This is a genomic window from Salmonella sp. 3C (genome assembly GCF_025426275.1).
GTDB classification, from domain to species: domain Bacteria; phylum Pseudomonadota; class Gammaproteobacteria; order Enterobacterales; family Enterobacteriaceae; genus Salmonella; species Salmonella enterica.
Window position 1 is genome coordinate 4,197,242 of sequence record NZ_CP104858.1, and the last position, 115,343, is coordinate 4,312,584.

The 115,343-nt window shown below is 51.3% G+C and carries 102 protein-coding genes and 10 pseudogenes (2 of these 112 running past the window's edge); 62 read left to right on the forward strand and 50 right to left on the reverse strand.

Annotated features, from left to right (window positions below; translation table 11 throughout):
• A protein-coding gene (srfA, locus tag N7E69_RS20275; protein WP_001129966.1) for a virulence-associated effector SrfA crosses the window boundary here: on the reverse strand, positions 1-869 show its 5' portion. Its footprint begins 460 nt before the window's first position; only the first 869 of its 1,329 coding nucleotides appear in the window; the start codon lies at positions 867-869; its stop codon lies beyond the left edge, outside the window.
• A 223-nt stretch (positions 870-1,092) separates the two neighbouring features.
• Between srfA and N7E69_RS20280 the strand changes: the two genes are divergently transcribed.
• Entirely contained in the window at positions 1,093-1,326 is a 234-nt protein-coding gene (locus N7E69_RS20280) for a YdcY family protein (RefSeq protein ID WP_000018720.1), read from the forward strand.
• Between the two features lie 4 nt (positions 1,327-1,330).
• On the opposite strand, the gene N7E69_RS20285 is transcribed toward N7E69_RS20280, so the two are convergent.
• Positions 1,331-1,780, reverse strand: coding sequence for a DMT family transporter (locus tag N7E69_RS20285; protein ID WP_001076565.1), 450 nt, complete (start codon positions 1,778-1,780; stop codon positions 1,331-1,333).
• Positions 1,780-2,295, reverse strand: a complete 516-nt coding sequence (gene mddA, locus N7E69_RS20290) for an L-methionine sulfoximine/L-methionine sulfone acetyltransferase (RefSeq protein ID WP_000155373.1) — start codon at positions 2,293-2,295, stop codon at positions 1,780-1,782. Before mddA ends, N7E69_RS20285 begins: the two co-directional genes overlap by 1 nt.
• 211 nt (positions 2,296-2,506) lie before the next feature.
• On the opposite strand from mddA, the gene N7E69_RS20295 reads away from it, so the two are divergent.
• Both N7E69_RS20295 and mcbR read left to right on the forward strand, forming a co-directional pair.
• Positions 2,507-3,544: an NADP-dependent oxidoreductase gene (locus N7E69_RS20295; RefSeq protein ID WP_001517827.1), complete on the forward strand. Its 1,038-nt coding sequence runs from the start codon at positions 2,507-2,509 to the stop codon at positions 3,542-3,544.
• Between the two features lie 333 nt (positions 3,545-3,877).
• Positions 3,878-4,543 carry a colanic acid/biofilm transcriptional regulator McbR gene (mcbR, locus tag N7E69_RS20300; protein ID WP_001119592.1) on the forward strand — a complete coding sequence of 222 codons (666 nt, stop codon included), beginning with the start codon at positions 3,878-3,880 and terminating at the stop codon, positions 4,541-4,543.
• A gap of 55 nt (positions 4,544-4,598) precedes the next feature.
• On the opposite strand, the gene pqqU is transcribed toward mcbR, so the two are convergent.
• Entirely contained in the window at positions 4,599-6,719 is a 2,121-nt protein-coding gene (gene pqqU, locus N7E69_RS20305) for a TonB-dependent receptor PqqU (RefSeq protein WP_000692059.1), read from the reverse strand.
• Positions 6,720-6,982: 263 nt separating this feature from the next.
• On the opposite strand from pqqU, the gene N7E69_RS20310 reads away from it, so the two are divergent.
• Positions 6,983-8,044: a YncE family protein gene (locus N7E69_RS20310; protein ID WP_000550640.1), complete on the forward strand. Its 1,062-nt coding sequence runs from the start codon at positions 6,983-6,985 to the stop codon at positions 8,042-8,044.
• A 144-nt stretch (positions 8,045-8,188) separates the two neighbouring features.
• Entirely contained in the window at positions 8,189-8,410 is a 222-nt protein-coding gene (locus N7E69_RS20315) for a YgdI/YgdR family lipoprotein (protein WP_000732364.1), read from the forward strand.
• Between the two features lie 76 nt (positions 8,411-8,486).
• Here N7E69_RS20315 and ansP read toward each other — a convergent pair whose 3' ends face one another.
• Positions 8,487-9,980 carry an L-asparagine permease gene (ansP, locus tag N7E69_RS20320; protein ID WP_000857112.1) on the reverse strand — a complete coding sequence of 498 codons (1,494 nt, stop codon included), beginning with the start codon at positions 9,978-9,980 and terminating at the stop codon, positions 8,487-8,489.
• A 512-nt stretch (positions 9,981-10,492) separates the two neighbouring features.
• Here ansP and steA point away from each other — a divergent pair.
• Both steA and nhoA read left to right on the forward strand, forming a co-directional pair.
• Positions 10,493-11,125 (forward strand): type III secretion system effector SteA, encoded by a 633-nt coding sequence (gene steA / locus N7E69_RS20325; RefSeq protein WP_001147136.1) that lies wholly within the window; start codon positions 10,493-10,495, stop codon positions 11,123-11,125.
• A 282-nt stretch (positions 11,126-11,407) separates the two neighbouring features.
• Positions 11,408-12,253, forward strand: coding sequence for an N-hydroxyarylamine O-acetyltransferase (nhoA, locus tag N7E69_RS20330; RefSeq protein WP_000200329.1), 846 nt, complete (start codon positions 11,408-11,410; stop codon positions 12,251-12,253).
• Positions 12,254-12,288: 35 nt separating this feature from the next.
• On the opposite strand, the gene N7E69_RS20335 is transcribed toward nhoA, so the two are convergent.
• The 7 genes from N7E69_RS20335 to N7E69_RS20365 form a co-directional block, all read right to left on the reverse strand.
• Positions 12,289-13,182: a PhzF family isomerase gene (locus N7E69_RS20335; RefSeq protein ID WP_000804300.1), complete on the reverse strand. Its 894-nt coding sequence runs from the start codon at positions 13,180-13,182 to the stop codon at positions 12,289-12,291.
• Between the two features lie 105 nt (positions 13,183-13,287).
• On the reverse strand, positions 13,288-13,968 hold the full coding sequence (gene narI / locus N7E69_RS20340; protein WP_000617106.1) for a respiratory nitrate reductase subunit gamma: 681 nt from the start codon (positions 13,966-13,968) through the stop codon (positions 13,288-13,290).
• The gene (gene narW, locus N7E69_RS20345; protein WP_001166287.1) at positions 13,965-14,660 is read right to left on the reverse strand and encodes a nitrate reductase molybdenum cofactor assembly chaperone; all 696 of its coding nucleotides are present in this window, start codon (positions 14,658-14,660) and stop codon (positions 13,965-13,967) included. Before narW ends, narI begins: the two co-directional genes overlap by 4 nt.
• Complete coding sequence (narH, locus tag N7E69_RS20350) at positions 14,660-16,204, reverse strand: nitrate reductase subunit beta (protein ID WP_000702595.1); 1,545 nt, start codon at positions 16,202-16,204, stop codon at positions 14,660-14,662. The genes narW and narH overlap by 1 nt, the downstream gene beginning before the upstream one ends.
• Positions 16,201-19,941 carry a nitrate reductase subunit alpha gene (locus tag N7E69_RS20355; RefSeq protein WP_001752145.1) on the reverse strand — a complete coding sequence of 1,247 codons (3,741 nt, stop codon included), beginning with the start codon at positions 19,939-19,941 and terminating at the stop codon, positions 16,201-16,203. The genes narH and N7E69_RS20355 overlap by 4 nt, the downstream gene beginning before the upstream one ends.
• 91 nt (positions 19,942-20,032) lie before the next feature.
• Positions 20,033-21,421, reverse strand: a complete 1,389-nt coding sequence (locus N7E69_RS20360; protein WP_000198255.1) for a NarK family nitrate/nitrite MFS transporter — start codon at positions 21,419-21,421, stop codon at positions 20,033-20,035.
• Between the two features lie 214 nt (positions 21,422-21,635).
• Entirely contained in the window at positions 21,636-22,214 is a 579-nt protein-coding gene (locus tag N7E69_RS20365; protein ID WP_000121051.1) for a TetR family transcriptional regulator, read from the reverse strand.
• 117 nt (positions 22,215-22,331) lie between these two features.
• Here N7E69_RS20365 and smvA point away from each other — a divergent pair, with 117 nt between their 5' ends.
• Positions 22,332-23,819, forward strand: a complete 1,488-nt coding sequence (gene smvA, locus N7E69_RS20370; protein ID WP_261743150.1) for a methyl viologen efflux MFS transporter SmvA — start codon at positions 22,332-22,334, stop codon at positions 23,817-23,819.
• Positions 23,820-23,843: 24 nt separating this feature from the next.
• On the opposite strand, the gene N7E69_RS20375 is transcribed toward smvA, so the two are convergent.
• The 3 genes from N7E69_RS20375 to yddG all read right to left on the reverse strand — a co-directional run bounded on the left by N7E69_RS20375 (position 23,844) and on the right by yddG (position 26,860).
• Positions 23,844-24,224: a GFA family protein gene (locus N7E69_RS20375; RefSeq protein ID WP_014343841.1), complete on the reverse strand. Its 381-nt coding sequence runs from the start codon at positions 24,222-24,224 to the stop codon at positions 23,844-23,846.
• Positions 24,225-24,367: 143 nt separating this feature from the next.
• Positions 24,368-25,456, reverse strand: coding sequence for a porin OmpD (gene ompD, locus N7E69_RS20380; RefSeq protein ID WP_000769041.1), 1,089 nt, complete (start codon positions 25,454-25,456; stop codon positions 24,368-24,370).
• 522 nt (positions 25,457-25,978) lie between these two features.
• Positions 25,979-26,860 (reverse strand): aromatic amino acid efflux DMT transporter YddG, encoded by an 882-nt coding sequence (yddG, locus tag N7E69_RS20385; protein ID WP_000203789.1) that lies wholly within the window; start codon positions 26,858-26,860, stop codon positions 25,979-25,981.
• 277 nt (positions 26,861-27,137) lie between these two features.
• Between yddG and fdnG the strand changes: the two genes are divergently transcribed.
• Genes fdnG through fdnI form a run of 3 tightly spaced genes read left to right on the forward strand, consistent with a single transcriptional unit; the run spans position 27,138 to position 31,732 of the window.
• The gene (fdnG, locus tag N7E69_RS20390; protein ID WP_001574320.1) at positions 27,138-30,185 is read left to right on the forward strand and encodes a formate dehydrogenase-N subunit alpha; all 3,048 of its coding nucleotides are present in this window, start codon (positions 27,138-27,140) and stop codon (positions 30,183-30,185) included.
• 13 nt (positions 30,186-30,198) lie between these two features.
• Positions 30,199-31,083, forward strand: coding sequence for a formate dehydrogenase subunit beta (gene fdxH, locus N7E69_RS20395; protein WP_000061599.1), 885 nt, complete (start codon positions 30,199-30,201; stop codon positions 31,081-31,083).
• The gene (fdnI, locus tag N7E69_RS20400) at positions 31,076-31,732 is read left to right on the forward strand and encodes a formate dehydrogenase-N subunit gamma (RefSeq protein ID WP_000045657.1); all 657 of its coding nucleotides are present in this window, start codon (positions 31,076-31,078) and stop codon (positions 31,730-31,732) included. The genes fdxH and fdnI overlap by 8 nt, the downstream gene beginning before the upstream one ends.
• 90 nt (positions 31,733-31,822) lie before the next feature.
• Here fdnI and adhP read toward each other — a convergent pair whose 3' ends face one another.
• The 4 genes from adhP to bdm all read right to left on the reverse strand — a co-directional run bounded on the left by adhP (position 31,823) and on the right by bdm (position 35,442).
• Positions 31,823-32,833, reverse strand: coding sequence for an alcohol dehydrogenase AdhP (gene adhP / locus N7E69_RS20405; RefSeq protein WP_000642447.1), 1,011 nt, complete (start codon positions 32,831-32,833; stop codon positions 31,823-31,825).
• Between the two features lie 281 nt (positions 32,834-33,114).
• Complete coding sequence (locus N7E69_RS20410) at positions 33,115-34,812, reverse strand: NAD-dependent malic enzyme (protein ID WP_000447951.1); 1,698 nt, start codon at positions 34,810-34,812, stop codon at positions 33,115-33,117.
• A gap of 176 nt (positions 34,813-34,988) precedes the next feature.
• The gene (gene sra / locus N7E69_RS20415) at positions 34,989-35,132 is read right to left on the reverse strand and encodes a stationary-phase-induced ribosome-associated protein (protein WP_000841559.1); all 144 of its coding nucleotides are present in this window, start codon (positions 35,130-35,132) and stop codon (positions 34,989-34,991) included.
• A 94-nt stretch (positions 35,133-35,226) separates the two neighbouring features.
• Positions 35,227-35,442, reverse strand: coding sequence for a biofilm-dependent modulation protein (gene bdm, locus N7E69_RS20420; RefSeq protein WP_000495700.1), 216 nt, complete (start codon positions 35,440-35,442; stop codon positions 35,227-35,229).
• A gap of 512 nt (positions 35,443-35,954) precedes the next feature.
• Here bdm and N7E69_RS20425 point away from each other — a divergent pair.
• From N7E69_RS20425 to glgX, 6 genes are all read left to right on the forward strand, one after another.
• Positions 35,955-36,386: an OsmC family protein gene (locus tag N7E69_RS20425; RefSeq protein ID WP_000152297.1), complete on the forward strand. Its 432-nt coding sequence runs from the start codon at positions 35,955-35,957 to the stop codon at positions 36,384-36,386.
• Positions 36,387-36,735: 349 nt separating this feature from the next.
• Entirely contained in the window at positions 36,736-37,065 is a 330-nt protein-coding gene (hdeB, locus tag N7E69_RS20430; RefSeq protein ID WP_001032161.1) for an acid-activated periplasmic chaperone HdeB, read from the forward strand.
• Between the two features lie 142 nt (positions 37,066-37,207).
• A complete protein-coding gene (locus tag N7E69_RS20435) occupies positions 37,208-37,993 on the forward strand; it encodes an OBAP family protein (RefSeq protein WP_000698598.1) in 786 nt (261 codons plus the stop codon).
• 128 nt (positions 37,994-38,121) lie between these two features.
• Complete coding sequence (gene treZ / locus N7E69_RS20440; protein WP_000095548.1) at positions 38,122-39,906, forward strand: malto-oligosyltrehalose trehalohydrolase; 1,785 nt, start codon at positions 38,122-38,124, stop codon at positions 39,904-39,906.
• Positions 39,903-42,431: a malto-oligosyltrehalose synthase gene (gene treY / locus N7E69_RS20445; RefSeq protein ID WP_000613139.1), complete on the forward strand. Its 2,529-nt coding sequence runs from the start codon at positions 39,903-39,905 to the stop codon at positions 42,429-42,431. The genes treZ and treY overlap by 4 nt, the downstream gene beginning before the upstream one ends.
• A gap of 56 nt (positions 42,432-42,487) precedes the next feature.
• Positions 42,488-44,563 carry a glycogen debranching protein GlgX gene (gene glgX, locus N7E69_RS20450; RefSeq protein ID WP_000210596.1) on the forward strand — a complete coding sequence of 692 codons (2,076 nt, stop codon included), beginning with the start codon at positions 42,488-42,490 and terminating at the stop codon, positions 44,561-44,563.
• Between the two features lie 112 nt (positions 44,564-44,675).
• Here the strand turns inward: glgX and N7E69_RS20455 are convergent, their stop codons facing one another.
• The 4 genes and pseudogenes from N7E69_RS20455 to N7E69_RS20470 form a co-directional block, all read right to left on the reverse strand.
• A complete protein-coding gene (locus N7E69_RS20455; RefSeq protein ID WP_052318721.1) occupies positions 44,676-45,821 on the reverse strand; it encodes a MalY/PatB family protein in 1,146 nt (381 codons plus the stop codon).
• 17 nt (positions 45,822-45,838) lie between these two features.
• Positions 45,839-46,024 (reverse strand): annotated as a pseudogene (locus N7E69_RS20460) (LacI family DNA-binding transcriptional regulator); the annotation flags it as partial.
• A gap of 296 nt (positions 46,025-46,320) precedes the next feature.
• Positions 46,321-46,443 carry a hypothetical protein gene (locus N7E69_RS20465; protein WP_254888761.1) on the reverse strand — a complete coding sequence of 41 codons (123 nt, stop codon included), beginning with the start codon at positions 46,441-46,443 and terminating at the stop codon, positions 46,321-46,323.
• Positions 46,444-46,824: 381 nt separating this feature from the next.
• Positions 46,825-47,025 (reverse strand): annotated as a pseudogene (locus tag N7E69_RS20470) (DUF1493 family protein); the annotation flags it as partial.
• Positions 47,026-47,049: 24 nt separating this feature from the next.
• Between N7E69_RS20470 and N7E69_RS20475 the strand changes: the two are divergent.
• The 4 genes and pseudogenes from N7E69_RS20475 to N7E69_RS20490 form a co-directional block, all read left to right on the forward strand.
• Positions 47,050-47,382: pseudogene (locus tag N7E69_RS20475) on the forward strand (MFS transporter); the annotation flags it as partial.
• Positions 47,383-47,451: 69 nt separating this feature from the next.
• A complete protein-coding gene (locus N7E69_RS20480) occupies positions 47,452-49,008 on the forward strand; it encodes a PhoPQ-activated pathogenicity-related family protein (RefSeq protein ID WP_000476916.1) in 1,557 nt (518 codons plus the stop codon).
• Between the two features lie 176 nt (positions 49,009-49,184).
• On the forward strand, positions 49,185-50,471 hold the full coding sequence (locus N7E69_RS20485) for an MFS transporter (RefSeq protein ID WP_000824240.1): 1,287 nt from the start codon (positions 49,185-49,187) through the stop codon (positions 50,469-50,471).
• On the forward strand, positions 50,446-51,471 hold the full coding sequence (locus N7E69_RS20490; protein WP_000864924.1) for a zinc-binding alcohol dehydrogenase family protein: 1,026 nt from the start codon (positions 50,446-50,448) through the stop codon (positions 51,469-51,471). Before N7E69_RS20485 ends, N7E69_RS20490 begins: the two co-directional genes overlap by 26 nt.
• A gap of 58 nt (positions 51,472-51,529) precedes the next feature.
• Here N7E69_RS20490 and N7E69_RS20495 read toward each other — a convergent pair whose 3' ends face one another.
• Both N7E69_RS20495 and N7E69_RS20500 read right to left on the reverse strand, forming a co-directional pair.
• Positions 51,530-52,321, reverse strand: coding sequence for a FadR/GntR family transcriptional regulator (locus N7E69_RS20495; RefSeq protein WP_000388417.1), 792 nt, complete (start codon positions 52,319-52,321; stop codon positions 51,530-51,532).
• A 45-nt stretch (positions 52,322-52,366) separates the two neighbouring features.
• Positions 52,367-53,458: a choloylglycine hydrolase family protein gene (locus N7E69_RS20500; RefSeq protein WP_000976494.1), complete on the reverse strand. Its 1,092-nt coding sequence runs from the start codon at positions 53,456-53,458 to the stop codon at positions 52,367-52,369.
• A 427-nt stretch (positions 53,459-53,885) separates the two neighbouring features.
• Here N7E69_RS20500 and N7E69_RS20505 point away from each other — a divergent pair, with 427 nt between their 5' ends.
• From N7E69_RS20505 to hypA, 8 genes and pseudogenes are all read left to right on the forward strand, one after another.
• Positions 53,886-54,989, forward strand: a complete 1,104-nt coding sequence (locus tag N7E69_RS20505) for a hydrogenase small subunit (protein WP_001194448.1) — start codon at positions 53,886-53,888, stop codon at positions 54,987-54,989.
• 2 nt (positions 54,990-54,991) lie between these two features.
• Positions 54,992-55,717, forward strand: a pseudogene (locus N7E69_RS20510) (nickel-dependent hydrogenase large subunit); the annotation flags it as partial.
• Between the two features lie 67 nt (positions 55,718-55,784).
• Positions 55,785-56,393 carry a HyaD/HybD family hydrogenase maturation endopeptidase gene (gene hybD / locus N7E69_RS20520; RefSeq protein WP_000852664.1) on the forward strand — a complete coding sequence of 203 codons (609 nt, stop codon included), beginning with the start codon at positions 55,785-55,787 and terminating at the stop codon, positions 56,391-56,393.
• A complete protein-coding gene (gene hypC / locus N7E69_RS20525) occupies positions 56,393-56,692 on the forward strand; it encodes a HypC/HybG/HupF family hydrogenase formation chaperone (RefSeq protein ID WP_000334904.1) in 300 nt (99 codons plus the stop codon). Before hybD ends, hypC begins: the two co-directional genes overlap by 1 nt.
• Positions 56,689-57,099, forward strand: a complete 411-nt coding sequence (locus N7E69_RS20530; protein WP_000155985.1) for a hydrogenase — start codon at positions 56,689-56,691, stop codon at positions 57,097-57,099. The genes hypC and N7E69_RS20530 overlap by 4 nt, the downstream gene beginning before the upstream one ends.
• Before the next feature lie 17 nt (positions 57,100-57,116).
• Entirely contained in the window at positions 57,117-58,178 is a 1,062-nt protein-coding gene (locus N7E69_RS20535) for a hydrogenase expression/formation C-terminal domain-containing protein (RefSeq protein WP_001109927.1), read from the forward strand.
• Positions 58,166-59,053, forward strand: a complete 888-nt coding sequence (locus N7E69_RS20540) for an ATP/GTP-binding protein (protein ID WP_001189389.1) — start codon at positions 58,166-58,168, stop codon at positions 59,051-59,053. Before N7E69_RS20535 ends, N7E69_RS20540 begins: the two co-directional genes overlap by 13 nt.
• Before the next feature lie 12 nt (positions 59,054-59,065).
• Positions 59,066-59,407, forward strand: coding sequence for a hydrogenase maturation nickel metallochaperone HypA (gene hypA, locus N7E69_RS20545; RefSeq protein WP_000544772.1), 342 nt, complete (start codon positions 59,066-59,068; stop codon positions 59,405-59,407).
• 140 nt (positions 59,408-59,547) lie between these two features.
• On the opposite strand, the gene ompC is transcribed toward hypA, so the two are convergent.
• Entirely contained in the window at positions 59,548-60,666 is a 1,119-nt protein-coding gene (gene ompC, locus N7E69_RS20550) for a porin OmpC (RefSeq protein ID WP_000758335.1), read from the reverse strand.
• Positions 60,667-61,382: 716 nt separating this feature from the next.
• Here ompC and N7E69_RS20555 point away from each other — a divergent pair.
• Positions 61,383-61,925 carry a YybH family protein gene (locus tag N7E69_RS20555; RefSeq protein ID WP_000513126.1) on the forward strand — a complete coding sequence of 181 codons (543 nt, stop codon included), beginning with the start codon at positions 61,383-61,385 and terminating at the stop codon, positions 61,923-61,925.
• Positions 61,926-61,980: 55 nt separating this feature from the next.
• Here the strand turns inward: N7E69_RS20555 and N7E69_RS20560 are convergent, their stop codons facing one another.
• The 4 genes from N7E69_RS20560 to sad form a co-directional block, all read right to left on the reverse strand.
• Positions 61,981-62,895, reverse strand: a complete 915-nt coding sequence (locus N7E69_RS20560; RefSeq protein WP_001675544.1) for a bestrophin family protein — start codon at positions 62,893-62,895, stop codon at positions 61,981-61,983.
• A 253-nt stretch (positions 62,896-63,148) separates the two neighbouring features.
• Positions 63,149-63,508, reverse strand: a complete 360-nt coding sequence (locus N7E69_RS20565; RefSeq protein ID WP_000992449.1) for a DUF4186 domain-containing protein — start codon at positions 63,506-63,508, stop codon at positions 63,149-63,151.
• Positions 63,508-64,434 carry a glutaminase B gene (gene glsB / locus N7E69_RS20570; RefSeq protein WP_000312239.1) on the reverse strand — a complete coding sequence of 309 codons (927 nt, stop codon included), beginning with the start codon at positions 64,432-64,434 and terminating at the stop codon, positions 63,508-63,510. Before glsB ends, N7E69_RS20565 begins: the two co-directional genes overlap by 1 nt.
• A 72-nt stretch (positions 64,435-64,506) precedes the next feature.
• Positions 64,507-65,895 (reverse strand): succinate-semialdehyde dehydrogenase, encoded by a 1,389-nt coding sequence (sad, locus tag N7E69_RS20575; protein ID WP_000178407.1) that lies wholly within the window; start codon positions 65,893-65,895, stop codon positions 64,507-64,509.
• A gap of 102 nt (positions 65,896-65,997) precedes the next feature.
• Here sad and ptrR point away from each other — a divergent pair, with 102 nt between their 5' ends.
• Both ptrR and N7E69_RS20585 read left to right on the forward strand, forming a co-directional pair.
• Positions 65,998-66,870 (forward strand): putrescine utilization regulator PtrR, encoded by an 873-nt coding sequence (gene ptrR / locus N7E69_RS20580; protein ID WP_000366539.1) that lies wholly within the window; start codon positions 65,998-66,000, stop codon positions 66,868-66,870.
• A 115-nt stretch (positions 66,871-66,985) separates the two neighbouring features.
• Complete coding sequence (locus N7E69_RS20585) at positions 66,986-68,176, forward strand: sugar transporter (RefSeq protein WP_000154617.1); 1,191 nt, start codon at positions 66,986-66,988, stop codon at positions 68,174-68,176.
• A gap of 46 nt (positions 68,177-68,222) precedes the next feature.
• Here the strand turns inward: N7E69_RS20585 and N7E69_RS20590 are convergent, their stop codons facing one another.
• Positions 68,223-68,888 (reverse strand): MarC family NAAT transporter, encoded by a 666-nt coding sequence (locus tag N7E69_RS20590; RefSeq protein ID WP_000968967.1) that lies wholly within the window; start codon positions 68,886-68,888, stop codon positions 68,223-68,225.
• Between the two features lie 258 nt (positions 68,889-69,146).
• Between N7E69_RS20590 and marR the strand changes: the two genes are divergently transcribed.
• Genes marR through marB form a run of 3 tightly spaced genes read left to right on the forward strand, consistent with a single transcriptional unit; the run spans position 69,147 to position 70,228 of the window.
• A complete protein-coding gene (gene marR / locus N7E69_RS20595; RefSeq protein ID WP_000843434.1) occupies positions 69,147-69,581 on the forward strand; it encodes a multiple antibiotic resistance transcriptional regulator MarR in 435 nt (144 codons plus the stop codon).
• A gap of 19 nt (positions 69,582-69,600) precedes the next feature.
• Positions 69,601-69,984, forward strand: a complete 384-nt coding sequence (gene marA, locus N7E69_RS20600) for an MDR efflux pump AcrAB transcriptional activator MarA (protein ID WP_000091194.1) — start codon at positions 69,601-69,603, stop codon at positions 69,982-69,984.
• 28 nt (positions 69,985-70,012) lie between these two features.
• On the forward strand, positions 70,013-70,228 hold the full coding sequence (marB, locus tag N7E69_RS20605; protein ID WP_000783049.1) for a multiple antibiotic resistance protein MarB: 216 nt from the start codon (positions 70,013-70,015) through the stop codon (positions 70,226-70,228).
• 118 nt (positions 70,229-70,346) lie between these two features.
• On the opposite strand, the gene eamA is transcribed toward marB, so the two are convergent.
• A complete protein-coding gene (eamA, locus tag N7E69_RS20610; RefSeq protein WP_000987750.1) occupies positions 70,347-71,249 on the reverse strand; it encodes an O-acetylserine/cysteine exporter in 903 nt (300 codons plus the stop codon).
• 227 nt (positions 71,250-71,476) lie between these two features.
• On the opposite strand from eamA, the pseudogene ydeE reads away from it, so the two are divergent.
• Positions 71,477-72,663 (forward strand): annotated as a pseudogene (gene ydeE, locus N7E69_RS20615) (efflux MFS transporter YdeE).
• Between the two features lie 247 nt (positions 72,664-72,910).
• Positions 72,911-73,006, forward strand: a complete 96-nt coding sequence (gene mgtS, locus N7E69_RS20620) for a protein MgtS (RefSeq protein WP_000901531.1) — start codon at positions 72,911-72,913, stop codon at positions 73,004-73,006.
• Positions 73,007-73,353: 347 nt separating this feature from the next.
• Here the strand turns inward: mgtS and N7E69_RS20625 are convergent, their stop codons facing one another.
• Positions 73,354-73,746: a YdeI family stress tolerance OB fold protein gene (locus N7E69_RS20625; protein WP_000776351.1), complete on the reverse strand. Its 393-nt coding sequence runs from the start codon at positions 73,744-73,746 to the stop codon at positions 73,354-73,356.
• Between the two features lie 427 nt (positions 73,747-74,173).
• On the opposite strand from N7E69_RS20625, the gene N7E69_RS20630 reads away from it, so the two are divergent.
• A complete protein-coding gene (locus N7E69_RS20630; protein WP_001235355.1) occupies positions 74,174-74,701 on the forward strand; it encodes a 2-oxo-tetronate isomerase in 528 nt (175 codons plus the stop codon).
• A gap of 119 nt (positions 74,702-74,820) precedes the next feature.
• On the opposite strand, the gene N7E69_RS20635 is transcribed toward N7E69_RS20630, so the two are convergent.
• Both N7E69_RS20635 and N7E69_RS20640 read right to left on the reverse strand, forming a co-directional pair.
• Complete coding sequence (locus N7E69_RS20635) at positions 74,821-75,003, reverse strand: general stress protein (RefSeq protein ID WP_000807642.1); 183 nt, start codon at positions 75,001-75,003, stop codon at positions 74,821-74,823.
• 268 nt (positions 75,004-75,271) lie between these two features.
• A pseudogene (locus tag N7E69_RS20640) lies at positions 75,272-76,237 on the reverse strand (M3 family metallopeptidase); the annotation flags it as partial.
• Positions 76,238-76,375: 138 nt separating this feature from the next.
• On the opposite strand from N7E69_RS20640, the gene ydfG reads away from it, so the two are divergent.
• From ydfG to ydfZ, 3 genes are all read left to right on the forward strand, one after another.
• Positions 76,376-77,122, forward strand: a complete 747-nt coding sequence (ydfG, locus tag N7E69_RS20645) for a bifunctional NADP-dependent 3-hydroxy acid dehydrogenase/3-hydroxypropionate dehydrogenase YdfG (RefSeq protein WP_000636564.1) — start codon at positions 76,376-76,378, stop codon at positions 77,120-77,122.
• Between the two features lie 129 nt (positions 77,123-77,251).
• Positions 77,252-77,938, forward strand: coding sequence for a GntR family transcriptional regulator (locus tag N7E69_RS20650; RefSeq protein ID WP_000215566.1), 687 nt, complete (start codon positions 77,252-77,254; stop codon positions 77,936-77,938).
• A 180-nt stretch (positions 77,939-78,118) separates the two neighbouring features.
• A complete protein-coding gene (gene ydfZ, locus N7E69_RS20655; RefSeq protein ID WP_000989267.1) occupies positions 78,119-78,322 on the forward strand; it encodes a putative selenium delivery protein YdfZ in 204 nt (67 codons plus the stop codon).
• A 66-nt stretch (positions 78,323-78,388) separates the two neighbouring features.
• Here ydfZ and N7E69_RS20660 read toward each other — a convergent pair whose 3' ends face one another.
• The 5 genes and pseudogenes from N7E69_RS20660 to N7E69_RS20680 form a co-directional block, all read right to left on the reverse strand.
• Complete coding sequence (locus N7E69_RS20660) at positions 78,389-79,855, reverse strand: mannitol dehydrogenase family protein (RefSeq protein WP_001181259.1); 1,467 nt, start codon at positions 79,853-79,855, stop codon at positions 78,389-78,391.
• Between the two features lie 143 nt (positions 79,856-79,998).
• Positions 79,999-81,377, reverse strand: a pseudogene (locus N7E69_RS20665) (MFS transporter).
• Positions 81,378-81,430: 53 nt separating this feature from the next.
• Positions 81,431-82,450, reverse strand: a pseudogene (locus N7E69_RS20670) (Zn-dependent oxidoreductase).
• Positions 82,451-82,460: 10 nt separating this feature from the next.
• Positions 82,461-83,675, reverse strand: a complete 1,215-nt coding sequence (rspA, locus tag N7E69_RS20675; protein ID WP_108610894.1) for a starvation-sensing protein RspA — start codon at positions 83,673-83,675, stop codon at positions 82,461-82,463.
• 121 nt (positions 83,676-83,796) lie between these two features.
• Complete coding sequence (locus N7E69_RS20680; protein ID WP_000921391.1) at positions 83,797-84,123, reverse strand: YnfA family protein; 327 nt, start codon at positions 84,121-84,123, stop codon at positions 83,797-83,799.
• Positions 84,124-84,275: 152 nt separating this feature from the next.
• Here N7E69_RS20680 and N7E69_RS20685 point away from each other — a divergent pair, with 152 nt between their 5' ends.
• Positions 84,276-84,617, forward strand: a complete 342-nt coding sequence (locus N7E69_RS20685) for a DUF1283 family protein (protein WP_001066440.1) — start codon at positions 84,276-84,278, stop codon at positions 84,615-84,617.
• A gap of 35 nt (positions 84,618-84,652) precedes the next feature.
• Positions 84,653-85,213 (forward strand): spermidine N1-acetyltransferase, encoded by a 561-nt coding sequence (gene speG, locus N7E69_RS20690; protein ID WP_000199997.1) that lies wholly within the window; start codon positions 84,653-84,655, stop codon positions 85,211-85,213.
• Positions 85,214-85,253: 40 nt separating this feature from the next.
• Here the strand turns inward: speG and N7E69_RS20695 are convergent, their stop codons facing one another.
• On the reverse strand, positions 85,254-85,964 hold the full coding sequence (locus tag N7E69_RS20695) for a YnfC family lipoprotein (protein WP_000743123.1): 711 nt from the start codon (positions 85,962-85,964) through the stop codon (positions 85,254-85,256).
• A 103-nt stretch (positions 85,965-86,067) separates the two neighbouring features.
• Here N7E69_RS20695 and N7E69_RS20700 point away from each other — a divergent pair, with 103 nt between their 5' ends.
• The 11 genes from N7E69_RS20700 (at position 86,068) to clcB (ending at position 98,825) form a co-directional block, all read left to right on the forward strand.
• Positions 86,068-86,376 (forward strand): DUF1161 domain-containing protein, encoded by a 309-nt coding sequence (locus N7E69_RS20700; RefSeq protein WP_000975514.1) that lies wholly within the window; start codon positions 86,068-86,070, stop codon positions 86,374-86,376.
• A gap of 156 nt (positions 86,377-86,532) precedes the next feature.
• On the forward strand, positions 86,533-88,971 hold the full coding sequence (gene ynfE / locus N7E69_RS20705; RefSeq protein WP_001117609.1) for a selenate/tellurate reductase subunit YnfE: 2,439 nt from the start codon (positions 86,533-86,535) through the stop codon (positions 88,969-88,971).
• A gap of 98 nt (positions 88,972-89,069) precedes the next feature.
• The gene (ynfF, locus tag N7E69_RS20710) at positions 89,070-91,505 is read left to right on the forward strand and encodes a selenate/tellurate reductase subunit YnfF (RefSeq protein WP_039507061.1); all 2,436 of its coding nucleotides are present in this window, start codon (positions 89,070-89,072) and stop codon (positions 91,503-91,505) included.
• A 10-nt stretch (positions 91,506-91,515) separates the two neighbouring features.
• On the forward strand, positions 91,516-92,133 hold the full coding sequence (gene dmsB, locus N7E69_RS20715; RefSeq protein ID WP_000213062.1) for a dimethylsulfoxide reductase iron-sulfur subunit DmsB: 618 nt from the start codon (positions 91,516-91,518) through the stop codon (positions 92,131-92,133).
• Position 92,134: 1 nt separating this feature from the next.
• Positions 92,135-92,992 (forward strand): dimethyl sulfoxide reductase anchor subunit family protein, encoded by an 858-nt coding sequence (locus N7E69_RS20720; RefSeq protein WP_000534697.1) that lies wholly within the window; start codon positions 92,135-92,137, stop codon positions 92,990-92,992.
• A 42-nt stretch (positions 92,993-93,034) separates the two neighbouring features.
• Entirely contained in the window at positions 93,035-93,649 is a 615-nt protein-coding gene (gene dmsD, locus N7E69_RS20725) for a Tat proofreading chaperone DmsD (RefSeq protein ID WP_000206571.1), read from the forward strand.
• A gap of 304 nt (positions 93,650-93,953) precedes the next feature.
• Entirely contained in the window at positions 93,954-94,664 is a 711-nt protein-coding gene (gene osmY, locus N7E69_RS20730) for an osmoprotectant ABC transporter permease OsmY (RefSeq protein WP_000557304.1), read from the forward strand.
• A 28-nt stretch (positions 94,665-94,692) separates the two neighbouring features.
• On the forward strand, positions 94,693-95,595 hold the full coding sequence (gene osmX / locus N7E69_RS20735) for an osmoprotectant ABC transporter substrate-binding protein OsmX (protein ID WP_001211193.1): 903 nt from the start codon (positions 94,693-94,695) through the stop codon (positions 95,593-95,595).
• A 9-nt stretch (positions 95,596-95,604) separates the two neighbouring features.
• Complete coding sequence (gene osmW, locus N7E69_RS20740) at positions 95,605-96,252, forward strand: osmoprotectant ABC transporter permease OsmW (RefSeq protein ID WP_000379673.1); 648 nt, start codon at positions 95,605-95,607, stop codon at positions 96,250-96,252.
• Positions 96,252-97,400, forward strand: a complete 1,149-nt coding sequence (gene osmV, locus N7E69_RS20745) for an osmoprotectant ABC transporter ATP-binding protein OsmV (protein ID WP_000593089.1) — start codon at positions 96,252-96,254, stop codon at positions 97,398-97,400. The genes osmW and osmV overlap by 1 nt, the downstream gene beginning before the upstream one ends.
• A 135-nt stretch (positions 97,401-97,535) precedes the next feature.
• The gene (gene clcB, locus N7E69_RS20750) at positions 97,536-98,825 is read left to right on the forward strand and encodes a voltage-gated ClC-type chloride channel ClcB (RefSeq protein WP_000554906.1); all 1,290 of its coding nucleotides are present in this window, start codon (positions 97,536-97,538) and stop codon (positions 98,823-98,825) included.
• On the opposite strand, the gene bioD is transcribed toward clcB, so the two are convergent.
• The 3 genes from bioD to N7E69_RS20765 form a co-directional block, all read right to left on the reverse strand.
• Positions 98,781-99,476, reverse strand: coding sequence for a dethiobiotin synthase (gene bioD / locus N7E69_RS20755; protein ID WP_000919233.1), 696 nt, complete (start codon positions 99,474-99,476; stop codon positions 98,781-98,783). The two genes, clcB and bioD, sit on opposite strands and share 45 nt — an antisense overlap.
• A 125-nt stretch (positions 99,477-99,601) precedes the next feature.
• Positions 99,602-100,822: a sugar metabolism global transcriptional regulator Mlc gene (gene mlc / locus N7E69_RS20760; RefSeq protein WP_000225087.1), complete on the reverse strand. Its 1,221-nt coding sequence runs from the start codon at positions 100,820-100,822 to the stop codon at positions 99,602-99,604.
• Positions 100,823-100,949: 127 nt separating this feature from the next.
• Entirely contained in the window at positions 100,950-101,849 is a 900-nt protein-coding gene (locus N7E69_RS20765; RefSeq protein ID WP_001019577.1) for a LysR family transcriptional regulator, read from the reverse strand.
• Between the two features lie 119 nt (positions 101,850-101,968).
• On the opposite strand from N7E69_RS20765, the gene N7E69_RS20770 reads away from it, so the two are divergent.
• Positions 101,969-103,222, forward strand: a complete 1,254-nt coding sequence (locus N7E69_RS20770) for an MFS transporter (RefSeq protein ID WP_108629077.1) — start codon at positions 101,969-101,971, stop codon at positions 103,220-103,222.
• Between the two features lie 66 nt (positions 103,223-103,288).
• Here the strand turns inward: N7E69_RS20770 and N7E69_RS20775 are convergent, their stop codons facing one another.
• Positions 103,289-103,381 carry a KPN_01571 family protein gene (locus N7E69_RS20775; RefSeq protein WP_001068154.1) on the reverse strand — a complete coding sequence of 31 codons (93 nt, stop codon included), beginning with the start codon at positions 103,379-103,381 and terminating at the stop codon, positions 103,289-103,291.
• 235 nt (positions 103,382-103,616) lie between these two features.
• Between N7E69_RS20775 and asr the strand changes: the two genes are divergently transcribed.
• A complete protein-coding gene (gene asr / locus N7E69_RS20780; protein ID WP_000756313.1) occupies positions 103,617-103,865 on the forward strand; it encodes an acid resistance repetitive basic protein Asr in 249 nt (82 codons plus the stop codon).
• A 268-nt stretch (positions 103,866-104,133) separates the two neighbouring features.
• Positions 104,134-104,955 carry a trypsin-like serine peptidase gene (locus tag N7E69_RS20785; protein ID WP_000549649.1) on the forward strand — a complete coding sequence of 274 codons (822 nt, stop codon included), beginning with the start codon at positions 104,134-104,136 and terminating at the stop codon, positions 104,953-104,955.
• 39 nt (positions 104,956-104,994) lie between these two features.
• On the opposite strand, the gene mdtI is transcribed toward N7E69_RS20785, so the two are convergent.
• Positions 104,995-105,324 (reverse strand): multidrug/spermidine efflux SMR transporter subunit MdtI, encoded by a 330-nt coding sequence (gene mdtI / locus N7E69_RS20790; RefSeq protein WP_001183821.1) that lies wholly within the window; start codon positions 105,322-105,324, stop codon positions 104,995-104,997.
• Positions 105,311-105,673, reverse strand: a complete 363-nt coding sequence (mdtJ, locus tag N7E69_RS20795) for a multidrug/spermidine efflux SMR transporter subunit MdtJ (RefSeq protein ID WP_000500278.1) — start codon at positions 105,671-105,673, stop codon at positions 105,311-105,313. Before mdtJ ends, mdtI begins: the two co-directional genes overlap by 14 nt.
• Positions 105,674-106,090: 417 nt before the next feature.
• Here mdtJ and N7E69_RS20800 point away from each other — a divergent pair, with 417 nt between their 5' ends.
• Positions 106,091-107,125, forward strand: coding sequence for an AI-2E family transporter (locus N7E69_RS20800; RefSeq protein WP_001118268.1), 1,035 nt, complete (start codon positions 106,091-106,093; stop codon positions 107,123-107,125).
• Between the two features lie 174 nt (positions 107,126-107,299).
• Here N7E69_RS20800 and pntB read toward each other — a convergent pair whose 3' ends face one another.
• Both pntB and pntA read right to left on the reverse strand, forming a co-directional pair.
• The gene (pntB, locus tag N7E69_RS20805; RefSeq protein WP_000014059.1) at positions 107,300-108,688 is read right to left on the reverse strand and encodes a Re/Si-specific NAD(P)(+) transhydrogenase subunit beta; all 1,389 of its coding nucleotides are present in this window, start codon (positions 108,686-108,688) and stop codon (positions 107,300-107,302) included.
• A gap of 10 nt (positions 108,689-108,698) precedes the next feature.
• Entirely contained in the window at positions 108,699-110,228 is a 1,530-nt protein-coding gene (pntA, locus tag N7E69_RS20810) for a Re/Si-specific NAD(P)(+) transhydrogenase subunit alpha (protein WP_001219360.1), read from the reverse strand.
• 526 nt (positions 110,229-110,754) lie between these two features.
• On the opposite strand from pntA, the gene ydgH reads away from it, so the two are divergent.
• Positions 110,755-111,699, forward strand: coding sequence for a DUF1471 family protein YdgH (gene ydgH, locus N7E69_RS20820; RefSeq protein WP_000769294.1), 945 nt, complete (start codon positions 110,755-110,757; stop codon positions 111,697-111,699).
• A 298-nt stretch (positions 111,700-111,997) separates the two neighbouring features.
• Positions 111,998-113,381 (forward strand): annotated as a pseudogene (locus N7E69_RS20825) (amino acid permease).
• Between the two features lie 61 nt (positions 113,382-113,442).
• On the opposite strand, the pseudogene N7E69_RS20830 reads toward N7E69_RS20825, so the two are convergent.
• Positions 113,443-113,779: pseudogene (locus tag N7E69_RS20830) on the reverse strand (GlpM family protein).
• Positions 113,780-113,905: 126 nt separating this feature from the next.
• Between N7E69_RS20830 and rstA the strand changes: the two are divergent.
• Positions 113,906-114,637: a two-component system response regulator RstA gene (gene rstA, locus N7E69_RS20835; protein WP_001080048.1), complete on the forward strand. Its 732-nt coding sequence runs from the start codon at positions 113,906-113,908 to the stop codon at positions 114,635-114,637.
• Between the two features lie 479 nt (positions 114,638-115,116).
• Positions 115,117-115,343, forward strand: the 5' end (the start) of a protein-coding gene (gene ompS2, locus N7E69_RS20840) for a porin OmpS2 (RefSeq protein ID WP_000824320.1). Its footprint extends 925 nt past the window's final position; the window shows 227 of its 1,152 coding nt (coding positions 1-227); its start codon is at positions 115,117-115,119; the stop codon falls past the right edge of the window.

Consider the following 115,343-nt stretch of genomic DNA (forward strand, 5'->3'; position numbering starts at 1 on the left):
AGCGGCAAATGCGCGGTGAGTTCAGGCAATGGGGTAACGTCAGTTTTCGCGGTAGCGACAGGCGCGGCGCGAACAGGAGAGGCCCCCCCGTCAACGGATGAAGATGGCCAGAAAAAAGGCGTGGCGACGGCGGCGATAACCACGGCAGCGACAGGTAAGCTCCACAGCGGTAGACGGCGAGCTCTTTTCGCCTCAGCAACCGGGATGGGTGTGGCCGGCTTCGGCTCGCTAACGATAACGGGCGGCGCAACAGGTTCCTCCGGCATTTTCGGCGGCTCAATGACAGACGTTAACAAAGGTTCATCCGCCTGACTAAATGCCGCCTCTACCAGCGGCTTTTCTTCGGGCTCCGGCTCCGGCTCGACCAGAGGGATGTCGGGGATTGCCTCGGTTACCCGCAGGCAGTCCAGCACATCATCGCGTGTATTTTCGTTGAGATTAACGAATCCCCAGAAGGTGATAACCGGTTTGCCGTTAACCAGGAAAACATGATTTTCGCTGGGAAATTGCGTCGCTTTCTCAAGTAGCGACCCAAATAGCTGGAGCGCTGTTTTACCGGATTGCAGACTTTTGCGACTGAGTGCAGCCGCGCTTTCAAAAGTGCTGGCTAAATAACGTAAAGCCCGAGAACGTGTCTCTTCGTCAGCCGCTTTCCACGCTATCGCCTGACCTTCAATCGGCGAATACCAGTCAACCCGATCGCCATTATCGTTAAGTTGCGGAATCGCCAGACAGTCAACCATCGCCTGCTGTTTACGCAGACGAAGCGTTTCGCGAATTTGCAATGCTGATTCAAATACGGCCTGACCGCCGCCGCCCACGGCCTGATAATCATCCAGATTGCCGCTGCGCAAGAGAGATTTTGCCACGTTGTTATCCCTTAGACTTCTTCACGCGTCTACTTTACGGGGTCTATACGCAAGCAAACGGCGGAAGAAAGGCAAAAAGGCGCGAATTCTCGGTCTATTAAACCCCGTGTTTTCACTTGACGTAAGTTAAATCAGGAGGGCAGCGGCGAATTACCGCATCGGGCGACAATAACGCGTATAATAGGCGAATCATGCTGTTACAGAATAAAGAGTAGGAGAGCTTATGTCGCACCTGGAGGAAGTGAGCGCCCGCGTGGATGCCGCCATCGCGGAGAGCGTAATTGCCCATATGAATGAATTGCTGATTGCCTTGAGCGATGACGCTGAATTACGTCGCGAAGATCGTTATGTGCAGCAGCAGCGTTTACGCACGGCTATCGCGCATCACGGCAGGCAATATCAAGAAGATCGGGACGCGCGCCGCGAGCAGCTCACCAAAGGCGGCACGATCCTGTAACCCATTAAAACTGGCGCTTCGCAATCAGCCATGCGCCAATGACCAGCAACAGCGCGCCAAACGCCGGCCCGACCATTGCGCGTAACGTGACGCCGTGGCTACGCGCGATATCCAGCGCCAGTCCGCCGATTAACTGGCTGGCGACCAGTACCGCGATAGTCGTCGCGGCGCCAACGTTCTGATACCCGCTAATGCTGGCAAATACAAAAAATGACCCCAGCAGACCGGGGATCAATGTCCACCAGCGAACGCTGGCGACCAGCTCGCCGAAACCCGCAGCGCCTTGCTTAAACCACAATATCGTCACAAATAAAACGATCCCTACCAGCGAGTTCAACAGCATAGCGATCAGAATCGTCGATGATGTCTGCGTAATACGCACCATAATACTGTTTTGTACCACCAGCCCGACGCCGGCGGCGATCAAAAAGATAAGCGTCAAAGACTGGTTCATCAGCAGGCGTCCGGCGCGGCGTGTTCATCAAGCTGGAGCTGCATAAACGTAAGATCTAACCAACGGCCAAATTTTACGCCGACCTGCGGCATTTGCGCGGTAACGGTAAATCCCAGCGAATGATGCAGGCGTATCGAGGCGGCATTCTGTGACTCAATACCGGCCACCATCACATGCTTGCCGCAGCGTCGGGCTTCGTCGATCAGTCTGCTGAGCAGCTTTCGCCCCAGTCCTTTCCCCTGGTGCGCCGGATGAACATAAACCGAGTGCTCGACGGTATAGCGAAAACCGTCGAAACTGCGCCAATCGCCAAATGATGCATAGCCAGTCACCACGCCATTTTCTTCGCTTACCAGCACCGGATAGCCCAGTAATTGACGGGCCTCATACCAGGCAAGGCGATTATCCGTATCGACCGTCCGATCGTTCCAGATGGCCGCAGTATGTAATACCGCATGGTTATAGATTTCGGTAATCGCGGCGCAGTCTGCTTTATCGGCAAAGCGAATCGTCATAGGGAACCCCAGGGAATGTTTACGATAGTGTTAGAAATACTATTGAAGGCGGCATAAATCAACGAATTAGCGCAAGAATTCATATTTAGCGAGAGGGGAAAGAAAGTCGTTCATAAAAGCGCACAGCCTGATATCTGAGAGTGTTTAACTCCCTCAGAAAGCTAATGTTCGACTATTATTGATGGATTATGCCAGGCATGAGGAGAATAGAATGAAGCAACAGACCAACCGAAATCGTCGTTGGGTTTTGGCCTCGCGTCCCCACGGCGCGCCGCAGATGGATAACTTCCGCCTCGAAGAAGATGACGTCGCGACGCCCGGTGAAGGGCAGGTGCTATTGCGTACCGTTTTTTTATCACTCGACCCTTATATGCGTGGCCGCATGAGCGATGAACCCTCATATGCGCCGCCTGTTGAACCTGGCTGCGTTATGGTTGGCGGTACGGTCAGTCGCGTTGTCGCGTCAAACCATCCTGATTACCGACCAGACGAATGGGTGTTGAGTTACAATGGCTGGCAGGATTATGACATTTCAGATGGCGAAGGGTTAGTAAAGCTGGGTGATAATCCGCAACATCCTTCCTGGTCATTGGGTATTTTAGGAATGCCGGGGTTTACCGCCTATATGGGGTTACTGGATATCGGCCAGCCGAAAGAGGGCGAAACGCTGGTTGTCGCCGCCGCCACCGGCCCCGTAGGCGCAACGGTTGGGCAAATTGGTAAGCTGAAGGGCTGCCGGGTCGTGGGTATTGCTGGCGGCGCGGAAAAATGCCGTCATGCGACAGACGTTTTGGGATTTGATCTGTGCCTTGATCATCACGCTGATAATTTCCCACAACAGCTTGCGCAGGCCTGCCCGCAGGGTATCGATATCTATTATGAGAATGTCGGTGGTAAAGTCTTTGACGCCGTCTTACCGCTACTGAATACGTCGGCGCGGATTCCGCTCTGCGGTCTGGTCAGCGGCTACAATGCGACAGCGTTGCCGGACGGTCCAGACAGACTGCCTCTGCTGATGGCGACATTACTTAAAAAGCGTATTCGTCTGCAAGGTTTTATCATCAACCAGGACTATGGTCACCGGATACATGAGTTTCAGCAAGAAATGGGGCGTTGGATCAAAGAAGGGAAAATACATTACCGGGAGCAGATTACTGATGGGCTGGAAAATGCGCCAGAAGCGTTTATGGGGCTGCTGGCGGGGAAGAACTTTGGCAAAGTCGTGATACGTTTAGCGGACGATGCGTAAAGAAAAAATGGCGGCATTATGTCGCCATAAAAATGTGCAAATTTTAAAATTCCGGCTTTACTTATATTCATCATTCAGATCGCGGTGGGGCAGCTTATCTCGCTCAGCGGCCTGAACCGGTCAAAAATCTCGATACATGAAGGAATGACGGAGATAAAACGGTTGCCATAAAGAAACCTGTATTGTTGTAAAAGATGAGAATATCACGCAAGTAAATTATCACTTTTATTTATTTGGCCGTTCAGGCCTGGATTATCTTTTTTACAATTAAGTTCCGAAACTTCTTCGGGACTCGATTGCGATGTTGTTCTGCCAAGAGGTGAAGGAAGGAAAATGCCGGGTACGGAAAAAACACAACATATAAGCCTGACCACACAGGTTGAAAATCGGTTAAAGCATCAATTGTCTATTGGCGCATTAAAACCAGGCGCAAGGCTTATCACTAAAAATATCGCTCAAGAGTTAGGCGTCAGTATTACGCCAGTGCGTGAGGCCCTGTTAAGGCTGGTCTCTTCCAGTGCTTTGGCGGTGGCGCCAGCACAGGCGTTTATGGTGCCGGAGATCTCGCTGGAAAGTTTGCTGGAAATTAATACGATTCGTACTGCCCTGGAGGAGATGGCGGTGGTCGCCGCTGCGGGTAAGATTACCCCGGATCGCGAGCAGACGCTGAATGCGCTATTAGATGAATTTCAACAGGCGCTGGAAAGTGGCGTTATGGAGAAAATTCTTTTGGCCAACCGCGCATTCCGCTTTGAGATCTACCACTACGCGGATATGCCAACGCTGTATGCCATGATCGAGCAATTATGGGTACGCCTGGGGCCAAGTCTGCATTTTTTATATGATAATTTTAAACTTGATGATTATCAAAACGGCGTTAATCTGTACAGAAAATTGCTTAATGCGTTAGTGACTGGTGATAAAGAAGCCAGTCGCCACTGCCTACAGAACGTTTTGCAACAAAACGTAGCGACGATTAAAAATCAGTACTTCATGTAACTTTCATGAAACTATGACTAATCAATAGCGGGGATGCCCCGCTATTGCCGGATATTTATTCAAATTGCCATGCCAGATTAATCCCCACGCCATAGTTACGCCCTGGCGCTGGCTCATAATATCGGCCATTAGATTCATTAACGATCACCGAACCGATATATTCTTTATCAAATAGATTATCTACCCGCCCAAAAATATCGACGGTAAGCTGACTGTAATTAAATTTATACCCTGTATTTAGTCCAACAACGGTATACGAAGGCGCTTTGGCGGTATTTTCATCATTGGCCATGATATCGCCCATATACCGAACGTCTGTTCCGGCGTACCACCCCTCATCCGGGATAAAACCTAATGAGGCGAATCCCATATTACGGGCGATGCCGGGCATCCGGTTTCCATCACAGTTTTGCCCCTGACAAACGTTACTGCGATAGGTCGCATCCAGCCAGGTCCATGATGCTTTCACCCGCCAGTCGCCGGCGAAGCGCTGGTCCAACGCGAGCTCTGCGCCCTGGCGGCGCGTTTTGCCCGCGTTTTTGTAGGTAGTGCGTCCTCCCATACTACTGGCGACGACAATTTCATCATCGGTATCGGTTTGAAATAACGCGGCGGTCAACAAGCCATTGCCAATCCGCGTTTTACTGCCGACTTCCACCGTATCATTGGTCGACGGTTTGAGGTCAAAGTTGAACCCGCTTTGGCCGTCAGCGCGATAAGAAAGTTCATTGATAGTGGGAGTTTCAAATCCGCGACCGGCAGCAAGATAGAGATTCCAGGCGTCAGTTAACGCATATTTTAGCGATCCGGCGGGTAGCCAGTGGTGATAGCTGGCGTCGCCGCTGTCATCGCCATTGCCGGGCGCGATATAGTGATCGTTAGAATCGAACCACACGGAACTGTAGCGCACGCCAGCATCCAGCGAGAGTTTTTGCGTAAGCTGCCACTGGGTTTGCAGATAAGGATCGACATTCCACATCAGGTTACGCTCATCCCGCCGTAAATCGCCTTTATGCCCGAACTCAGGGGTGCCGTTGTTGAGACGGAAATTATTGTAACCCTTGCGGTTTTCGCTCATGTTTTCATAGTTTAACCCGCCAGTGAAGGTGACCGGCACACCTAATTCTCCCCGGTGAGTCCAGCGGGAATCAATTCCCTGATAGTGGCGTTGCAGTGTAATTACGCCGCCAGCCTGGGCTGGTTTTAGCTGTGCCACCAGGGGAATAGACTGGTATTGCGTGGTTTCCCGCTCTCCGGCGTAGGCCATCACGCTGATATCATCCTGCGCGCTGAGCTGACGTTCATAACGCAATCCTGCCTGAGTTTGTTTGATGGTTTTACGCGTATTGTACTGTTCAGCGCGCGGCGCCTGTTGCGGATCGGCTTTCCATTCAGATTCGGTAAGTCCGCCGGGATCGTCCGCCTTAATGTCCACACTATTAAAAATCAGCGAAAGTTTACTGACATCGTCAAGGCGCACGCCCAGTTTGGCATTAGCCAGATTTTTTCGCGCGCCGCTGTGATCGCGGTAGCCGTGGGTGGTGAAACGGGTAGTTGATACCGTGTAATCCACGTCGCCAGGCTGTGTGCCGTCACCCATCGCGCCCGTGGCTTTTAGCCCATAGCGCCAGCTTCCATAACTGCCGTAGTAGCTGCTGGCCTCAAGGGTGGGCGGCTGTCTCCCGGTTTCGGTGGTGACATTTATTACGCCGCCGGAAGCATTGCCGTATAGCGCTGAGAAGGGGCCGCGTAACACTTCAACGTCTTGTATGCTGTTAATATCAATATTCGAAATCTGGCCTTGTCCATCCGGCATGGTGGCGGGAATGCCATCAACATACAGACGAATGCCGCGCACGCCAAAGGCGGAACGCGAGCCAAATCCACGGATAGAGATTTGCAGATCCTGCGCGTAGTTCTGCCGGTTCTGCACCTGCAATCCCGGGACGCTGGTTAAAGTCTCAGATAAATTAACGCGCGGCGTCGCCAGACGCATGTCTTCTCCCTCAATGACGCTAACGGCGGCAGGTGTATCCAGTTCGGATACGGTTTGCGGCGTTGCGGTGACTATCATGGTTTGTTCATTGGACGCGCTGGCGGCCTGAAGGACCGGGGAGAAGGTCAGAGGCAATAAGAGGGCGGGATAAAGTCGCTGTCTAACGGAAATAATTTTCATGAAAATGCCGGATAAATGTAAGCGTATCAACGGAAAACGTGACATTAAGGGTAGTCAATATGTAAAGTTTTGAAATTTTAATCGCACATTAAGTTAAGAAAATGTGCGGTATTTAAGAGCCATGACATTCGCAGGCGAGGAAAAGCTCCACTTTCTGATAAATAATGATTATTATTCTCAACTTATAATAAGTGCGGAACGAAGATCCCGCGCAGCGAAGTAGTGTGAAGCAGCTATACACGTTTTTATCAAAGGGAGTCGTCATGCACTTACGTCATCTTTTTTCGCCGCGCCTGCGTGGTTCTTTATTGTTAGGTTCGCTCCTCGTGGCATCCTCATTTAGCACGCTGGCGGCGGAAGACATGCTGCGTAAAGCAGTAGGCAAAGGCGCTTATGAGATGGCCTGGAGTCAGCAAGAAAACGCGCTCTGGCTGGCTACATCGCAAAGCCGTAAACTGGATAAAGGCGGCGTAGTTTATCGTCTCGACCCGGTGACGCTGGAAATCACGCAAGCGATTCATAACGATCTCAAGCCGTTCGGCGCCACCATCAATGCCGCGACCCAAACGCTGTGGTTTGGCAATACCATTAACAGCGCTGTTACCGCGATTGATGCCAAAACGGGTGATGTAAAAGGTCGTCTGGTACTTGATGCGCGCAAACGTACTGAAGAGGTTCGTCCGTTACAGCCCCGTGAGCTGGTTGCCGATGCGGCGACCAACACGATCTACATTAGCGGTGTTGGTAAAGAGAGTGCTATTTGGGTAGTGGATGGCGAAACCATCAAACTGAAAACGACGATCGAAAATACCGGCAAAATGAGTACGGGTCTGGCGCTCGACAGTAAAGCGCAACGCCTGTACACCACCAATGCGGATGGCGAATTTATCACCATCTATACCGCCAGCAATAAAATTCTCAGTCGTAAGAAGTTGCTGGATGACGGTAAAGAACACTTCTTTATTAACCTGAGTCTCGATACCGCAGGTCATCGCGCGTTTATCACCGACTCGAAGGCGACTGAGGTTCTGGTTGTCGATACCCGTAATGGCAATATTCTTGCCAAAATCGCGGCGCCTGCTTCTTTGGCCGTCCTGTTTAACCCGACACGTAACGAGGCGTATGTGACACATCGTCAGGCAGGTCAGGTCAGCGTGATCGATGCGAAGACCTATAACGTTGTTAAAACGTTCGATACGCCGACGTACCCGAATAGCCTGGCGCTATCGGCAGACGGTAAAACGCTCTACGTCAGCGTGAAGCAGAAATCGACACGTGAACAGGAAGCGACGCAGCCGGATGATGTTATTCGCATTGCTCTGTAAATAGGGTATGGAGGGGGAAACCCCTCCAGTCATCTCTTTAAACGCACCGATACGCCTCGTTACACCCCGCCGATAGCCTGATGATTCTGTGAGAATTACACTGCCTTTTTGCTGTAGTTAACTCATTATATTCACGAGGAAAATATGAAAAAGTTATTTATATGCTCAGGTTTGGGCATGATGTTTTTTATGCTTGCGGGTTGTACAACCAACTATGTGATGACGACGAAGAATGGGCAAACGATCGTAACTCAGAGTAAGCCGCAGTTAGATAAAGAGACGGGGATGACCAGTTATACCGATCAGGAAGGCAACCAGCGGGAAATTAACAGCAATGATGTGGCGCAGTTGATTAAGGCTGACTAAGCATTGGGCGCGATGCGGTGTTGGCGGCAACGCGCATTAAACCCGGCAGGCCTGGGGCTGCCGGGGAAGGGGAATGTTATGTCGCTGCTTCTTCTTTCAATACGACACTCTCTGTCGAATCCGCCGTCACTGGCGCAGTGCGATGGATCTCCGCCACGCGACGTCGCACGCCAAACCAGCCGGCGACCAGCAGAATGGCGATCAGCGGCAACGAGGCGATAGTGTAAGTTCCATTCGGGTAGTCAAACGCCATGAGTACCAGCACGCTTAGTAAAAACAGCAGCGTTAGCCAGGAGGTAAAAGGCGCGCCGGGCAGTTTAAAACTGACGTCTGCGGCTTTGCCTTCTTTTATCGCCTGGCGTAAACGCATCTGGCACACCATGATAAACGCCCACGACGCGATAATGCCGAGCGAGGCAAAATTAAGAACGATCTCAAACACGCGGGAGGGGACCAGGTAATTCAGGAATACGCCGACCACGTAAACCACCAGAGTCGCCAGTATACCCGCATAGGGCACATGCTGACGGCTCATTTTCGCCATGAATTTCGGCGCGGACCCCCCCATCGACATTGAACGTAAAATTCTCCCCGTACAGTAAAGCCCGGAGTTCAGGCTGGAAAGCGCGGCGGTTAACACCACGATATTCATAATACTGCCGATATAAGGCACGCCAAGTTTAGAAAAGAAGGTGACAAACGGACTTTGCCCCGCCTGGTAGGCGTTCCACGGCAGCAGCAAAACCAGCAATACGACCGATCCTACATAGAAAAGACCAATACGCCAGATCACGCTATTGATGGCTTTTGGCACCATCGTCTGTGGATCTTTGCACTCCCCAGCGGCGGTACCGACCAGTTCAATCGACGCAAAAGCGAACACTACGCCCTGAATCAGTACCAGCGCGGGCAACAGGCCGTGCGGGAAAAAGCCGCCATTATCTGTAATCAGGTGAAAACCGGTGGCATTACCCTCAAGCGGTTGACCGGTACCGAGAAAAATCGTGCCTACCACCAGGAAGATAACAATGGCGAGTACTTTTATCAGCGCGAACCAGAACTCCATTTCGGCAAACCATTTTACGCCGATCATGTTCATGGTACCGACAATGGTTAACGCGCCGAGCGCGAACACCCATTGCGGAACGTCGCCAAATGCGCCCCAGTAGTGCATGTATAACGCCACTGCGGTGATATCGACGATCCCGGTCATCGCCCAGTTAATAAAGTACATCCAGCCTGCGACGTAGGCCGCTTTTTCACCCAAAAATTCACGGGCGTAGGAGACGAAGCTCCCGCTGGAAGGGCGATGCAATACCAGTTCGCCCAGCGCGCGTAAAATGAAAAAAGAAAAAATGCCGCATATCAGATAGACCAGCGCCAGTGCCGGTCCGGCCATTTGCAATCGGGCGCCTGCACCTAAAAATAAACCGGTGCCAATCGCGCCGCCGATAGCAATCATCTGAACCTGACGATTCCCCATCGCTTTGTGATACCCCTCTTCATGGGCGTTCAGCCAGCGTCGTTTCGCCGCATGTTGTTCTGCGGCGTGCGTAGTCTGTGTTTTCATTACGTTACCTGTTATAGCCTGTCCTGACAGAAAAATTCCTTATGCCGCGACGGGCGCTCACCAATCGATTGCCTGCAATGGCGAATGCCGCTTTTCCCTGATTCTGTGACAGGGATAAAACCGCCGGCGGAGCATCCTACCTGCAATTGTTAAATGACGCAAAACATACGGAAAGAAGAAAATGAGGATGTCGTGTTTATTTGTGCGGTCAGATGTGGTGCGGTGTGGTCACGATTCAGCCAGATAAGCTTTCAGCACAAATCCGCAGTGATTGCGTTGCGCAATAATTAATCAGGGTTAATCCCTGCAGGGATTTATGGTCATAGATATGACCTCGAACGATAAACCACCTGACGATATTGAAGCAGCATAAGATCAGGCCGTTGCGCCTGTTATTCTCATTTCCTCCTGAAAATGTATGCCTTTGAGCAATTTTGTTGATTGACATATCGTCATAATGAGAGAGGAGTAGGACATATAAAGCTATTGAGCAAAATTTGAAGGAGCAGGATATGCCATATACATCAGTTTCTACCTATGCCAGAGCTTTATCAGGAAATAAGCTACCTCATGTTGCTGCAGGAGATTATGAAAATAAATTATCAACAAAAATCATGAAAGGCATCTTGTATGTGCTTACCGCAGGACTGGCCTACGGATTTACGCGAGTAATTGAACATTATTGCAATGTTACGCCTAAAGTTGATGAGTTCTGTGCCAATGCAGGGAATATCCATAATCACCTTGCTGATGCTGTGTGTGATGGGCTGTATACTATAGATGCCGACCTTTCTGATGGTCGGAGGTTAACATTCGAACAACTCTCGCTGATGGCTGGACGTGAGCCAATCGTCAGGATATCGGATGGCGAACATACCGTTGAGGTTAAGGGGTCCTTTGAAGAGATTTGTATGAGACTGGAAGAGGGCTTTTTTGAAGCGCCAGCGTACTATGATTATGATATTGATGAAAAATATAAAACCGTCAGAGAGCGAATGGCAGCATATAATGCCTTACCTCAGGCATTAGGCGCCATTCCGTGTTTAGAATATTATATCGCTCGGGCCAGCAACATGCAGGAGGCGAAAGCGCAATGGGCGGCCGACATAAAAGCTCGCTACCATAACTATTTGGACAATTATTAAAAAGCGTTTATGTTTAGCCAGTTTTGTTAGAAATCAGACTCGCTGAGCCGGCGTTAAAAATTTTAACACGCCGCTATTTTGGCGGCGTGTCGCAAAGAGATTCTCAGAACCCGATTTCCGTTTGTACGCCAAAATTCCACGTACCTCCGGCGCGACAGCCGGCCTGTCTTATTTTTTCAAAAGTATCCAACGCTATTCCACGGATAGGGTATCCTGTTGCGCAGCGATATCCGCCTCAGCCTGTGTGCCGAACGCAAGCATTAATGTTAATGGAAGCCTCAGATGACCTCTTTTTTACATGCTTATTTTACGCGATTACATTGTCAGCCGTTGGGGGTTCCTACGGTTGAAGCGCTCAGAACGCTTCACTTAGCGCACAACTGCGCGATTCCTTTTGAAAATCTGGATGTGCTACTGCCTCGTGAAATACAGCTCGATGAGACGGCATTAGAGGAGAAACTGCTTTATGCCCGACGCGGTGGATACTGTTTTGAACTGAATGGTCTGTTTGAACGTGCGTTACGCGACATCGGTTTTAACGTCCGAAGCTTATTGGGGCGGGTCATTCTGTCTCATCCCGCCAGTTTACCGCCGCGCACGCACCGTTTGCTGCTGGTTGATGTTGAGGATGAACAGTGGATCGCTGACGTGGGGTTTGGCGGCCAAACGCTAACCGCGCCGCTTCGTCTGCAGGCTGAAATTGCCCAGCAAACGCCGCATGGCGAATACCGCCTGATGCAGGAGGGAAGCACATGGATTTTACAATTCCGCCACCATGAGCACTGGCAGTCGATGTACTGTTTTGATCTGGGGGTGCAGCAGCAGAGCGATCATGTGATGGGCAATTTCTGGTCGGCTCACTGGCCGCAATCCCATTTTCGTCATCATTTGTTGATGTGCCGCCATTTGCCTGATGGCGGCAAGCTGACATTAACGAATTTCCACTTCACGCGTTACCACCAGGGACATGCCGTTGAACAGGTCAATGTACCGGATGTACCGTCGTTGTATCAGTTACTTCAGCAGCAGTTTGGTCTCGGCGTAAATGATGTAAAGCACGGTTTTACCGAGGCGGAGCTGGCCGCGGTAATGGCTGCATTTGATACCCATCCGGAGGCGGGAAAATAATTTTTTGCCGCGAGGATTTGCGGGCCTGACAAAGATTAAAAAGTAATGGCCCATTCGGCATGAAACAGAATGACCGCCTGGCCGGAGATGGTGACGTTTTCCGGCTGGTTATCGCGAATGGTGACGGTAACATCAACAGTACCCTCTTTGCCTAAAGCGCGCCCCTGATGGCCTTGAATCTGCAGCGTTTTACCGTCATGCGCCATCAGGCCATGATGGACGAGCCATGCCCCCATCGGGCCATTGGCGTTTCCCGTTACCGGATCTTCCACAATTCCTATCGCCGGGGAAAACATTCGCCCATCGGTTTCGTTTTTTCCCGGACGAATCTGGAAAGGAAAAAAGCCGTTACAGACAATTTGCTGGCTGATTGCCGTCAGGGCTGCCAGATTCGGAGAAAGGGCATCAATATCAACGTCTGGTTTGAGCAGGATCATCACTTTTGCATGTCCTGTTGAAGCCACCTGAATTGGCGCTCCCGGCACGATATCATCTTCAGTCAGGTTCAGTGCGGTGATAATGGCAGCCCGAATCTCTCCGACTAACGGTGGTTCAAAAGAGGGCTGACCTTGTTCCAGCGTGATGCGATAGTCGTTGTGTTCGGCATGAATTTCAACGCGATGACGGCCCGCTAACGAGGTTTGCCAGACGGTGGTGTTTCCCAACCCCAGTACCGTTGCCCGAACATAATGCGCGGCCACGGTGGCATGACCACAGATGGGGACTTCTACTGTCGGTGTAAAGTAGCGTATGCGCACATCACTCTCTTCGCTTTTTAGCAAAAAGGCGGTTTCCGAGTGACGAAGTTCACGGGCAATCAGCTGCATCTGCGCGTCGCTTAGCGTATCCGCATGTAAGACAACGCCAGCAGAGTTGCCGCGAAAGGGTTCGCTGGTGAAGGCGTCAACATGGTAAATCTGCGGTTTCATTGATGTTCTCCTTTGACTGAAGAATCATCATAGCCTGTGCGTTGCCGAATGACGACGCACAGACGTTTTTCTTTGCCCGGTAAGCGTCCCCCCGGGCAAAGAGAATTAGCGGCGGGTACGAACAATCTGGTAGCGACGGGTGAAATACTCAAACGGCGCGCTCCAGACATGAACCAGACGGGTGAACGGGAAGAGCAGGAAAATAGTCATTCCCAGCACCAGATGAACGCGGAAAACAAACGCCACACCGCTCAGCATTTCCGAAGACCCGCCGCGGAAGGTGACAATACTTTGCGCCCAGCCCACCAACTTCATCATTTCGCTGCCATCCGGATATTGCGCCGAAAACGGAATAGTGCTCAGGCCAAGCAGGCACTGAATCAGCAAAATGCTCATGATGATAATATCTGGTGTAGTGGATGTCGCCCGCACACGCTGATTGGTCAGACGACGCCACAGTAATCCCGCGCCGCCGATCAACGTTAATACGCCGCACACGCCGCCGAGGATCATCGCCATCTGCTGTTTTACCGCAATCGGCAGGAACCAGGCATACATCCAGTGTGGCGTCAGCATTCCAAACAGATGGCCAAAAAAGATCCCCAGAATGCCAATATGGAACAGATTCGACCATATCACCATCCCACGCTTATCCAGCATCTGGCTGGACGACGCGCGCCAGGTATATTGTCCGTAGTCATAGCGCAGCCAACTGCCGAGGAAGAAGACCGTGGCGCAAATATAGGGGTAGATATCGTAAAAAAAGACGTTCAGGTACTGTATCATTTCGGGCCTCCCGCGCTGACGTCGACGTACTGCGGCGCCGCGTCCTGGCTAAAGCGTCGTTGATAATGGTGTAACGGTGAACTGTCACAGGTCGTGGCGTTATCTTCGATAAACTTCACCTGTTCTTCTTCCCAGACGGCATCCAGTGCCTGACGGGTATCATCCCGCGATTCCTGAACAATCTGTTTGGTGACACTGTCACTTGTAAGCGTACTGCCCGCCAGCGTCAGCAGGGCGTCAAACAGTTGATACCACGGCGCTCCTCGCTGTTTCAGACGACCGCCCAGTAGCGCCAGAATAGGGGCAATATTCTGTAATCCCTCGCGCGCTTCCGCTTCCGGCAACACGCTTAAGTATTCCAGATAGAGCGGCAGGTGATCCGGCAGTTCGCGGCAGTTGAGCTGCAGGCCCACGGTTTCATACTGGCTTAACAAATCGACCATCGCCTGGCCGCGATCGCGGGACTCCGCATGAACATGCTCGAATAACAGCAATGAAGTGGCGCGCCCGCGGTCAAACACTTCACACCATTCTGCTTGTTTATCCAGTAACGGCGCATAAAGCAGCTCGCGAGTGAAGTCGGCCAGCATTGGCGCATCGTGTTGGATAAGGGCAAGCGCTTCATCCCGACATTCCCACAACTCGTCGTCCGGATACTCCATCAACAGGCCAATCGCTTTGAGGATTTGCATTATTCCCCCTCCGCTTTATCACGTACTTCGGTGATATTGATAGCATCAATACGGCTACTGTTGAACAGGTTGAATTTGGTATCCGACCCGTGGCAACCGTCGCCAAAAGTAAAGCCGCAGCCGTTGCGCTCCGGAAAGGCATCGCGCGCCATTTCCCGGTGGCTGGTGGGAATGACAAAACGATCTTCATAATTGGCAATCGCCAGGTAGCGATACATCTCTTCAACCTGTTGTACGCTCAGACCGACTTCGTCAATCGCGCGGGTATCCGTCACGCCTTCAACCGTCTGCGAGCGCATGTAGTGGCGCATCGCCATCATCCGCTTTAGAGCCCGAATGACCGGACCGGTATCGCCCGCGCTGAGCATATTGGCCAGGTACTGGACCGGAATACGCAGCGTCTCCACCGCCGGCAGAATATTGCCATTGTGCGGTAACCCGCCCGCGTCGGCGTATGACTGGATGGGCGACAGCGGCGGTACGTACCAGACCATCGGCAGGGTACGGTATTCCGGGTGCAGCGGAAGCGCCAGCTTCCAGTCCATCGCCATTTTGTACACCGGCGACCGTTGGGCAGCGTCGATGACGTTTTGCGGGATGCCCTGTTTAAGCGCCTCTTCGATGACCGCCGGATCGTGCGGATTGAGAAACACATCACACTGACGTTCATACAAATCCGTCTCGTGTTCGGTACTGGCCGCTTCTTCAATCCTGTCGGCGTCGTAGAGCAGAACGCCAAGATAACGGATGCGCCCGACGCAGGTTTCCGAGCAAACGGTCGGCTGGCCGGATTCAATACGCGGATAGCAAAATATGCATTTCTCAGACTTGCCGCTCTTCCAGTTAAAGTAGATTTTTTTGTACGGGCAGCCGCTGATACACAAACGCCAGCCCCGGCATTTATCCTGGTCGATTAGCACGATGCCGTCTTCTTCACGCTTATAAATAGCGCCACTTGGGCAGGTGGCGACACAACTGGGGTTGAGGCAGTGTTCGCACAGGCGCGGCAGGTACATCATGAAGGTGTTTTCGAACTGACCGTACATCTCCTTTTGTATGTTGTCGAAGTTGCGGTCGCGGGCGCGTTTTTCAAACTCGCCGCCGAGCAGCTCTTCCCAGTTTGGCCCCCAGATCACCTTGTCCATCCGTTTTCCGTCGATCAGTGAACGAGGACGGGCAGTGGGCTGATGCTTACTCTCCGGCGCATTATGTAAATGCTGATAATCGAAGGTAAAGGGTTCATAGTAATCATCGATTTGCGGAATCACCGGGTTGGCGAAAATTTTGCTAATTACCCCCATTTTGCCGCCCAGACGGGGCCTTATCTTGCCATTAACATCACGAACCCAACCGCCTTGCCACTCCTGCTGGTCTTCCCAGTTTTTGGGATAGCCGATACCCGGTTTAGTTTCGACGTTATTGAACCATGCGTATTCCATCCCTTCACGTCCGGTCCAGACGTTTTTACAGGTGACGGAGCAGGTGTGACAGCCAATACATTTATCAAGATTCAGTACCATCCCAACCTGTGAGCGTATTTTCATTTTTTCGCCTCCTGTACCTGATCCCGGCCCTCATCATCCAGCCAGTTAATGTTTTTCATCTTCCTGATCATGATGAATTCATCGCGATTCGAACCCACGGTTCCGTAATAGTTGAAGCCGTAAGCCAGTTGCGCATAGCCGCCGATCATATGCGTCGGTTTTGGACAGACCCGGGTCACGGAGTTATGGATCCCGCCGCGCATCCCGGTCACTTCCGAACCCGGAATGTTCATAATCCGCTCCTGGGCGTGGTACATCATGGTCATACCCGGCGGGACGCGCTGGCTGACCACCGCACGAGCGGTAAGGGCGCCATTAGCGTTGAAGGCTTCAATCCAGTCGTTATCTTCAATACCCAATTCACGGGCATCGGCTTCGCTGATCCAGACAATCGGCCCGCCGCGCGACAAGGTCAGCATCAGCAGGTTTTCGCTGTAGGTGGAGTGAATTCCCCATTTCTGGTGCGGCGTCAGGAAGTTAAGCGCTTTTTCCGGGAAACCGTTGGGCGGAATTTCTCGCATTTCGCTGACGCTGCGGGTATCAATCGGCGGACGATATGCCACCAGGCTTTCGCCAAAAGCGCGCATCCACGCATGATCCTGATAGAGTTGTTGACGCCCCGACAACGTGCGCCACGGGATCAGTTCATGTACGTTGGTATAGCCGGCGTTATAAGAGACATGCTCGCTTTCCAGCCCTGACCAGGTCGGGCTGGAGATAATTTTGCGCGGTTGCGCCTGGATATCACGAAAGCGAATTTTCTCATCTTCTTTATTGATGGCCAGATGGGTGTGCTCGCGCCCGGTCATCTCGCCCAACGCCTGCCAGGCTTTCACCGCCACCTGGCCGTTAGTTTCCGGCGCTAAGGCAAGAATCACTTCCGAAGCATCCAGCGCGGTGTCGATCCGCGGACGTCCTTTCGCCGGGCCATCGTGTTTGGTGTAATTGAGCTTACCGAGGAAATCGACTTCATCTTGCGTATTCCAGGCAATACCCTTACCGCCGTTGCCTAATTTATCCAGCAGGGGACCCAGCGAGGTAAAACGTTCATAGGTGGCCGGATAATCGCGTTCAACCACGACGATATTGGGGGCGGTTTTGCCCGGAATAAGTTCGCACTCGCCTTTACGCCAGTCGAGAATATCAAATGGCTGCGCCAGTTCCGCCGGGGAATCATGCTGGAGCGGGTGTAACACCACATCGGTTTCCTGTCCGAGATGTCCGACACACACTTCAGAAAAGACGCTGGCGATACCTTTGTAGATCTCCCAGTCGCTTTTGGATTCCCAGGCAGGATCGACCGCGGCGGAAAGGGGGTGGATAAACGGATGCATATCCGAGGTATTCATATCGTCTTTTTCATACCAGGTGGCGGTCGGCAAAACGATATCGGAAAACAGACAGGTACTGGACATACGGAAATCAAGCGTGACCAACAGATCGAGCTTGCCCTCAATCGCGACGGACTGCCATTCCACCTCTTCAGGCTTAATTCCTTCGCTGGAACCCAGCGCTTCGCCCTGAATACCGCTGTCGGTGCCCAGCAGATATTTGAGCATGTACTCATGACCTTTCCCGGAGGAGCCGAGCAGGTTAGAGCGCCAGACAAATAAATTTCGCGGGTGATTATGACCACTGTCAGGCTGTTCGCAGGCAAAACGGATAGCGCCTGATTTCAACGCCTGCACGGTATAATCCGCCGCAGACAGCCCGGCTTTATCGGCGCTCGCTTTCACGCTGAGCGGGTTAAGATTAAGCTGCGGCGCCGAGGGTAGCCAGCCCATACGTTCCGCGCGCACGTTGAAATCGATCAGGTGTCCGGAAAATTTAGCCGGATCGGCCAGCGGCGACAGCAACTCTTGCGCAGTCAGTTTTTCATAGCGCCACTGGCTGGCATGGTTGTAGAAAAACGAGGTACTGTTCATCTGACGTGGCGGGCGATTCCAGTCCAGCGCGAAGGCCAGCGGCAGCCAGCCGGTTTGCGGCCGCAGCTTCTCCTGGCCGACATAGTGCACCCAGCCGCCGCCGGTTTGTCCAACACAGCCGCAGAACACCAGCATGTTAATCATCCCACGGTAATTCATATCCATGTGATACCAGTGATTCACTCCCGCGCCGAGGATGATCATCGAACGACCGTGAGTTTTATGGGCGGTCTCGGCAAATTCACGTACAATAGTTTCGATATGTCGACGCGGCACGCCGGTAATCTGTTCGCCCCAGGCCGGCGTGTAGGCTTTTACGTCGTTATAATTATTGGCGCTATGGCCGTCATCCAGACCACGATCCAGCCCATAATTAGCCAGCACCAGATCGTAAACGCTGACGACCATCCGCTCGCTACCGTCCGCCAGAGCCAGGCGTTTCACCGGTAACTGACGTACCAGCACCGGTTCCTGCCGCACGCTGCGAAAATGCGGGTTTTCGTTACCGCCAAAATAGGGGAAGGCGACACCCGCCACGTCATCATGCTGACCGAGTAAAGAGAGCGACAGTTCAGTTTCGACGCCCGCCGCCACCGGTTCCAGGTTCCATTTTCCCTTTTCGCCCCAGCGAAAACCGATAGAACCATTGGGCGCGACCAGTTCGCCCGTACTGTTGAGCGCGACGGTTTTCCATTCCGGATTATTGGCTTCTCCCAGTCCATCCACCAGATCCGACGCGCGCATCATACGCCCCGGCACATAACTGCCGTCTGCGCGCTCATCCAACAGGACCAGCATTGGCATGTCGGTATAACGGCGGCAATAGTTAAGAAAATAGTCGCTGGGATTATCGAGATGAAACTCTTTTAAAATAACGTGACCCATGGCCATCGCCAGCGCGCTGTCGGTACCTTGCTTTGGCGCCAGCCACTGATCGCACAGTTTAGCGACTTCGGAATAGTCCGGGGTGATGGCGATCGTCTTGGTGCCTTTGTAGCGCACTTCGGTAAAGAAGTGGGCGTCCGGGGTACGCGTCTGCGGCACGTTAGAGCCCCAGGCAATAATGTAGGCTGAGTTATACCAGTCGGCGGACTCCGGCACGTCAGTCTGCTCGCCCCAGGTCATTGGCGACGCGGGTGGAAGATCGCAATACCAGTCATAGAAGCTCAGACAAGTACCGCCAAGCAATGACAGATAACGTGTTCCGGCGGCGTAAGAAACCATCGACATTGCCGGAATAGGTGAAAACCCCGCCACACGATCCGGACCATAGGTTTTGATTGTCCAGACGTTAGCAGCGGCAATGAGCTGATTCAGCTCTTTCCAGTTCGAACGAATAAAGCCGCCATGTCCGCGCACCTGTTTGTAACTTTGGCATTTTTGCGGGTCGTTCATTATAGATTCCCATGCCAGTACCGGATCGCTGTGCCGGGAAAGGGCCTCGCGCCACAGTTCTATCAGCCGCTTACGCACCAGAGGGTATTTCAAACGATTGGCGCTATAGAGATACCAGGAGTAGCTGGCGCCGCGCGGGCAGCCGCGCGGTTCATGGTTCGGTAAATCGGGACGTGTGCGCGGGTAGTCGGTTTGCTGGGTTTCCCACGTCACCAGACCATTTTTGACATAAATTTTCCAACTACAGGAGCCCGTGCAGTTGACGCCGTGGGTTGAGCGCACGATCTTATCAAACTGCCAGCGCTGGCGATAACTGTCTTCCCAGTCGCGGTTGGTATGCATCACCTGACCATGGCCGTCGGCAAAGGTATCGCCTTTTTGTTTAAAGTAACGAAAGCGATCCAACAGTTTACTCATGACATTTCTCCTGCTTCGATAAATTTTCCGCCATCCTGTCGATTTGGCGTTAAACCATTACCGGATGGCCGTCCTACAGGTGCGTATGTTGTTATTGTTGTTTAGGCTTACGACGCCCGTAGACCAGCCAGGTCAGCAGGACGCAAGCGATGTAAAACAGCAAAAAGATTTTCATGGCGCCCACCGGCGAGCCGGTCAAGGCCAAAGAGGTGCCAAACGCTTTTGGAATAAAGAAGCCGCCCACAGCGCCAATAGCGGAGATAAAACCGAGCGCGGCGGCGGTATCCGTCACCGCTTCGCGCTGCGCCTGCTCATCGCTCCCGCCGCGCAGTTTGACGTTGTAGAGCGTGATCTGACGGAAGATCACCGCAATCATCTGGAAGGTAGAACCGCTGCCGAGACCCGCTGTCAAAAACAGGCCCATAAAAACAAGATAGAACGCGCTAAAGCTGCCTGCGCCGGAGCCTGGCAGCGTGAGGAATAGCAAGGCGGTAAACAGCGCCATAAAGATAAAATTAATGAGCGTGACGCGAACGCCGCCGAATTTATCGGAGATCACGCCGCCTGCCGATCGCGCCAGCGCGCCGATAAAGGGGCCAAAGAACGCCAGTTGCAGAATGTTTACGTCGGGAAATTGCGTTTTGGCGAGCATGGCGAAACCTGCGGAAAAGCCGATGAATGACCCGAATGTCGCCAGGTACAACAGGCTAAGCAGCCACAGGTGCAGACGTTTTAGCACCGGCAATTGCGAGGCGACAGACGCTTTTGAACTGCCGATATCGTTCATACCAAACCAGGCGGCAAGCGTCGCGACAGCCAGTAACGGCACCCAGATCCAGGCTGCGTTAGTGAGGGCGAGCAGGGAGCCATCAGGTTGCGGCACGCCCCGGACGCCTAAAAAAGTAAATATCGGCAGAAAAATAACCAGCGGCGCAATCAACTGCATCACACTGACGCCAAGATTTCCCAGTCCGCCGTTAATACCCAACGCGCTACCTTGTCTGGCTTTTGGAAAGAAAAAACTGATGTTGCCCATACTGGACGCGAAGTTTGCCCCCGCAAAACCGCACAACAGAGCGATGAGCATAAATACCCCGAAAGGGGTAGCAGGATTTTGCACGGCGAATCCCAGCCAGGCGCAGGGAATAATCAATATTACGGTACTTAATACGGTCCATTTACGGCCACCAAACAGTGGTACCATAAAGGAGTAGGGAACGCGTAATATTGCGCCGGAAAGAGAAGGTAGTGCGGTTAATAAAAAGAGTTGGTCGGTGGTAAAATTAAATCCAATTTTATTGAGGTTGACGGCAACAGCGCTAAACAACATCCAGACGCAAAATGCAAGGAGCAAACAACTTACTGAAATCCATAAGTTTCTTCTGGCGATGCCTTTCCCTTTATTCTCCCAGAAGGCTGGATTTTCGGGTCGCCAGTCACTCAAGAGATAACGGTTATAATTCTCGTTTTGTCGTGTCATTTTACCCCTCACATGCGCATATCATTTGAAAAAAAACACATAAAAGAGACAGAGCGTCACGCGCTCTTTTGAGAACTTATTGAAGTTTTTTTAGAATATTGAGTGAAAGAATAGATAAAAAACTAGGCCAGCGCGGCGCGAAGAGGTGATATGATGTTTCTTAATTGTTACTATTTGTAAATTAAAAGTGATTTTTATTAAATTATTTGTAACTTTACGCAAAGAGTTCAAGCGTAATCATCCGATCCAGATGGTATTTAAACGCGGGATCGGCCATTTCCGGAATACCCAGCACATACATACCGTCCAGCCCGCACACCAGTGCGATAAGCCGCCAGGCGATATCCGTGGCGTTAGCAGTAAACGTAAATTCTCCTGCCTGTTTGCCCTGCTCGATAATTGTGACCGTTTCCTCATGCCACATCTGCATCGTGAGGAGATAAGCATCTCTGATGTGCGGATCCCGATCGGCCAGAATTTGCGCCTCTCGCCACAATTTTATGTAAGGCTCAAAGCCGCCGTCTTCGCTACCCAACATAGCGTGAAGCCGTGCACGCCAGGTGGCGGGCGGCGGAACTTGCCCGGCATCAAGCAGGGTGCGGATCAAATGGACAAAGGCCAGCGCTTTGAGCTCGCCCGCCGAGCTGAAGTGGTGATGCACCTGGCCGGCGGCGACATCGGCTTCTGATGAGATTCGTCGCACCGTCATGGCGGTAAACCCCTCTGCCAGCGCCACGCGCATCGCCGCTTGCAGGATCACTTCGCGGCGTTCATCCCGGTTAAGGTAACTCATATTTTCCCCACATTAGCCAATGCGCGCAGTGTAACAAAAAGCTGGACATTCGTTCAACTTACCGTAGGATCCTGAAGCTGGACAAGCGTCCAAATTTGAGTTTTTGAAGGGAGAGTTATGTTTCGTCAGTGGTTAACGTTAGTCATTATTGTGCTGGTCTATATTCCTGTCGCCATTGATGCCACGGTCTTGCATGTCGCCGCGCCGACACTGAGTATGACACTGGGGGCCAGCGGTAACGAGCTGCTGTGGATCATTGATATTTATTCTTTGGTCATGGCTGGCATGGTGTTGCCGATGGGCGCGCTTGGCGATCGTATCGGTTTTAAACGCCTGCTGATGCTGGGCGGGACGCTCTTTGGCCTGGCATCATTGGCGGCGGCGTTTTCGCATACCGCCAGTTGGCTTATCGCCACCAGGGTATTACTGGCTATTGGCGCGGCGATGATTGTACCGGCGACGCTGGCCGGGATACGCGCCACCTTTTGTGAAGAGAAGCATCGCAACATGGCGCTGGGCGTCTGGGCAGCGGTAGGTTCGGGCGGAGCGGCGTTTGGGCCGCTCATCGGCGGCATATTATTAGAGCATTTTTACTGGGGATCGGTTTTCCTGATCAACGTGCCGATTGTGCTGGTCGTCATGGGCTTAAACGCCCGCTATGTTCCTCGCCAGGCGGGCCGTCGCGATCAACCGCTCAATCTTGGCCATGCGGTGATGCTGATTATTGCCATTTTGCTGTTGGTCTATAGCGCTAAAACCGCGCTGAAAGGGCATCTGTCGCTGTGGGTCATCTCGCTTACCCTGCTTACCGGCGCGCTGCTCCTGGGACTCTTTATCCGCACACAGCTTGCGACATCGCGTCCGATGATTGATATGCGACTATTTACCCATCGCATTATCCTGAGCGGCGTCGTGATGGCGATGACCGCGATGATCACTCTGGTGGGCTTTGAGCTGCTGATGGCGCAAGAGCTACAGTTTGTTCACGGGCTATCGCCTTATGAGGCCGGGGTATTTATGCTGCCGGTGATGGTCGCCAGTGGATTCAGCGGGCCGATTGCGGGCGTGCTGGTCTCGCGTCTGGGACTACGGCTGGTCGCGACGGGCGGCATGGCGTTAAGCGCGCTGAGTTTTTATGGCCTGGCGATGACGGATTTCAGCACCCAGCAATGGCAGGCCTGGGGGCTGATGGCGCTGCTGGGATTTAGCGCCGCCAGTGCATTGCTGGCTTCCACGTCGGCAATTATGGCCGCTGCGCCGGCAGAAAAAGCGGCGGCGGCCGGCGCGATAGAAACGATGGCTTATGAACTGGGCGCGGGACTGGGCATTGCCATTTTCGGTCTGTTGTTAAGCCGTAGCTTCTCCGCGTCTATCCGTCTGCCTGCCGGGCTTGAGGCGCAAGAGATTGCCAGAGCGTCATCTTCAATGGGAGAAGCCGTGCAGTTGGCGAATAGCCTACCGCCCACGCAGGGGCAGGCAATACTGGACGCCGCCAGACATGCCTTTATCTGGTCGCATAGCGTGGCGTTAAGCAGCGCCGGGAGTATGCTTCTTTTGCTGGCGGTAGGGATGTGGTTCAGCCTGGCAAAAGCCCAACGCCGATAACATAACGCCTGGTGAGATAAGCGCTTAATGCGCTAGCTGGCAGGGGGAGTCCATTTCCTCAACCTCTTTACCGCTGAGGCGTGCGTATTGCCCCGTCAGTCGCCAGAAGGCAGGCTGGGTTTCGGTATAAATTTCCGCAGCCAGAATCAGCCGACGGCGATCAACTTCGTTCAGTTCCAGTAAGGTCCAGGGAATAAAATAGCGATCGGTATCGGTAAGCCGAAACCACAGCGGACACCCGCAGCCGGAACAGAAGTAGCGTTCGCCGCGCGAAGAGGATGAAAAGTATGGCGGTTCCGGGGAAAGGGGGGCTAGCTGTGGTTGCCCGCAGGCTTCCAGATACATGGCTATTCCACCCGACCATTTTTGACACAGCGTACAATGGCAGGCATAGACATCCAGCATTTCGACGTCAACGGTAAAATGGCTCTGTCCGCAAAGACAACGACCAGTGAACGTCTGCACGGCATACTCCTTATGACCGAGTCTACATCAAGAGAAAAAGCCAGCCCTGAAAGGACTGGCTTTGTATTCAGACTACAACAAAATTAGAACTGGTAGTTCAGACCAACAGCAACGATGTTGTCGGTAGACACTTTAGCCGCTTTGGTGAAGTCGCTGTCGTCCAGCAGGTTGATTTTGTAATCAACGAAGGTGGACATGTTTTTGTTGAAGTAGTAGGTAGCACCGACATCGATGTACTCAACCAGATCCTGGTCGCCGTAAGTACCCAGGTTTTTACCTTTGGATTTCAGGTAAGCGATGGACGGACGCAGACCGAAGTCGAACTGATACTGAGCAACTGCTTCAAAGTTCTGGGTTTTATTCGCGATAAACGCATCACCCGCTGAATCTTCACCAAAGGTGGTCATGTTCAGCGTTTCGGAGTAGGTGGTCGCCAGGTAGATGTTGTTCGCATCATATTTCAGACCAGCAGCCCAGACTTCAGCGTTTTTACCCGCAGCATTCAGGTTGCTCGCTGCTTTCACCTGGTTGTTAGTACGGTCAGACTTCGCATAGGCCGCACCTACGCCAAAACCTTCGTACTCATACGTTGCGGACAGACCGAAACCGTCGCCGTTAGACTCGTACGCGCCGTCACGGTCGTTTTTGCCCTGGTACTGCGCGGCAAAGTTCAGACCTTCAACCAGGCCAAAGAAGTCAGTGTTACGGTAGGTGGCAACACCAGTAGTACGGCCAGTCATGAAGACGTCAGTCTGAGTCCAGGTATCGCCACCGAACTTTGGCAGAACGTCGGTCCATGCGCCGATGTCGTAAGCAACGCCGTAGTTACGACCGTAGTCGAAAGAACCGTAGTCAGCGAATTTCAGACCAGCAAACGCCAGACGGGTTTTGTCTTTGTCAGCGCCCTGGCTTTCAGTACGGTTGCCTTTGAATTCATATTCCCACTGGCCAAAACCGGTTAACTGATCGTTGATCTGAGTTTCGCCTTTAAAGCCCAGACGCGCGTAAGTTTTGTCACCATCACTTCCGTTATCATCAGAGAAATAATGCTGAGCGTGAACTTTACCGTACAGATCCAGTTTATTGCCGTCTTTGTTATATACCTCGGCTGCATTTACAACGCCTGCTGCCAACAGGGAAGTCACTGCCACTGCCACTAACTTAAGTTTCATTTTAATAATCCTTATAATTTTCTTAGCGTGTTTCCTCAACCATTGTTAAACGAGGCGTTTGTCAATGGCAGACTATTTTTAAATGACGGAGTGGCATAAGTTCAATAATAAGTTTCATAAGATTACAAATTATTTTAATTTGTGTGATCGAGATCTCCTTAATACATTTGAGAGTATTAATTCAAATAGGGACTGTCTAATAAGATATATTTTCGGAGGGGACTATTGGGCTGTTTATGGTTTTATTTTTGGTAGTAACTACTGATTATTATATGCACTAATAACAGTTGCGAGCTAACGTTAATTATATATTTGTTAATATAATTATATCATTACATTAACATGTTTAACGATTTTATAAAATTCATTTTTACCAGCGCAATCCTGGTATGGCGCAGGAGGAGCACGTGAAAATGGAAAATCGTCAAATACGCACAGGCAATAGATAAAAGCGTAGTTGTGTTATGAAGAGTGTCAAGGTACAGCGGGTCGATTTAATATCAATATCGGCCCGCCCGTCGCTTAGCGCCGCCGCGTTGCCAGCCAACAAAGTAGCGAACCTACGCAAACCATGACTGCGCCTTGCCAGAAGGAGAATGACAGTGGTGAGCTGAGTAACAGCGCGGCCAGAGCAGAGGACATGACGGGGGTAAAATAAGACCCTACGGCCATGATAGTCACATTGCCATGAAGTATGCCCACATTCCATGCGGCGTAGGCAAACCCTAACGTTAATGCCGCGGTAAAAAGTTTAGCAATCACCGGTAGGCTAAATATCATGGCAGGTTGCGGCGTAAGAAAATAGTGGAACCACAGCGCCACGGCGGTGAGTAACACAAAGACTGTGATACCGTTAAAACCACGCGCATATTTATTTGTGACGGTGCAGTACGTCGTCCATATAAACGCCCCAAGAAATGCCAGTAAATAACTTAGCGGACTGGTGGCGACATTGCTGATAATTTCTCCTAGATTAAGACCATTCTCGCCCCCCAGAACCCAGCAAACGCCAGTAAGTGCAATAAGCAATCCAGGAACAATAAGCCAGTTAGTTTTTTGCCCATTAAAAAGAATGGCAAACAGAATGGTCAGGCTGGGCCATAAATAGTTAACCATGCCGACTTCGATAGCCTGATGGCGAGTGGCGGCATAACCGAGAGAAAGCGCCAGGCATATTTCATAACTGACAAACAGTACGCTGCCTGCGATGAGGTATCGCCCCGGGAAACGGCGGATATCAGGTAATCCGACGGTAAAAATCAGCAGCAGGCCGCTTAATGAATAGATCATGGCTGCGCCGCCTACCGGTCCAAGACCTTCGCTGACGCCGCGAATTAACCCAACCATCGTGCTCCACAGAACGATGGCAACAAGCCCTATTAGCGTTGCTTTTTGTGATGTCATGCTTTGTGACTGTCCTGAATACCGCGCAAAATAAACTGCCACTTATAGCACTTTTTCCGAGGGCGATGCCATGCAGTGTCATTTTTTAGTACCTCCCTGGAGTTATTGCAGTTTAAAAATAGGGCTATTTAATAGCGGAACCGTTTCAATATTGATTTGACGCAAAAAAGTTATCGATTTTGCTGTTAGTTTCCTCGCGAAGTTATACACGCATCCTGGGCTGGGGTTTTGCTGCAGTTCGAAGGAGGCGTGCATCCGTGGAAAAAAGAGGAAAGCAATGGACGTCAGCCGCAGACAATTTTTTAAAATCTGCGCGGGCGGTATGGCGGGAACAACGGTGGCCGCACTGGGTTTTACCCCTAAAATGGCCCTGGCTCAGGCGCGAAACTATAAGCTGTTGCGCGCAAAAGAGATCCGTAACTCCTGCACATACTGTTCCGTAGGTTGCGGGCTATTAATGTATAGCCTGGGAGATGGGGCAAAAAACGCGAAAGAAGCGATTTACCATATTGAAGGCGACCCGGATCATCCGGTAAGCCGTGGCGCGCTGTGCCCGAAAGGGGCCGGTTTGCTGGACTATGTTCACAGTGAAGATCGCCTACGCTATCCGGAATACCGCGCGCCGGGTTCCGACAAGTGGCAGCGCATTAGCTGGGATGACGCTTTCACTCGTATTGCTAAATTAATGAAAGCCGACCGCGACGCCAACTTTATTGAAAAGAATGAGCAGGGCGTCACGGTTAACCGCTGGCTCTCTACCGGGATGCTGTGCGCCTCGGCGGCCAGCAATGAAACGGGTATGCTGACGCAGAAGTTTGCGCGTTCTCTCGGTATGCTGGCGGTAGATAACCAGGCGCGCGTCTGACACGGACCAACGGTAGCAAGTCTTGCTCCAACATTTGGTCGCGGTGCGATGACCAACCACTGGGTGGATATTAAAAACGCCAACGTCGTGATGGTGATGGGCGGCAATGCCGCAGAAGCGCATCCGGTGGGTTTCCGCTGGGCGATGGAAGCGAAAAATAATAACGATGCGACGCTGATTGTCGTTGATCCACGCTTTACGCGTACGGCGTCGGTGGCGGATATCTATGCGCCAATACGTTCCGGTACAGACATTACCTTTCTGTCCGGCGTTTTGCTGTACCTGATCGAAAATAACAAAATCAACGCTGAATACGTTAAGCATTACACCAACGCCAGCCTGCTGGTGCGGGATGATTTTGCCTTTGATGACGGTCTTTTCAGCGGCTATGACGCCCAAAAGCGTCAGTACGATAAATCCTCCTGGAACTACCAGTTCGATGAAAACGGCTATGCCAAACGTGATGAAACGTTGACGCACCCACGCTGTGTGTGGAATCTGCTGAAGCAGCACGTTTCGCGCTACACGCCGGACGTCGTGGAAAACATCTGCGGTACGCCGAAAGCGGATTTCCTGAAGGTGTGTGAGGTGTTGGCCTCTACCAGCGCGCCGGATCGCACTACCACCTTCCTGTATGCGCTGGGCTGGACGCAACATACCGTCGGGGCGCAGAACATCCGTACTATGGCGATGATCCAGTTGCTGCTCGGCAATATGGGGATGGCTGGCGGCGGTGTGAACGCCTTGCGCGGCCACTCTAATATTCAGGGTTTAACGGATTTAGGACTGCTCTCCACCAGCCTGCCGGGTTACCTGACGCTACCGTCAGAAAAACAGGCCGATCTGCAAACTTATCTGGCAGCGAATACCCCCAAAGCGACGCTGGCCGATCAGGTCAACTACTGGGGTAATTATCCTAAGTTCTTCGTCAGCCTGATGAAATCTTTCTATGGCGATGCGGCGCAGAAAGAGAATGACTGGGGCTTTGCCTGGCTGCCTAAGTGGGATCAGTCCTATGACGTGATCAAATATTTCAACATGATGGATAGCGGGAAAGTCACCGGCTATTTCTGTCAGGGCTTTAACCCGGTGGCGTCCTTCCCGGACAAAAACAAAGTGGTGCAAAGCTTAAGCAAACTGAAGTATCTGGTCGTTATCGATCCGCTGGTGACTGAAACGTCAACGTTCTGGCAGAACCACGGCGAATCTAATGATGTCGATCCGACAACGATTCAGACCGAAGTCTTCCGTCTGCCGTCTACCTGTTTTGCGGAAGAGGATGGATCTATCGCTAACTCCGGTCGCTGGTTACAGTGGCACTGGAAAGGTCAGGACGCGCCGGGCGAAGCGCGTAACGACGGCGAGATTCTGGCCGGTATTTACCATCGTCTGCGTGAAATGTATCGCGCAGAAGGCGGTAAAGGCGCCGAACCACTATTGAAGATGAGCTGGAATTACAAGCAGCCGGATGAACCGCATTCGGAAGAAGTGGCGAAAGAGAACAACGGCTATGCGCTGGAAGATCTCTATGACGCCAACGGTACACTGCTTGCCAGGAAAGGCCAGTTGTTGAGTAGTTTTGCATTACTGCGCGATGACGGTACGACATCCTCCTCCTGCTGGATTTATACCGGTAGCTGGACGGAGCAGGGCAACCAGATGTCCAGACGTGATAACGCCGACCCGTCAGGGCTTGGCAATACACTGGGTTGGGCGTGGGCGTGGCCGCTAAACCGTCGCGTATTGTATAACCGCGCTTCGGCGGATCCGCAGGGTAAACCGTGGGATCCAAAACGGATGCTGATCCAGTGGAACGGCGCGAAGTGGACAGGGAACGATATTCCGGACTTTAACAACGCGGCGCCGGGGAGCGGGACCAATCCGTTTATCATGCAGCCGGAAGGGCTGGGACGTCTGTTTGCTATTGATAAAATGGCGGAAGGGCCGTTCCCTGAGCATTACGAGCCGATGGAAACGCCGCTGGGCACTAACCCGCTGCACCCGAATGTGGTCTCGAACCCGGCTGCGCGTCTGTATGAAGAAGATGCGCTGCGCATGGGTAAGAAGGAGCAGTTTCCGTACGTGGGCACGACTTACCGCCTCACAGAGCATTTCCATACCTGGACCAAACATGCGCTACTTAACGCTATCGCTCAGCCGGAACAGTTTGTGGAGATCAGTGAGACGCTGGCGGCAGCGAAAGGTATTGCTAACGGCGACTATGTGAAGGTGAGCAGTAAACGCGGGTTTATTCGCGCGGTCGCGGTGGTAACTCGTCGTCTTCGCACCCTGCATGTCAACGGTCAGCAGGTTGAAACGGTGGGGATCCCGATTCACTGGGGCTTTGAGGGTGTCGCGCGCAAAGGCTATATCGCCAATACTCTGACGCCAAATGTCGGTGATGCCAACTCGCAAACGCCGGAATACAAAGCGTTTTTAGTTAACATCGAGAAGGCGTAAGGGAGGCGAACATATGTCTATGGAAACGCAGGACATTATTAAACGGTCCGCAACAAACGCCATCACGCCGCCTCCGCAGGCGCGTGATTACAAAGCCGAAGTCGCGAAACTGATCGACGTCTCCTCCTGTGTCGGCTGTAAAGCCTGCCAGGTAGCCTGTTCTGAATGGAACGATATTCGCGATAACGTTGGTCATTGTGTCGGGGTGTACGATAACCCTGCCGATCTCAGCGCCAAGTCCTGGACGGTGATGCGCTTTACCGAAACCGAGCAGAACGGCAAGCTGGAGTGGCTGATTCGTAAAGATGGTTGTATGCACTGTGAAGATCCAGGCTGTCTTAAAGCCTGTCCATCTGCCGGGGCTATCATCCAGTACGCGAACGGGATTGTTGACTTTCAATCTGAACACTGTATCGGCTGTGGTTACTGTATCGCCGGGTGTCCGTTTAATATTCCGCGCCTCAACAAAGAGGACAACCGCGTTTATAAATGTACGCTCTGCGTCGATCGCGTCAGCGTGGGCCAGGAACCGGCCTGCGTCAAAACTTGTCCGACCGGGGCTATTCACTTCGGCACCAAAAAAGAGATGCTGGAACTGGGCGAGCAACGCGTGGAGAAGTTAAAAGCGCGTGGCTTTGAACATGCCGGTATCTACAACCCGCAGGGCGTCGGCGGCACGCACGTCATGTATGTGCTGCACCATGCCAATCAGCCGGAGTTGTACCACGGCTTGCCGAAAGATCCGCAGATCGATACCTCAATCAATCTGTGGAAAGGGGCGCTAAAACCGCTGGCCGCAGCGGGCTTTATCGCCACTTTCGCCGGTCTGATTTACCACTACATCGGTATTGGCCCGAATAAAGAAACGGACGACGATGAGGAGGATCATCATGAGTAAGTCGAAAATGATTGTGCGCACGAAATTTGTCGACCGCGCCTGTCACTGGACGGTGGTGATCTGCTTCTTCCTGGTAGCGCTGTCGGGAATTTCGTTTTTCTTCCCGACGCTACAATGGTTGACGCAAACTTTCGGCACGCCGCAGATGGGACGTATTTTGCACCCGTTCTTCGGTATTGCCATCTTCATCGCGCTGATGTTTATGTTCGTGCGTTTCGTCCACCACAACATCCCGGATAAAAAAGATATTCCGTGGCTGAAAAATATTGTCGAAGTATTGAAAGGCAATGAGCATAAGGTGGCGGATGTCGGCAAATACAATGCCGGACAGAAGATGATGTTCTGGTCCATTATGAGCATGATTTTTGTGCTGCTGGTGACTGGCGTGATTATCTGGCGTCCGTATTTCGCGCAGTATTTCCCCATGCAGGTGGTGCGTTATAGCCTGTTAATTCATGCGGCGGCGGGCATTATTTTAATGCACGCGATCCTCATCCATATGTATATGGCATTTTGGGTGAAAGGCTCGATTAAAGGCATGATCGAAGGGAAGGTCAGCCGTCGCTGGGCGAAGAAACATCATCCACGCTGGTATCGTGAAATCGAGAAGGCGGAAGCAAAAAAAGAGAGCGAAGAAGGTATTCAGTAATTCTTTCGCAATCTGATAAACAAGGCGCTATCCTGGTAGCGCCTTGTTTTCATCTGCTGTCTGTATACTCAGACGACCACAGCAAATCGTTTAACGACGGAAATCGATGACCATACGGCCACGAATTTGCCCTTGTTCCATCTCTTTAAAAATAACGTTGATATCTTCAAGCGGACGTAAAGCGACTTTTGGCACGACTTTTCCTTCCGCCGCGAACTGGAAGGCTTCGGTCAGATCCTGGCGTGTCCCCACCAACGAACCGACAACCTGAATGCCATCCAGCACCAGGCGAGGGATATCAAGGTTCATGGCTTCTGGCGGCAGCCCGACTGCCACCACGCGACCTCCGGCGCGAACGGCATCTACTGCGGAATTAAACGCCGCCTTAGCGACCGCGGTAACCACCGCTGCGTGCGCGCCACCGGTTTTTTCCTGCACAATTTTAGCCGCATCTTCCGTACGTGAATTAATGGTCAGATCTGCGCCCATTTCCTCGGCCAGTTTCAGTTGTCCATCATTGACATCAATGGCGATCACTTTCGCATTGAAAACGTTTTTCGCGTACTGCAAGGCCAGATTACCCAGACCGCCCAGACCGTAGATGGCAATCCACTGGCCAGGTTTAATATGAGAAATCTTCACCGCTTTATACGTGGTAACGCCCGCGCAGGTAATACTACTTGCCGCCGCAGAGTCCAGACCTTCCGGTACTTTCACCGCATAATCCGCGACGACAATACACTCTTCGGCCATGCCGCCATCTACCGTGTAACCGGCATTTTTCACGTTGCGGCATAAGGTTTCATTGCCCGTATTGCAATACTCACAGTGTCCGCATCCTTCATAAAACCACGCGACACTCGCGCGATCGCCGGGTTTCAGCGAGGTGACACCAGGACCGACTTCCGCCACGACGCCAATGCCTTCGTGTCCCAGAATGACGCCGGTTTTGTCACCGAAATCGCCGTTTTTCACGTGTAGATCGGTATGGCATACGCCGCAGCACTCCATTTTTAGCAAAGCTTCACCGTGGCGAAGGGGACGCAGCGTTTTCTCAGTAACATCAACCTGATGATCTTGTGTGACAACAGCAGCTTTCATAACCTTCTCCTTTTATTAATAGTGAACTGCATAGCAGGTAATAGCAGGTAAGGTGCTATTACCTCTTTAGGATTAATATTTCTGATGAGTTATGCAAGGCGGCAGAAATACAATGTAATAGTTTAGCCAGGATTATCCTGATAAATCCCCGTTCAATACATAAAGGTGGCTAATATTAGTAGCTTGACAAATAAGCAGGGAAAGGAATTCAGGTGTGTCGACAGACTCACTAAAACTAAAGAAGAAAATGATATCCGGCGGCATTCACCGCCGGGTACGTATTAAATGGAAGTCCGACGGTAGTCGCGGTATTCCGGTTTCCAGAAGTTATCGTCAATCGCCTGTTGCAGCGCTTCCGCAGAGGTTTTCACCGCTACGCCTTGTTGCTGCGCCATTTTACCTACGGCAAAAGCGATAGCGCGCGACACGACCTGGATGTCTTTAAGCGCTGGTAACACTAATCCTTCGCCGTTATTGACCAGCGGAGAATGTTTCGCCAGCGTCTCACTGGCTGACATCAGCATTTCATCAGTAATGCGCGATGCGCCGGAAGCGATAACCCCCAGACCGATGCCGGGGAAAATATAGGCGTTATTACATTGTGCGATCGGATAAATCTTATCTTTCCAGATGACCGGCGAGAATGGACTGCCGGTTGCCACCAGCGCGTTGCCTTCCGTCCAGGCGATAATGTCCTGTGGCGTGGCCTCCACGCGAGAGGTGGGATTAGAGAGCGGCATGACGATCGGGCGAGGGCAATGCTTATGCATCTCGCGGATGATCTCTTCAGTAAAGAGCCCGGTCTGGCCGGAAACCCCGATCAGGATATCCGGCTTCACGTTACGCACCACATCCAGCAGCGACAGCACGTCATTTTCGGTATCCCAGTGCTGGAGATTGTCGCATTTCTGCACCAGTTTTGCCTGGAACGGCAATAAATTAGGCATCCGGTCCGTCAACAGGCCGAAGCGATCGACCATAAAAACGTTCTGTCGAGCGGCATCTTCGCTTAAACCTTCACGCTGAGTCTGCGCGATGATTTGTTCAGCAATCCCACATCCGGCAGAACCCGCGCCGAGGAAAACGATTTTCTGCTCGCTAAGCTGACTGCCGGCAGCGCGGCTGGCGGCGATCAACGTACCGACGGTCACGGCTGCGGTGCCCTGAATATCATCGTTAAAGGAGCAAATCTCATCACGATAGCGCGTCAACAGCGGCATTGCGTTTTTCTGCGCGAAATCTTCAAACTGTAGCAGGATATCTGGCCAGCGCTGCTTAACGGCCTGAATAAACTCATCGACAAACGCATAATACTCATCGTCGGTAATGCGCGGATGACGCCAGCCCATGTAAAGCGGATCGTTGAGTAACTGTTGATTGTTGGTGCCGACATCCAGCACAACGGGAAGGGTATAGGCCGGACTAATGCCGCCGCAGGCGGTGTATAATGACAGCTTACCGATAGGGATCCCCATCCCGCCGATGCCCTGATCGCCAAGCCCCAGAATCCGCTCGCCATCCGTCACCACAATAACTTTAATGTTGTGGTTAGGCACATTCTGCAAAATGTCGTCCATATTGTGACGGTTCGGATAAGAGATAAATACGCCGCGCGCCCGGCGATAAATCTCAGAGAAGCGCTCACAGGCCGCGCCCACGGTCGGGGTATAGATAACCGGCATCATCTCTTCAAGATGGTTTTGCACCAGTCGATAAAAGAGCGTTTCGTTGGTATCCTGGATGTTACGCAGGTAAATATGCTTATCGATTTCTGTTTTAAACCCCTGATACTGGAGCCAGGCGCGTTCGGCCTGTTCTTCAATCGACTCGACGACCTCTGGCAGCAGCCCTGACAAATTGAAGTTGCGGCGCTCTTCTACGCTAAAAGCGCTGCCTTTGTTTAACAGGGGGAATTCCAGCAATACAGGGCCAGCGTAAGGGATATAAAGGGAACGTGCTTTCTTGGTTATAGTTTCCATGTTACTCACTCTTTTTCGAATAACTGTCCCTGGCACCGTCGTTTATCATCATATATTGCCTTCCACCAGGGAACCGACCCTGAGTATAAAGCATTGTGAGACGTTAAGGTCATTCCTATAAACAAAAACACCATTGCAGATGCAATGGTGTTTAACGTCATTTCAGGACTGTACGATTACTTTTGGCTGTCGGCGCGGCGCTTTCTGCCGGTTGGGTTATTCACCACGCTGCTGGTGTCGCCTTCAGTAACAACCTTACGCTGGTTGGAAATTCTGTAATCCAGTCCAAGTATATGACGAGCCTGACGGTTCGATTTCATGTTAACTCCTCAATCCTGTTGCTAGTTTTAAGGACAAATTCGCTTACGCGAAAGAAACGTAACCCCTAAGGTTGCCGATACAGCATAGCAGGTTTTACAGAGTCGGGTGCTGCCCGCTTACCACATAGTTGATGGTCTGCTGGTAGATGTCACTGAGGATGTCATTGTCGGAAGCCTCAACCCATTTGGTCAGCTCCATTAAAATATCATCTTCAGTGACAACGCCTAACTCCGCGCGTAATCCTTGTTCAATCGCGTTGACCAAGGCCGGTTGTGCTGCTGAGGTATTTGCTGAGTGATAAGTAAACATATAATGCCTCCGTGAACATGTATTTATTTAGTACGGCTCGCAGAAAATTAATTCGTATTCAGCATGGCAAATATTTTTGCGGCTGTGGTTAAGATTAGTCCTGGAGTTATTTTAACGCAAGGCGGAACTCTAATTGTTTACCCCTGAAGAAAATATATTACGTTTGCCAATTACATATCCTCATACAAATAGTGGTCAATTAATATACATTTAAAAGGCTACTTATTGTGATTTTTATCCTTTATTACAATGTGATAGGATAAATCTCAATATACATATAAAATATACATAATGGAATACGCCTCCAGAAGAAAAAGTAAGGACAAAAGGAGGGATATATTCTTTAAAGAAAGGGAGCCCTGTTGGTTTAATATTCATCACTGAAAAAGCATACAACTATTTTCTATATCTGAAGTGCGGGTAATCGACAACATGCTACCTCCATCGGCATGGACAACGCAGATTAGCAGCATGGTCTATACTTTATTTTTTGAGCCAACAGGAGAGCAAAAATGACAATCCATAAGAAAGGTCAGGCACACTGGGAAGGCGACATCAAACGGGGTAAAGGTACTGTATCAACAGAAAGCGGCGTGCTTAATCAACAACCGTATGGATTCAATACCCGGTTCGAAGGCGCGCAGGGAACCAACCCGGAAGAGTTAATTGGCGCCGCACATGCGGCCTGTTTCTCCATGGCGCTATCACTCATGCTGGGAGAGGCTGGATTTACGCCGACATCCATTGACACCACCGCTGACGTATCGCTTGATAAGGTGGAGGCGGGCTTCGCCATTACCAAAATTGCGCTACAAAGCAAAGTCGCGGTAGCAGATATTGATGCTTCAACTTTCGATCAAATCATCCAGAAAGCAAAAGCCGGGTGCCCGGTATCGCAGGTTCTGAATGCGGAAATCACCCTCGACTACCAGCTTAACGCCTGATAACCTCTCCAGCCCGGTAACGATGGGTTGATCGGGCTGATGAATATACTTTCAGACGGAGGGCTTGCTCCCGGTCTATCTGAGATCCTGCCGTATTTCTATCACCTCAACGCGCCGTAGACCACGTCTGCGGCTATTGTCGTGGCCTACTTTTTCGCCTTAAAATCTGCTCGCCATGTTGCTTTATTCATCAAACATCAAAATCAGTCAACGTAAATATCAATAATAGCCATATCACGGAGGGTGATCTTTATTCCTGAGAGAGGAGGGGTATTATTTTCTGTGTTCTACATTAACGGGTTAACGCGCAGATGTAGAGGTTATTTATATAATTATTGGAGCAACAACAATGAATAAATTCTCCCTTGCTACAGCAGGTATTATCGTGGCAGCGCTGGTAACCAGTGTTAGCGTGAATGCGGCAACAGATACTACTAAAACAAACGTTACGCCTAAAGGTATGAGCTGCCAGGAGTTTGTTGACCTCAATCCGCAGACGATGGCGCCAGTCGCTTTCTGGGTGCTGAATGAAGATGAAGATTTTAAAGGCGGGGACTACGTAGATTTCCAGGAAACTGAGACGACAGCAGTGCCGCTAGCCGTTGAGCTTTGTAAGAAAAACCCGCAGAGTGAATTAAGCAAAATAAAAGACGAAATCAAGAAAGAACTCTCAAAATAAGAGTAAACTGATATCAAAACCCAGCCTGTGTGTCGGGTTTTACTATTTGTGACACCGTCACAAATAACATCTTCCATTTCTTCTACCAATCACGTGGTATTGCACTATTTTCATTAGAGCCCTTTCACTATATGGAGACCTAATGAAAATTTTACCGCTGGCACTCTTTATCATTCCTTTTCTGGCCGGATGCGGCGCCAATAATACGCCGCCGCAAACGCCTATTCCCGGGGAAAAAACCTCTGCCAAATTACGTACCCTGGAAACAGGCGCGGCGGCTATTCAATCCAGACCACCTGTCGATGCCATCAGTACCTACCTTGACGGGTTCCATTTTTATAGCGGTGATAAAAACGGACAGATGGAAGCGCACCATTACGTTACCGTCCTGAACGAAGATGTCATGCAGGCGGTGATTTACGACGGCAATACGAAAAACGCGCGCCTGATGGGGGTGGAGTACATTATCAGCGAACGTTTATTTAAAACGCTTCCTCCCGAGGAGAAAAAACTGTGGCACAGCCACCAGTACGAGGTGAAATCCGGTAGCCTGGTGGCGCCTGGCTTACCGCAGGTCGCTGATAAAGCGTTGATGAGTAAGATTGTTAATACTTATGGCAAGACCTGGCACACCTGGCATACCGACCGGGATAAAACCCTGCCAATGGGTATCCCTGCGCTGATGATGGGCTTTACTGGCGACGGGCAGCTTGACCCCGCGCTGCTGGCCGATCGGGATCGCCGTCTGGGAATTGATACCCAGGCCATTAAACGCGAGCGGCAGGATCTGCCTGAACATCCCGTTGTTAAGGGGGCTAACGCCTGGGAGCAGGGGGAGGTTATCCAGCTACAGCGTGTTCAGGGCTCTGGCGAACACGGGCGAGGCGATACCGCGCACTTCGGTACATCTGAGCAATCCCGACAATAATTCCACGGTTTTACACGCAGATAGGAAAAAGAATGCCTGTTAAGTGACAGTGTCACGTAAAGATTAGCCCCATAGTCTATGCTTGTTCTTCGGATGTTGTAGAGGTTATGGGTTAAACGGAGCGACAAATGAGTTCAAAAATTTTTTGCAAAAGCTGGGGGGCTGAATATATCGCCGCTGATGTTGTCCGCTTTCGTCTTTGGGCCACCGGTCAGCAAAAGGTTATGCTCAGGCTTGCGGGTAAAGACCAGGAAATGCAGGCGAGCGGTGACGGCTGGTTTACGCTGGACGTCTCCGGGGTGACGCCAGGTACGGAGTATAACTTTGTACTCAACGATGGCATGGTGGTCCCCGATCCGGCTTCCCGCGCCCAAAAAACTGACGTCAACGGTCCGTCATATGTGGTTGATCCAGGCAGCTACACGTGGCGCAACACCGGGTGGAAAGGTAGCCGTTGGGAGCAGGCCGTGGTGTATGAGATGCATACAGGCACGTTCACTCCGGAAGGCACCTTCCGCGCCGCAATAGCGAAGCTGCCTTATCTCGCTGAACTCGGCGTTACCGTTATTGAAGTGATGCCCGTTGCGCAATTTGGCGGCGAGCGTGGCTGGGGCTATGACGGCGTACTGCTTTACGCGCCGCATTCTGCCTATGGGACGCCGGATGATTTCAAGGCGTTTATTGACGCCGCGCATGGGTATGGTCTTTCCGTCGTCCTGGATATTGTGCTGAACCATTTCGGCCCGGAGGGAAATTATTTACCGCTATTGGCGCCGGCGTTTTTCCACAAAGAGCGCATGACGCCGTGGGGAAATGGTATCGCCTATGATGTCGACGCCGTGCGGCGCTATATCATCGAGGCGCCGTTATACTGGCTGACAGAATACCATCTCGACGGCTTACGCTTTGACGCTATCGATCAGATTGAGGACAGTAGCGCCAGGCATGTGCTGGTTGAAATCGCACAACGTATTCGGGAAGACATTACCGACAGACCCATTCATCTGACTACCGAAGATAGCCGCAATATTATTTCTCTGCATCCCCGTGATCAGGATGGCAATGCGCCGCTGTTTACCGCCGAATGGAATGACGATTTTCATAATGCCGTCCACGTTTTTGCGACCGGAGAGACCCAGGCCTACTACAACGATTTTGCTGATACCCCGGAAAAACACCTCGCGAGAGCGCTGGCCGAAGGATTCGCTTATCAGGGAGAAATTTCCCCCCAAACCGGCGAACCTCGCGGCGTAAAAAGTACCGGACAACCTCCGGTCGCCTTTGTGGATTTTATTCAGAACCACGATCAGGTCGGTAACCGCGCCCAGGGCGACAGACTGATAACCCTGGCGGGCGCTGAACGAACAAAAGTATTGCTCGCCACGTTGCTGCTTTCACCGCATATTCCGCTGCTTTTTATGGGCGAAGAGTATGGCGAAAGCCGTCCTTTTCTTTTTTTTACCGATTTCCATGGGGATTTAGCCCGCGCCGTTCGTGAAGGTCGCGCAAAAGAGTTTGCCGATCATGCAGGGGAAAATGTTCCGGACCCGAATGCGCCAGAGACCTTTCAACGCTCAAAACTTAACTGGAAGCAACAGCACAGTGAAGAGGGTAAAGCGTGGCTGGCATTTACCCGCGAACTACTGCTTTTGCGCCAGAAGCATATCGTGCCGCTGTTGTCCGCTGCCCGTGAGAGCTCAGGAACGGTATTGCAAACCGCGCCCGGGTTTATTGCCGTTAGCTGGCGTTTTCCGGGAGGAACGCTGTCACTGGCGCTGAATATTAGCGCCACGACGGTATTGCTGCCCGATTTACCGGGTAAGACCCTCTTCGCCTGGCCGAATGAATCCACCGGGTCGCTTTCCCAACATTCTCTTATTGTCCGCTTAGCCCAGGGAGAGTCTGCATCATGATCCCAACTGCAACGTATCGTCTTCAGTTTCGTAATGGCATGACCTTCGATCGCGCTGCGGCGCTGGTGCCTTACCTTAAAAATCTGGGTATCAGCCATCTTTATGCCTCACCCATCTTTACCGCCACCAAAGCGTCAACGCATGGTTATGATGTCACCGATGCGAATGAGATTGAGCCTTCTATTGGCGGGCGCGAAGGATTTGAAAGACTGGTGGCCGAACTTAAAGCGCAAGGTCTGGGATTGATCATCGATATTGTGCCTAATCACATGGCCAGCTCGCTGGAAAACGCCTGGTGGCGCGACGTGCTTGAATATGGCAAGGAGAGCCGTTACGCGCGCCATTTCGATATTGACTGGTCGCGCCGACTGACGCTGCCTTTTTTAGGCGACACGTTTGACGCCGTGCTGGAAAACGGAGAAATTGCGATCAAGCCCGATCCCGCTACGGGTAAACCCGCGTTCGCCTATTATGATAACTATTATCCGCTTGCGCCGGCGACGTGGCAGGGGCGCGAGGCCGAAATACTGGCGCTTACCGATAAAGCCGCTATTGCTGATTTGCATGAGCGCCAGCCGTGGAAATTAATGTCCTGGCGCGATGCCGCTCGCTCGCTTTCATATCGGCGTTTCTTTGAGGTCACAGGGCTGGTAGGAATGCGGGTGGAAGATAAAACCGTCTTCGACGATACACATCGGCTGATTCTGGAGCTGGTCAGAACGGGGGCGGTTGACGGTTTACGTATCGATCATATCGACGGACTTGCCGATCCGAAAGCCTATCTTGCGCGTTTACGTCAGGAAGTGGGGCCGGCGTGCTATATCACCGTGGAAAAAATTCTCGCTAAAGGCGAGCAACTTCCTGATGACTGGCCGGTTTCCGGCACCACAGGCTATGAATTTATCGCCTCGCTGGCGGAGGTGCTGGTTGACGATGAGCAGATAGACAATCTGCGCCAGGCTTACGAGACCGTTAAAGGCGCGCCAGTGGATATGCGGGCGGAATTACGGGCGGCTAAATTGCTGATGGTCGATCGCAATTTCGAGGGGGAATTTACCCGGCTGCTCGCGCTTGCGCTGTCGATTGCCAGCGAGCTACAGATCGCACAGGAAGAGAGCATCGTTCGGCAGGCGTTACGCGAGTTATTAATTGCCTTTCCCGTATATCGCACTTACGGCACGGCAGAAGGGCTACCGCCGACCGATATTTGCCTGTTACACCGTATTGTGGAACGGGTAAAGACGCTTGAAAATCCTCCGCAGCCAGAAGCGCTTACATTTCTGAGCCGTCTTCTTACTGGCGATGTTCCCGCCTCCAGCCAGGAGGAGGCGACACAGTTTCGCGTTCGGTTCCAGCAACTCACCGGTCCGCTGATGGCGAAATCGGTAGAGGATACGCTTTTCTTTCGTCAAAACATGGGACTGGCGTTAAATGAAGTCGGCGCCGAGCCCGTCACGCATCACTTCTCCATCGAACGCTTTCACCATGAGATGAAAACCCGACAGGCGCGACAGCCTGATGCGTTATCCGGTACGTCGACCCACGATACCAAGCGAGGCGAGGATGCGCGAGCACGCCTGTATACGCTTACCGAAGCGCCGGAACAGTGGAGCGAATGCCTTGCCCGCTGGCGGCAGATGAACCAGACCCATGTCAAATTTTTGAATGATGGCACTGCGCCAAAATCGGCGGATACGTGGATGTTATATCAGGCGCTGACCGGCGTCTGGCCCCCGATGCTACAACCACAGGACGAAACAGGTTTAAACGCGCTGAAAATACGCTTTGAAGCCTTTGTGGAGAAAGCGCTACGCGAAGCGAAGCTACGTACCGATTGGGTGGACAGTAATGAGGCTTACGAAACGGCAATGCTTGATTACGCCCGTTATTTACTGGCGCCGGATAATCAGACATTTTTGCAGGATTTTTATCGTTCCTTGCAACCCTTCATCCGCGCAGGGCTGGTTAACAGCCTGACGCAGACCGTTATCAAGTTAACCGCGCCGGGAGTACCTGATATCTATCAGGGAAGCGAGGCGTTGAATTTTAGTCTTGTCGATCCCGACAACCGCCGCGAACCGGATTTCGCCACGCTGGCGCAGCAGTTAGACCAACTAACGCCGGGAGTTTTCTCGCGCGAAGAGAGTTGGCTGAACGGGCAGGTGAATCAGTATGTCACCGCCGCCTTACTGCGTTTGCGTCAGCAGAATCATGAGCTCTTCCGTTTTGGCGACTATATACCGCTGCGGGCTGTTGGTCAGCGTGCCGACAAGGTCATCGCTTACGCCAGAGTCAATCATGATGATGCGCTGATTGTTGTTGCGCCCCGACTGGTGTTCGCCGAATGTGACGGCTTATTGTCACAATCGCATAGCGGTTTCTGGTCAGGAACCGACATTATTATACCCGGACAGCTTAATCAGCATCGTTATCGCAATGTGCTTACCCAGGAGAGGTTAATGCCTGGTGAACGCCTGTCGTTGGCCTCACACCAGGGCGGCGTACTGGTTTTAATGAGCGACTGAGTTTATGTGTTGATGTGCCGTGACAGGACAACGTTTACCGTGGGTGGAGAAAGAGAATGACAACAAACAGGGCTTTTGAAATCAGATCAGGATACAGCCATACGCTTGGCGCAAATTATGACGGCGAAGGCGTGAATTTCGCTATTTTTTCCGCCCATGCGGAACGCGTCGAGCTTTGTCTTTACGATCCGAGCGGGGAGCATGAAATCGCTCGTCTGGAGTTACCGGAATATACCGACGAAATATGGCACGGCTATGTCCCGAAGTTGCAGCCCGGCGCGCTGTATGGGTACCGCGTTTACGGTCCTTATGACCCGGAAAATGGTCATCGTTTTAACCCCAACAAGCTGCTTATTGACCCTTATGCCCGTGAGCTGGTGGGCGATATTCAGTGGAACGATGCGCATTTCGCGTATCAATTACTTCATGACGATAAAGATTTGACCTTTGATGACCAGGATAGCGCGCCATTTACGCCTAAATGCCGGGTGATTGATCCGGCTGAGGCGAATTGGGAGGATAGACAACGGCCTTCCATACCGTGGTCGAACGCCATTATTTATGAAACGCATGTAAAAGGCTTTACCCAGCTTAATTCCGCGATCCCTGAGCCTCTACGCGGTACGTTTGAGGGCATGGGACATAAAGCCAGCGTGGATTACATTAAAAGTCTGGGTATTACCTCCGTCGAGCTTTTACCCGTTCACTGGTTCCCGGACGATCAGCATCTGCTCGATAAAGGACTGAAAAATTTCTGGGGATACAACTCGCTGGGCTTTTTTGCGCCGGCGACGCGCTACTATGGTCCAAAAGGTATTCAGGGATTCCGCGATATGGTGCGCGCTTTCCATGATGCCGGCGTCGAAGTGATACTGGACGTGGTCTATAACCATACGGCAGAAGGGAATGAGCTTGGCCCCACGCTGTCATTTAAAGGTATCGATAACTTCTCTTACTATCGCACCATGCCCGATCAGCATCGCTATTACATTAACGATACAGGGACAGGTAATACCGTCAATACCTCTCATCCACGGGTACTGCAAATGGTGATGGATTCCCTTCGCTATTGGGCGGAGTCAATGCATGTCGACGGCTTTCGTTTTGATTTGGGCACCATTCTTGGTCGTGAGCCGGAAGGCTTTGATCAGAGAGGCGGTTTTTTTGATGCGGTAACGCAAGACCCGGTGCTGGCAAAACTGAAACTGATTGGCGAACCCTGGGATATCGGACCGGGCGGCTATCAGGTTGGCGGCTTTCCACCAGGGTGGGGCGAATGGAATGATAAATACCGCGATACGGTACGCGAATATTGGAAAGGTGACAACGTCACAAATGATTTCGCCGCACGCCTGCTGGGTTCCGGCGATCTCTATGATTTGCGCGGCCGTCGCCCCTGGTCAAGCGTTAACTTTATTACTGCCCATGACGGCTTCACGCTGAACGATCTGGTGTCTTATAACGACAAACATAATGAAGCCAATGGCGAAGATAATAATGACGGGCATAATGATAACCGCTCCTGTAACTATGGCGCAGAAGGGCCAACCGACGACGAGGGCATCAATGCGATACGCGAGCGACAGAAACGTAATTTCCTGACCACCTTGCTTTTCTCGCACGGCACGCCGATGTTATTAGCGGGCGATGAGTTTGGCCGCAGTCAGATGGGCAATAATAATGGCTACTGTCAGGACAGTGAAATATCGTGGGTCCACTGGGATAATTTGCCGGAAACCGCCAATGCGCTACGGGAGTTTACCCGTCATCTGATTCAACTGCGCGCCACGCAACCGCTGCTGCGCCGGGAAAGCTGGCGTGACGGTCTGGAGATCCGCTGGTTTAACGCCGGCGGAGGGGCGCAGCAATCCGAACAATGGGATGAGGGATCGACCATAGGCGTATGCATTAGTCGTCCCGATCTTCAGCCGGAAGCGGGGATCTGGCATGACGCCTTACTGCTTTTCAATCCGTTTGAAGGCAGCGTACCGTTCCGTATTCCGATGTGGGGAGAAGGCGGCTGGGTACTTGAACTGACGACTGCCGATAACGCGCAGCAGGGAATACGGATTACCGAAGAAATGGATTTCGATCTGGCCGGGCGCAGTATCGTGTTATTCAGACGCCCCTGATAGTGAAACCGCGCTCCGGACCCAACCGGCCTTGATGGCCGGTTTTTTACTGGCGCTCAGGCGATATCATGCCGCAGAAATAACACCGGTGTCAGTTTACCGCCCGAAAAATTCATCCGCCTGTTGGTATTCCTTTGATTGTCTTCACCGATATTCGCTTCAGGCCGTCTATTGCCATTTCAAGGTAGGTACGTGGACATCCCAGATTTAAACGGATAAATCCGCTGCCCGCCGGGCCAAAGCCGCTGCCCATTGAAGGAGCAATACCCGCGACATCCGCCATTACCCATTTTAGCTGTTCGTCATCCAGTCCCAGTTTTTTACAATCCATCCATAATAAATAGGTTCCCTGCGCCGGGACAATTCTTGCCCAGGGAAGGTGCTCTGTCGCCTGTTCAACAAACCAGCGGCGGTTTTCCGCCAGGTAATCCAGTAGCGAATCCAGCCACTGTCTGCTTTCATTCCATGCGGTAGTCGCCGCCTGAACGGAGAGGGCGTTAAAGACGTCCAGCCCATGAGCGTCCAGACGAGACAGGAATCGCTGGCGAAGCGTAGGATCGGGAATGAGAAAATTAGAAATTCGCAACGACGATAAGCCAAACGTTTTGCTGGCCGCAGTGGCGGAGATGACCCGTTTATGCCAGCGCTCCCCTAAATGCAGTACCGAGGTAAAGGTTTCGCCGGGCAGCAATAGATCGGCCCATATTTCATCCGAGATGAGAGTGACATCATAAGCTTCACATAATAAAAGCAGTTGCTCCAGCTCGTTGGCCGACCAGCAACGCCCGGTTGGATTATGTGGATTACACAAAATCATCAGCGGAGGGCGCTCATGGCGAAACAGCCTTTCCAGTTGGCAAAAATCCATCTGGTAGCCGTCGTCCGGCGACTCGCTAAGGGGATTCTCCAGCAGTTTTCTACCATTAAGCGTGATTATTTTGGCGAAGGAGCCATAGTATGGTCCCTGTACCACTACGCCGTCGCCTGGATGCGTCAACATTTGCACTAAGAGCGCCAACCCTGGTACGACGCCTTCCACGCTGCATACCCATTCCTGTTTTAACGTAAGCTGGTGGCGTGACGAAAACCAGTGAAGCAGGGCGTTAAAATAGGCCTCATCACGTTCGCTATAGCCAAATACGCCGTGCTCGATTCGCTGATGCAATGCCGCCTGAACCTCAGGCGGGCAGGCAAAATCGAAATCAGAAACCCACATCGGCAGCAGTTTCCCAGCGCCGTCGCCAAAGTGACGCTCAATAAAATCCCACTTTACCGAACCATATCGCCGCTACGTTTCGCCAGCGCGATAGCGGCGGCATTCCGGCGATAATTGAGATCGCGCATGGCTTTCTCTACACGTTCGCGCGTGACGGGTTCAACCCACGCGGTCTGGTTAATGACGCGTGATACAGTCGCGGTTGATACACCGGCCATGGATGCAACATCCTTTATTGTCGCCATGTTAAGCTCATATTTGTTCGTTTAAAGGGTATCAAAGCCATTGATTATCATGTTACGTGGAAATCAGTGCAATCACTGCGGCGCAGCCTGAATTTATAAACATTTTTAAAATCATCTTAAATCCTGGTAACTGCAAATTTTAGTAGCTACCGATTTTCCAGTGTATTGTCAGTATCATAACGACCTGGGTGCCGTCGAAAAATATCGTGCTGATTATAGGAGTAAAAAACATGGCCGCGTATGACATCGAAAAGGACATCGGGCCGCGGGTTCAGATTATCCAGGAGATACACGAATTAATTCTGGCGGGTGAAATGGAAGTCGCCAAAAGGATGCTGCGCACGCTGATTAAAGTCACGTTCGCTTATCCTGCGATTTTTGACGAGGTTCGGCAGGAATGCCAAATCAACAATGCGCATGTTGTCGCCGGATGTGGATCCGGGTATCAAAGCGTTTATAGCCGTTGTCAGAGCTGCAGAACATCAGTCAGAAAAAGCAGCGGACCAGGGTAAAACCCACTGAGCCAAAAACCTGCGCGACGAACCGGTCACAGTGGCCGGTTTTTTTATGCCTGCGTGGCGTGTGCTGCGTGAAATCGTGTGCAGGATAAGCGGGTGCAAATCAACAGAATTCGCGCAGCGTCACGGCAGGGAAGGGATCAAACTTATGGGCCAGAAGTTTTTTGACATACACGAATCCAGCCGCTTTAACATGTCTTTTAAATGTTCTGGTGAATTTAACATAATATAAATTATGCGCACCATAATGGCGGAAGGCGAAAAGCAGCCCCCCAGCGTGAATCAGTCATACAACCAGCGACCAGCCCTGGCAGACGCAATGAGCATACCTATAGTGAAATCCGCCACCTGAGGAATATCGTTTTTGCGAAACGGATTAAGCAAATGCTTTAGCGGTGGTTCTGGCGGATAGTATGTTGTGATCGAGAAACTCCCTCTATCTACATTAAATGTCGTAAAAAAATCATCCATCAATGCCAGTGATACAGACTGGTCTACAGCGTCGAATTTCTCACTGCGGGTATCGCCACGACCATACCTGTGCTTGTTTTTGCTATCGTTTGTATTAGCATCGCTGATGCGCTAGCCAAACCCACTTATCTTGCCGCCTTGTCCGTCCATGTATCGCCTGCCCGACAAGGTATCGTCATCGGAACGGCGCAGGCATTAATCGCAATCGCTGATTTTATATCCCCCGTATTGGGCGGATTTGTCCTGGGTTATGCTCTGTATGGCGTCTGGATCGGTATAGCTATCTCTGTCGCCATTATTGGTCTGGTGACGGCAATGATTTACCTTTCAAAAAGTTCAGTGCTAATAGTGAAACCAGAAACAGAATAATGTGACAACGTCACAAACATTATTGTTCCCTTCTTCCCTTATTTATCAAAAGTATTGTACTTATATTGAATGTTTAAGAGGTATTTATGGAAATTATGCTGGCTGGCATTTGCCCTTGTAAAGCGCGGGGAAAGCATGAAAAAAACATATCTCGTTGTTATCGTACTGTTTTTCATTTCTACAAAAGTTTATACACTACTTCATAACAACATCTTCTTTTGTCGAAACAGCCCGGAGTGTGATTTGTCTCATGTTCTCCCCGACTACCGGGAGCAGATTTCAGGCACACCGCTAAAATATACCTTGATTAATACAGCTCCATTAGCACAGGTGGTAGTCAGACACTATGAATTATTATCGCAACACTGGTCGCCAGATGACATGGTAACCCCTGCGCAATGGCGACATAACGTTGATATTTATATCCCTGAAACGGCAAAAGAGCACCATGCTTTGGTGGTTGTAAACAACGGAATTAATTATGATAAAGGCGTACAAATCACTGGTAAACCCGGTGATTTCCCCCAGGAAACACTGGCAAGCATCTCCCGTGATACGAATACCATCGTAATATCAGTGAGTGATATACCTAACCAATATTTAACCTTTCAGGATGATAAAAAACCACTGAAAGAGGACGAGAGCGTTTCCCGAAGCTGGGCATTATTTATGGAAGCGCCGGAGAAACGTGAGTTAATGCCTTTAAATATTCCTATGGTCACTGCCCTATCGCAAGCGATGAGATTAGCAAAAAAGGAGTTAACGCAATGGAATATAAATTCCTTTATCATTACAGGTATTTCAAAGCGTGGGTGGACCACCTGGTTGTCAGCTATCGCCGATCCTGATGTTGAAGCAATTGTTCCCTTCGCCATTGATCTACTTGATATTGATGCTTCACTTGAGCATATTTATCAATCATACGGTGGAAATTGGCCCATTACATTCTACCCCTACTACCAGCAAGGCATAGATGAGAAAATAAAATCCCCCACATTTACCCAACTAAGGCAAATAATAGATCCGTTAAGATATCTCAATACTATTTATCAACCCCGACTTGCAATACCGAAATATATTATTAATGCAAGTGGCGATGATTTTTTCGTACCAGACAACACTCGCTTTTATTATAGCAAACTTCCTGGCGTAAAATCATTACGTATAGTGCCTAATATGAACCACTACTCAATTAACCAGTTCGCTGAAGAAAGCCTCGTTCCTTTTATTAATAGGTTTCAAAGTAAAAAAACATTACCACAGTTGATCGGCCTTATTCACCACCATCTTCTTACGGTCTATTTCTCAGAAGCGCCGGTAAAAGTCGTTCGCTGGACAGCTAACAATCCAAATGCGCGTGATTTTCGTTATGCCTGTGGCATCCGCTATAAGCCGCTTACAATAGATATTCCCGCCAACAATAAGATCAGTATTACGTTAAATGAACCGAAGACAGGTTGGGAAGCTACCTATATCGAAGCCACTTTTAATGATGGCTATGTCGCCACGAGTCAGGTTTATATTACGCCCGATGAAAAATACCCACAGACAGCACCACCTTCCGTTAACGCCGCATGTCAAACGTTACCGGGGCGTGGATTAGGGGAAAACGATAGCCCCGATTGAATTTTCAAGTAATTGTCTGATTTTAAATAATTTTATCCATCACGCTTGCGATGGATAAAAATCCTCTGCGATAAATTTTTGTTATATTGATCACGTTCTAACCACAAGAGAGGTGATTTGAAAATAACCTTAAAATATTGTGGTCAGGCCGCTAGACCACAATAAGAGGATTAATCATGAAAAGAAAAACAATGGGATGGCTTATCGTTTTTCTTCTATTTATAGTTTACATGCTCAACTATATGGATCGTTCAGCATTGTCGATAACTGCCCCCTTGATCGAAAAGGAGTTAGGATTTAACGCCGCGGAGATGGGGATGATCTTCAGCGCGTTTTTTATCGGATACGCCCTGTTTAATTTTATTGGTGGCTGGGCCAGCGATAAAGTTGGGCCAAAAACGGTTTTTCTCATCGCAGCGTTACTATGGTCTGTATTTTGTGGCTTAACTGGTTTGGTCACCGGATTGTGGACAATGCTTATCGTGCGCGTTCTTTTCGGTATGGCTGAAGGACCGGTCAGCGCTGCCGGAAATAAAATCATCAATAACTGGATTTCCCGAAAGGAGTCTGCCACGGCGATCGGAATTTTTAGCGCCGGTTCCCCGCTCGGCGGCGCGGTGTCCGGGCCGATAGTGGGCCTGCTGGCGTTATCCTTAGGCTGGCGCCCCGCATTTGGCATTATTTTCTTATTTGGCCTGGTCTGGGTACTACTGTGGTACTTTATCGTTAGCGATAAGCCAACAATGAGTAAACGCCTGGCGCCGGAAGAACGCATTGATTTTGAAAATCATGAGGACGTTATTTTATCTGATGATGGCCGGGCTACGCCTTCACTCGGCTATTACATGAAACAACCAATGGTATGGGCGACAACTCTGGCTTTTTTCAGCTACAACTATATTCTTTTTTTCTTCCTGACCTGGTTCCCAAGTTACCTGAACCATTCGTTACATCTCGATATTAAAGAAATTAGTATCGCCACGGTAATTCCCTGGGTCATCGGCGCCATTGGTATGGTACTCGGCGGCGTCTGTTCTGATGTAATTTATCGGATTACCGGTAATGCTCTGCTCTCACGTCGACTTATTCTGGGCGTATGTCTGGCAGGCGCGGCGGTATGTGTTGCCGTTTCCGGTACCGTTAGCACTATTGGTAGCGCAATTACGCTCATGTCAGTTTCACTCTTCCTGCTCTATTTAACAGGCCCAATTTATTGGGCGGTTATTCAGGATGTTGTTCATAAAGATAAGGTAGGGAGCGTCGGAGGAGCCATGCATGGCCTGGCTAATATATCCGGTATTATCGGTCCGCTTGTCACCGGTTTTATCGTTCAATTTAGCGGTAAATATGACTATGCGTTCTATCTGGCTGGTGCTATCGCTATCGTTTCAAGCCTGTTGGTCTTCGTGTTTGTAAAAAGTAAAGGATTCAAAGCCAATGAAAGTCAAAGCTGTGTTCATTAATAAGCCTGGTGAAGTTGAAACCCGCTGGGTGGATTATCCCCATAAGAAAGAAAATGAAGTATTAATTAAGGTTGATGCTGCAGGCATTTGCGGATCGGATATCGGGGCTTTTCGTGGAACGAACCCACTGGTTACTTACCCAAGAATTATTGGGCATGAAGTGACCGGAATTGTTCTTCAGGAAGGCGCCGGAATGCCGGACAATATTAAAGAAGGTGACCGCGTAATTGTTGACCCCTATATTTATTGTGGTCACTGCTACCCTTGCTCTGTCGGCAGAACTAATTGTTGTGAAAATTTAAACGTCATTGGCGTGCATGTCGATGGCGCAATGCAGGAGGTGGTTACTCATCCCGCACATTTAATTCATAAAATACCAGATAATGTGCCTTCTGAAATGGCGCCGCTGGCAGAACCGCTGACCATCGCTCTGCACGCGCTGCATCGGGCAAACGTTAAGGCTGGGGAATATGTTGCCATCATCGGCGCGGGGGCCATTGGTCTTATGGCGGCATTAAGCGCGCGTCATTACAAGGCAACGCCTATTCTGATCGATATTGTGGAAGAAAGGCTACGCTATGCGCAAAAGCTTGGCGTTCCTTATGTGCTGAACGCCGCTGACGATCAGGTTATCGACGCTATTAAAAATATCACCCACGGCACCATGGCGCAGGTCGTGATAGAAGCTTCCGGCGCAAATAGCGCTATTCGAAATACGCTTGATTTAGCATCGTTTGCTGGTCGTATTTCGTTTACCGGATGGCCAAAACAGGAAACGTCGCTGCCGACGAACCTGATCACCTATAAAGAACTGGATTTACGCGGTTCCCGCACCAGTGCCGGTGAATTTGATGAGGCATTACGCATGCTGTCAACGCTGGAGATTAATCCGCAAGATGTTGTCAGTAAGGTCGTCAATCTTGATGAGATCCCTGATGCAGTTAAAGAACTTGATCGCTATCCGGAGCGCTACTTAAAGATTAATGCTGTTTTCCATTGATTTACGGCGAGTTCTACCGCATGGCATATCCGCCATGCGGTGTTATTTACCGACAAACTTAGCCGCCGACAATCTTTCTCACATAGCGTAAATGTTCCAGCGATCCCTCATAAGCGCTGTCAGCATCAGACTGGCGCATTGCATCCACTATCGCTTTATGTTGTTTGTTGAGATTAAGTAAAACATTTCTGTCTCCAGACTGCTCATCAAGCCCGGCATAAGGGATATTAATCCGTTGTTCCCATAACATACGGGACATATCGAACAACACCCGGTTACGGCTAGCCTCAGAGATCGCAAGGTGAAACTCTTTATCCAGCGAGTAAAAGCCGTGGACGTTATTATCGTTAATGGCTTGATCCATACGATGATAAATCGCCTCTATTTGGTTGATGACGTCAACGTTATCGTTTTGTGCGGCTAAGCGCGCACAATGGCTATCAACCAGCTCGCGAGTAGAGAGAATTTCTTCGATGGTATAGTCGCTGGCAAGGTGTTTTTTATCTGAAACGATAACCCCATTACCGGACTGAATCACGATCCATCCGGAGATCTCCAGTACAATAAGGGCTTCTCGCAAGGAGGCGCGGCTCACGCCAAGCTGTTTTGCCAGTTCGCGTTCTGGCGGTAAAAAAGTTCCCGGGGGAAAAATATTATCATTGATCAGCTTAATGATGAGGTTGGCTATCTTCTGATAGAGCCTCTCCTGCCTGACCTCAGGTATAACCATGCGCCCTCCAATCCATATCCAGGGGATTTTGAATGGATTTAGCATACCATCCTGGCGCTGGTGATCGTGATAATTAATTACCGTGCATGATAAAGAGAAGCAACCGCCGGTAGCCTCCATTACCTTCGCCGAGACTACCGGGGAAACTAAACCGAGATGAGCTATTTATCCTTTGACGTTGATTTTCTCGAACACGGGCGCTGTCGCGTTCTTAAACTGAGAAAGAGACCAGGTTTTATAGTTGATATCATTGTAGCCGCGCACCATCATCTCACCGTGCGTTAAGTCAGACAGCGTTGTCCAGACCGTATATTCTGAGACCGGTTTGCGGGTAGCGTTGCCTTCCCCTTCACTCCCCATATAATCAACCGTAATATTTTTCGGACGATCGAAACGGCTCATAATATGTGCAAGCGTATTCATTGCGTCGTGGGCGGATGTCGCTTGCGGCGCATATGTGGTGTAATAAACGCCGCGTATAAAACGGGAAACCGACGTATCGGACGATGGCAAGTCTGCAATAGCAATCCCGCTATCAGGCTGCATCACTTTTATCCCGCCCAATGTGCCTGAAGAGCGGTCCACATTGGTTAATTGCGTATAATTATTCAGATTTGTCAGATGCCAGGGGAATGCGGGACCATTTGTCATCACGCGAGTGGGATTGTCATAGACATGGAATTTGCCATTTTCCACTTCAACGACAATGCTTCCTCCTTTCTTGTCGTAAAACGCGTAATGAAATGGCGATTTCAGATCGCCAAACCGATGCAGTTCCGGTGACCAGAATTTGCCCTCTTTTATTGCCTGTTTTACCTCGCCGACAGTAGCAAAACGGGCCAGCGCCCATTCTCCCAACGAGGTGACAGGAATTGCCTGTTTATATTCACTCGCGGGCAATGGCGGCAACTGCGCATTCATGATCATGTTTTCACTAAATGACAATCCCGCGCTATTCATGCCTTCAAGTATGTCTCTGCTATCGCCATCAGTAATGGTGGAAGTAATGGCCAGTATCGGATACTTCGCCTGATAGCTTATCCCCTGGCTGCCATCCGGCGTTTTTTTATCAAACTGTGTTCCCGCCGGGTAATACGTTAACCATGAGGGTAAATCCTGCATATATTCCAGCGTACGCCCATGAAAAATATCGCCTTGTTTATCCTGAATAGCAAGGGTTGTGCAGGCCTGTGCAGCCATGGCGTATGAAAACAGCGCCGGAGCGATAAATAAAATTGCTTTACTTTTTTTCATCATGCTCTCCTTGTTTGTAAAATGAATTGGATGAATATATTAAATTAAACCTATCAATGGTTATGCAGCACGTAATTAATTGTGATCTTATTTTACAAGCTAATAAATTTAACTGACGGGTTTAAAGGAGAGTTAAACACAGCGAACTAACATGAAACGCGTTATCCGTGTGACCATTTAAAAAAATCCCATCATGTTATAAATAAAAAACACGGTTTCTTATCAACATTAAGAGATATCTTCACAACGCTATATTTACTCCACATCACCAATAACATTAAATTAATTTATGTTTTTGAGTAATGTGAGTAGCACACATGTAATCAGTTGTTACGAATTAGAAACATAATTGCTACTAAAACACGTTGAGAAAGACAAGAAATGCAACATATGATGCCCACACTAACTATAGTGGTTTGGGATAAACGTTATGCAAACACAAGATACATTTTATCAAGTTATGCGTAGACACGGCGTGACAAGGCGTAGCTTCCTCAAGTTTTGCAGCCTTACCGCAACGTCTTTAGGCCTGAGCAGTTCGATGATTCCTCAGATAGCTTATGCCCTGGAGAATAAACCGCGTACGCCAGTGATATGGCTGCATGGTCTTGAATGTACCTGCTGTACCGAATCTTTCATTCGCTCTGCGCACCCGTTGGCAAAAGATGCCATTTTGTCGCTCATTTCCCTGGATTATGACGACACCATTATGGCCGCCGCAGGGCAACAAGCTGAGCAGGCGTTGGCGGATGTGATGCGTGAGTACAAAGGAAATTATATCGTTGCCGTGGAAGGTAACGCGCCGCTGAATGAAGATGGGATGTTTTGCATACTGGCTGGCGAGCCGTTCCTGGAGAAGTTAAAACGCGTCAGCGCGGATGCTAAAGCGATTATCGCCTGGGGGTCCTGCGCATCATGGGGCTGCGTGCAGGCAGCCCGTCCCAACCCAACTAAAGCCACGCCGGTTCACAAATTAATTACCGATAAACCCATTATTAAAGTGCCAGGCTGCCCGCCTATACCTGAAGTGATGTCCGCCGTTATCACCTATATGCTGGCATTTGATCGCATCCCTCCCCTTGATCGTCTTGGACGACCAAAAATGTTTTATGGCCAGCGAATTCATGACAAATGTTACCGACGCGCGCATTTCGATGCCGGTCAGTTTGTGGAAGCGTGGGATGACGAAGGCGCCAGAAAAGGGTATTGCCTGTACAAGATGGGCTGTAAAGGCCCGACCACCTATAACGCCTGTTCAACCGTTCGCTGGAATGATGGCGTGTCTTTTCCTATCCAGTCGGGTCATGGATGCCTCGGATGTTCGGAAGATGGATTCTGGGATTACGGTTCTTTTTACAGCCGGGCAACGGGCATTCCGCAAACCGGCATTGAAGCTACCGCCGATAAAATCGGACTGGGCGTTGCCGGCGTCGCGGGCGCTGCCGCCATCGCTCACGCCACGGTGAGCGCCATAAAACACGCCCGCAATAAAAACAACACGTCATCAGAAAACGCTCCGGAAGAGAAAAAATAATTATGGCATATCCTTATCAGACTCAGGGTTTTACGCTGGACAATAGCGGACGGCGAATTGTGGTCGATCCGGTTACTCGCATCGAAGGGCATATGCGTTGCGAAGTGAATATCGACAGTAATAATGTCATTACTAACGCCGTGTCGACCGGCACCATGTGGCGCGGCCTGGAGGTTATCCTGAAAGGTCGCGATCCGCGAGACGCCTGGGCATTTGTTGAACGCATTTGCGGCGTCTGCACCGGTACACACGCTCTGACCTCAATCCGTGCCGTAGAAAATGCGCTGGGAATCGCGATTCCGGACAACGCAAACTGTATCCGTAATATGATGCAGGCTACGCTACACGTTCACGATCACCTGGTGCATTTTTATCATCTGCACGCGCTGGACTGGGTTGATGTGGTTGCCGCCCTGAAAGCCGACCCGCATCAGACCTCCGCCATCGCGCAAAGCCTTTCCGCATGGCCGCTATCCTCGCCGGGATATTTCCGCGATTTGCAAAATCGACTGAAGCGGTTTATCGAGTCCGGTCAACTTGGCCCTTTCCGTAATGGCTACTGGGGACATCCGGCGATGAAACTTCCGCCGGAAGCCAATTTGCTGGCGGTCGCCCACTATCTTGAAGCGCTCGATTTTCAAAAAGAGATCGTAAAAATTCACACCGTTTTCGGTGGTAAAAACCCGCATCCTAACTGGCTGGTGGGCGGCGTTCCTTGCGCCATCAACCCATTATGAGCCGACAAAGCGTGATTTCCGTCATGATAAGCGGCTGGCGCTGGTTCAGGTGATAACAATGGCAGAAGTAACAATCTTAGGGCTTGGCAACCTGCTTTGGGCAGATGAAGGGTTCGGCGTCAGAGCGGCGGAAAAGCTGTTTGAACAGTATGCCGATAACGAGAAAGTTGACGTTGTTGATGGCGGTACGCAGGGGCTGGCGCTGCTGCCCTGGCTGCAACAGACCGAAAAACTGTTAATCATGGATGCTATCGATTTTGGTATGGCGCCAGGTTCGCTGGCGATGTTTCGTGATGAACAAGTTCCCGCCTATCTGACGGCGAAAAAACTCAGTTTACATCAGACCAGTTTTTCTGAAGTGCTGGCATTGCTGCAATTAACCGGCGGCCAGTTATCGGAGATTGTGCTGATTGGCGTGCAGCCGGAATGTCTGGATGACTATGGCGGGAGTCTTACGCCGCAGGTAAAGGCGCAACTGATGCCTGCGGTCTATCTCGCGCAGGAAGTGCTGGCGCAATGGGGTATCACCGCCTCTTCAGCGGCCTTGCCCACTGAAAGACTCAATCATTACAGCCTGTGTATGGAACGCTACGAAGATGAACGCCCAGATGCGCAAAGCGCTTGCCGGGTCGGCGATATTCGGGTGCTACAGAGAGAGAAATCATAATGTGTATCGGCGTTCCTGTGCAGGTTATTTCACCCGGTCAGTGGTTCGCCAAATGCCGCGACCGACACGGCGAGCTTATCGACGTTGATATTCGGCTTGTGGCTCCCCCCTTAGCAGGCGCATGGCTGCTGACATTTGGCGGCGCAGCACGACGAGAAATGGACGAAGCGGAAGCCGCTGAGGTACTGGCGGCGCTGGACTCACTGGAACAGGCCATGCTCACGCAAAGCGATCCGCTGACCGGTTTTGCCGATTTATTGTCTCGCACGCCTGAATTACCGGAGCATTTAAAAAAATGACTATCTCACCCCAAAATCCTGTTTGTCCACTGGCGGATAAAGGCTTTCTGGTTACCGATGCGCAAACGCTCCCGTCGTTGATTAATGCGCATCCGACTGTGCTGGTTTTGCTGCAAAGCGACCCCAACAAACATCCGGAAGTCGCCGACAGTTGGGTCATCATCCCGGAGATCCTCAAGCAATTTCCGGCGACGTCTTATACCGCGGCATTTGCGGATAGCGAACAGAGTGAACTGATCGCCCGGGAGTATCGCATTCTGAAATATCCGGCGCTGCTTTTCTTTCGCCAGCACCGTTTTGTCGGCAGTCTGGCGGGATTATATAGCTGGCAAGAATACTCTCAGCGGGTGGCCGCATTGCTGACCACACCGGGCTATCGTCAGGATATTCCCGTTATCACGCAATAGAATGAAAGGTAACACACGTGAATTATTCCAGAACTATTCCAGTCGTTAATATTGCCGGACCAGGCTCGCAGCCAGAAGAGGAAGACTTTAACTTTCTTCCTATCCCCGCCGGCATTAATCTCCCGCTGACGCCGGTTTTACCGGAACAGGCGCTGCCCGCTGAGCTCCGTGTTGCCAGACACATCCTGACTACGCTTATTCGCGATATGGATAACCCAGTGGCAACGCTCCCCTTTCCCCTGAGCTATAAGCTGAATGCCACTGAGCAACAGAATAGCGGTTTATTGGATCAACTGCTCGGCGAAGGTGAAATCTCCGCCCGGGTACTATTATCCGATGGAAAAGAACAGCGTATTCAGGAGACGGTTTTTACGGGCGTCTGGCGTGTGCGTGAATATAACGCTGACCAGCAACGGGTTGCCGATGAAATTATCATTGGCCCGATCCCAGAGAGCATCTGGCAGACGCATCCGCAGCCGCCGATTACGCCAGAATTGCCGCCACAACCGGCGGGATTGATGAATGGTGCCTTTATCGCGCATGAAATAGCCGAGCGCGTAAAACAGCCGGTAAAAGAGCCGCATATCATTAACTTAACGCTGTTGCCAGTAAACGATGCCGATCGCGAGTATCTGGATCATTTTTTAGGCGAAGGTTGTAGCGCTATTTTTTCACGCGGATATGGTAAATGCCGGATTGTAAGCACGCATTTTCCCGGCGTATGGCGGGTCAATTATTTCAATGATATGAACACATTACTGCAAGATATGATTGAGATAGCGGACATTCCTGATATCGCCGTTGCAGGCATCGATGATATCGAAGATGCCTACGCGGGGCTAAAAAATACGTTGGAATGGTTGAAAGAATACCCGGTTACAGAAAATGAGCCAGTGGTGCGCATGGAGTGCAAAGTATGTTGGTGGGTTTACGACCCTGCGCTGGGCGATGACGTATGGCAAATTCCACCCGGTGTGCCCTTCAGCCAGTTACCTGATTATTGGTGCTGTCCGGTTTGCGAAACCAGTAAGTCCGGGTTTATGGTGATCGATGAAGGTAATAGTTCGTGCAAAGATTGACCGTCTATTCTCACCCGCTACGGATTATCTGGCAGGAGGCGCCGATCGGTCGTTTGTTACAGGGCGCAACGCCGGTATACGCAAAAACGCTTATTTCACGTTTGTTTTCGTTGTGCGCTCAGGCGCACAGCGCGGCGGCGGCTTTACTGTTGTTTCCTGAAAAGAAGCCAGATATGCAGGCCGCACAACAAGAGCTGGCGCGAGAAACGCTCCGTCGCGCGTTGACAGACTGGCTCCCCCTGTTTAGCCACCGACAGGCAACCGCTGAAGAATGGGCGTTGTTACGTCGCGGAGAGTTATCCCCGCTGGCAAGCACAATCTTTTTTGACGATGATCCTCAGACCTGGCTTGCCGCTGGCGTAAAGGGCTGGGAAGCCTGGTTTTTGCAAGAGCGTTCTGAAACCGCCCGCTGGCTGGCGGCAGTACAGAATATCATTACACCTACACTACCGATGGCATCGTCCCCGGACCATACGTTAATAACCCATGGTCCCCTGGATGTCTCGCCTCTGGCTATCGAATATCCGCTGCTGTCAGCCTGTTGTCTTAGCGGTAAAACGACTGCGCTACGTCTGCTGGCCCGCTGCATTACGCTCGCCCGAAGTTTGAGCGCCCTTCCCACCCTGCGCTGGAATCGTTTTGATGATGGCGAATGGAAAATAGCGGTAGTGGAAACCGCGCGAGGATGGTTAGTTCATCAGGCCAGACTGACGACGTCAGGCAATATTCTTGATTACCGTATTATCTCGCCTACCACACGTCACGCCCAACCTGACGGCGTCATTGCTCGCGAACTGGCCACTATTCCACTCTCATTGTGGTCGCAACAGTTACAGGTAATTGATCCTTGTGTCGCCGTAAATATTGTTGAATGAAGGAGCTGGCCCATGCATGAATTAGCCCTGGCGCAAAATATTATCGAATTGCTGGAGGAACAGGCAGTAAATCACCAGTTCAGCAAGGTAAAGCAAGTCTGGCTGGAGATTGGCGTTATGGCCTGTGTTGAGGTGCCGGCGCTGCATTTTGGCCTGGACGTCGCCGCTCGTCATACCCTTGCTGACAATGCGCGTTTCCACATTACTATCGCACCGGCGCAAGGTTGGTGTCTGTCCTGTAATCAACCCTTCACCTCTCAAACATCCACACTCTGTTGTCCCTTTTGTCATTCAGGCAAAGTGCAGATAGATGACAGTAGCAGAATGCGCATTCGCGAGATCGAAGTCGAATAGTCAACGAATAGGCAATAAAAAAGGACGCCAGAAGCGTCCTGAAATAATAAAAGAATAAATTAACAATAATAAAGGTTAAGCAGTGACCCAGTTTTGGGAAAAGGAGGGTATCCCTAAACTGTCTTAATCAGCAAGTTTTATCAAAACTCGTAGACTAAGCCGAGCGCCACGGTGTTGTCTGTATTAGGATTCGATGGGTTGCCATCTTTTAGCAGATTGATTTTGTAGTCAACATACGCGGACATATTTTTATTGAAGTAGTAATAGGAACCCACATCAATATATTTCACAAGGTCGAACGAACCCAGTCCATCAACATCATTGGCTCTGGATTGCAGGAATGCCAGTGACGGGCGTAAGCCATTATCAAATTGATATTGCCCTACCATTTCCCAGTTATCGGTTTTATGTGCAAAGCCGCCCAATGTATCGCCCATATAGGTCATATCATAAGTACGGGTATAGTTTGCCGCCAGGTAAATATTATTGGCATCATACTTCACGCCGCCAGTCCAGGCTTCAGCGCGGTCGCCATTGTCGTATTTATCTTGCGTCATCTGATCAAGCGTGCGTTTGGAACTGGTATAGGCTGCCCCCAGGCTCACCCCCATGCCCAAATCATATGTCGCTGATGCCCCGAAACCATCGCCATTCTGGTACGCGATACTTTTTCTGGCATTATTACTTAAAGGATCGCCTTCTTTCGACAGGCCGTCATTTTTACCCTGATACTGCAACGCAATATTCAGACCATCAACCAGACCAAAGAAATCATTATTGCGATAAGTCAGAACGCCATTCGCGCGTCCGGTCATAAAATTATCGGAAGCTTCATACGAATCATTACCAAATTCAGGCAGTACGTCAGTCCATGAACCAATGTCGTATAACACGCCATAGTTACGACCATAATCAACAGACCCCATATCGGCAAATGCCAAACCAGCAAAACCGAGACGCGTCCAGCTTTGCGGGGAACCGCTGGAGTCACCATCTTCCGGACGATTGGCGTTGACCTGATACTCCCACTGTCCAAAACCGGTTAGTTGATCGGTAATTTGAGTCTCGCCTTTAATACCCATACGGATATAAGATTGATCGCCATCCGTACTATGATTACTGGAAAAATAATGCAGGCCGTCGACCTTGCCATACAAATCCAGTTTATTGCCATCCTTGTTATAGATTTCTGCTGCGTTGGCGGCTCCAGCCATCATTACGGCTGCGGCTACCGCAGATAACACCACTACTTTTTTCATTTTATATGCCTTATTTGTCTTATTTTTGGACTTTCCGCAAAACCTGCTCGCGGAACTGTCCAGGACAATATCACTAACAATTACCGTGCGTTAAGTTTCAAAGTGTAATATTAGCTTGCTATGTATTAGTGATGTTAAAATGCAAGTTAAGCATGACTACATCAATGATATGCCCTGTTTTCTGCTGTAATAACAAGGGGGTTACCAGTAGAGAACTGGCTTACGGTCGGGGATGCCAGGGCGAGAATGGCACTGAATACTCGGCTGACATTCGTTAAGACGGAATCATAATCAAGTCAGTTGAGGCCACAGTCCTTCTTATTTTTGTGTATAATTTGTTACGTTTACATTTATTTCTAAATTAGCGTTATGAAAATATCAGTACTACTGAAATAGCACTTCTTCGCTTCGTGTATTTTTACTATGGTTAATTATCACATAGCGCAAACGGTCATTTGCATATCACTATTCATAAGATTAACTATTTACCAGCGGTAATAAACATAAAAGTAAGTCAATGGACAACAACAATACTGAAACTCTAAATGTTGATATTTTGAGTCATGTCGTTACAAACAAATACGATATTCTTAATTGCACTACTCCCTTTTCGGGGTAGTTTTATAGAAGGATGTTTTTTATTGTTCGTGAGCCATGCTCCTTTAGTATAAAAGTGAACGTAACAGGAAAGATAAAGCGTCTCAAAAACAGACCATATGGGTATAACTATTATGCAAAAAACGTCACTATTGTTTTCGGCCGCCGCGATAACGTTAACTCTGATGGTGTCATCGGCATCAGCGGCAACGCCAACCGCCGCACAAAATGAAGCTACGTCGACCGTTAAACAAGAAATTACAGAAGGCATTAACCGTTACCTTTATTCAATAGATAAGGCAGACCCAACGTTAGGCAAGCAGCTCTTTTATGTTTCACCGGAAACCAGTTTTATTCATCCACGCGGTCACGAACGCGGATGGTCGCAGATCGCTGAAAATTTTTATGGCACCACTATGGGTAAAACTTTCAGTAAACGCACATTAAAACTGGACGCTCCCCCTGCTATTCATGTGTATGGCAATGCCGCCGTTGCAGAGTTCGACTGGCATTTTACCGCGGTACGCCGTGATAATGGGCAGACTCAACACACGACAGGCCGCGAAAGCCAGGTGTGGGCGAAGATACCAAACACAGGATGGCGAATCGTTCATGTCCACTACTCCGGTCCAGCCAAAACCGGCGTTGGAGAAGGCTATTAAGCTTTGCTCTTCAGGTTATGGCGCAGATGAACATTCTGCGCCTGTTAAGACAAACTCAGGTCAGTTGATAGCGCTTATCCGGTATCCGTTTTTCCGGAATATCCCTTTCATCATTCATTTGCAGTAAATCGATTTCTATCGCATTGCATATCGCATCCAGCGGTAAATCATTATTTTCAGTACCGAACGGATCTTCCAACTCTTCCGCTAACGCATCCAACGCGATAAACGTATAAGAAATAAGCACCGAAATAAACGGCGTCATATAGTGCAGATCAACCACCAGTGCAAATGGCAACATAATGCAGAAAAGATAAACCGTACGATGCAAAATTAACGTATAGGCAAAAGGCACCGGCGTGTTGGCGATGCGTTCACAGCCGGCCAACACTGACGACATATCATTTAAACGGTTGTTGAGGCTATGAAATAAAATATCGGAAAGCTTTCCGCTGCGGCGGCGAATCGCCAGCCACTCTCCCATCAGCAATAAGATACGGTTAGCAGGGGAATGGGAAGCGACAACTTTCTGTAACGCCTCCTGGTCAAGATAGTTGCCCAGAACTTGCGTTTGAGGCTGTCGACGCAATGTCATACGCAAACAGTGGGCAAAAGCGATTTGTAACCGAACAAAATCCTCGATACCGCGTTCATCAGGCAAGGTTGTTTTCACCTCACGCAGTATTGAGCGTGAAGCGATCATCAACTGCCCCCACAAATGTCGCGCTTCGACGTAACGCGCATAACAGGCATTATTGCGAAACCCCAGAAAAATGGCGATAGCGACGCCCAGTATGCTAAACGGCGCAAGGGTAAACTTAATACCCAGCATTGTGTACCAGGGCAGCATGATAATAACGGCGATAGAAAGAAGAAAGTTAAGGAGCAGTCGTGAAAAGATTTTAGATAACACGGAACCATGCCAGACAAATATCAGGCGAATCCAGTGCTGTTGTGGTCTAACGATCATGATTATCTTCAGCAGGTAAAAAAGCACTGTCATTAAACGTGATCCAGATCAAGGTTGCAAGCTTCTGGTGATACACGGATCCCCTGCCCTGTAGAACATTTTTTGCACAGTTCTGACAGGCATTGAAAAAAACAACCAAACGTATGTTGTAACTAAAAAGACACTTCAGCACATGAGATATATAACGGTCAACGGCTGCTATCAGTGGTATAGGGTGATTTATCGGGGAAAGCGTCAGCAACGACGCGCTGCTCTACCGCTGATTCATTTGTATGACCAGCCAGTAATGGATAACGCTGACAATATACTGTTGCTGCGCTTCGCTCAGCGGTTCTCCCTGAGGAATCTGGTGCCACTTCGCCAGGCACCCGCGACAGCAGGTTGCCGTCGCATGTTGCGCGATAAATACCGGATGGCCCCGCATCGGCGTTTGCTTACCATCATTCGCCGGGTGAGCTGGCGCCAGTCGCTGGGCGATAAAATCGGCGGCGTGTTTATCAATCACCTCCGCGCCTTTATCCCAGCAATATTGTCTTTCTTTTATCCCGAGACGAAAACGCGAACGAAATGTCGATCGCGCCAGGCGGGCAAAGAGCGGTTCAAGCGCATTCATCAGTATACCGAACGTCCTAACGTTTGTGTTAATTGTTCAAGCGCGGCGATACCTGCCAGAGAGTTTCCCGCAGGATCCAGCTCCGGACTCCAGACGGCAATCGCCATTTCATGCGGCACAATGGCGACAATACCACCGCCCACGCCGGATTTAGCGGGCAATCCTACCCGCCAGGCAAACTCTCCGGCATTCTGATACATCCCGCTGGTCGCCATTAGCGCATTAATTTGCCGGGCCTGCATGGGGGTCACTACCGGCTCGTCGAGATGAAACGCCTCGCCCTGATTCGCCAGAAAGACAAACGTCCTCGCCAGTTCCATGCAGCTCATTTTCAACGCACAGTAGTGGAAGTAATTTTGCAACACGGTAGGCACATCATGATGAAAATTACCGAATGATTTCATCAGCCAGGCAATAGCGGCGTTACGGGCGGAATGCTCAAATTCAGAGCGCGCGACCGTAGCGTCATACGTAATATCCGATACGCCGCAAAGCGCGCGCACAACTTCCAGCATCCGCTGACGCGGCGCGCTAAGCCGGCCTTGCAACATGTCGCATACCACCAGCGCGCCCGCATTAATAAATGGATTACGCGGGATGCCTTGTTCCATCTCTAACTGAACCAACGAATTGAACGGCGAGCCGGAAGGATCTTTTCCGACGCGCTGCCAGATCTCCTCTTCCGGATAATGACGCATCGTCACCACCAGACTGAGCACTTTCGAAATAGACTGAATAGAGAAGCGTTCGTGCGCATCGCCCGCCTGATAATGCTGCCCGTCCACGGTACAAATCGCTATCCCCAGCTTTGAACCCTCGACGGACGCTAATGCCGGAATATAGGCAGCGACTTTGCCCTGGCCAATGAGGGGGCGAACGCGCTGTAAAATCGTCTCTAAAATTGCATTATCCATGGCCCAGGCCACAACATGCTCCTTGCTCGCAGGTCTGAAAAGGCCTGCGAGTATAGCAGAGGGCGCCACGCGACGTCAGGGCAATTAGACGCGGTTCTTCCAGACGGTCTGCACATTACAAAATTCGTGTAAACCAAAGTGCGAAAGCTCGCGACCGAAGCCACTTTTCTTCACCCCGCCGAATGCCACACGCGCATCGCTGGCGCTGTACCCATTAATGAATACCCCGCCGCACTCAAGACGCGCCGCCATCTCCGCGGCCAGCGTATCGTCGGCGGTAAAGATCGTCGCCGACAGGCCAAACTCACTGTCATTCGCCAGCGCGAGGGCGTGCGCCGCATCTTTTGCGACGGTAATGGCGGCAACAGGCCCAAAAAGTTCCTGACGAAATGCAGTCATGTCAGGTGTAACATCCGCCAGAACGGTCGCGGCATAATAGTTGCCCTCCCCGGCGATTTTCTCCCCGCCCAACAGTAGCCGTGCGCCTTCGGCGACGGAAGCCTGCACCTGTTGATGGAGTTCATCACGCAAATCAAAGCGCGCCATCGGCCCCAGGTCATTCTCTTCAACCAGAGGATCACCTATCTTTAATGCTGCGGCAGCCGCCACAAAACGATCGGTAAACGCCTGCGCAATGCCCTCTTCGACAATAAAACGTTTGGCGGCGGCGCAGACTTGTCCGGTGTTTTGATAGCGTCCTGCAACCGCAGCTTTTACCGCCAGCTCGAGATCGGCATCATTGAGTACAATAAACGGATCCGAGCCCCCCAGTTCCAGTACGCACTTTTTCAGCGCCGCCCCAGCCTGAGCGCCAATCGCCGCGCCGGCGCGCACGCTACCGGTCACCGTCACCGCCGCGATTCGCGGATCGTTAATCATCTGACTCACGCCCTCATTATTGGCGTTCACCCATCCATAGACGCCAGCGGGAGTACCGGCTTCCGTCAAGATTCGGGCTATCATCTGCGCGCAACCCGTGACATTGGGCGCATGTTTTAACAAGTAGCTATTCCCCGCCAACAGTATCGGCACTGCCCCGCGTAACACCTGCCATAAAGGAAAATTCCACGGCATTATCGCCAGAATGACGCCCAGCGGACGGTATTCAATCACCGCCTGCTGATTTTCTACCAGCGTAGGCTCAGGATTCAGCATTGCCGGGCCATGTTCCGCATACCAGTCGCATAACGCGGCGGATTTCGTCACTTCCGCACGCGCCTGCTTTATGGGTTTACCCATTTCACGCGTAATACATTGCGCCATCTCTTCTGCATGAGCGCGAAGCGCCTGACCAATATCGCGTAATGTTTGCGCCCGTTGCGCTACTGATGTCATTTTCCACTTTTTGAAACCGCTCGCCGCCAGACTCAGCGCATGTTCAATCTCTTGCGCGTTAGCCCAGGGCATTGCCGCCAGCGTCTGGCCGGTCGCAGGATTAACGGATAACGCCTGTGTTGCAGTCATCATGGTCATGTTCTTTCTCTCGTTATCAGGGGAGTTGTACCATCATGACGCCCTTTACCATTTCTGAAAAATGAATAATATTAACCAGACTATTCACGAATTAAGAAAACCATGGACCTGACGCAACTGGAAATGTTTAACGCTGTCGCTCTGACGGGCAGCATTACGCAGGCGGCGGCAAAAGTACACCGCGTTCCGTCCAACCTGACCACGCGTATCCGCCAGCTTGAAGCCGACCTGGGCGTCTCTCTGTTTATTCGCGAAAACCAGCGACTCAGGCTGTCACCAGCCGGGCATAACTTTTTACGTTACAGCCAGCAGATCCTGGCGCTGGTCGATGAAGCCCGCATGGTGGTTGCCGGAGAGGAACCGCAAGGACTGTTTTCACTCGGCGCGTTAGAAAGTACTGCCGCCGTACGTATCCCCGCGCTGCTGGCGGGTTATAACCAGCGTTACCCTAAAATTCAGTTCGCGTTAACGACCGGTCCTTCCGGCGCCATGCTGGATGGCGTGCTCGAGGGAAAGCTGAACGCCGCCTTTATTGATGGCCCGCTAATGCATCCGGGGCTGGAAGGTATACCGGCTTACCAGGAAGAGATGATGATCGTCGCGCCACACGGCCATTCCGTCGTTTCGCGGGCCAGCGAGGTGAATGGTTATAACATCTATGCTTTTCGCGCCAACTGTTCTTACCGACGGCATTTCGAAAGCTGGTTTCATGCCGATGGCGCGACCCCCGGTACGATTCACGAAATGGAGTCATATCATGGAATGTTGGCGTGCGTAATTGCCGGCGCAGGTATTGCGCTGATGCCAGCAAGTATGCTCAACAGTATGCCAGGACATCATCAGGTGGAAGCCTGGCCGCTGGCGGAGAAGTGGCGCTGGCTTAACACATGGCTAATGTGGCGGCGCGGGGCGATGACGCGTCAGCTTGAGGCCTTTATCGAGTTACTTAACGCCCAACTGGCGAGCGTCGACTGAAGACGAAACGTCCTGCGAAGTAAATGAGAAGCAGGTCACAAAATGATTGTCTTTTCGCCAGTAAACGTTTTAAGATCGCGGCCTCACCTTCTCGCAACTAACCCGAAATATTTTTATGACAATCAATCCAGTTTCCCGCAAGGTCGCGTGGCTACGGGTAGTTACGCTTGCTATTGCCGCTTTTATTTTCAATACCACAGAATTTGTGCCGGTTGGTTTGCTATCAGACATTGCTGAAAGCTTTCATATGCAAACCGCGCAGGTCGGCATCATGCTAACCATTTACGCCTGGGTAGTTGCCGTCATGTCGCTGCCTTTTATGCTTCTTACCAGTCAAATGGAGCGCCGTAAGCTACTAATTTGTCTGTTTGTTTTGTTTATTGCCAGCCATGTGCTCTCCTTTCTGGCATGGAACTTTACCGTGCTGGTCATTAGCCGTATTGGTATCGCTTTCGCCCACGCTATTTTCTGGTCGATAACCGCCTCGCTGGCGATCCGCCTGGCCCCTGCCGGGAAACGCGCGCAGGCATTAAGTCTGATAGCGACCGGCACCGCGTTGGCCATGGTGCTTGGGCTGCCGATAGGTCGCGTTGTTGGTCAGTATTTTGGCTGGCGCACCACCTTTTTTGCCATCGGCATGGGCGCATTAATTACGCTGCTATGTCTGATTAAGCTTCTACCGAAATTGCCGAGCGAGCATTCCGGCTCACTAAAAAGTTTACCTTTGCTATTCCGGCGCCCGGCGCTGATGAGCCTCTATGTGCTGACCGTCGTTGTGGTGACTGCGCATTACACAGCTTATAGCTATATTGAACCGTTCGTTCAGAATGTCGCCGGGCTCAGTGCGAATTTTGCTACCGTCCTGTTACTGATCCTCGGCGGCGCCGGGATCATCGGCAGCCTCGTGTTTGGTAAACTGGGTAATCGCCATGCCTCGTCGCTCGTCAGTATCGCTATTGCCCTGCTGGTTGTCTGTCTGCTTCTGCTGCTGCCTGCGGCGGATAGCGAAGCGCATCTGGCCATACTGAGCATTTTCTGGGGCATCGCGATTATGGTGATAGGGCTCGGTATGCAGGTGAAAGTACTGGCGCTGGCCCCGGACGCGACCGATGTCGCAATGGCGCTATTTTCAGGCATCTTTAATATTGGTATTGGCGCTGGCGCGCTGGTAGGCAATCAGGTGAGTTTGCACTGGTCAATGTCGGCCATCGGCTATATTGGCGCCATACCCGCCTGTGCCGCGCTGGTATGGGCTGTGCTCATATTCCGCAAATGGCCAGTGACGCTGGAAGAACAACCGCATTAAGACATTCGTCTGCCGGGAACAGGTTTCCGGCAGACGAAAATGCGCCTTAGTGGTACGTTTTAATAATTTCCAACACGCCGTTGATAATAAATTGCACGCCCATACACACCAGCAGGAATCCCATTAAGCGGGAGATCGCTTCAATCCCCCCTTTACCCACCAGCCGCATAATAGCGCCAGAACTGCGTAAGCATCCCCACAGGATCACCGCCACGGCAAAAAAAATAATCGGCGGCGCGACCATAATGACCCAGTCGGGAAACTCGCCGCCATGACGCACCGTGGAAGCGGAACTGATGATCATTGCGATGGTCCCCGGTCCTGCGGTGCTTGGCATAGCCAGTGGAACAAATGCAATATTAGCCGTCGGTTCGTCTGCCAGCTCCTCCGATTTGCTTTTCGCTTCCGGCGACTCATGCGCCTTCTGCTGCGGGAAAAGCATTCTGAAGCCGATAAACGCCACGATTAACCCCCCGGCGATCCGTAGCCCTGGAATCGAAATACCGAAGGTGTTCATAACTAACTGCCCGGCGTAGTACGCCACCATCATAATAGCGAAGACATAAACCGAAGCCATATAGGACTGCCGGTTGCGTTCCGCACTATTCATATTGCCCGCAAGGCCAAGAAACAGCGCCACGGTGGTTAGCGGATTGGCTAACGGGAGCAGTACGACCAGCCCCAATCCAATCGCTTTAAACAAATCCATCATAATACTATCTCTTACCCATCAGCGTTTCATGAACCGGAAGTATAAAGTGATATTGCCCAGGCGCGCCATTTCGCCAGTGTGCAAGTCAATATTCTTTACAACCTATAACCTGTAATTATCAATTAGTTACAAGTTATCACAGCACAATACCCCGGACGCCTTTTAGCAAATCGTGGCATTGGCCAATTCATTTAGTTGACTTATACTTGCCTGGGAAATAGTATCTGACGAAATTAATTACTTGCCGGGGCAACCATTTTGAAAAGCACCAGTGATCTGTTCAATGAAATCATTCCGCTGGGTCGCTTGATCTACATGGTAAATCAAAAAAAAGATCGCCTGTTAAATAACTATTTATCCCCGCTGGATATCACCGCAACACAGTTTAAAGTGCTTTGCTCGATACGTTGCGCGGGATGTATTACCCCGGTTGAACTTAAAAAAGTGCTGTCTGTCGATCTCGGCGCATTGACGCGAATGCTCGACCGCCTGCTGTGCAAAGGCTGGATCGAAAGACTGCCGAATCCTAATGACAAACGCGGCGTACTGGTGAAGCTAACGCCGGACGGCGCGGCAATTTGTGAGCAATGTCATCAACGACCAGGGCAAGACCTGCATCAGGAATTAACAAAAAACTTAACGGCGGACGAAGTGGCAACGCTTGAGTATTTGCTCAAGAAAATTCTGCCGTAGACAAAAAAGAGGTATGACGATGTCCAGACGCAACACTGACGCTATTACTATTCATAGCATTTTGGACTGGATCGAGGATAACCTGGAGTCGCCGCTCTCACTGGAAAAAGTGTCTGAGCGTTCAGGATATTCCAAATGGCACCTGCAACGGATGTTTAAAAAAGAGACCGGTCATTCATTAGGCCAATACATCCGCAGCCGTAAAATGACGGAAATCGCGCAAAAATTAAAAGAGAGCAACGAGCCCATTCTCTATCTGGCGGAACGCTATGGCTTTGAGTCACAGCAAACATTGACCCGGACGTTCAAAAACTACTTTGATGTGCCGCCACACAAATACCGGATCACCAATATGCATGGCGAATCACGGTATATGCTGCCGCTGAACCATGGCAACTACTAGTTTGTTTATGCGCCACGCGAAGAGCACTATGAAAATGCTGTTTCCCGCCCTGCCGGGTCTGTTACTTATCGCCTCCGGATATGGCATTGCAGAACAAACTTTGTTACCTGTGGCGCAAAATAGCCGCGATGTGATGCTGCTGCCCTGTGTAGGCGATCCGCCAAATGACCTTCACCCCGTGAGCGTGAACAGCGATAAGTCAGATGAATTAGGCGTGCCCTATTATAACGACCAACACCTTTAACCTCTTTGCCCCGTTTTGCGGGGCATTTTTTTAGTACCGTCTGGCGATGACAAGTCCGCCGCTATTACCTCGCGGCATGGTCTGAAATTAGCGTTTGTCTTCTTAGTAACATAATGCCTCATCCCCTGACGCGGGCAGTACGGCGCACACGAAATCCAAACACATTGATATAGAGTCCAGCCATAATCAGTACTGCGCCCGCAAGCTGCATCCCGGTCAACGTTTCCCCGAGTAACACCGCGGCGCTCGCCAGCCCGACTACCGGCACCAGCAATGATAACGGCGCCACGCGCCAGGTCTCATAGCGCCCCAGTAACGCGCCCCAGATGCCGTAGCCAAGTATAGTGGCGACAAAAGCCAGATAAAGCAGCGACAATATCGTCGTCATATCGATGGTAATAAGGCTTTGCGTAATGTGATCCGCCCCCTCCAGTAGCAGCGATGACAGCAGGAACGGCAGGATCGGGATCAGCGCGCTCCAGACCACCAGCGACATCACCGCCGGGCGCGGACTATGCTGCATAATTTTTTTATTAAAGATATTGCCGCAGGCCCAGCTAAATGCCGCCGCCAGAGTCAGCATAAATCCCGACATCGCTATATGCTGTCCGTTGAGACTGGCTTCAATCAATACCAGTACACCTATAATCGCCAGGGCGATCCCCGCTAACTGCTTACGTTGTAACCGCTCACTAAAAACAAACGCCCCCAAAGCCATGGTAAAAAAGGCCTGCGCCTGTAATACCAACGACGCCAGTCCTGCGGGCATACCAAACTTTATCGCGCAAAAGAGAAAGGCGAACTGCCCAAAGCTTATCGTCAGCCCATAGCCCAGCAACAGCGTAAGCGGGACTTTAGGCCGGGCGACAAAGAAAATTGCCGGAAACGCCACCAGTAAAAATCGTAATCCTGCCAGCAATAATGGCGGCATATGGTGCAGGCCTACTTTGATGACAACAAAATTGAGCCCCCATACGACAACCACCAGTAACGCCAAAAAACCGTCTTTACGCGACATCATCGGCCCCTGTCATTATTAAAATTTTGTAAAAAGGTAAGTTATCGGAAATCAGTGCGCCATAACAGGACTTTTCTTTTTACCGTGAGCATGGCATTGAACAACACACGATGGGCAAAATCCTGCGTTATGGTATGTTAAGACTACGCTATAGCGTATAGACATCATGCTTTTGCGGGCACGGTAGATTAAAACGTCCCGATACGTAACCTCCATTTCAGGCAGGAAAAATGAATCCAGGATTGAGACGTTCGACGTTGGCTCTACTCGCCTCATCGCTGTTATTGACAATTGGACGCGGTGCCACGCTCCCCTTTATGACCATCTATCTTAACCGTCAGTACGGTTTAGGCGTGGATCTGATTGGCTACGCGCTGACCAGCGCGTTAACGATCGGCGTCATCTTTAGTCTTGGCTTTGGGATTCTGGCGGACAAGTTTGATAAAAAGCGCTACATGTTACTCGCGATTATCGCCTTCGCCTGCGGATTTATCGCCATCCCAATGGTGCATAATGTCGTACTGGTTGTCCTGCTTTTTGCGCTTATTAACTGCGCCTATTCGGTTTTTTCTACCGTCCTGAAGGCCTGGTTCGCCGATAACCTCACCGCGACAACAAAAACACGGATTTTTTCGCTCAATTATACCGTACTCAATATCGGCTGGACGGTTGGCCCGCCGCTCGGCACGCTGCTGGTGATGCAAAGCATCAATTTACCCTTCTGGCTTGCCGCCATCTGTTCCGCATTCCCGCTGGTCTTTATTCAGGTATGGGTGACACGATCGGTTGCCGCCAGCGAGGGGAAAAATGCCGCTATCTGGTCTCCCTCCGTTCTGCTGCGCGACAAAGCATTATTGTGGTTTACGCTTTCGGCATTTCTGGCCTCCTTTGTGGGGGGGCCTTTGCGTCCTGTATTTCACAGTACGTTATGGTCGTTGCCGATAGCGGCTTCGCGGAAAAAGTGGTAGCCGTCGTCCTGCCGGTTAATGCGGTTATTGTGGTCAGTTTGCAATACGCCGTGGGCCGTCGACTTACCGCCGTCAATATTCGACCAATGATGACGACCGGCACCGTCTTTTTTATCGCCGGGCTCATCGGATTTATTTTTTCAGGCGACAATCTGTTTTTTTGGGGGCTTTCAGCGGCAGTATTCACGATTGGCGAAATTATTTATGCCCCCGGCGAATATATGTTAATTGACAACATTGCGCCTGCCGGGATGAAAGCCAGCTATTTTTCAGCGCAATCGCTGGGCTGGCTGGGTGCGGCGGTAAACCCGCTGGTCAGCGGCGTCATCCTGACGACGCTTCCCGCCTGGTCGCTTTTCGTTGTCCTGATAATCGCCATTGTGTTCGCATGGGCACTGATGTTAAAAGGAATGCGGATTACCCCTACGCAACAGGCTATCACCTGTTAATTATCTGCAGCCAGTCATGTGCGCCGTTTCTGGCGCACCGGGTTAACCCTATATATTGCAGGCTAATTATCTGCTGTCACTGCGGTAATTCAGGAATATTCCTGGGCGCTGACGAAAATATTCTAATGCTTTACCCTTCCAGTAAAATAAATACGCAATTCAGACTTTGCTTAAGTATAAATTAGTACTATAGTCTGTACGAGGTTTTTTAAAAAAGAGGATGCACGCTAAAATAAGGAGAAACGAGATGTTAGGCAGTATTAACCTTTTTATCGTTGTATTAGGAATTATTTTATTTTCCGGATTTCTGGCCGCCTGGTTCAGTCATAAATGGGATGATTAATGAACGGAGATAATCCCTCGCAGAGCCGGCCCCTTGCTGCATCGTTGCGCAAGGGGCCGCTTTTGTCTGGATGGCAGGCAAAAAAAAACCGCCGGTTCACCAGCGGTAAATGCTTGCATGGATAGATTTGTGTTTTGCTTATACGCTACCGGGCAAATTCTTGCGAGGATAACGGATCGCTAACGACTGTAGCACCGTCAATATCAATGAAGCTTAAACGATACGCAACCAGACCTGAATAAGACATTATGGGACCTTTTGTCCCCCAGGCGCTTTTACAAGACCCATGGTATCAGGCCAGCCGCGTGCCCCGTATGGCTGACCTGGAGATTGCCGGTTAGCGCGCGTTATTTTTGCAGTCGGTTCACGCGGACAAGCGGTTCCTTCGCTTTCTTGTCCAGACTACCGTTAATGTTGATCATTTGATCCGGCTGAACTTCCCGCCCATCAAATACGGCGGAAGGAATTATCACGTTAATCTCGCCGGATTTATCACGAAATACATAGCGATCGTCACCTTTATGATCAATAAGGTTGCCGCGCAGCGAAACGGTCGCGCCATCATGCAGGGTTTTTGCCTGTTCGATGGTCATTTTTTCTGCATCATCCGTACCGCGATAACCATCCTCAATAGCATGAGGCGGCGGCGGTGCCACGTCTTTTTTTAATCCCCCCTGATCTTCCGCTAGCGCGTAAGGCATTATCAGAAAACTTAAAAATGCAGCCACCTGTAGTTTCATGCTCTCTCCTTAATAACGTCTATTTGACGTATTAAGTCTGGCCGCTATTTTTAGTTTTTACAAACATGAATTTACCCGCAGAATATTAAGCAATAAAATCAACCCATCCGGATTAATATGCAACCGACATCAGCGCCGGTGAGCGCGAAAGCGTAACGGCGTAATAGAGAACTTGCCACATAGCTGAAGTCATATGCATCAACGTTTTGATAGCAATTCAGATTAATCGGCTTTATTTTTTGAGGATAATGGCCTTACGCATAATCAATGACAGTCATCGCCGTAAGAAAGTAAGCAAGTTATGCAACAGCGGGTTTGTTGGTAACTGGATAAAATAATCATTCACTGACAATGTCATAAAATAAATATGCCATACTTGAGAAGAACGAACAGATTTCTTTTGTCTCTGGTAACGGAAAAATAAACGATGAGATTAGAACAGCACGATATTGTCACCCTTGATGAAGCCGAATCCGTCGATAGCCTGACAAAAAAACTTGGTGATTTACTGGTTAACCAGAAACTCCGTCTGACCACTGCAGAATCCTGCACTGGCGGGAAACTGGCTTCAGCATTGTGCGCAGCAGAAGATACGCCCTCATTTTACGGTGTGGGGTATGTCACCTTTACTGATGAAGCCAAAGCAAAAATCTTACGCGTACAACGCCACAGCCTTGCCGAACATACCGCCGTCAGCGAAGCGGTCGTTACTGAAATGGCACAGGGCGCTAAGGATCAGGCTGAGGTCAATATCAGCATAGCGATCAGCGGCTATGGCGGTCCGGAAGGCGGCGAAGATGGCACGCCGGCGGGCACCGTTTGGTTTGCCTGGAATATTAACAATACAACTTTTACAAGCCGACAACATTTCAACGGAGATTGTCAGGAAGTATTAGAAAAATGCGTACACTTCGCCCTCGCTGAATTGCTTTTTCTGTTAACGAAGAAAGCATAAACAATAATTTCATCTGACCGGTCAGAACAACTCCCGGTCAGAATAAAAAAATGCGAGCCTATGGCCCGCATCGTATATGCAATATTTCAGAATATATTTACGAAATATCAGGAGTAAAATTAATTGCCGGATTTCCGTCCGCCACTGTGGCTATTCTGGCCACCTTTTTTACCCGCTTCAGATGCACGTTGTGGGTCGTTTTTAAAGTTCCCACCGCTATGCTGGCCGCCTTTACGACCTGCTTCTGAGGCTTTCTCTTTATCTTCTGCAAAATTACCGGAACCGCCGCGATGTTCTGCCATAATATAATCCTCATGATGATGTTGCGTTTTAAATATGATATGTCTTCTCATATCATGTGATACAGTTCTAAATCTAGTCGCCCTGTGCGCAGTGTCAAATTCATTTCTGCATTATTTACATAATACCATCACATGGCGGAAAATATATTTTTTAAAACATCAGCAGCGAAGCGGTAATAAATCTTTGGCAATCAAGCCACCACGGGAAAATAAGTAGAAAAATCCGAATGCACGCCCTCTTTATATTCAGACAATTTAACCCCATAAATATGACGTTCTGAATTTCCGCCTGTTCATTGAGTACACGCTGACGCGCTGGCGGCACAATGCCACGCATAAAGCTCAGTGCGGCTTGCGGCGTTTTCGCCATCTGATCGGCCATTTTCCATGCGGCATAATTGGGGAAACCCAGCAGTTTTGCCTGACAGCGACGAATCTCTACCAGACGCTGAACGATAGCGCGGGTATCGTGGGCATCTCCTTTTTCCGCCCGAGTCCATGACGCTGCGAATAAATTTTCGCGAGTCTGGCGATCGCGCAGCGTAGCAAGCGCAGGCTGTTGCGTCGTATTAAGGAGCGGAATGAACCAGCGCTCCTCCAGGCCTTTTTCACGCGCCGCTTCAGCAGCGACGGTCATTTCTTCCGGGCTTAATCCTGCCAGGCAATGCGCGTCATCGACCGCCAGCCCGCCCGCTTTACTTGCCGCCAGCAGACGCTGATTAAACTGACTCATTAAGGTCGCGGATTCAGTATTCAATACCTTCAGTTGCGCTTTATCCTCTTCGGCAAGCTGCGCGCCTGCCAACACAAAACGCTGATGGATCACATCGACCAACCGTAGCGACTCATCATCCAGCCCCAGTGAGTGACGCTGTTGCCAGACGGCATCCACGCGAGCGAATAACGCGCTATTCAGATAAATATCGTTGGAGAGCGCCGCCAGCTCGGCAGAAAAGGCCTCATCCAACCGCTGGAGTTCATCGTTAGTGTGCGCGGCCGTCATCGCGAAAAAAATGCTGGTGACGCGTGACAGAAGCGCCCCGCTTTGCTCCAGCGCCAGAAGCGTATTCGTAAAGTCAGGGGCCGCCGGATGATTGACGATGGCCTCGATTTCCACGCGTTTTTGCCGAACGCCCTCATCAAAAGCAGGACGATAATGGCAATCTTTGATCCGATCAAAACGCGGTGCCTGATAGGGCAACATACTCTGGTCTAACAAAGGATTCGTCGACATTTTTCACTCCTGAAAATAGGTTGATCATAAGAGTAAGCTTCCCCCTATGCTGACCGCAACCGTGTTAACCAGGATTACCCTTTCATAAACGCCGCGTGCTATGGTAATACAACACAAAAAGCGTTGAGGAACTGTGTGATGATCGTTTTAGTAACTGGAGCAACCGCAGGGTTTGGCGAGTGCATTGCACGCCGTTTTGTTGAGAATGGACATAAAGTCATTGCCACGGGACGTCGTCATGAACGCCTGCAAGCGTTAAAAGATGAGCTTGGCGAGAACGTATTGACCGCCCAACTGGACGTGCGCAACCGCGCGGCCATCGAAGAGATGATGGCCTCTCTGCCTGCGCAGTGGCGCGATATTGATGTGCTGGTCAATAACGCCGGTCTGGCGCTGGGTCTTGAACCGGCGCATAAAGCCAGCGTAGAAGACTGGGAAACTATGATCGATACTAATAATAAAGGCTTAATTTATATGACCCGCGCCGTGCTGCCAGGAATGGTCGAACGTAATCGCGGTCATATCATTAACATCGGTTCAACCGCCGGCAGTTGGCCTTATGCTGGTGGCAACGTCTATGGCGCGACGAAAGCCTTTGTGCGCCAGTTTAGCCTGAATTTGCGCACGGATTTACACGGCACGGCGGTTCGCGTGACCGACATTGAACCGGGCCTGGTTGGCGGTACCGAGTTTTCCAGCGTCCGTTTCAAAGGCGACGATGAGAAAGCGGGTAAAACCTACGAAAATACCACCGCGCTCACGCCAGAAGACATTACCGAAGCGGTATGGTGGGTGGCCACACTCCCCGCGCATGTGAATATTAATACCGTTGAAATGATGCCTGTTACCCAATCTTTCGCAGGGCTCAGCGTCCACCGTAGCTAAGAGGTTATACCCGGTCTGCGGGCCGGGTAATCCCTGGCAAACGTATCTGCAACCAAGAACATGATCGGTATAGACCGCCACGGAAAAGTGGTAGAGTATCCGGGTCAACCGCCTAAAAAGTAAGAATGAATGACCGTCGAAACGCAGCTTAACCCTACACAGCCTGTCAACCAGCAAATTTACCGTATTCTTCGGCGTGATATCGTGCATTGTCTGATCCCGCCTGGCACGCCGCTATCAGAAAAAGAGGTCTCAACCCGTTTTAACGTTTCGCGTCAACCGGTGCGCGAGGCTTTTATAAAGCTGGCGGAAAATGGGTTGATTCAGATCCGCCCTCAGCGCGGTAGTTATGTGAATAAGATTTCGCTTTCTCAGGTACAGAATGGCTGCTTTGTTCGGCAGGCGATCGAATGCGCGGTGGTCCGCCGTGCGGCGGCGATGATCACCGACAACCAGTGCTATCAACTGGCGCAAAACCTGCACCTGCAACATATTGCCATCGAGCGCAAACAGATTGATGATTTTTTCCAGCTTGATGACGATTTCCACCAAAAGCTGGCGCAGATCGCCGATTGCCAGTTAGCGTGGAATACCATTGAAAATATCAAAGCGACAATCGACCGGGTTCGCTATATGAGTCTGGATCATGTTTCTCCGCCGGAGATGTTGTTGCGCCAGCACCATGATATTTTCTCCGCGCTGGAAAATCGTGACGGCAATGCGGTTGAGAGCGCAATGACCCAGCATTTGCAGGAAATTAGCGAATCCGTTCAGCTTATCCGTCAGGAAAACAGCGGCTGGTTTAGCGAAGAGTAACCCCCTTTAACGTCGGGGTGAGACGCCTTCTCCGCTTTCTCACCCTGCACATTCCCGCCTAAAAAGCCGTGAGCTTGATCAAAAACAAAAAAAATCCGCAACGATAAGCGTATTTATATGTCGCCCGTCATGCGGGGAAACCTGCGGGCTTTGGCAGTAAGTTTGAAAGGAGAAAACACCATGATGACATACGATCGTAACCGTAACGCAATCACTACCGGTAGCCGGGTCATGATAAGCGGCACGGGCCATACCGGGATTATCAAAGCCATTGAGAGCGAAGGTCTGGATGCAGGTCAAATTCGCCGCGGCAAAACGGTGATTGTCGAAGGTTGTGAAGGTAAATTCGCGCCGGTCGAATTGATTCGTCTTGGCATGAACTGATACCACAGGCCGCCAGGAACCGTTCCGGCCTTCCCGGTAGCATAATGCTACCGGGTCTCTGTTACGCTATTTCAAGCGCTCGGCATATTTCGCCATGCTCGCTTTCGCGCCATATGTCAGTAAACTGTCATAGGCTTCTTGCACTTTTTGCGTAAACCGCGCCGCCTGCGGCAAATCGTTGCCGAAAATTTCAGCCATTCCCGGCAGCGCCTTAACACGACTGGCGCCTTCTTCACTGTTTGCCACGGCGCGCTGAATAACCGGCAATAGCGGATCGCTGACGTCGATCGCCTTACCCTGCTCATCCACGCCGCCAACGTAACGCATCCACCCCGCCACGCCCAGCGCCAGCAAATCAAAATCGCTATGATTAGCAAGATGCCAGCGAACGGAGTCCAGCATACGCTGCGGAAGTTTCTGGCTGCCATCCATCGCAATCTGCCAAGTACGATGACGCAGCGCCGGATTACGGTAACGCGCAATCAACTGATCGGCATAACGCTGTAAATCTACCCCCTGGACTTTCAGCGTTGGCGCCTGCTCGCGTAACATTAACGCCTGCGCGGTCAGACGATAGTTGTCGTCAGCCATGCAGTCATTAATATGCTGATAGCCGGCAAGATACCCCAGATAAGCCAGGAATGAATGACTGCCGTTAAGCATTCGCAGTTTCATCTCTTCAAACGGAACCACGTCGGCGACCAACGTCGCGCCCGCGTTTTCCCACAGCGGACGCCCCGCCACAAACGTATCTTCTATCACCCACTGGCGAAACGGTTCACAGGCAACGCCCGCCGGATCGCGCACGCCGGTCAGTTGTTCGATTTTATCCAGCGTCTCCGGCGTGACCGCAGGGACAATCCGATCAACCATGGTTGACGGAAATGTCACGTTTTGCTCGATCCATATCGCCAGTTCCGCATCCACCTCCCGGGCGTAAGCCGTCACAACCTGACGCGTCACATGCCCATTTTCCGGCATGTTGTCGCAGGACATCACGGTAAATGCCGGTAAGCCTGCGGCTTTACGACGCGCTAACGCTTCAACAATAATACCCGGTGCCGTTAGCGGTTGATGCGGATTTTGCAGGTCGGCGGCAATCATGGGATGTTCCAGCAGAAGTTGGCCCGTAGCTGGCGAATGACAATACCCTTTCTCGGTAATGGTCAGAGACACAATCGCTATTTGCGGTTCGCACATCGCCGCCAGCACACGTTCCAGACCATCAACCTGGACATGCAACGCCGCTTTGACGACGCCCACCACACGCGCCGTCCAGGCTTCCGCCGACATCTCCGCCACGGTATAGAGGTTATCCTGCTGCTTTAGATCGGCAATCTGTTGTTCGCCGCCAATAAGATTAACCTCATAATAGCCCCAGTCGCTATGCTGCTCCGCAGCCAGAATATCTGTATAAACCCCCTGATGCGCGCGATGAAACGCGCCAAAACCGAGATGGACCATCCGCGCCGCCAGCGCCGCACGATCGTAATCAGGAAGCGTCGCCTTTGCCGATAAAAGCCTGTTTTGCATTTTATAACCTCTATATTCTGAAAGCGGAACAATCGCAGAGTAACGCCTGCCCTGGTGCATTTGGATTTACGCTAATTAAACAAAAGTGACCGGGCAGCATGGCCGAAACCGCATTAGCGTTCCGGCCATACCGCCAACACGATTTAACTCGTCTGAGTTGCGGAGTGGCGTAACTTCTCTGCCGCTGTCGCTTCCGCCGCATCCTCAGGCAAGCTCAGATCGCGATCTCTGACCTCCGGCATCAACAGCGCAGAAATCAGACCAATACACGAGTAGAGCACCAGCATAATTAAGATGGGCAGCCAGGAATCGGTCATGTTACAAAAGATCCCTGCGAGGACGGGGCCAAAACCGACCGCCACCAGCCCCCCTGCCTCTTTTGAAATCGCCATCCGGGTGAAGCGATTACGCGATCCGAAAATTTCCGCCATGGTGATGTTTTCCAGCGCAAATAATTCCAGCACGGCAAAGTTATGAATAACAATGAGCGCCGCCATAATTACGCCAGGGCTATACGTTTTATCTACCACAATAGACAGCATCGGCCAGGCGAGGATAATCGCGGAGATATTCAATATTATATACGGCAGCCGACGACCGTATTTATCGGACAACCACCCCAAGAGTGGGATAGTGATAAAACCAATTACGGAACTTATCATTAACGCATCGGTTGGGATAGATTTGTTAAATAATAACGTCTGAACTAAATATCCGGCAAGGAAGGTTTGAATAAGCCCGGAATTGCCCGCCTGCCCAAAACGTAAACCGGTGGCCAGCCAGAAAGATTTGCTGGTAAACATCGCGCCCAATGTATTTTCTGACGCAGGCGTTAACGCTGGCGATTTTTCGCCTTCGCTTACTTTTTCGAATACCGGGCTTTCTTTCAGATTCATTCGCAGCCAGATCGCGAATATCATGACAACGACGCTCGCCAGGAAAGGAATACGCCATCCCCAGGCGATCAGTTGTTCGCGTTCAAGCGCAAAGAACATCACCGCCCAGATCGCCGTCGCGCTCAACGTACCGCAATTGGTGCCCATCGCGACCAGCGAGGAAATGATGCCACGCTTTCCTTTCGGCGCATACTCGGCCAGCATGGTACCCGCGCCGGAAATTTCCGCCCCGGCGCCCAGCCCCTGTATAATTCGCAATGTCACCAGTAATACTGGCGCAAAAATGCCGATTTGCGCATACGTCGGCAGTACGCCAATCAGCGTGGTGCAGATCCCCATCATGGTGATGGTAATAAACAATACTTTTTTCGTCCGATTCGGTCGCCCATTTTACCAAAAACAAAGGCGCCGATAATTCTGGCTATATAACCTGCACCATAGGTGCCCATTGCCAGAATAAGCGCCATCGCGGCAGACTGTTCCGGAAAAAATATCTCATGGAAGACCAGAGCCGCGCCTAGTGAATATAACTGAAAATCCATAAATTCAAGCGCGGTGCCTAACCAGCCAGATACGGCAGCGCGCACTAAATCCTGAGTCGATCGTTCATGCTTTATTTGTGTCATATAGGCAATCTCTAAGAGGTAAGATGCGTACCACTTACTCGCAATTATTTATATTATTTCGCAAACGTGAGTAAGACTTTGCAGCATTGACGCTGGTCTTTCTCGAAAAGCTCAATCGCGTCGGTGACATGTTGATAATCAAATGTATGCGTTATCAGCTTATCCGGATCAATAAGCCCTTTATTCAGCCAGTCAATCACGACCGGGAATTTATTGGCATTAAGACGCGATGAATAAATAGCCAGCTCTTTTCCGGTAATACCCTGCTGTACAATCTCACACGGGTCGCTGGAAAATCCCATCAGGACAATGCGTGCCGCAGGCGATGCAAGGGTAATCGCCTCTTGCAGGATAGCGGGATGACAGGCGGCATCGACAATCAAGGTCGGTTTTAGCGCCTTCTGCTGTAGAAATTCCGCCAGTGAATGTTGACCATTATTGAGGGTCCAGTCAGCGCCGCTCTGCTTCGCCATCGCTAAACGCTCTTCAATGCGATCAACGACTATGACCGTTTTAACCTGATAAACCCCCTTCAGCGCCTGTACGGTCGTCAGTCCCATCGGGCCTGCGCCATAGATAAGCGCCACGTCCTGCTCGGTCGGATTCACCTACCCCGTCACATTTGCCGCAATGGTAAACGGCTCAACCATGACGGCATGATGATCTGCGATGCTGTCCGGTATGCGATGAGCATTACGGGCCGGCGCCACCGCATACTCGCTGAAACCGCCGTCACGATGCACGCCCAGCACCACCAGCGAGGTACACACATTGGGTTTACCGACTGAACAAGGGTAACAATGCCCGCAACTGATCACCGGATCGACGGATACCCGTTCTCCTATCCGGTCGCGATTGACGTTGTCGCCTACCGCGTCGATGACACCGAAAAATTCATGGCCTATGACACGGGGATATTTTGCAAAGGGATTATGTCCCCGATAAATATGGCTATCGGAACCGCAGATACCCGCCAGTTTCACTTTAATGCGAACTTCGCCCGGCGCAGGCTGCGGAAGCGCGCGCGTTTCGATAGTTAATGTATTCGGTTTTTCGATTACGATGCTTTTCATTTTTCGCTCCTTACCAGTTCCACAGTGTGCCGTCTTCCAGGCGGGCCACCGGCAAATAGGCTGGATCGTACGGATATTTCGCCGCCAGTTTTTCATCGAACTCAATGCCCAGTCCTGGCTTGTCGCCCGGATGCATATAGCCGCCCTCGAACGTCCAGTTATGCGGGAAAACCTCCAGCATCTGTTCGGAGTAGCCCATAAACTCCTGCACGCCAAAGTTAGGCACCCACAGGTCGAAATGTAATGCAGCGGCCATACAAACCGGCGACAGATCGGACGGCCCATGCGAACCGGTACGCACCTGGTAGAGCGAGGCAAAATCGGCAATGCGGCGCATCCCGGTAATACCACCGGCATGGGTAAGCGTGGTGCGGATATAGTCAATCAATTGCTCTTCAATGAGCTGTTTGCAATCCCAGATACTGTTAAAGACTTCGCCTACGGCAATCGGCGTGACCGTATGCTGGCGGATGAGGCGGAAGCACGCCTGATTTTCAGCCGGCGTCGGGTCTTCCATCCAGAACAAACGATAGTCTTCAATACTTTTGCCAAAGCGGGCAGCCTCAATAGGCGTCAGTCGGTGATGCATATCGTGCAGAAGATGTTCATTAAAACCGAACGTATTACGCACGGCGTCAAACAGCTTTGGCGTAAAATCGAGATACTTTTCTGTTGACCACAATTGTTCTTCCGGCCACTGGCCTTTTGTCGCGGGCTCATAGGCCAGCCCCTTGCCTTTCGCCATGCCGTAGGTGGTTTTCATCCCCGGAACGCCGCACTGCACGCGGATTGCTTTGAACCCTTGCTCTTTATGACGCGCGTAGTCTTCCAGCACATCGTCGATGGTGTGGCCTGTGGTATGGCAATACACCATGACGCCTTCACGCGAAGCGCCGCCGAGTAACTGATACAACGGCATATTGGCGGCTTTGGCTTTAATATCCCATAGCGCCATATCAACCGCGGAAATGGCGGACATGGTGACAGGGCCACGGCGCCAGTACGCGCCTTTGTAGAAGAACTGCCAAATATCTTCGATGCGGCGAGCATCCCGCCTGATGAGCTGTGGGCACAGGTGATCGGTAAGGTACGAGGCCACCGGGAGCTCGCGTCCGTTCAGGGTGGCATCCCCCAGACCGGTGATCCCGTCTTCCGTGGTTATCTTTAAGGTGACGAAGTTACGCCCTGGACACGTAACAAAAACTTCAGCCCCTACAATCTTCATTTTTATTCCTTACATCGCATTATGGGATGCAGGAAATTTACCCAACCGAGCTACTACCATACAAGTATATTGATGCAAAAAGCGCTGCCAGATCACAAAATGTTCTGGTCGCGCGGCAATGTTACGTACGTCCCCATCCGACGACGATAATCAGCATTCCACACAGCGCGATCGGCGCGCCGCACCAGTCATAAACCGTGAGCCGGACGCCATCGACAACACGTAACCACAGGAGCGCAGTACAGACATATACCCCACCGTAAGCCGCATAAACCCGCCCACTCGCCGCCGGATGCAAGGTCAAAAGCCAGACGAATAACGCAAGTGACGCAGCGGCGGGCAGAAGCCACCACACGCTGGCGCCGCGCTTAATCCATAGCCAGGTAAGAAAACATCCAATGATTTCACAGAGGGCGGTGACAAAGAAAAGCAGAGTCGTCTTTAGCATGAGATTCATTTGGTTACGAAATGATAAGTGATAATACAACAGAATATCGTTACGGTTATCCGGCCATTCTTGTGTATATGCCAGGCATAAGGATTGGTGTAGAATTTACAGGTGGTTTACCGCTTTTTCCCCTCTAATGAAAGGATGTTGTGATGAACAATACGCTGAGCAAACGCCTGTGCCTGACGGCAATGCTTACGTTGGCGGCCGTTGTATATACTACTTCCGCATTCGCTGAAACCAGTAAACTGGTGATTGAATCGGGAGATAGCGCACAAAGTCGTCAGGAAGCGGCGATGGAAAAGGAACAATGGAACGACACTCGCAGTCTGCGCCAGAAAGTGAATACCCGCGCAGAAAAAGAGTGGGACAAAGCCGATGCCGCCTTTGATAACCGCGATAAATGCGAGCAAAGCGCCAACATCAACGCCTATTGGGAACCCAATACGCTGCGGTGTCTGGATCGTCGTACAGGTCGCGTTATTACGCCCTGATGCAGGATAACTAAAAGGAAGTGTAAGGATACAGTATGACAAGTGACTACAAGGTCAGACTGCGCCCGCTTGAGCGTGAAGATTTACGATTTGTCCACCAGCTTGATAATAATGCCAGCGTTATGCGTTACTGGTTTGAAGAGCCGTATGAGGCTTTTGTCGAACTGTCGGATCTCTACGACAAACACATCCACGACCAAAGCGAACGGCGCTTTGTCGTCGAATGCGATGGTGAAAACGCCGGGCTGGTAGAACTGGTGGAAATTAACCATGTGCATCGGCGGGCGGAATTTCAGATTATTATCTCGCCGGAGTACCAGGGAAAAGGCCTGGCGTCACGCGCGGCCAAACTGGCGATGGATTACGGATTTACCGTACTCAACCTCTATAAATTGTATTTGATCGTCGATAAAGAGAATGAAAAAGCGATTCACATCTACCGTAAACTCGGGTTTAGAGTAGAAGGCGAGCTGATTCATGAGTTCTTCATTAACGGCGAATACCGTAACACCATCCGCATGTGTATCTTCCAGCAGCAGTATCTGGATGAACATAAAACGTCCGGTTCTACGCTCCTGAAACCCACCGCGCAGTAAACGCGGCGCGGTAGTCACGGAGAGTCGCACCGCGCCCGGTTTAGTAGTAATCGATACGATTTTTAATGGTGTAATGGTGGGACACTGCCGGCTTAACGCTCTCATCGACGATAACAAGCCGGCAGTCAACAGGGTTCGCGTACGCATCATATTCGCAGCTCTGTGTGACGTTGCCGACCTGTCGATCATTCACCCGGCTGACTGCCGTATAATCCAGCTTTTTACGCGGGTCCGCGGAGGGTTTTGCCGTCACAGAGAGCGTATTCTGCGAGTTTATGGTTGTCTTACCTAACGGATAGCCTTCGCTATCATAGCGGTACTCGACCTTCATCTCTTTGCCCGTCGCCGATACCACAAAACCGTTGTCGTCCGTTTCCCAGGTCACGCCCGCCGAAGGCAACGCCGCCAGCTGACACTTCCCCTGTAACTGCACTTTTTTTTCCAGCGTCTGAGCATCCCGGTAATAATTGGCATCCAGCACGAGCGCCAGCCCCGTATTATTCTCCAGATCGTGTAACTCAAGCGTATCAAAACAGCCTTCCTGTGAAAGCGTACCGGTGACCTGCTTCGCCACTTCGCCATTCTCACTCATCAATGTCTGGCTGAAATCCTTTACCGGACCACGTAATGGATCAAAATCAAATTCGTTCGAAAAACTGGCCATTTCCGGCGTAAAAGACTCAAGGGATTTCGGGTTATCACAACCTGCCAGTATCATGCACAATAACGTCAGTAAAAGGGGTTTCTTCACACGTATCACCAGGATGAAAAGATATTTATCATCATATTAGCAAATACAGTTATTTACACGAAAAATGCTAAGCTTAGAACATCGTCATTAATCACAGGAGTTCATGATGAAAATCGCAACTGCAATAGCCGCTCTGGCGTTAGTCAGCGCCCCCTCGCTAGTAATGGCGGCACCGGGATCGTGCGAGAGAGTAAAAAGCGATATTGAACAACGTATCATCAATAACGGCGTGCCGGCGGATAATTTTACGCTCACTATCGTTCCTAACGACCAGGCCGATCAGCCGGACTCACAGGTGGTGGGCCATTGCGCGAACGACACGCATAAAATTCTTTATACCCGCACCAACAGCGGCAATGCGCCAGCCAATACCTCTCCCGCTCAGGACGGTTCATCCGCCGAACCGCAATAACCTCCTCCTGCCCTCCGGGTCCGGAGGGTAACGCTCTTTGACATGGATTAATAATCCTTACTCCCAAAGGGGTAAACTCATTACATCATTAGCATGTTAATAATTTCGTTATAGTTATCAATATATAGCGAAATAATAACGACAATGGAGTGAGTGATGCCCGGAGAAAAGCAACAAACAGGCGTTAGCCGCAGGACGTTAGTGAAATCAGCGGCGCTTGGCTCACTGGCGCTGGCTGCCGGAGGCGTATCTTTACCGTTTGGGATGCGTACCGCGGCCGCGGCGGTGCAGCAGGCTATGCGCAACGAAGAAGATAAAATCGTCTGGGGCGCCTGTTCGGTCAACTGCGGCAGTCGCTGCGCCCTGCGTCTGCATGTAAAAGATAATGAAGTCTGGTGGGTTGAAACTGATAACACTGGCGACGATGTCTACGGCAATCATCAGGTTCGCGCCTGCCTGCGGGGCCGTTCAATCCGTCGGCGTATTAACCATCCGGATCGCCTTAACTATCCCATGAAACGCGTTGGCCGCCGCGGCGAAGGCAAATTTGAACGCATTAGCTGGCAGGAAGCACTGGACACCATTAGCGCCAGCCTGAAAAAGACCGTAGAGACCTACGGCAATGAAGCCGTTTATATCCACTATTCATCCGGCATCGTAGGCGGCAACATAACCCGCTCGTCGCCTGCCGCCTCGCCGGTGAAGCGTTTGATGAACTGCTACGGCGGTTCGTTGAATCAATACGGCTCATACAGTACCGCGCAAATTTCTTGCGCCATGCCCTACACCTATGGTTCCAACGACGGCAACAGCACATCTGATATCGAAAACAGTAAACTGGTGGTCATGTTCGGCAATAATCCGGCTGAAACACGCATGAGCGGCGGCGGCATTACCTGGTTTCTGGAGCAAGCGCGTGAACGCTCAAATGCGCGCATGATCGTAATAGATCCGCGCTATACCGATACCGCTGCCGGACGTGAAGACGAGTGGATACCGATTCGCCCCGGCACCGATGCCGCGCTGGTGGCGGGAATTGCCTGGGTATTGATTAACGAAAATCTCGTTGACCAGCCTTTTCTCGATAACTATTGTATCGGCTACGATGAAAAGACCCTTCCGGCTGACGCGCCCCCCAATGGCCATTATAAGGCTTATATTTTGGGCCAGGGCGAGGACGGTATCGCCAAAACGCCGCAGTGGGCATCGCATATTACCGGCATCCCCGCCGATCGGATTATCAAACTGGCGCGCGAGATAGGCAGCGTCAAGCCGGCCTACATCTGTCAGGGTTGGGGCCCGCAGCGTCAGGCGAACGGCGAACAAACCGCTCGCGCCATCGCCATGTTACCGATTCTGACCGGCAACGTCGGCATTCATGGCGGTAATAGCGGCGCACGCGAATCCACTTACACCATTACCATTGAACGTCTGCCGGTCCTGGAGAATCCCGTTAAAACCACCATCTCCTGCTTTAGCTGGACGGACGCCATTGCGCGCGGCCCGGAAATGACCGCCCTGCGCGACGGCGTACGCGGCAAAGATAAGCTGGATGTCCCGATCAAATTTCTATGGAACTACGCTGGCAACACCCTGATTAATCAGCATTCGGATATTAATAAAACCCATGAAATTCTTCAGGATGAAACGAAATGCGAAATGATTGTGGTCATCGACAATTTTATGACCTCTTCCGCGAAGTACGCCGATATTTTACTGCCGGATCTCATGACCGTCGAACAGGAAGATATCATCCCCAATGATTACGCCGGCAATATGGGATATCTGATTTTTATCCAACCGGCGACGACGCCTAAGTTTGAACGCAAGCCCATCTACTGGGTACTCAGCGAAATCGCCAGACGCCTCGGCGACGATGTGTATCAGCGGTTTACCGAAGGCCGTACACAGGCGCAATGGCTGCAATATCTGTACGCCAAAATGCAGGCAAGAGATCCGGCATTGCCCGCGTATGACGATCTGAAAAAAATGGGCATCTATAAACGCAAAGATCCCAACGGCCACTTTGTCGCCTATAAAAAATTTCGTGAAGATCCGCAGGCCAATCCGTTAAAAACGCCGTCCGGTAAAATCGAAATCTACTCAAGCAAACTCGCTCACATCGCCAGTACCTGGGAGCTGGCGGAAGGCGACGTGATAAGCCCACTGCCGATTTATACCCCTACTTTTGAAGGATGGGACGATCCGAAGCGGAGCACCTTCCCGCTACAGCTGTTTGGCTTTCACTATAAATCCCGTACCCATTCAAGCTACGGCAATATTGATGTTCTGCAGGCCGCCTGTCGCCAGGAGGTGTGGATAAATCCGCTCGATGCGCAAAAACGTGGTATCGCGAATGGCGATAAGGTTCGCGTCTTTAACGATCGTGGAGAGGTGCGTCTACCCGCCAAAGTCACGCCGCGTATTCTGCCGGGCGTCAGCGCGATGGGTCAGGGCGCATGGCATAATGCGGATATGGCTGGCGATAAAATTGACCACGGCGCCTGCATCAATACGCTCACGACGCTGCGTCCTTCCCCCCTGGCAAAAGGGAATCCTCAACATACAAATCTGGTGGAAATCGAAAAAATCTAAGCCGCCTGCTCCGGGACGTTTTTACGCGCCCGGAGCTCCCCGTTTTGCGAACACAACGACATTTAAAACTCTTTTTTGGATGAGCATAGTGAGCTGTTATGAAAATCACCAACCCTGAGGCATTAATGGCGGCCAGTATCAGCCGACGAAGCCTGGTGAAAACCTCCGCTATCGGTAGCCTTGCGCTTGCCAGTAGCGCTTTCACCCTTCCGTTCTCCCGCATCGCACACGCCGCAGCAGACCTCGCATCCGGCAATGTGGCAGAAAAAGCGGTCTGGAGTTCATGTACCGTTAACTGCGGCAGCCGCTGCCTGCTGCGCCTACACGTAAAAGATGACACCGTATATTGGGTTGAATCAGATACCACGGGCAACGATGAATATGGCAACCATCAGGTACGCGCCTGCCTGCGCGGCCGTTCTATTCGTCGCCGGATGAATCATCCCGATCGCCTGAAATATCCGATGAAACGCGTTGGTAAACGAGGAGAAGGCAAATTCGAACGTATCAGTTGGGATGAAGCGTTGGATACCATCGGCGATAACCTGAAACGTATCCTCAAGGACTACGGCAACGAAGCGGTACATGTCCTTTACGGTACCGGCGTGGACGGCGGCAATATTACCAATTCTAACGTACCGTATCGCCTGATGAACGCCTGCGGCGGCTATCTCAGCCGTTACGGTAGCTACAGCACCGCCCAAATCAGCGCGGCCATGAGCTATATGTTCGGCGGCAACGACGGCAACAGTCCGGATGATATCGCCAATACAAAACTGGTGGTGATGTTTGGCAATAACCCCGCGGAAACACGTATGAGCGGCGGCGGCGTGACATACTATGTCGAACAAGCGCGCGAGCGCTCCAACGCCCGGATGATCGTGATTGACCCGCGTTATAACGACACTGCCGCCGGCCGCGAAGACGAGTGGCTGCCGATTCGCCCTAGTACCGATGGCGCGCTGGCGGCGGCAATCGCCTGGGTGCTGATTACCGAAGATCTTATTGATAAACCGTTTCTGGATAAATACTGCATCGGCTACGACGAAACCACTCTGCCCACCTCGGCCCCGCGTAACGCGCACTATAAAGCCTATATTTTGGGTCAGGGCGACGACGGTATTGCTAAAACGCCGCAATGGGCCGCGCAGATTACCAGTATTCCGGCGGAAAAAATCATTCAACTGGCGCGGGAAATCGGCTCGGCGAAACCGGCTTACATTTGCCAGGGCTGGGGACCGCAACGCCACTCTAACGGGGAGCAGACCGCACGCGCAATCGCCATGCTGTCTGTACTCACCGGTAACGTCGGCATAAATGGCGGTAATTCCGGCGTGCGCGAAGGCACCTGGGATCTGGGCGTCGAATGGTTTTCTATGCTGGAGAACCCGGTAAAAACCCAGATTTCGGTCTTTACCTGGACCGACGCTATCGATCATGGCGCGGAAATGACCGCCACACGCGACGGCGTGCGGGGAAAAGACAAGCTCGACGTGCCGATCAAATTTTTGTGGTGCTACGCCAGTAATACGCTGATCAATCAGCATGGCGACATCGCCCACACCCACGAGGTGCTTCAGGACGACAGTAAATGTGAAATGATCGTCGGCATCGAGCACTTTATGACCGCGTCGGCAAAATATTGCGACATTCTGCTGCCTGATTTAATGCCGACCGAGCAGGAAGATCTGATTTCCCACGAATCCGCAGGCAATATGGGCTATGTCATTCTTGGTCAGCCCGCCACCTCGCCGAAATTTGAAAGAAAGCCCATTTACTGGACGCTCAGTGAAGTGGCTAAACGGCTTGGTCCGGACGTATACCAGACCTTCACAGAAGGCCGCACGCAGCATGAGTGGGTCAAATACCTGCACGCAAAAACCAAAGCGCGTAACCCGGAAATGCCGGATTACGAAGAGATGAAACAGACAGGGATTTTCAAGAAAAAATGCCCGGAGGAGCACTACGTCGCTTTCCGCTCATTCCGCGAAGACCCTGCCGCCAACCCACTGAAAACGCCGTCCGGTAAAATCGAAATCTATTCCGAGCGTCTGGCAACCCTCGCCAACACGTGGGAGCTGAAGAAAGATGAGATTATCCATCCTTTACCCGCCTATACGCCAGGCTTTGACGGTTGGGACGATCCGCTTCGTCAGCGCTACCCGCTACAGCTAACCGGCTTCCACTATAAAGCGCGTACCCACTCCAGCTACGGCAATATCGACATCCTGCAACAGGCGTGTCCGCAGGAGATCTGGATCAACCCGATTGATGCGCAAGCGCGCGGCATTCAGCATGGCGACACCGTGCGGGTCTTTAACCAGAATGGAGAGATGCTCATTCTGGCAAAAGTCACGCCGCGCATATTGCCTGGCGTCACCGCTATCGGCCAGGGCGCCTGGTTAAATGCCGACATGTTTGGCGACAAAGTCGATCGCGGCGGCTCCATTAACATTCTGACGTCGCACCGGCCTTCCCCACTGGCGAAAGGTAATCCGTCACACAGTAATCTTGTTCAGGTTGAAAAGGCGTAAGGAGTAACCGATGACAACCCAGTATGGATTTTTTATTGATTCCAGTCGTTGCACCGGTTGCAAAACCTGCGAACTGGCCTGCAAGGACTACAAAGATCTCACTCCCGACGTCAGTTTCCGGCGGATATATGAATACGCAGGTGGCGACTGGCAGGAAGATAACGGCGTCTGGCACCAGAACGTCTTTGCCTATTATCTCTCCATTTCATGCAACCACTGCGAAGACCCGGCCTGTACCAAAGTCTGCCCGAGCGGCGCGATGCACAAGCGCGATGACGGTTTTGTGGTGGTGAACGAAGAGGTCTGTATCGGCTGCCGCTACTGCCACATGGCCTGCCCGTACGGCGCGCCGCAGTACAACGCCGCCAAAGGTCATATGACTAAGTGCGACGGCTGTCATGATCGCGTCGCCGACGGCAAAAAGCCGATTTGCGTGGAGTCCTGCCCGCTGCGGGCGCTGGACTTTGGCCCGATAGACGAACTGCGTAAAAAACACGGAGAGCTGGCTGCCGTCGCGCCGTTGCCGCGCGCGCATTTCACGAAGCCGAATATTGTGATTAAACCGAACGCCAACAGCCGCCCGACCGGGGACACTACCGGTTATCTGGCCAATCCGAAGGAGGTATAAGATGGGAAGTGGATGGCATGAATGGCCGTTGATGATCTTCACGGTCTTTGGTCAGTGCGTGGTCGGCGCGTTAATCGTTAGCGGACTGGGCTGGCTGACGGCAAAAGACGATACCATCGCCCGTCAGCGCATCGTGCGTAGCATGTTTTTTCTGTGGCTGGTGATGGGACTAGGATTCCTCGCGTCGATTATGCATCTCGGCTCGCCGATGCGCGCGTTTAACTCGCTTAACCGCGTAGGCGCTTCCGCACTGAGTAATGAAATCGCCGCAGGATCGGTGTTCTTTGCCGTAGGCGGCATCTGGTGGCTGGTGGCGGTACTCGGTAAAATGCCCCCGGCGCTGGGTAAAGTGTGGCTGCTGGTCAGTATGGCGCTCGGCGTTGCATTCATCTGGGCAATGACGCTCGTTTATCAGATAGATACCGTGCCAACCTGGTATAATGGCTACACCACGCTGGCCTTTTTCCTCACGGCATTCCTGTGCGGCCCGGTGTTTGCGGCGCTACTGCTACGCATCGCGCGCGTCCCATTTTGCAGCGTGACGTTTGCCAGTATTAGCGGCCTAGCATTGGTGGTGTGCGTGGCGGTCATCGTACTACAAGGACTGTCTCTCTCAACCATTCACAGTTCCGTGCAACAGGCCAGCCATCTCGCGCCGGATTACGGTATGCTACAGGTCTGGCGCATTGTCTTGCTTGCCGCCGGATTAGGCTGCTGGCTATGTCCGCTAATCCGTCGCCGCGAACCGCATACCGTTGGTTTGCTGCTCGGTGTCGTGCTGGTGCTGGCGGGCGAAATTATTGGCCGCGGACTTTTTTATGGCCTGCATATGACCGTAGGTATGGCCATCGCAGGTTAATTTATGCGTGCGGGGCGACCCGCACCTTTCGGGATTGTTTGAATGACCACTTTTTTACAACGTGATGATTTTTCAGTAACGGCGCGTGTTCTTGGCGCGTTGTTTTATTATTCGCCGGAAAGCCACGAAACCGCTCCTCTGGTTCAGGCGCTATTAACCGACGACTGGCAGGCGCAGTGGCCGCTTGATGCCGAGGCGCTTGCGCCTGTGGCGGCTATGTTTAAGACCCACAGCGAAGAGTCGTTGCCACAGGCCTGGCAGCGTCTGTTTATCGGCCCTTACGCTCTGCCGTCTCCGCCGTGGGGTTCCGTCTGGCTGGATCGTGAGAGCGTATTATTTGGCGATTCTACGCTGGCGCTACGTCAGTGGATGCGCGAAAACGGAATTCAGTTTGAAATGCAACAAAACGAGCCAGAAGATCATTTTGGGTCGCTGTTGCTGCTGGCGGCCTGGCTTGCCGAGAATGATCGTCATCATGAATGCGAACAACTCCTGGCCTGGCATCTGTTTCCGTGGTCGTCCCGCTTTCTGGACGTATTTATCGATCATGCCGGGCATCCGTTTTATCAGGCGTTGGGGCAACTGGCGCGTCTGACTCTGGCGCAATGGCAAGCTCAACTTATTATTCCCGTCGCTGTAAAACCGTTATTCCGTTAATCCCCACAAAAGGCAGGATTTTACCTGCCTTTTCTCCCATTGCGGCCTATTTTTATCTACAAAAAGTGACAACGTCACACTACATTTCTGTTTTTAAGATAATTCTTTATCGTGAATGTTTACGCTAAGCCGCATAAGGGCAAAGCATAATTGTTAATAGATGTTTAATAGTGTTAAACATCACGCTTCGCTGGAATCCTTCCCAACCTGTTGCTATAGCTCAAAGTACCCTGCCGGAACATGGCATAACAACACGCGACTCTTAACGTCGCCATAACACATGCAAACAGGGAGACACACCGCAATGCACACCCTCACCCTAAAACGTGTACTTGGGTTCACTATCGTCATTTTGCTGTTACTGGCGCTGTTTATCTGGGGAATCGGTCTGGAGACGCTGAAAGCGCGTCAGGTCGATCTGCTGTATCTCGGGCAACGGCATTTGATGCTGGTCTTTACGTCCATGTTTTTTGCTTTACTGGTCGGTATCCCGAGCGGGATTTTACTCAGCCGACCTGCGGCAAAAGGATTTGCTGAATATGTCATGCAAATCTTTAATGTTGGTAATACCTTGCCGCCGCTGGCCGTTCTGGCCTTAGCGATGGTGATTATCGGGATCGGCGATACGCCCGCCATTGTCGCGCTATTTCTGGCCTCCCTTCTGCCTATCGTCCGCAATACCTATGCGGGCCTCTGTTCCGTTCCCGCCTCACTGATTGAAGCGGCGAACGGGATTGGGATGACAAAATGGCAGCGGCTTCGTCAGGTAGAGCTACCTAATGCGTGGCCAGTGATGCTGTCCGGTATTCGCATCGCGACCGCCATCAATGTCGGCACCGCGCCGCTGGCCTTTCTGATCGGCGCCAGCAGCTACGGCGAGCTGATTTTCCCGGGAATTTATCTCAACGATTTTCCGACGTTGATCCTCGGCGCAACGGCCACGGCGTTATTCGCGCTGATTCTTGACACTCTGCTTGCCTGGTTTGGGCGACGCCTTAGCCCTCATACCGTCTGAACGCATAAATAACAATAAGGAGCGTTAAATGAGATTCAAAAAACACCTGTTGGGATGGCTTGCCGCAACGCTGTTGTTCAGTAGCCAGACGCAGGCCGCGCCGCTGGTTCTCGCCACCAAAAGCTTTACCGAGCAGCATATTCTTTCCGCTATGACCGTTCAGTATTTGCAGAAGAAAGGCTTTCAGGTTCAGCCGCAAACCAATATCGCCGCGGTGATTTCACGTAATGCGATGGTGAATAAACAAATTGATATTACCTGGGAATACACCGGTACATCGCTGATTATTTTCAACCGTATCGATAAGCGCATGAGTCCACAGGAAACCTACGACACGGTAAAACGCCTGGATGCGAAGCTGGGCCTGGTATGGCTCAAACCGGCTGACATGAACAATACTTACGCGTTCGCGATGCAGCGCAAACGCGCCGAGTCGGAAAATATCACCACCATCTCGCAAATGGTGGCAAAAATCGAACAGGTCCGGCAGAACGATCCTGACCACAACTGGATGCTCGGTCTCGATCTGGAATTTGCCGGGCGCAGCGATGGGATGAAGCCCCTTCAGCAAGCCTACCAAATGCAGCTTGATCGCCCGCAAATACGACAGATGGACCCAGGGCTGGTCTATAACGCCGTTCGGGATGGGCTGGTTGACGCCGGGCTGGTCTATACCACCGACGGACGGGTGAAAGGGTTTGATCTGAAAGTGCTGGAAGATGATAAAGGCTTCTTTCCAAGTTACGCTGTCACGCCCGTGGTGCGTAAAGAGGTGCTGGAAGCCAATCCTGGCCTTGATGACGCCTTAAACACCCTTTCCGGCCTGCTCAATAACGATGTGATATCGACCCTAAACGCCCAGGTCGATATCGAGCATCGCACGCCGCAACAGGTAGCCCATCAATTTTTGCAGGACAAAGGTCTGCTGTAAGGAGCGCCTATGGATACGATACATTATATGCTGGATAATGCAGGCTATCTCGCCAGCCTTACCTTTCAGCATCTCTGGCTGGTCGCGCTGGCCGTCGGTCTGGCGATTATCATCGGCGTACCGTTAGGCGTTTTGATTGTACGCCACAAATGGCTGGCAATGCCGGTATTGGGCGCCGCCACGCTACTTCTTACCATTCCGTCTATCGCGCTGTTTGGATTAATGATCCCGCTCTTTTCGCTGATCGGGCATGGTATTGGCGTTCTGCCCGCTGTGACGGCCGTTTTTCTCTACTCTTTACTGCCGATTGTCCGTAATACCCATACTGCGCTTGATAGTTTGCCGCCCGGTCTGCGTGAAGCGGGACGCGGCATCGGTATGACTTTCTGGCAACGGCTGCGCTGGGTCGAAATCCCAATGGCCCTACCGGTTATTTTCGGGGGTATCCGCACCGCGGTAGTGATGAATATCGGCGTGATGGCGATTGCCGCGGTGATCGGCGCTGGTGGTCTGGGGCTGCTACTGTTAAACGGCATTAGCGGCAGCGATATTCGCATGTTAATTGCCGGCGCGCTAATGATCTGTCTACTGGCAATTGTACTTGACTGGCTGTTGCATCGTCTGCAAGTCGTACTGACACCTAAGGGGATACGATAATGATAAAACTGGAAAATCTCACCAAACAATTTGTACAGAAAAAGGGTCAGCCGCTAAAAGCCGTCGACAACGTCAACCTGAACGTGCCGGAAGGCGAAATGTGCGTCTTACTCGGTCCCTCCGGCTGCGGCAAAACCACCACGTTAAAGATGATCAACCGGCTGATCGCGCCCAGCAGCGGTAATATTCTTATCAACGGCGAGAATACCAACGATATGGATACGGTAACGCTACGCCGCAATATTGGGTATGTTATCCAGCAGATCGGCCTGTTTCCTAATATGACGATTGAAGAAAATATTACCGTTGTGCCGCGCATGTTGGGTTGGGACAAAGCGCGCTGCAAGCAACGCGCCGAAGAGTTGATGGACATGGTGGCGCTGGATGCCAGAAAATTTCTGCATCGCTATCCAAAGGAGATGTCCGGGGGACAGCAACAGCGTATTGGCGTGATCCGCGCTCTGGCCGCCGATCCGCCGGTACTGCTGATGGATGAGCCCTTCGGCGCGGTGGACCCCATTAACCGCGAAGTGATCCAGAACCAGTTTCTGGATATGCAGCGTAAGCTAAAAAAGACCGTGATGCTGGTCAGCCATGATATCGACGAAGCGCTAAAGCTCGGCGACCGTATCGCCGTGTTCCGTCAGGGGCGAATTGTACAGTGCGCCAGTCCTGATGAACTGCTGGCCAAACCGGCTAACGAGTTTGTCGGGTCGTTTGTCGGTCAGGACAGAACGTTAAAGCGTTTGCTACTGGTCTCCGCGGGCGATGTTACCGACCAACAGCCAACCATTACCGCGCGGCCTTCCATGCCGTTAAGCGAGGCATTCGGCATTATGGATGATCACGATATTCGCGCCATTACCGTCATTGACAACGACGGTAAGCCACTGGGATTTGTGAAGCGCCGGGAAGCGCGGAACGCCAGCGGAATCTGCGCCGATATCACCCATCCTTTCCGTATTACGGGCAAAGCGGAAGATAATCTGCGTATTGTGCTGTCCAGATTGTACGAAAGTAATACTAGCTGGATGCCGATCGTTGATGAAGACGGACGCTATAACGGTGAAATCTCTCAGGATTACATCGCCGATTATCTCAGCTCAGGCCGCACGCGTCGGGCGCTAAATATTCACGAAAGCAGCTAACGTTGCCGCCGGATGGCCTCTCGCTATCCGGCAGTATCATTATTGTACGCAATATTATATCGCACATAGTGCTTTTGCGTCTGACGCCATTTCCCCGCAGAATAGGCTATCCTGAAACTCCCTATTTACCCGCTCATGCATCGTTTACACGCTTACCCGGATCTGCGAGCGATGTTTCGTCGCCTGCTGATCGCTACGCTCATCGGTATTCTCGCGGCGCTGGCTGTCGCCGCCTTCCGTCATGCGATGCAATTGCTGGAGTGGATTTTCCTGAGTAATGACACCGGCAGTCTGGTGAATGCGGCTGAGGGGCTTTCGCCCTGGCGACGGCTGATTACGCCAGCGCTTGGCGGCCTGGCCGCTGGTCTGTTGCTGTGGGGGTGGCAAAAAATGAACCAACAGCGCCCCCATGCGCCCACTGACTATATGGAAGCATTGCAAACCGACGGGCAATTTGACGTTGGCGCCAGTCTGGTGAAATCGCTGGCCTCGCTGCTGGTCGTGGTCAGCGGCAGCGCAATTGGTCGCGAAGGCGCAATGATCCTCCTCGCCGCGCTGGCGGCATCCAGCTTTGCCCGACGCTTCACGCCGCGTGAGGAATGGAAATTATGGATCGCCAGCGGCGCCGCTGCGGGCATGGCGGGCGCTTACCATGCGCCGCTGGCGGGCAGCCTGTTTATCGCGGAAATCCTGTTCGGTACCTTAATGCTGGCTTCCCTCGGCCCGGTTGTCGTTTCCGCCGTCGTCGCCCTGCTAACCACCCATCTATTAAACGGTAGCGATTCACTACTCTATACCGTACATCTGACCGTTGATCTCCACGCGCGGGAGTACGTCATGATAGTCAGTACCGGCCTGGTCGCCGGTCTGTGCGGTCCATTACTGATGTGGCTGATGACGGCCAGCCATAATAGTTTCTTACGCTTAAAACTGTCCCCGCCCTGGCAACTGGCGTTGGGCGGGCTTATTGTCGGATTACTGTCGTTACTCACGCCCACGGTATGGGGAAACGGCTATAGCGTCGTACAATCATTTTTGCTCTCTCCGCCGCTATTCTCGCTGATTGGCGGAATTTTTGCGTGCAAAATCCTGGCGGTGCTCGCCAGCAGCGGGTCTGGCGCGCCGGGCGGCGTCTTTACGCCAACATTATTTGTCGGATTATCAATTGGAATGTTTCTGGGTCGGATATGGGGATTCTGGCTGCCAGGCTCGGATGAAATAGCGATTTTATTGGGGCTGGCGGGTATGGCGACGCTACTGGCGGCGACAACCCATGCGCCGATAATGTCCACCCTGATGATTTGTGAAATGACCGGCGAGTATCAGTTACTCCCCGGTCTGCTGATTGCCTGTGTAGTCGCGTCAGTGCTCTCGCGAACGTTACGCCATGATTCTATCTACCGCCAGCACGCTGCCGAGCATTGACAAACGAATATACTGCCCCAGCTCACGCTGCTCGGCGCGCGGCAGGTACGGTAGCTCGCCAATCAGCGGCGCTGGCAGTTTTTTCCCAAGCACATCAATAATTTCAGCATAATGCGCCAGGCCAGGATTGATACGATTCGCCACCCAGCCAATTAAGGGCAGTCCATCATTAGCGACAGCTTGCGCAGTCAGTAGCGCATGATTAATGCACCCCTCCTGAATCCCTACCACCATCAATACCGGTAACTGTTCCTGTACCACCCATTCAGACAATGGACGTAAATCATTCATCAAACTACGCCAGCCACCAGTGCCCTCCACAACAACGTGGTCCACTTTATCGCTCAGGCTCGCCAGACCGTTGGACAGCAAGGTGTAATTTATAGGACAGCTATGCGCGACGCTGCTTTCTTCTTCGCTTAACGCGATCGGATTAATCGCCTCATACGGCAACTCCAGCGAAGAGACGCTTTGCAATACCAGCGCATCTTTGTTGCGCATCCCTTCTGCAGTCTCTTTGCTCCCTTTAGCGACAGGTTTATACCCTGCAACGCTCTTACCACTCGACGCTAACGCTTGTAGTAATGCGCGGGAAACCACCGTCTTCCCAACAGAAGTGTCTGTACCTGTAATAAAGAAACGCTTCAGCATCACTAACTCCACCGTTATGCTTCGAAAATATAAGCCAGGAAAATAATACAGTGGAGAAAGTCTAAGATATGGCAAGGGCAATCAGCTTGAGTTAGCGCAAATTTTTGTACAACAGTTAAAAAATGTTAACCCTGTAATAGACGAATCAACAAAGAGCCGTTATACATCGCGTCTTTTACCAACGCCGCCCCGGCCATCGTACCCTGGTTGGTAAACTGCGTGCTTTCCACAACCGTATTCCTGCTGTAGGCGGGCAGCGCCTGTTGACGGATACTGTCAGCAATGGCTGGAAAAAGGATATCAGCCGCTTTACTTAGCGGCGAACCAATAAGAATTTTTTGCGGATTAAATAAATTCACCATGATAGCCAGAATGCGTCCGACATGCGCGCCAACGCCGCTAATAATATCTTTTGCTAATAGATCTCCCTGCATCGCCGCCTGACACAGTGAATCTACCGTTAACGGCTGGCCGTGCAACATTGAACTCATCGACTGATTAAGCCGAAGCTGCGTAAGTTCCAGCACGCTATCGACGCTGGCGATGGTCTCCAGACAGCCATGATTACCGCAATAACAGCGCTTACCATAAGGATCGACCTGGGTATGCCCAATCTCTACCAGACTGCTACTACCCGCATGAAGCAAATGACCGTCGGTGATAACGCCCGCCCCCACATTATGATCAATCACCACCTGGATAACGTCGCGCGCGCCGCGTGAGGCGCCAAAAAGCGCCTCTGCCATCGTCCAGGCGCTAATATCATGCTGAATGTAAACCGGTACGCCGGTGTGCCGCTCCAGCGCATCTCCCAAAGGCATCTCTTTGACATCTTCGTAATACGGCATCCGGTGCACAACGCCGTTTTCGGTATCGATAATGCCCGGTAACGTAATGGCAATGGAGGTCAGACGCTCCAGTTTCTGCTGATGGCGGGTAAAAAACCGATCAACGTGCGTAATAATTCGCTCAAGCAACGGCGTAGCTTCGTTTAACGGCAGCGCCAGACACTCTTCTACCACCAGTTTGCTGCTAAGATCGCGCAGTGCAAGGAAAATTTCACCACGGCTAATACGAATAGATAAATAGTGCCAGGCTTCCGTTTCCACCATCAGCCCGACGGCGGGACGTCCGCGACTGCCCGCCTCTTTAATTTCAAGTTCCTGAACCAAATGCGCTTCCAGCATTTCGCGAACAATTTTCGTAATACTGGCAGGCGCCAACTGCGCCAGACGAGACAGGTCAATTCGCGATACCGGTCCGAGCTGATCAATCAGGCGATACACTGCGCCAGCATTGGTCTGCTTAATTTGATCGATATGCCCAGGCTGACTATCAGCAACCACCGCTCACTCCCTTTATTTTCGCGCTCCGAAATAATCTGTGTGCTATGGTGAAACACTTCAATACTCGCCGTCAACTTTTTGCTTAGCCGTGTGATTAACTGCACATTTTCACCCTTTTTAAGCGTAATTAATCCCGTCGGGCAGCCAGTAATAGCAGTTGGCAAAACCGCTGTACGGCATGACTCTGTTCATGATGCTTTGGCCATACCAGCCACATTTCAGATACGGCGTCCTCTTCCGCCAGGGGAACCCAGCGCATCTCGCTCATCTGTACACGCTTAAAGGATGCCGGCAGAATCGAGACACCCAGTCCCGCCGCTACCAGACCGATAATGGTCATTGCCTCGCCAACCTCCTGGGTGATGGTCGGCGACAGGTTATAGCGCCGCATCAGGCCGAGGATATCGTCGTAGAGGCCCGTCCCGACATGCGGATCGAAAAAGACGAAAGGTTCTTCCGCCAGTTCTGTCAGACTGACGACCGGCTTTTGCGCCAGCCGATGTTCGCGCGGGATCATGGCCATAAGCGGCTCATGCAAAATCACCTCGCGATTAAGTGTGTCGGGCAACGGCGTATTCCGCAGTAAGCCAATATCCAGTACGCCTTCGTTGAGCGGCGCGATTTGCTCACGCGTATTCATTTCACGCGTTTGCATATGCACCCCCGGATAGGACTGGCGGAACAGCGAAAAGGTATGCGATACCGCCCGAATAAAAGGCGCTGAAGACGTAAAGCCAATACGGATTTCACCCGCTTCGCCCTGATGCAACCGCTCGGCGCGAGCGGCGGCGTCGTTTACCAGACTCAGGATGTGTCGGCTATCCACCAGAAACTGTCGCCCGGCGGCGGTTAACGCTACGCTGCGGTTAGTCCGCGCCAGTAATCGCGCGCCGACCTGCTGCTCCAGAATTTGTATCTGCTGACTCAGCGGCGGCTGCGAGATATTGAGGCGCGCGGCGGCGCGACCAAAATGCAGCTCTTCTGCTACCGCCACAAAGTAACGTAAATGACGTAATTCGATATTCATATTTTTAACGTCTTATTTGAGACAATTAATATATTAGACAGAATATTTTGCTTTTTCTATGCTTTACATGTCGGTTATACCCGTCTCCTGTTGACGGAGATGTAAAGCAAGGATTTAACGTGAGTCGTACAACTATTCTCGATGACGCCACGGCGAGCGATATCGATGAACAACGCCATTCTCAGCCGGTTCAATTTATTAAACGCGGTACAGCGCCTTTCATGCGCGTCACGCTGGCCCTTTTTTCCGCGGGCCTGGCGACTTTCGCGCTCCTTTATTGCGTTCAGCCTATACTACCGGTACTTTCCCAGGAGTTTGGCGTCTCCCCCGCCAGCAGCAGCGTTTCACTTTCTATTTCTACCGCCATGCTGGCTATCGGCTTACTTTTTACCGGCCCGCTTTCTGATGCGATAGGCCGTAAACCGGTGATGGTCACCGCCTTGTTATTAGCCTCCTGCTGCACATTGTTATCAACCATGATGACCAGCTGGCATGGTATTCTGATTATGCGCGCGCTGATCGGTCTGTCGTTAAGCGGCGTCGCCGCGGTGGGAATGACCTACCTGAGCGAAGAAATCCATCCCAGCTTTGTCGCTTTCTCTATGGGGCTTTATATTAGCGGTAATTCCATCGGCGGGATGAGCGGGCGTTTATTAAGCGGCGTCATGACCGACTTTTTTAACTGGCGCATCGCGCTGGCGGCCATCGGATGCTTTGCGCTGGCGTCCGCGCTGATGTTCTGGAAGATTTTACCCGCCTCGCAACATTTCCGTCCCACGTCGCTACGGCCTAAAACGCTATTTATTAATTTCCGTCTCCACTGGCGCGATCGGGGGTTACCTCTACTGTTTGCAGAAGGTTTTTTACTGATGGGCGCGTTCGTCACCCTGTTTAACTACATTGGTTATCGCCTGATGCTCTCCCCCTGGGAATTAAGCCAGGCCGTGGTCGGACTGTTATCCGTAGCCTATCTCACCGGCACATGGAGCTCGCCGAAAGCTGGCGCCATGACCTCACGCTATGGCCGGGGGCCGGTGATGCTGTTCTCTACCGCAGTAATGCTGGGTGGGCTTTTACTGACGCTTTTTACCTCGCTTTGGCTGATTTTTGCTGGGATGCTGCTTTTTTCCGCCGGCTTTTTCGCCGCGCACTCCGTGGCCAATAGCTGGATTGGCCCGCGTGCGCGTCGGGCGAAGGGACAGGCCTCGTCACTTTATCTTTTCAGCTATTATCTGGGGTCCAGTATTGCCGGGACGCTAGGCGGTGTATTCTGGCATAGTTACGGCTGGAACGGCGTAGGTGGTTTTATCGCGCTAATGCTGGTGCTGGCCATCCTGGTCGGGACGCGGTTACATCACCGTCTTCATGCCTGAAAAGAAATATTCCGGCGATAGCAACGTGCGCTATCGCCGGGCTGGTTTCACGCCACGACTCACTGTTCACCATAGACCTGTCAGGCTTGATACGCCCATAACTTCTCTGATTGCATCCAGCGCCAGAAGCGTAAATACCACCCAGATTATCGGATTCATATACGGTGTGCCTGTTATTCTGGAGGGCGGATATTACCGACTCTGCGGCCAAAAATAACGGCCGGTAACGTAAAGCTACCTATTATGGTGGGGGCTGACATCGCGTTACCGGGGGATTGTACATAGCGTTACATGCCGAAACCAATCACTCACGGAAGCCTTTTGATAACAGCGATATAGTCATTTCACCGGCCCCGCAGTGGGGTTGAATGAAAACCAAATCGAGGGTATCAAAATGAAAAAAGTATTAGCTCTGGTTGTTGCCGCTGCAATGGGTCTCTCTTCCGCAGCATTCGCGGCTGAGACTGCAACGCCTGCGAAAACCGCAGCGCCTGCCAAAACAACCCAGAACACCCAGCACCACAAAAAACAGCATAAAAAAACCGTTGAGCAAAAAGCGCAGGCGGCTAAAAAGCACCAGAAAAAAGGTGGTAAAGCGCCAGCCAAAACCCCGTCAAAACCAACTACTCAACCGGCTGCGTAAGTCGTAACATGCTGCGGCGCGCCCCCGCGCCCGTTTTTACGGCGCTAAATTGTTCTGGTTTAGCGCCGCCTTCCGGGAGGGCAAAAAAGTGTCTCGCTACCGCTTTGAGCTCATTCTTATCGTGCTTATTTTATGCGCCGCTATTGCCACGCATTTCTATCTTTCCTGAGTGTAGTTATCTGATTTTACTCCCACTTTCTTACCGTCACGTCTATAGTAGTACTGAGGGTTTGTTGTTAATAATCATAATTACCCACCAGAGTGTGATATGCATAAAACCATTGCTGTATTACTGGGCATAGTGTGTTTTTTACCGGTTATGGCGAAAGCCAGGGGGGCTGAAACAGACGCCACGGATGCCAGCGACGTCAAAACGCTTTTTTTTAACCATGATGATCGGGTGCCCGTCGCCGATCCTACCCAATCGCCGTGGGATGCCATCGGGCAACTAGAGACCGCCAGCGGTAATTTGTGTACGGCAACGCTTATCTCCCCGCATATCGCCCTGACAGCAGGTCACTGCCTGCTAACGCCACCGAAAGGAAAACCAGACAAGGCGGTTGCGCTGCGTTTTGTGGCGCGAAAAGGAGTATGGCGCTATGAAATCCACGGCATTGAAGGCCGCGTTGAACCGTCGCTGGGCCGACGCCTGAAAGCGGATGGCGATGGCTGGATTGTGCCGCCTGCCGCGGCAAGCTGGGATTTTGGTCTGGTAATATTGCGCTACCCACCTTCCGGTATCACGCCAGTGCCTTTATTTACCGGCGATAAAGCGGCGCTCACTGCGGCGTTGAAAGCCGCAGACCGAAAAGTCACGCAGTCCGGTTATCCGGAAGATCATCTGAATGCGCTCTATTCCCATCAGGATTGCGTCGTGACCGGCTGGGCGCAGAATGCCGTACTCTCACACCAGTGCGACACGTTACCTGGCGACAGCGGCTCGCCGCTCTTATTGCACACGGATAGCGGATGGCAGCTCATTGGCGTACAAAGCTCCGCCCCTGCGGCTAAAGATCGCTGGCGCGCCGATAACCGCGCTATATCCGTCACCGGCTTTCGCGATAAGCTGAAAGCTCTGGCGCAGGATTAATGCGGGAATCGCTGCCTGAACCGACAGGCAGCGATCGTCTCAGGCAAATTTGATCATGACCATTCCGGCGAGCAGCAATATCACGCCAACCCAGCCTTTGGGGTTTAAGCGCTGGCCGAAGAGCACCCAGCCCGCCGCCAGCGTGGCGGCAATACCAAAACCGCCCCATAACGCATACGCCACCGACAGGTCTATCCCTTTTACCGCCTGGGAAAGCGCGCTGAAGGCGGCCAGAACAGCGGCAAGCGATAAGATGCCATAGCATTTACGGCGAAAGCCGTCCGAAAATTTCAACAGTACGTTAGCCGCGATTTCCAGCATTATTGCCAGCCCAAGCCAGGCGCCGTGTATCCATTCAAATTGTTGCACGAGTCGCCTCCTTCACCGGTTTGCCGGGTTTACGCGTCCCTGATTTGATCAATACTATGCCGGCGACCAGCGTCAGCAAGCCGGCAATCTTCATGGTTGATAATGCTTCATCAAATAGCAGCACGCTAAAAATGGTAATAAATAAAATGCCGATCCCTTCCCATAAGGCATACGCTACACCCAGGGCAATCTTTTTTACCGCAAAAGAAAGAAATATATATGACAGCGTGATCATCACCAGCATTAAAATAAACCCCGCATTGCCATTACCCACGCTAGCCCATTTCATTGAGAGCGTGCCGGTAATTTCAGTCGCGATAGCCAGAGCTAATAAAATCCAGTAAAACATGACACTTCTCCTGCATGAGAATATACTCTTTCGAGTCTGCTGCACGCAGCAAACTAAAAAATAAAATCAGTTAGCACAGCGCATTGCGCCAGCTCAGGCAGAAGTGAGAGACTAAAGTGCGTTACGCCAGTGCTGCTCGCCGATAAGCAGGAAAAAGGAGGTAGAGTGAAGATGCGTTTGCGTGGAGAAAAAAGCGCTGAACATATTGTCCATAATATTACAATTATCCGCAGTGTTGCTTCTCGTCATCGCGGATGATAATTGTCCTCGGTAGTTGAACACGCCTGATTTGTATCATAAGCCAGGAATTAACTCAAAATATTTTCACTTCTTTACCTGAAGTATTTGATTTTAACCAGAACAGGTCGACCGACATCACATTATTATTCGTGTCGGCATCAGAAAACAGGGACTGATATGGCAAAACCGATCATCACGCTCAATGGTCTAAAAATCGTCATTATGCTGGGAATGCTGGTGGTTATTCTGAGCGGTATCCGCTTCGCCGCAGATATCATTGTTCCCTTTATTTTGGCGTTATTTATTGCGGTCGTTCTCAATCCCGTTGTGCAACGGATGACCCGATGTCGAATTCCGCGCGTTATCGCCGTGTCATTGCTCATTGTGATTATTGTCATGCTAATGGTACTGCTACTGGCCTATTTGGGGACATCATTAAATGAACTGGCCCGTACCCTACCGCAGTATCGCTCCTCATTGGTGATACCGTTGCAACGTATCGAACCGTGGTTGCAGCGAGCAGGCATTGGCGTGTCGGTTGATGAGCTGGCGAAATATATCGATCCAAACGCCGCAATGACTCTGGTAACGAACCTGCTCACCCAGCTGTCCAATGCCATGTCGTCCATCTTTTTATTGTTATTGACCGTGGTATTTATGCTGCTGGAGGTTCCACAATTGCCTGAAAAACTGCAGCAGATGATGAGCCGTCCGGTGGAGGGCATGGCGGCAATTCAACGCGCGCTTGATAGCGTTTCCCATTATCTGGTGCTAAAAACAGCGATCAGTATCGTGACGGGACTGGTCGCATGGGGAATGCTGGCCGCGCTGGATGTCCGCTTCGCCTTTGTCTGGGGACTACTGGCCTTCGCGCTGAACTATATTCCTAATATTGGATCGGTGCTCGCTGCCCTGCCGCCCATTATTCAGGTGCTGGTATTTAACGGGTTTTATGATGCGCTGCTGGTGCTGGCAGGCTATCTGCTGATTAATCTGGTCTTCGGCAATATCCTTGAGCCACGAATCATGGGACGTGGTTTAGGCCTTTCAACCTTAGTGGTATTTTTGTCGTTAATTTTCTGGGGCTGGCTACTAGGTCCGGTGGGCATGCTGCTCTCCGTTCCGTTAACCATCATTGTCAAAATCGCCCTCGAACAGACCACCGGCGGACAGAGTATCGCCGTTCTGCTTAGCGATTTAAACAAAAGATAAAATGCAATACATACACAAAATCATTCAAGATGCCTCGCGGCGGCAAGGGAAGAAATCCCCGGGAGCATAGATAACGATGTGACCGGGGTTTCTGAGCGCAGCCAACAAAGAGGCAGCGTAAAGGATGAAGTGTATAAAAACGGCCTCCGAAGAGGCCGCCGCACGTTTAAAAGATTAAAGCGCTTTCAGAATTGCATCCACGCTGGCTTTGGCATCGCCAAACAGCATTTGCGTATTCTCTTTAAAGAACAGCGGGTTCTGCACACCAGCATAACCAGTATTCATTGAACGCTTAAAGACCACGACATTCTGTGCTTTCCACACTTCGAGAACCGGCATACCGGCGATCGGGCTGCGGGGATCGTCTTGCGCCGCCGGGTTCACCGTATCGTTCGCGCCAATCACCAGCACGGTATCGGTATCGGCGAAATCATCATTGATTTCATCCATTTCCAGCACGATGTCATAAGGCACTTTCGCCTCTGCCAACAGCACGTTCATATGCCCCGGCAGGCGACCCGCCACCGGATGAATGCCGAAACGCACGTTGATACCGCGCGCACGCAGTTTTTCGGTGATTTCCGCCACCGGATACTGCGCCTGCGCCACCGCCATCCCGTACCCCGGCGTAATAATGACGGAGTGGGAGTTTTTCAGCATCTCAGCGGTCTCTTCCGCCGTGATTTCGCGATGTTCGCCAGCTTCCTGATCGTCGCCCGTTGAGGAGCCGTCAGTACCGAACCCACCAGCAATAACGCTGATGAAAGAGCGGTTCATCGCTTTACACATAATGTAAGACAGGATCGCGCCTGACGAACCGACCAGCGAGCCGGTCACAATCAGCAAATCGTTGCTCAACATGAAGCCAGCCGCCGCGGCAGCCCAACCGGAATAGGAGTTCAGCATTGAAACAACCACCGGCATGTCCGCCCCGCCGATAGAGGCGACCAGATGCCAACCAAACGCCAGCGCGATAATGGTCATCAGCAGCAGCGCCAGAACCTGTAGACCCACGCTTTCGGTGCGGACAAAAACCAGCAGCAACAGGAAAGAAACAACCAGCGCCGCCAGGTTCATTTTGTGACGGTTAGGCAACATCAACGGCTTAGAAGAGATTTTGCCGCGCAGTTTACCAAACGCTACGATCGATCCAGTGAAAGTGACTGCGCCAATAAAGATACCGAGGAAGACTTCGGTCAGATGAATATTCACCAGCACCGGCGCCAGACTGGCGTCATGGTACAGATAGCTGTTAAAGCCAACCAGTACCGCCGCCAGGCCCACGAAACTGTGCAGAATCGCGACCAGCTCCGGCATCTCGGTCATCTCAACTTTTTTCGCCATGCGGATGCCAATCGCGCCGCCAATAATCATGGCGACCAGAATCCATGCCACGTTGCCGGTATCCGGCCCGAAAATGGTCGCCAGCAACGCGATCGCCATCCCGGCAATACCGAAGTTATTCCCCTGGCGGGACGTTTCATGCTTTGAAAGCCCGGCAAGACTGAAAATAAACAGGATCGCGGCAACAATGTATGCAGCTGTAACTAATCCTCCAGACATGTGTTACCCCTTAGTTTTTCCGGAACATTTTCAGCATACGCTGAGTCACGGTGAAGCCACCGAAAATATTAATGCTGGCGATAAGCACCGCGATAAAGCTCAGGAAGCTGACCCAGCCGCCCTGACCAATTTGCAATAATGCCCCGACAACAATAATCCCTGAAATTGCGTTGGTCACCGACATTAATGGCGTATGAAGCGCATGAGACACGTTCCACACCACGTAATAACCAACCACGCAGGCGAGCGCAAACACGGTAAAATGGCCGAGGAACTCTTTTGGCGCGACATCGGCCAGCCAGCCAAAAAGAATGATCGCCAGCGCCATTAACGCATACTTCCGCCAGGGTGAAGCGGGCTTTTCCGGCTCTTTTGGCGCAGGTGCTGCTTTAGGCGCGGCCTGTGGCTGCGCGGAAACCTGGATTGGCGGCGCAGGCCAGGTAATGTCGCCGTCACGAATCACCGTCACGCCACGGATCACGACATCGTCAAAATCCACGTCAATATTGCCGTCTTTCTCTTTGCACAGCAGCTTCAGCAGGTTAACCAGGTTGGTGCCATAAAGTTGGGATGACTGCGTCGGCAAACGCCCCGGTAGATCGGTGTAGCCAATCACTTTCACGCCATTGTCCGTCGTCACAACCTGATTAGCGACGGTATATTCGCAGTTACCGCCGTTCTGCGCGGCCAGGTCGACAATCACGCTGCCGGCCTTCATAGAATCGACCATATCGCGGGTAATCAGCTTCGGCGCAGGTTTGCCCGGAATCAACGCGGTGGTAACAATGATATCGACCTCTTTGGCCTGGGCGGCAAAGAGCGCCATTTCCGCTTTGATAAACGCCTCGGACATCACTTTGGCGTAACCATCGCCGCTACCGGCTTCCTCTTTAAAATCCAGTTCGAGGAACTCAGCCCCCATACTCTGGACCTGCTCTTTGACTTCAGGACGAGTGTCAAACGCGCGGACAATCGCCCCCAGGCTGTTTGCCGCGCCGATAGCCGCAAGACCGGCAACGCCCGCGCCAATCACCATCACCTTCGCCGGCGGCACTTTCCCGGCGGCAGTGATTTGGCCGGTAAAGAAGCGCCCAAATTCATGCGCGGCCTCTACAATGGCGCGATAACCCGCGATATTCGCCATTGAGCTTAACGCGTCGAGCGATTGCGCGCGGGAAATACGCGGCACGGAGTCCATCGCCATCACCGTAACCTTACGTTCGGCAAGTTTCTCCATTAACCCAGGATTTTGCGCAGGCCAGATAAAACTGACCAGCGTAGTCCCGGGGTTCAGTAAAGCGATTTCCTCTTCTTCAGGCGCATTAACCTTGAGAATAATTTCCGACTGCCAGATAGCATTGCCGTCTACAATATCCGCGCCAGCCTGCGCAAACGCTTTGTCGTCAAAACTTGCCAGTTGACCCGCCCCGCTTTCGATAGCGACGCTAAACCCCAGCTTCAGTAGCTGCTCTACCGTTTTCGGCGTCGCAGCGACACGGGTTTCATTGGGTAACCGCTCTTTTGGTATGCCAATTCGCATAAATGTTCCCTTCCATCGATATTTTTGATGATGGTTTGTCAGTAAGCGCGAGAAGCGTACGCCTGCCCGCGTTTGAGGTAAATGTTACCCCAGCAGAATAAAACCGTTACAAACTCTCTATAACCTACTGAAAATAACGCCTGTGATCTAGCGCCAAAAAACAGAATTTTTTATCAAATTTGCAAAACATGAACGATTCAGCCGCTAAGCAGCCATAATGCCTTGAAAATGGCCTGCGAGGGCTGATAATTCGCTCAAATTTGACAGCAAAACATCATTAAACCCCTGGCGCGATCAAGAAATTAACATTAAATTAACTTATTAAATTTATGCGCTTCATTAGCTTAGCCGCCCGGACGCCGTTTTTTTCGACATATCGGCAAATGTTATCATCAAAGATAGGATACATGACACGATGCGTGAAAAATCCCGCAGACATCCATATGGTTTAAATGCAATAATCAGCCACGTTTCTAGTCAATAACAATACCAGTACCTGGTTTGCGCAAGGCGAAGGATTATTTTTATGAAGCTTAAGAACACTCTCCTGGCGTCGGCTCTGCTTTCTGCGGCTGCTTTTTCTGTCCATGCAGCAACAGAACTGACGCCGGAGCAAGCGGCTGCACTAAAACCTTATGACCGCATCGTTATTACCGGTCGTTTTAATGCTATTGGCGATGCGGTCTCCGCCGTGTCCCGCCGCGCAGATAAAGAAGGCGCAGCCTCCTTCTATGTTGTCGACACCTCGGAGTTCGGCAACAGTGGTAACTGGCGTGTTGTGGCGGACGTGTATAAAGCCGACGCGCCGAAAGCCGACGCGCCCAAAAATCGTGTCATTAATGGCATCGTGGAATTACCGAAAGACCAGGCCGTACAATTAGAACCGTATGATACCGTCACCGTTCAGGGCTTCTACCGTAGCCAGCCGGAAGTTAACGATGCCATTACGAAAGCGGCGAAACAAAAAGGCGCATACGCTTTCTATATTGTTCGTCAGATAGATGCGAATCAGGGCGGAAACCAGCGCATCACTGCATTTATCTATAAACAAGATGCGAAAAAACGCATCGTCCAGAGCCCGGACGCTATTCCGGCAGACTCTGAAGCTGGCCGCGCCGCGCTGGCTCAGGGCGGCGAAGCTGCGAAGAAAGTCGAAATTCCAGGCGTCGCCACGTCAGCCTCGCCGAGCGCCGAAGTAGGCCGTTTCTTCGAAACGCAATCCTCCAAAGGCGGACGTTACACTGTCACACTTCCGGATGGCACAAAAGTTGAGGAGCTGAATAAAGCGACGGCTGCGATGATGGTGCCTTTCGACAGCGTTAAGTTCACCGGCAACTACGGCAATATGACAGAAATCTCCTATCAGGTCGCCAAACGCGCGGCGAAGAAAGGCGCTAAGTATTATCATATTACGCGTCAGTGGCAGGAGCGCGGCAATAACATCACCATCAGCGCCGACCTCTATAAATAAGGCGCGCGTCGCCATCAGGCTTTCTCGCCGGATGGCGGCATACCTGCCTTATCAGGCCTACACGATCGTTCAACGGCAGGCCTGATAAGCCACCATCCGGCACTTTCTCGCGGGATGCCAGTTCCGTCAAATATCGCGATGAATCTCACTTTTCGCTTTTTTGGCGATAAATCTTATCCAGGCCGTTGCATGCGGTCCCTTCTCTCCGTAAAATCCCGCGCCTTAGTGGCTTTCACCATTTTTATGCGTTTTGCCATAATAATTATTCTTCCAATTTCATTTTTATAGCTGGATACCAATGGAAAAAAAACTGGGACTGAGCGCGCTGACCGCGCTGGTTTTAAGCTCAATGCTTGGCGCAGGTGTTTTCAGTCTGCCCCAGAATATGGCCGCCGTTGCCAGTCCGGCTGCGTTGTTAATTGGCTGGGGCCATTACCGGCGTGGGGATACTCTTACTGGCATTCGCCATGTTAATCCTTACGCGCATTCGCTCCGAGCTTGACGGCGGCATCTTTACTTACGCCCGCGAAGGCTTCGGCGAACTGATTGGCTTTTGTTCTGCCTGGGGCTATTGGCTGTGCGCGGTCATCGCCAACGTATCCTATTTGGTTATCGTTTTTTCAGCGCTGAGTTTCTTTACCGATACGCCTGCGCTGCGTCTGTTTGGCGACGGTAATACCTGGCAGGCTATTGTCGGCGCTTCAGTCCTGCTCTGGATTGTCCATTTCCTCATCCTGCGCGGCGTACAAACGGCAGCCAGCATCAATCTGGTCGCGACTCTGGCGAAACTGTTGCCGCTCGGCGCGTTTATTGTGCTGGCTATCATGATGTTCAAACTGGATACCTTCACACTGGACTTCACCGGTGTTGAACTCGGTATTCCCGTATGGGAACAGGTCAAGAACACCATGCTTATTACGCTGTGGGTATTTATTGGCGTTGAAGGCGCCGTCGTCGTCTCGGCCCGAGCGAAAAATAAACGCGATGTAGGCCGCGCCACGCTACTGGCGGTTCTCGCGGCGCTGGGAATATATCTCCTGGTCACGCTGCTTTCTCTTGGCGTTCTTGCGCGTCCGGAACTGGCGGAGATGCGTAACCCGTCGATGGCCGGACTGATGGTAAAAATGATGGGGCCGTGGGGAGAAATTATTATTGCAGCGGGACTGATTGTGTCTGTCTGCGGGGCTTATCTAAGCTGGACTATCATGGCGGCAGAGGTGCCGTTTCTGGCGGCAGCCTATAAATCCTTCCCGGGCATCTTCGCGCGACAAAATGCGCAAGGCGCGCCTTCTGCATCGTTATGGCTCACCAATATCTGTGTGCAAATCTGTCTGGTGCTGATCTGGCTGACCGGTTCGGACTACAACACGCTATTGACGATTGCGTCAGAAATGATTCTGGTGCCCTACTTTCTGGTCGGCGCATTTCTGCTGAAGATTGCAACACGTCCCCTCCATCGGGCGGTCGGTATCGGAGCCTGTATTTATGGCTTATGGTTGTTATACGCGTCGGGTCCCATGCACCTGCTGCTGTCCGTCGTACTGTACGCGCCTGGATTACTGGTTTTCCTGTATGCGCGTCGGACGCACAAGCATGACAACGTGTTAAATCGTCAGGAAGTCGTGCTGATTGGTTTATTGCTGGTCGCGGCGGTTCCGGCTACGTGGATGCTGGTGGGTTGACAACCTCCCCATCGTAATATCCGTCTGTATTACGATGGGGAAACCACGGTCTTTGCCAATATTAATGCCATTTAATCCAGCAAAAAATCAGCAGCCACGCGCTTAGCCCCCCAGCAGACCACCGCACCGCCAAGCGCGACGGGCAGGCGCATCACGCCGCTGAAATACCATAGCGTTGCAAGATAAATGAAATAAGGAATGATCGACCACATGCTAAAGACGATGGTGGTACGCATCGCGTCGATGCCCCGCTCGCTGGCCACGATATAGTGCGCGATAAGCGCAAACGTTGGAAACAGAGGAATTAATCCGGCGATATAATAATTTTTCGTTTTTGACAGCAGACCAATCAATACGACGACCAGCGCCCCCAGGGCAGCTTTAATCACGAGTCCCATTACCTTGCCTTAACACGCTAATAACAACAGCGTGTAGCATAACGGAACCGCTCTCGTTTAGAAAAGATTTATGGAAGGGAAAACAGAGGCGGTGTATGTTGGCGTTTTCTATTCTCCATTTATAATATGAACCGCATTGTATTTGTTGAAGACGACGCTGAAGTGGGTTCTCTCATTGCCGCTTATCTGGCGAAACATGATATTGATGTCATTGTTGAGCCGCGTGGTGACCGGGCGGAGGATCTTATCCTCACCACTCAGCCCGATCTGGTTTTACTGGATATTATGCTTCCAGGTAAAGATGGCATGACGATATGTCGCGATTTACGCCACCGCTGGCAAGGCCCGATTGTCCTGCTCACCTCGCTGGACAGTGATATGAATCATATTCTGGCGCTGGAGATGGGCGCCTGCGACTACATCCTCAAAACCACGCCTCCGGCCGTTTTGCTGGCGCGTCTGCGCTTACACCTGCGGCAAAGCGAACAAACGCAACAGGCAAAAAGTCTTCAGGAGAGCGCGCTTACGCCGCATAAAGCGCTGCGTTTTGGCGCGTTAACCATCGATCCCCTTAACCGGGCGGTCCAGCTCAATGGCGATTTCATATCGCTCTCCACCGCCGATTTTGAATTGCTCTGGGAACTGGCGACACACGCCGGACAAATTATGGATCGCGACGCGTTGCTAAAAACGCTGCGCGGCGTCAATTATGATGGTCTGGATCGCAGCGTGGATGTGGCGATTTCCCGCCTGCGTAAGAAACTGCTGGATAGCGCTGCTGAGCCCTATCGTATAAAGACCATTCGCAATAAAGGCTATCTTTTTGCCCCTCATGCCTGGGACGAAACGACGGGATAAGTTAGCCGACAAATTTTACCTGCCTTTATCAAGTCATAGTGGCGATGCTCATCACCGCCACTGTTCAAAAAACAGACATTGTATACATGAATGCTATTTTTATTAGTCGAAACGGCCCCTTTATTACCGTTTTCTCTGCGTTGTGGTTCATGATTACGTCTTTTTCGCTCAAGAAAGTTAAATTAAAAAAACTCGAAGCCAGTTCACAAAATTGATAACAGAATGTCTGCCCGCCGCTATATTGCCATCTTTTTTCGCAAATTGTGAAATAAAACAAATCACATACATGAATACATAATAACAAATATATTCACCATAAATATATGCGTTTCCGATAGTAACTTTTGTATTAATTAATAACATATAAGAAAAGTTAGCATTTGCTGAAATAATATTATTCAGATTAGGATGCCTTTGATTCAACGAATCTGTAGAAGTTCAATCTTTTGCAAATAAGTTAAGTTTTTAAGGATAAAAAAATGAAAAGAAAAGTATTGGCACTTGTCATCCCGGCTCTGCTGGCTGCTGGCGCAGCACACGCCGCTGAAATTTATAACAAAGACGGCAACAAACTGGACCTTTACGGGAAAGTAGACGGCCTGCACTATTTCTCTGATGACTCTTCTAAAGATGGCGATCAGACCTATATGCGTGTCGGCTTTAAAGGCGAAACGCAGATTAACGACCAACTGACCGGTTACGGCCA

Excerpts from the sequence above, each read along its gene's own strand:
- N7E69_RS20630 (WP_001235355.1), top strand. The coding sequence starts at position 74,174 with ATGAGATTAGAACAGCACGATATTGTCACCCTTGATGAAGCCGAATCC.
- speG (WP_000199997.1), top strand. The coding sequence starts at position 84,653 with ATGACAAGTGACTACAAGGTCAGACTGCGCCCGCTTGAGCGTGAAGAT.
- narW (WP_001166287.1), bottom strand. The coding sequence starts at position 14,660 with ATGCAAATCCTCAAAGCGATTGGCCTGTTGATGGAGTATCCGGACGAC.
- ydfZ (WP_000989267.1), top strand. The coding sequence starts at position 78,119 with ATGATGACATACGATCGTAACCGTAACGCAATCACTACCGGTAGCCGG.
- N7E69_RS20785 (WP_000549649.1), top strand. The coding sequence starts at position 104,134 with ATGCATAAAACCATTGCTGTATTACTGGGCATAGTGTGTTTTTTACCG.
- eamA (WP_000987750.1), bottom strand. The coding sequence starts at position 71,249 with ATGATGTCGCGTAAAGACGGTTTTTTGGCGTTACTGGTGGTTGTCGTA.
- N7E69_RS20700 (WP_000975514.1), top strand. The coding sequence starts at position 86,068 with ATGATGAAAATCGCAACTGCAATAGCCGCTCTGGCGTTAGTCAGCGCC.
- N7E69_RS20310 (WP_000550640.1), top strand. The coding sequence starts at position 6,983 with ATGCACTTACGTCATCTTTTTTCGCCGCGCCTGCGTGGTTCTTTATTG.
- N7E69_RS20625 (WP_000776351.1), bottom strand. The coding sequence starts at position 73,746 with ATGAAACTACAGGTGGCTGCATTTTTAAGTTTTCTGATAATGCCTTAC.
- N7E69_RS20530 (WP_000155985.1), top strand. The coding sequence starts at position 56,689 with ATGACTATCTCACCCCAAAATCCTGTTTGTCCACTGGCGGATAAAGGC.
- osmY (WP_000557304.1), top strand. The coding sequence starts at position 93,954 with ATGCACACCCTCACCCTAAAACGTGTACTTGGGTTCACTATCGTCATT.
- fdnI (WP_000045657.1), top strand. The coding sequence starts at position 31,076 with ATGAGTAAGTCGAAAATGATTGTGCGCACGAAATTTGTCGACCGCGCC.
- ompD (WP_000769041.1), bottom strand. The coding sequence starts at position 25,456 with ATGAAACTTAAGTTAGTGGCAGTGGCAGTGACTTCCCTGTTGGCAGCA.
- adhP (WP_000642447.1), bottom strand. The coding sequence starts at position 32,833 with ATGAAAGCTGCTGTTGTCACACAAGATCATCAGGTTGATGTTACTGAG.
- hybD (WP_000852664.1), top strand. The coding sequence starts at position 55,785 with ATGGCAGAAGTAACAATCTTAGGGCTTGGCAACCTGCTTTGGGCAGAT.
- ompC (WP_000758335.1), bottom strand. The coding sequence starts at position 60,666 with ATGAAAAAAGTAGTGGTGTTATCTGCGGTAGCCGCAGCCGTAATGATG.
- N7E69_RS20565 (WP_000992449.1), bottom strand. The coding sequence starts at position 63,508 with ATGAATGCGCTTGAACCGCTCTTTGCCCGCCTGGCGCGATCGACATTT.
- N7E69_RS20285 (WP_001076565.1), bottom strand. The coding sequence starts at position 1,780 with ATGAACCAGTCTTTGACGCTTATCTTTTTGATCGCCGCCGGCGTCGGG.
- ynfE (WP_001117609.1), top strand. The coding sequence starts at position 86,533 with ATGCCCGGAGAAAAGCAACAAACAGGCGTTAGCCGCAGGACGTTAGTG.
- yddG (WP_000203789.1), bottom strand. The coding sequence starts at position 26,860 with ATGACATCACAAAAAGCAACGCTAATAGGGCTTGTTGCCATCGTTCTG.
- glgX (WP_000210596.1), top strand. The coding sequence starts at position 42,488 with ATGACAACAAACAGGGCTTTTGAAATCAGATCAGGATACAGCCATACG.
- asr (WP_000756313.1), top strand. The coding sequence starts at position 103,617 with ATGAAAAAAGTATTAGCTCTGGTTGTTGCCGCTGCAATGGGTCTCTCT.
- mgtS (WP_000901531.1), top strand. The coding sequence starts at position 72,911 with ATGTTAGGCAGTATTAACCTTTTTATCGTTGTATTAGGAATTATTTTA.
- N7E69_RS20280 (WP_000018720.1), top strand. The coding sequence starts at position 1,093 with ATGTCGCACCTGGAGGAAGTGAGCGCCCGCGTGGATGCCGCCATCGCG.
- fdxH (WP_000061599.1), top strand. The coding sequence starts at position 30,199 with ATGTCTATGGAAACGCAGGACATTATTAAACGGTCCGCAACAAACGCC.
- mcbR (WP_001119592.1), top strand. The coding sequence starts at position 3,878 with ATGCCGGGTACGGAAAAAACACAACATATAAGCCTGACCACACAGGTT.
- narI (WP_000617106.1), bottom strand. The coding sequence starts at position 13,968 with ATGATACAGTACCTGAACGTCTTTTTTTACGATATCTACCCCTATATT.
- N7E69_RS20660 (WP_001181259.1), bottom strand. The coding sequence starts at position 79,855 with ATGCAAAACAGGCTTTTATCGGCAAAGGCGACGCTTCCTGATTACGAT.
- hypA (WP_000544772.1), top strand. The coding sequence starts at position 59,066 with ATGCATGAATTAGCCCTGGCGCAAAATATTATCGAATTGCTGGAGGAA.
- pqqU (WP_000692059.1), bottom strand. The coding sequence starts at position 6,719 with ATGAAAATTATTTCCGTTAGACAGCGACTTTATCCCGCCCTCTTATTG.
- N7E69_RS20480 (WP_000476916.1), top strand. The coding sequence starts at position 47,452 with ATGTTTAAGAGGTATTTATGGAAATTATGCTGGCTGGCATTTGCCCTT.
- N7E69_RS20500 (WP_000976494.1), bottom strand. The coding sequence starts at position 53,458 with ATGATGAAAAAAAGTAAAGCAATTTTATTTATCGCTCCGGCGCTGTTT.
- N7E69_RS20720 (WP_000534697.1), top strand. The coding sequence starts at position 92,135 with ATGGGAAGTGGATGGCATGAATGGCCGTTGATGATCTTCACGGTCTTT.
- N7E69_RS20775 (WP_001068154.1), bottom strand. The coding sequence starts at position 103,381 with ATGAATCCGATAATCTGGGTGGTATTTACGCTTCTGGCGCTGGATGCA.
- pntA (WP_001219360.1), bottom strand. The coding sequence starts at position 110,228 with ATGCGAATTGGCATACCAAAAGAGCGGTTACCCAATGAAACCCGTGTC.
- mdtJ (WP_000500278.1), bottom strand. The coding sequence starts at position 105,673 with ATGTTTTACTGGATTTTATTAGCTCTGGCTATCGCGACTGAAATTACC.
- N7E69_RS20360 (WP_000198255.1), bottom strand. The coding sequence starts at position 21,421 with ATGACACGACAAAACGAGAATTATAACCGTTATCTCTTGAGTGACTGG.
- bdm (WP_000495700.1), bottom strand. The coding sequence starts at position 35,442 with ATGTTTACTTATCACTCAGCAAATACCTCAGCAGCACAACCGGCCTTG.
- ydfG (WP_000636564.1), top strand. The coding sequence starts at position 76,376 with ATGATCGTTTTAGTAACTGGAGCAACCGCAGGGTTTGGCGAGTGCATT.
- hdeB (WP_001032161.1), top strand. The coding sequence starts at position 36,736 with ATGAATAAATTCTCCCTTGCTACAGCAGGTATTATCGTGGCAGCGCTG.
- N7E69_RS20800 (WP_001118268.1), top strand. The coding sequence starts at position 106,091 with ATGGCAAAACCGATCATCACGCTCAATGGTCTAAAAATCGTCATTATG.
- N7E69_RS20335 (WP_000804300.1), bottom strand. The coding sequence starts at position 13,182 with ATGAAACCGCAGATTTACCATGTTGACGCCTTCACCAGCGAACCCTTT.
- N7E69_RS20685 (WP_001066440.1), top strand. The coding sequence starts at position 84,276 with ATGAACAATACGCTGAGCAAACGCCTGTGCCTGACGGCAATGCTTACG.
- sra (WP_000841559.1), bottom strand. The coding sequence starts at position 35,132 with ATGAAATCGAACCGTCAGGCTCGTCATATACTTGGACTGGATTACAGA.
- marA (WP_000091194.1), top strand. The coding sequence starts at position 69,601 with ATGTCCAGACGCAACACTGACGCTATTACTATTCATAGCATTTTGGAC.
- N7E69_RS20505 (WP_001194448.1), top strand. The coding sequence starts at position 53,886 with ATGCAAACACAAGATACATTTTATCAAGTTATGCGTAGACACGGCGTG.
- smvA (WP_261743150.1), top strand. The coding sequence starts at position 22,332 with ATGTTTCGTCAGTGGTTAACGTTAGTCATTATTGTGCTGGTCTATATT.
- narH (WP_000702595.1), bottom strand. The coding sequence starts at position 16,204 with ATGAAAATACGCTCACAGGTTGGGATGGTACTGAATCTTGATAAATGT.
- N7E69_RS20680 (WP_000921391.1), bottom strand. The coding sequence starts at position 84,123 with ATGCTAAAGACGACTCTGCTTTTCTTTGTCACCGCCCTCTGTGAAATC.
- hypC (WP_000334904.1), top strand. The coding sequence starts at position 56,393 with ATGTGTATCGGCGTTCCTGTGCAGGTTATTTCACCCGGTCAGTGGTTC.
- N7E69_RS20375 (WP_014343841.1), bottom strand. The coding sequence starts at position 24,224 with ATGCTGGATGTCTATGCCTGCCATTGTACGCTGTGTCAAAAATGGTCG.
- ynfF (WP_039507061.1), top strand. The coding sequence starts at position 89,070 with ATGAAAATCACCAACCCTGAGGCATTAATGGCGGCCAGTATCAGCCGA.
- mddA (WP_000155373.1), bottom strand. The coding sequence starts at position 2,295 with ATGACGATTCGCTTTGCCGATAAAGCAGACTGCGCCGCGATTACCGAA.
- N7E69_RS20425 (WP_000152297.1), top strand. The coding sequence starts at position 35,955 with ATGACAATCCATAAGAAAGGTCAGGCACACTGGGAAGGCGACATCAAA.
- N7E69_RS20315 (WP_000732364.1), top strand. The coding sequence starts at position 8,189 with ATGAAAAAGTTATTTATATGCTCAGGTTTGGGCATGATGTTTTTTATG.
- rstA (WP_001080048.1), top strand. The coding sequence starts at position 113,906 with ATGAACCGCATTGTATTTGTTGAAGACGACGCTGAAGTGGGTTCTCTC.
- rspA (WP_108610894.1), bottom strand. The coding sequence starts at position 83,675 with ATGAAGATTGTAGGGGCTGAAGTTTTTGTTACGTGTCCAGGGCGTAAC.
- ydgH (WP_000769294.1), top strand. The coding sequence starts at position 110,755 with ATGAAGCTTAAGAACACTCTCCTGGCGTCGGCTCTGCTTTCTGCGGCT.
- N7E69_RS20590 (WP_000968967.1), bottom strand. The coding sequence starts at position 68,888 with ATGATGGATTTGTTTAAAGCGATTGGATTGGGGCTGGTCGTACTGCTC.
- N7E69_RS20410 (WP_000447951.1), bottom strand. The coding sequence starts at position 34,812 with ATGGAAACTATAACCAAGAAAGCACGTTCCCTTTATATCCCTTACGCT.
- osmX (WP_001211193.1), top strand. The coding sequence starts at position 94,693 with ATGAGATTCAAAAAACACCTGTTGGGATGGCTTGCCGCAACGCTGTTG.
- N7E69_RS20765 (WP_001019577.1), bottom strand. The coding sequence starts at position 101,849 with ATGAATATCGAATTACGTCATTTACGTTACTTTGTGGCGGTAGCAGAA.
- N7E69_RS20650 (WP_000215566.1), top strand. The coding sequence starts at position 77,252 with ATGACCGTCGAAACGCAGCTTAACCCTACACAGCCTGTCAACCAGCAA.
- ansP (WP_000857112.1), bottom strand. The coding sequence starts at position 9,980 with ATGAAAACACAGACTACGCACGCCGCAGAACAACATGCGGCGAAACGA.
- pntB (WP_000014059.1), bottom strand. The coding sequence starts at position 108,688 with ATGTCTGGAGGATTAGTTACAGCTGCATACATTGTTGCCGCGATCCTG.
- N7E69_RS20495 (WP_000388417.1), bottom strand. The coding sequence starts at position 52,321 with ATGGAGGCTACCGGCGGTTGCTTCTCTTTATCATGCACGGTAATTAAT.
- treY (WP_000613139.1), top strand. The coding sequence starts at position 39,903 with ATGATCCCAACTGCAACGTATCGTCTTCAGTTTCGTAATGGCATGACC.
- ptrR (WP_000366539.1), top strand. The coding sequence starts at position 65,998 with ATGGACCTGACGCAACTGGAAATGTTTAACGCTGTCGCTCTGACGGGC.
- N7E69_RS20365 (WP_000121051.1), bottom strand. The coding sequence starts at position 22,214 with ATGAGTTACCTTAACCGGGATGAACGCCGCGAAGTGATCCTGCAAGCG.
- N7E69_RS20485 (WP_000824240.1), top strand. The coding sequence starts at position 49,185 with ATGAAAAGAAAAACAATGGGATGGCTTATCGTTTTTCTTCTATTTATA.
- dmsD (WP_000206571.1), top strand. The coding sequence starts at position 93,035 with ATGACCACTTTTTTACAACGTGATGATTTTTCAGTAACGGCGCGTGTT.
- N7E69_RS20435 (WP_000698598.1), top strand. The coding sequence starts at position 37,208 with ATGAAAATTTTACCGCTGGCACTCTTTATCATTCCTTTTCTGGCCGGA.
- steA (WP_001147136.1), top strand. The coding sequence starts at position 10,493 with ATGCCATATACATCAGTTTCTACCTATGCCAGAGCTTTATCAGGAAAT.
- N7E69_RS20295 (WP_001517827.1), top strand. The coding sequence starts at position 2,507 with ATGAAGCAACAGACCAACCGAAATCGTCGTTGGGTTTTGGCCTCGCGT.
- clcB (WP_000554906.1), top strand. The coding sequence starts at position 97,536 with ATGCATCGTTTACACGCTTACCCGGATCTGCGAGCGATGTTTCGTCGC.
- osmW (WP_000379673.1), top strand. The coding sequence starts at position 95,605 with ATGGATACGATACATTATATGCTGGATAATGCAGGCTATCTCGCCAGC.
- osmV (WP_000593089.1), top strand. The coding sequence starts at position 96,252 with ATGATAAAACTGGAAAATCTCACCAAACAATTTGTACAGAAAAAGGGT.
- dmsB (WP_000213062.1), top strand. The coding sequence starts at position 91,516 with ATGACAACCCAGTATGGATTTTTTATTGATTCCAGTCGTTGCACCGGT.
- N7E69_RS20355 (WP_001752145.1), bottom strand. The coding sequence starts at position 19,941 with ATGAGTAAACTGTTGGATCGCTTTCGTTACTTTAAACAAAAAGGCGAT.
- marB (WP_000783049.1), top strand. The coding sequence starts at position 70,013 with ATGAAAATGCTGTTTCCCGCCCTGCCGGGTCTGTTACTTATCGCCTCC.
- N7E69_RS20635 (WP_000807642.1), bottom strand. The coding sequence starts at position 75,003 with ATGGCAGAACATCGCGGCGGTTCCGGTAATTTTGCAGAAGATAAAGAG.
- sad (WP_000178407.1), bottom strand. The coding sequence starts at position 65,895 with ATGACCATGATGACTGCAACACAGGCGTTATCCGTTAATCCTGCGACC.
- N7E69_RS20465 (WP_254888761.1), bottom strand. The coding sequence starts at position 46,443 with ATGCGCATTGTTGATTTGGCATTCCTGCCGAACCTCGTCAAAAATCGC.
- N7E69_RS20560 (WP_001675544.1), bottom strand. The coding sequence starts at position 62,895 with ATGATCGTTAGACCACAACAGCACTGGATTCGCCTGATATTTGTCTGG.
- treZ (WP_000095548.1), top strand. The coding sequence starts at position 38,122 with ATGAGTTCAAAAATTTTTTGCAAAAGCTGGGGGGCTGAATATATCGCC.
- nhoA (WP_000200329.1), top strand. The coding sequence starts at position 11,408 with ATGACCTCTTTTTTACATGCTTATTTTACGCGATTACATTGTCAGCCG.
- N7E69_RS20555 (WP_000513126.1), top strand. The coding sequence starts at position 61,383 with ATGGGTATAACTATTATGCAAAAAACGTCACTATTGTTTTCGGCCGCC.
- bioD (WP_000919233.1), bottom strand. The coding sequence starts at position 99,476 with ATGCTGAAGCGTTTCTTTATTACAGGTACAGACACTTCTGTTGGGAAG.
- N7E69_RS20490 (WP_000864924.1), top strand. The coding sequence starts at position 50,446 with ATGAAAGTCAAAGCTGTGTTCATTAATAAGCCTGGTGAAGTTGAAACC.
- N7E69_RS20585 (WP_000154617.1), top strand. The coding sequence starts at position 66,986 with ATGACAATCAATCCAGTTTCCCGCAAGGTCGCGTGGCTACGGGTAGTT.